The 115343-nt window shown below is 59.9% G+C and carries 103 protein-coding genes, 1 tRNA gene and 1 riboswitch (2 of these 105 cut by a window edge); of the genes, 54 read left to right on the top strand and 50 right to left on the bottom strand.

Going from position 1 to position 115343, the window contains the following annotated elements; translation table 11 throughout:
* From ACOWVD_RS15720 to ACOWVD_RS15700, 5 genes are all read right to left on the bottom strand, one after another.
* Positions 1-2134, bottom strand: partial view of a hemagglutinin repeat-containing protein gene (locus ACOWVD_RS15720; protein WP_421105656.1) — the 5' portion only. The gene continues 2690 nt to the left of window position 1, outside the view; only the first 2134 of its 4824 coding nucleotides appear in the window; it begins with the start codon at positions 2132-2134; the stop codon falls past the left edge of the window.
* 45 nt (positions 2135-2179) lie between these two features.
* Entirely contained in the window at positions 2180-3859 is a 1680-nt protein-coding gene (locus ACOWVD_RS15715; protein WP_004936682.1) for a ShlB/FhaC/HecB family hemolysin secretion/activation protein, read from the bottom strand.
* Positions 3860-4244: 385 nt separating this feature from the next.
* Positions 4245-5162: a ketopantoate/pantoate/pantothenate transporter PanS gene (gene panS / locus ACOWVD_RS15710; RefSeq protein ID WP_044030318.1), complete on the bottom strand. Its 918-nt coding sequence runs from the start codon at positions 5160-5162 to the stop codon at positions 4245-4247.
* Between the two features lie 144 nt (positions 5163-5306).
* A complete protein-coding gene (lysC, locus tag ACOWVD_RS15705; RefSeq protein WP_004936686.1) occupies positions 5307-6674 on the bottom strand; it encodes a lysine-sensitive aspartokinase 3 in 1368 nt (455 codons plus the stop codon).
* A 107-nt stretch (positions 6675-6781) separates the two neighbouring features.
* Positions 6782-6976: riboswitch (Lysine riboswitch) on the bottom strand.
* Positions 6977-7028: 52 nt separating this feature from the next.
* Complete coding sequence (locus ACOWVD_RS15700) at positions 7029-8837, bottom strand: cation:proton antiporter (RefSeq protein ID WP_049204312.1); 1809 nt, start codon at positions 8835-8837, stop codon at positions 7029-7031.
* A 216-nt stretch (positions 8838-9053) separates the two neighbouring features.
* Between ACOWVD_RS15700 and pgi the strand changes: the two genes are divergently transcribed.
* Positions 9054-10700 (top strand): glucose-6-phosphate isomerase, encoded by a 1647-nt coding sequence (gene pgi, locus ACOWVD_RS15695; protein WP_033639258.1) that lies wholly within the window; start codon positions 9054-9056, stop codon positions 10698-10700.
* Positions 10701-10762: 62 nt separating this feature from the next.
* On the opposite strand, the gene ACOWVD_RS15690 is transcribed toward pgi, so the two are convergent.
* On the bottom strand, positions 10763-12196 hold the full coding sequence (locus ACOWVD_RS15690) for a capsule assembly Wzi family protein (RefSeq protein ID WP_197763813.1): 1434 nt from the start codon (positions 12194-12196) through the stop codon (positions 10763-10765).
* 225 nt (positions 12197-12421) lie between these two features.
* Between ACOWVD_RS15690 and psiE the strand changes: the two genes are divergently transcribed.
* A complete protein-coding gene (psiE, locus tag ACOWVD_RS15685) occupies positions 12422-12829 on the top strand; it encodes a phosphate-starvation-inducible protein PsiE (protein ID WP_164095431.1) in 408 nt (135 codons plus the stop codon).
* 211 nt (positions 12830-13040) lie between these two features.
* Here the strand turns inward: psiE and malG are convergent, their stop codons facing one another.
* From malG to malE, 3 genes are read right to left on the bottom strand one after another with little or no spacing between them, the layout of a single operon-like run.
* A complete protein-coding gene (malG, locus tag ACOWVD_RS15680; protein ID WP_049241397.1) occupies positions 13041-13931 on the bottom strand; it encodes a maltose ABC transporter permease MalG in 891 nt (296 codons plus the stop codon).
* A gap of 11 nt (positions 13932-13942) precedes the next feature.
* Positions 13943-15520 (bottom strand): maltose ABC transporter permease MalF, encoded by a 1578-nt coding sequence (gene malF / locus ACOWVD_RS15675; RefSeq protein ID WP_421105655.1) that lies wholly within the window; start codon positions 15518-15520, stop codon positions 13943-13945.
* A gap of 57 nt (positions 15521-15577) precedes the next feature.
* Positions 15578-16771: a maltose/maltodextrin ABC transporter substrate-binding protein MalE gene (gene malE / locus ACOWVD_RS15670; RefSeq protein ID WP_016930286.1), complete on the bottom strand. Its 1194-nt coding sequence runs from the start codon at positions 16769-16771 to the stop codon at positions 15578-15580.
* A gap of 358 nt (positions 16772-17129) precedes the next feature.
* Here malE and ACOWVD_RS15665 point away from each other — a divergent pair, with 358 nt between their 5' ends.
* The 4 genes from ACOWVD_RS15665 (at position 17130) to malM (ending at position 21528) form a co-directional block, all read left to right on the top strand.
* The gene (locus tag ACOWVD_RS15665; protein ID WP_015379234.1) at positions 17130-18101 is read left to right on the top strand and encodes an alpha-amylase family glycosyl hydrolase; all 972 of its coding nucleotides are present in this window, start codon (positions 17130-17132) and stop codon (positions 18099-18101) included.
* Entirely contained in the window at positions 18094-19203 is a 1110-nt protein-coding gene (gene malK / locus ACOWVD_RS15660) for a maltose/maltodextrin ABC transporter ATP-binding protein MalK (RefSeq protein WP_049241402.1), read from the top strand. The genes ACOWVD_RS15665 and malK overlap by 8 nt, the downstream gene beginning before the upstream one ends.
* A 32-nt stretch (positions 19204-19235) precedes the next feature.
* Positions 19236-20525, top strand: a complete 1290-nt coding sequence (locus tag ACOWVD_RS15655; RefSeq protein WP_015379233.1) for a maltoporin — start codon at positions 19236-19238, stop codon at positions 20523-20525.
* A gap of 97 nt (positions 20526-20622) precedes the next feature.
* Positions 20623-21528, top strand: coding sequence for a maltose operon protein MalM (gene malM, locus ACOWVD_RS15650; protein WP_015379232.1), 906 nt, complete (start codon positions 20623-20625; stop codon positions 21526-21528).
* Between the two features lie 55 nt (positions 21529-21583).
* Here the strand turns inward: malM and ACOWVD_RS15645 are convergent, their stop codons facing one another.
* The 3 genes from ACOWVD_RS15645 to ACOWVD_RS15635 are packed head-to-tail and all read right to left on the bottom strand — an operon-like array spanning position 21584 to position 24998.
* Positions 21584-22567, bottom strand: coding sequence for a nucleoside hydrolase (locus tag ACOWVD_RS15645; RefSeq protein WP_197798921.1), 984 nt, complete (start codon positions 22565-22567; stop codon positions 21584-21586).
* A gap of 22 nt (positions 22568-22589) precedes the next feature.
* A complete protein-coding gene (locus tag ACOWVD_RS15640) occupies positions 22590-23591 on the bottom strand; it encodes a LacI family DNA-binding transcriptional regulator (RefSeq protein WP_048325669.1) in 1002 nt (333 codons plus the stop codon).
* 24 nt (positions 23592-23615) lie between these two features.
* Entirely contained in the window at positions 23616-24998 is a 1383-nt protein-coding gene (locus ACOWVD_RS15635) for an MFS transporter (RefSeq protein ID WP_075684489.1), read from the bottom strand.
* 392 nt (positions 24999-25390) lie between these two features.
* On the opposite strand from ACOWVD_RS15635, the gene ubiC reads away from it, so the two are divergent.
* Both ubiC and ubiA read left to right on the top strand, forming a co-directional pair.
* Complete coding sequence (ubiC, locus tag ACOWVD_RS15630) at positions 25391-25906, top strand: chorismate lyase (protein ID WP_015379228.1); 516 nt, start codon at positions 25391-25393, stop codon at positions 25904-25906.
* A gap of 17 nt (positions 25907-25923) precedes the next feature.
* Complete coding sequence (ubiA, locus tag ACOWVD_RS15625) at positions 25924-26796, top strand: 4-hydroxybenzoate octaprenyltransferase (protein WP_004936728.1); 873 nt, start codon at positions 25924-25926, stop codon at positions 26794-26796.
* Between the two features lie 66 nt (positions 26797-26862).
* Here ubiA and plsB read toward each other — a convergent pair whose 3' ends face one another.
* On the bottom strand, positions 26863-29328 hold the full coding sequence (gene plsB / locus ACOWVD_RS15620) for a glycerol-3-phosphate 1-O-acyltransferase PlsB (RefSeq protein ID WP_099982352.1): 2466 nt from the start codon (positions 29326-29328) through the stop codon (positions 26863-26865).
* Positions 29329-29476: 148 nt separating this feature from the next.
* Between plsB and ACOWVD_RS15615 the strand changes: the two genes are divergently transcribed.
* From ACOWVD_RS15615 to ACOWVD_RS15600, 4 genes are all read left to right on the top strand, one after another.
* Positions 29477-29845, top strand: coding sequence for a diacylglycerol kinase (locus ACOWVD_RS15615; protein ID WP_015379225.1), 369 nt, complete (start codon positions 29477-29479; stop codon positions 29843-29845).
* Between the two features lie 102 nt (positions 29846-29947).
* The gene (lexA, locus tag ACOWVD_RS15610; protein WP_004936736.1) at positions 29948-30556 is read left to right on the top strand and encodes a transcriptional repressor LexA; all 609 of its coding nucleotides are present in this window, start codon (positions 29948-29950) and stop codon (positions 30554-30556) included.
* 103 nt (positions 30557-30659) lie between these two features.
* Positions 30660-31997, top strand: a complete 1338-nt coding sequence (dinF, locus tag ACOWVD_RS15605; protein WP_421105654.1) for an MATE family efflux transporter DinF — start codon at positions 30660-30662, stop codon at positions 31995-31997.
* 315 nt (positions 31998-32312) lie between these two features.
* Positions 32313-32522 carry a CsbD family protein gene (locus ACOWVD_RS15600; protein WP_004936743.1) on the top strand — a complete coding sequence of 70 codons (210 nt, stop codon included), beginning with the start codon at positions 32313-32315 and terminating at the stop codon, positions 32520-32522.
* A 102-nt stretch (positions 32523-32624) separates the two neighbouring features.
* Here ACOWVD_RS15600 and zur read toward each other — a convergent pair whose 3' ends face one another.
* Complete coding sequence (zur, locus tag ACOWVD_RS15595) at positions 32625-33137, bottom strand: zinc uptake transcriptional repressor Zur (RefSeq protein ID WP_015379223.1); 513 nt, start codon at positions 33135-33137, stop codon at positions 32625-32627.
* Positions 33138-33382: 245 nt separating this feature from the next.
* On the opposite strand from zur, the gene ACOWVD_RS15590 reads away from it, so the two are divergent.
* Complete coding sequence (locus ACOWVD_RS15590; protein WP_049241410.1) at positions 33383-33955, top strand: sugar O-acetyltransferase; 573 nt, start codon at positions 33383-33385, stop codon at positions 33953-33955.
* Between the two features lie 30 nt (positions 33956-33985).
* Here the strand turns inward: ACOWVD_RS15590 and ACOWVD_RS15585 are convergent, their stop codons facing one another.
* On the bottom strand, positions 33986-34531 hold the full coding sequence (locus tag ACOWVD_RS15585) for an RNA polymerase sigma factor (RefSeq protein WP_021505140.1): 546 nt from the start codon (positions 34529-34531) through the stop codon (positions 33986-33988).
* A gap of 18 nt (positions 34532-34549) precedes the next feature.
* Entirely contained in the window at positions 34550-35083 is a 534-nt protein-coding gene (locus tag ACOWVD_RS15580; RefSeq protein WP_421105653.1) for a tetratricopeptide repeat protein, read from the bottom strand.
* Between the two features lie 202 nt (positions 35084-35285).
* Here ACOWVD_RS15580 and dusA point away from each other — a divergent pair, with 202 nt between their 5' ends.
* On the top strand, positions 35286-36296 hold the full coding sequence (gene dusA / locus ACOWVD_RS15575) for a tRNA dihydrouridine(20/20a) synthase DusA (protein ID WP_019453217.1): 1011 nt from the start codon (positions 35286-35288) through the stop codon (positions 36294-36296).
* A 155-nt stretch (positions 36297-36451) separates the two neighbouring features.
* A complete protein-coding gene (gene pspG / locus ACOWVD_RS15570; RefSeq protein ID WP_004936761.1) occupies positions 36452-36670 on the top strand; it encodes an envelope stress response protein PspG in 219 nt (72 codons plus the stop codon).
* Between the two features lie 299 nt (positions 36671-36969).
* Here the strand turns inward: pspG and ACOWVD_RS15565 are convergent, their stop codons facing one another.
* The gene (locus ACOWVD_RS15565) at positions 36970-37953 is read right to left on the bottom strand and encodes a quinone oxidoreductase (protein ID WP_004936764.1); all 984 of its coding nucleotides are present in this window, start codon (positions 37951-37953) and stop codon (positions 36970-36972) included.
* Between the two features lie 167 nt (positions 37954-38120).
* Between ACOWVD_RS15565 and dnaB the strand changes: the two genes are divergently transcribed.
* Complete coding sequence (dnaB, locus tag ACOWVD_RS15560) at positions 38121-39545, top strand: replicative DNA helicase (RefSeq protein WP_025160134.1); 1425 nt, start codon at positions 38121-38123, stop codon at positions 39543-39545.
* Positions 39546-39562: 17 nt separating this feature from the next.
* Positions 39563-40642: an alanine racemase gene (gene alr, locus ACOWVD_RS15555; RefSeq protein WP_049241416.1), complete on the top strand. Its 1080-nt coding sequence runs from the start codon at positions 39563-39565 to the stop codon at positions 40640-40642.
* Positions 40643-40686: 44 nt separating this feature from the next.
* On the opposite strand, the gene ACOWVD_RS15550 is transcribed toward alr, so the two are convergent.
* The gene (locus ACOWVD_RS15550; RefSeq protein ID WP_421105652.1) at positions 40687-41454 is read right to left on the bottom strand and encodes a transporter substrate-binding domain-containing protein; all 768 of its coding nucleotides are present in this window, start codon (positions 41452-41454) and stop codon (positions 40687-40689) included.
* 215 nt (positions 41455-41669) lie between these two features.
* Here ACOWVD_RS15550 and ACOWVD_RS15545 point away from each other — a divergent pair, with 215 nt between their 5' ends.
* The 5 genes from ACOWVD_RS15545 to maa all read left to right on the top strand — a co-directional run bounded on the left by ACOWVD_RS15545 (position 41670) and on the right by maa (position 45017).
* Complete coding sequence (locus ACOWVD_RS15545) at positions 41670-42137, top strand: Lrp/AsnC family transcriptional regulator (protein ID WP_004936775.1); 468 nt, start codon at positions 41670-41672, stop codon at positions 42135-42137.
* A gap of 83 nt (positions 42138-42220) precedes the next feature.
* Positions 42221-43414, top strand: a complete 1194-nt coding sequence (locus ACOWVD_RS15540) for an amino acid aminotransferase (RefSeq protein ID WP_049241422.1) — start codon at positions 42221-42223, stop codon at positions 43412-43414.
* Positions 43415-43539: 125 nt separating this feature from the next.
* Positions 43540-43956, top strand: coding sequence for a secondary thiamine-phosphate synthase enzyme YjbQ (locus tag ACOWVD_RS15535; protein WP_015379215.1), 417 nt, complete (start codon positions 43540-43542; stop codon positions 43954-43956).
* A 4-nt stretch (positions 43957-43960) separates the two neighbouring features.
* A complete protein-coding gene (locus ACOWVD_RS15530) occupies positions 43961-44314 on the top strand; it encodes an MmcQ/YjbR family DNA-binding protein (protein WP_021505135.1) in 354 nt (117 codons plus the stop codon).
* A 145-nt stretch (positions 44315-44459) separates the two neighbouring features.
* Entirely contained in the window at positions 44460-45017 is a 558-nt protein-coding gene (maa, locus tag ACOWVD_RS15525) for a maltose O-acetyltransferase (protein WP_021505134.1), read from the top strand.
* A 31-nt stretch (positions 45018-45048) separates the two neighbouring features.
* Here the strand turns inward: maa and ACOWVD_RS15520 are convergent, their stop codons facing one another.
* Together ACOWVD_RS15520 and uvrA are read right to left on the bottom strand one after the other, a co-directional pair.
* A complete protein-coding gene (locus tag ACOWVD_RS15520; RefSeq protein WP_049241424.1) occupies positions 45049-46101 on the bottom strand; it encodes an NAD(P)-dependent alcohol dehydrogenase in 1053 nt (350 codons plus the stop codon).
* A gap of 229 nt (positions 46102-46330) precedes the next feature.
* Positions 46331-49159, bottom strand: a complete 2829-nt coding sequence (uvrA, locus tag ACOWVD_RS15515) for an excinuclease ABC subunit UvrA (protein WP_049241425.1) — start codon at positions 49157-49159, stop codon at positions 46331-46333.
* Positions 49160-49436: 277 nt separating this feature from the next.
* Between uvrA and ssb1 the strand changes: the two genes are divergently transcribed.
* The gene (gene ssb1, locus ACOWVD_RS15510) at positions 49437-49967 is read left to right on the top strand and encodes a single-stranded DNA-binding protein SSB1 (protein ID WP_004936793.1); all 531 of its coding nucleotides are present in this window, start codon (positions 49437-49439) and stop codon (positions 49965-49967) included.
* Positions 49968-50052: 85 nt separating this feature from the next.
* On the opposite strand, the gene ACOWVD_RS15505 is transcribed toward ssb1, so the two are convergent.
* The 3 genes from ACOWVD_RS15505 to ACOWVD_RS15495 all read right to left on the bottom strand — a co-directional run bounded on the left by ACOWVD_RS15505 (position 50053) and on the right by ACOWVD_RS15495 (position 52424).
* Positions 50053-50982: a cyclase family protein gene (locus ACOWVD_RS15505; protein WP_028127546.1), complete on the bottom strand. Its 930-nt coding sequence runs from the start codon at positions 50980-50982 to the stop codon at positions 50053-50055.
* Between the two features lie 246 nt (positions 50983-51228).
* Entirely contained in the window at positions 51229-51441 is a 213-nt protein-coding gene (locus ACOWVD_RS15500) for a DUF1471 domain-containing protein (protein WP_004936800.1), read from the bottom strand.
* Positions 51442-51674: 233 nt separating this feature from the next.
* On the bottom strand, positions 51675-52424 hold the full coding sequence (locus ACOWVD_RS15495; protein WP_421105651.1) for a 3-oxoacyl-ACP reductase family protein: 750 nt from the start codon (positions 52422-52424) through the stop codon (positions 51675-51677).
* 127 nt (positions 52425-52551) lie between these two features.
* On the opposite strand from ACOWVD_RS15495, the gene ACOWVD_RS15490 reads away from it, so the two are divergent.
* Positions 52552-53469 (top strand): LysR family transcriptional regulator, encoded by a 918-nt coding sequence (locus tag ACOWVD_RS15490; RefSeq protein ID WP_015379210.1) that lies wholly within the window; start codon positions 52552-52554, stop codon positions 53467-53469.
* A 55-nt stretch (positions 53470-53524) separates the two neighbouring features.
* Here the strand turns inward: ACOWVD_RS15490 and bhsA are convergent, their stop codons facing one another.
* Complete coding sequence (bhsA, locus tag ACOWVD_RS15485; RefSeq protein ID WP_004936809.1) at positions 53525-53785, bottom strand: multiple stress resistance protein BhsA; 261 nt, start codon at positions 53783-53785, stop codon at positions 53525-53527.
* Between the two features lie 195 nt (positions 53786-53980).
* On the opposite strand from bhsA, the gene ACOWVD_RS15480 reads away from it, so the two are divergent.
* The 5 genes from ACOWVD_RS15480 to ACOWVD_RS15460 all read left to right on the top strand — a co-directional run bounded on the left by ACOWVD_RS15480 (position 53981) and on the right by ACOWVD_RS15460 (position 59086).
* Positions 53981-54424, top strand: coding sequence for a lipocalin-like domain-containing protein (locus ACOWVD_RS15480; protein ID WP_004936812.1), 444 nt, complete (start codon positions 53981-53983; stop codon positions 54422-54424).
* A complete protein-coding gene (locus ACOWVD_RS15475; RefSeq protein WP_277496791.1) occupies positions 54421-55089 on the top strand; it encodes a glutathione S-transferase family protein in 669 nt (222 codons plus the stop codon). The genes ACOWVD_RS15480 and ACOWVD_RS15475 overlap by 4 nt, the downstream gene beginning before the upstream one ends.
* A 47-nt stretch (positions 55090-55136) precedes the next feature.
* The gene (locus tag ACOWVD_RS15470; protein WP_015379207.1) at positions 55137-55544 is read left to right on the top strand and encodes a VOC family protein; all 408 of its coding nucleotides are present in this window, start codon (positions 55137-55139) and stop codon (positions 55542-55544) included.
* Between the two features lie 333 nt (positions 55545-55877).
* Positions 55878-57239 (top strand): NCS2 family permease, encoded by a 1362-nt coding sequence (locus ACOWVD_RS15465; RefSeq protein WP_004936819.1) that lies wholly within the window; start codon positions 55878-55880, stop codon positions 57237-57239.
* A 197-nt stretch (positions 57240-57436) separates the two neighbouring features.
* Positions 57437-59086 (top strand): Na+/H+ antiporter, encoded by a 1650-nt coding sequence (locus ACOWVD_RS15460; RefSeq protein ID WP_004936822.1) that lies wholly within the window; start codon positions 57437-57439, stop codon positions 59084-59086.
* A gap of 73 nt (positions 59087-59159) precedes the next feature.
* On the opposite strand, the gene ACOWVD_RS15455 is transcribed toward ACOWVD_RS15460, so the two are convergent.
* On the bottom strand, positions 59160-60047 hold the full coding sequence (locus tag ACOWVD_RS15455) for a LysR family transcriptional regulator (RefSeq protein ID WP_004936826.1): 888 nt from the start codon (positions 60045-60047) through the stop codon (positions 59160-59162).
* Between the two features lie 139 nt (positions 60048-60186).
* On the opposite strand from ACOWVD_RS15455, the gene ACOWVD_RS15450 reads away from it, so the two are divergent.
* Both ACOWVD_RS15450 and ACOWVD_RS15445 read left to right on the top strand, forming a co-directional pair.
* Positions 60187-60609, top strand: a complete 423-nt coding sequence (locus ACOWVD_RS15450; RefSeq protein WP_004936830.1) for a CidA/LrgA family protein — start codon at positions 60187-60189, stop codon at positions 60607-60609.
* The gene (locus ACOWVD_RS15445; protein WP_004936833.1) at positions 60602-61291 is read left to right on the top strand and encodes an LrgB family protein; all 690 of its coding nucleotides are present in this window, start codon (positions 60602-60604) and stop codon (positions 61289-61291) included. Before ACOWVD_RS15450 ends, ACOWVD_RS15445 begins: the two co-directional genes overlap by 8 nt.
* A 41-nt stretch (positions 61292-61332) precedes the next feature.
* On the opposite strand, the gene ACOWVD_RS15440 is transcribed toward ACOWVD_RS15445, so the two are convergent.
* The 4 genes from ACOWVD_RS15440 to lpxO form a co-directional block, all read right to left on the bottom strand.
* A complete protein-coding gene (locus ACOWVD_RS15440; RefSeq protein ID WP_273874984.1) occupies positions 61333-65271 on the bottom strand; it encodes a non-ribosomal peptide synthetase in 3939 nt (1312 codons plus the stop codon).
* A 700-nt stretch (positions 65272-65971) separates the two neighbouring features.
* A complete protein-coding gene (locus tag ACOWVD_RS15435; RefSeq protein ID WP_021505130.1) occupies positions 65972-66667 on the bottom strand; it encodes a CTP synthase C-terminal region-related (seleno)protein in 696 nt (231 codons plus the stop codon).
* 115 nt (positions 66668-66782) lie between these two features.
* The gene (lpxP, locus tag ACOWVD_RS15430) at positions 66783-67703 is read right to left on the bottom strand and encodes a kdo(2)-lipid IV(A) palmitoleoyltransferase (protein ID WP_044030347.1); all 921 of its coding nucleotides are present in this window, start codon (positions 67701-67703) and stop codon (positions 66783-66785) included.
* A gap of 299 nt (positions 67704-68002) precedes the next feature.
* Positions 68003-68908 (bottom strand): lipid A hydroxylase LpxO, encoded by a 906-nt coding sequence (gene lpxO / locus ACOWVD_RS15425; protein WP_004936848.1) that lies wholly within the window; start codon positions 68906-68908, stop codon positions 68003-68005.
* A gap of 248 nt (positions 68909-69156) precedes the next feature.
* On the opposite strand from lpxO, the gene ACOWVD_RS15420 reads away from it, so the two are divergent.
* Both ACOWVD_RS15420 and ACOWVD_RS15415 read left to right on the top strand, forming a co-directional pair.
* Entirely contained in the window at positions 69157-69498 is a 342-nt protein-coding gene (locus ACOWVD_RS15420) for a hypothetical protein (protein ID WP_004936850.1), read from the top strand.
* A 145-nt stretch (positions 69499-69643) separates the two neighbouring features.
* Positions 69644-69874, top strand: coding sequence for a hypothetical protein (locus tag ACOWVD_RS15415; RefSeq protein WP_126180945.1), 231 nt, complete (start codon positions 69644-69646; stop codon positions 69872-69874).
* Positions 69875-69948: 74 nt separating this feature from the next.
* Here the strand turns inward: ACOWVD_RS15415 and fis are convergent, their stop codons facing one another.
* From fis to ACOWVD_RS15335, 16 genes are all read right to left on the bottom strand, one after another.
* Entirely contained in the window at positions 69949-70245 is a 297-nt protein-coding gene (fis, locus tag ACOWVD_RS15410; protein ID WP_000462905.1) for a DNA-binding transcriptional regulator Fis, read from the bottom strand.
* Positions 70227-71231, bottom strand: coding sequence for a tRNA dihydrouridine synthase DusB (gene dusB / locus ACOWVD_RS15405; RefSeq protein ID WP_004936856.1), 1005 nt, complete (start codon positions 71229-71231; stop codon positions 70227-70229). Before dusB ends, fis begins: the two co-directional genes overlap by 19 nt.
* Positions 71232-71624: 393 nt before the next feature.
* Positions 71625-72506: a 50S ribosomal protein L11 methyltransferase gene (gene prmA / locus ACOWVD_RS15400; protein ID WP_015379202.1), complete on the bottom strand. Its 882-nt coding sequence runs from the start codon at positions 72504-72506 to the stop codon at positions 71625-71627.
* Positions 72507-72517: 11 nt separating this feature from the next.
* Positions 72518-73963, bottom strand: coding sequence for a sodium/pantothenate symporter (gene panF, locus ACOWVD_RS15395; protein ID WP_004936863.1), 1446 nt, complete (start codon positions 73961-73963; stop codon positions 72518-72520).
* Entirely contained in the window at positions 73953-74195 is a 243-nt protein-coding gene (locus tag ACOWVD_RS15390; protein WP_004936865.1) for a YhdT family protein, read from the bottom strand. Before ACOWVD_RS15390 ends, panF begins: the two co-directional genes overlap by 11 nt.
* Positions 74196-74415: 220 nt before the next feature.
* A tRNA-OTHER gene (locus ACOWVD_RS15385) sits at positions 74416-74492 on the bottom strand.
* 196 nt (positions 74493-74688) lie between these two features.
* Complete coding sequence (locus ACOWVD_RS15380) at positions 74689-75894, bottom strand: MDR family MFS transporter (RefSeq protein ID WP_004936868.1); 1206 nt, start codon at positions 75892-75894, stop codon at positions 74689-74691.
* 47 nt (positions 75895-75941) lie between these two features.
* A complete protein-coding gene (locus ACOWVD_RS15375) occupies positions 75942-78173 on the bottom strand; it encodes a hypothetical protein (RefSeq protein WP_421105650.1) in 2232 nt (743 codons plus the stop codon).
* Positions 78173-79126: a lactate/malate family dehydrogenase gene (locus ACOWVD_RS15370; RefSeq protein ID WP_197798917.1), complete on the bottom strand. Its 954-nt coding sequence runs from the start codon at positions 79124-79126 to the stop codon at positions 78173-78175. The genes ACOWVD_RS15375 and ACOWVD_RS15370 overlap by 1 nt, the downstream gene beginning before the upstream one ends.
* Before the next feature lie 25 nt (positions 79127-79151).
* The gene (locus ACOWVD_RS15365; RefSeq protein ID WP_241487051.1) at positions 79152-80234 is read right to left on the bottom strand and encodes a cupin domain-containing protein; all 1083 of its coding nucleotides are present in this window, start codon (positions 80232-80234) and stop codon (positions 79152-79154) included.
* A 404-nt stretch (positions 80235-80638) separates the two neighbouring features.
* The gene (gene accC / locus ACOWVD_RS15360; protein WP_004936886.1) at positions 80639-81988 is read right to left on the bottom strand and encodes an acetyl-CoA carboxylase biotin carboxylase subunit; all 1350 of its coding nucleotides are present in this window, start codon (positions 81986-81988) and stop codon (positions 80639-80641) included.
* 12 nt (positions 81989-82000) lie between these two features.
* A complete protein-coding gene (gene accB / locus ACOWVD_RS15355; RefSeq protein WP_004936889.1) occupies positions 82001-82468 on the bottom strand; it encodes an acetyl-CoA carboxylase biotin carboxyl carrier protein in 468 nt (155 codons plus the stop codon).
* Between the two features lie 32 nt (positions 82469-82500).
* Positions 82501-82953 carry a type II 3-dehydroquinate dehydratase gene (gene aroQ, locus ACOWVD_RS15350; protein ID WP_004936891.1) on the bottom strand — a complete coding sequence of 151 codons (453 nt, stop codon included), beginning with the start codon at positions 82951-82953 and terminating at the stop codon, positions 82501-82503.
* A 287-nt stretch (positions 82954-83240) separates the two neighbouring features.
* On the bottom strand, positions 83241-83840 hold the full coding sequence (gene msrQ / locus ACOWVD_RS15345; protein ID WP_004936895.1) for a protein-methionine-sulfoxide reductase heme-binding subunit MsrQ: 600 nt from the start codon (positions 83838-83840) through the stop codon (positions 83241-83243).
* A complete protein-coding gene (gene msrP, locus ACOWVD_RS15340) occupies positions 83841-84842 on the bottom strand; it encodes a protein-methionine-sulfoxide reductase catalytic subunit MsrP (protein ID WP_049241434.1) in 1002 nt (333 codons plus the stop codon).
* 156 nt (positions 84843-84998) lie between these two features.
* The gene (locus tag ACOWVD_RS15335; RefSeq protein WP_164095424.1) at positions 84999-85976 is read right to left on the bottom strand and encodes an MDR family oxidoreductase; all 978 of its coding nucleotides are present in this window, start codon (positions 85974-85976) and stop codon (positions 84999-85001) included.
* A 204-nt stretch (positions 85977-86180) separates the two neighbouring features.
* On the opposite strand from ACOWVD_RS15335, the gene csrD reads away from it, so the two are divergent.
* The 10 genes from csrD (at position 86181) to ACOWVD_RS15285 (ending at position 100398) form a co-directional block, all read left to right on the top strand.
* Positions 86181-88115 (top strand): RNase E specificity factor CsrD, encoded by a 1935-nt coding sequence (gene csrD, locus ACOWVD_RS15330; protein WP_049241436.1) that lies wholly within the window; start codon positions 86181-86183, stop codon positions 88113-88115.
* Positions 88116-88528: 413 nt separating this feature from the next.
* Complete coding sequence (mreB, locus tag ACOWVD_RS15325; RefSeq protein ID WP_003855260.1) at positions 88529-89572, top strand: rod shape-determining protein MreB; 1044 nt, start codon at positions 88529-88531, stop codon at positions 89570-89572.
* Between the two features lie 94 nt (positions 89573-89666).
* Entirely contained in the window at positions 89667-90692 is a 1026-nt protein-coding gene (mreC, locus tag ACOWVD_RS15320; protein ID WP_049241438.1) for a rod shape-determining protein MreC, read from the top strand.
* Positions 90689-91177 carry a rod shape-determining protein MreD gene (gene mreD / locus ACOWVD_RS15315; RefSeq protein ID WP_004936918.1) on the top strand — a complete coding sequence of 163 codons (489 nt, stop codon included), beginning with the start codon at positions 90689-90691 and terminating at the stop codon, positions 91175-91177. Before mreC ends, mreD begins: the two co-directional genes overlap by 4 nt.
* Positions 91178-91187: 10 nt before the next feature.
* Positions 91188-91772 carry a Maf family protein gene (locus tag ACOWVD_RS15310; RefSeq protein WP_004936921.1) on the top strand — a complete coding sequence of 195 codons (585 nt, stop codon included), beginning with the start codon at positions 91188-91190 and terminating at the stop codon, positions 91770-91772.
* A gap of 38 nt (positions 91773-91810) precedes the next feature.
* Positions 91811-93280 carry a ribonuclease G gene (gene rng / locus ACOWVD_RS15305; RefSeq protein WP_004936922.1) on the top strand — a complete coding sequence of 490 codons (1470 nt, stop codon included), beginning with the start codon at positions 91811-91813 and terminating at the stop codon, positions 93278-93280.
* A gap of 88 nt (positions 93281-93368) precedes the next feature.
* On the top strand, positions 93369-97172 hold the full coding sequence (yhdP, locus tag ACOWVD_RS15300) for an AsmA2 domain-containing protein YhdP (RefSeq protein WP_421105649.1): 3804 nt from the start codon (positions 93369-93371) through the stop codon (positions 97170-97172).
* Positions 97169-98029, top strand: coding sequence for a deaminated glutathione amidase (nit1, locus tag ACOWVD_RS15295; protein WP_004936930.1), 861 nt, complete (start codon positions 97169-97171; stop codon positions 98027-98029). Before yhdP ends, nit1 begins: the two co-directional genes overlap by 4 nt.
* Before the next feature lie 7 nt (positions 98030-98036).
* Positions 98037-99482: a metalloprotease TldD gene (gene tldD, locus ACOWVD_RS15290; RefSeq protein ID WP_342134874.1), complete on the top strand. Its 1446-nt coding sequence runs from the start codon at positions 98037-98039 to the stop codon at positions 99480-99482.
* 151 nt (positions 99483-99633) lie between these two features.
* Positions 99634-100398, top strand: coding sequence for a CDP-diacylglycerol diphosphatase (locus ACOWVD_RS15285; RefSeq protein ID WP_273875006.1), 765 nt, complete (start codon positions 99634-99636; stop codon positions 100396-100398).
* A gap of 58 nt (positions 100399-100456) precedes the next feature.
* Here the strand turns inward: ACOWVD_RS15285 and ACOWVD_RS15280 are convergent, their stop codons facing one another.
* Both ACOWVD_RS15280 and ACOWVD_RS15275 read right to left on the bottom strand, forming a co-directional pair.
* Positions 100457-102148, bottom strand: coding sequence for a PglL family O-oligosaccharyltransferase (locus ACOWVD_RS15280; protein WP_325994643.1), 1692 nt, complete (start codon positions 102146-102148; stop codon positions 100457-100459).
* Between the two features lie 691 nt (positions 102149-102839).
* Positions 102840-103781 (bottom strand): nucleoside hydrolase, encoded by a 942-nt coding sequence (locus ACOWVD_RS15275; RefSeq protein ID WP_197798911.1) that lies wholly within the window; start codon positions 103779-103781, stop codon positions 102840-102842.
* A gap of 207 nt (positions 103782-103988) precedes the next feature.
* Between ACOWVD_RS15275 and ACOWVD_RS15270 the strand changes: the two genes are divergently transcribed.
* Positions 103989-104252: a zinc ribbon domain-containing protein gene (locus ACOWVD_RS15270; protein ID WP_164095417.1), complete on the top strand. Its 264-nt coding sequence runs from the start codon at positions 103989-103991 to the stop codon at positions 104250-104252.
* Complete coding sequence (locus tag ACOWVD_RS15265; protein ID WP_306377694.1) at positions 104249-104593, top strand: hypothetical protein; 345 nt, start codon at positions 104249-104251, stop codon at positions 104591-104593. Before ACOWVD_RS15270 ends, ACOWVD_RS15265 begins: the two co-directional genes overlap by 4 nt.
* Here ACOWVD_RS15265 and aaeR read toward each other — a convergent pair.
* Entirely contained in the window at positions 104584-105495 is a 912-nt protein-coding gene (gene aaeR / locus ACOWVD_RS15260) for an HTH-type transcriptional activator AaeR (protein WP_015379188.1), read from the bottom strand. The two genes, ACOWVD_RS15265 and aaeR, sit on opposite strands and share 10 nt — an antisense overlap.
* Positions 105496-105809: 314 nt before the next feature.
* Between aaeR and aaeX the strand changes: the two genes are divergently transcribed.
* The 5 genes from aaeX to ACOWVD_RS15235 all read left to right on the top strand — a co-directional run bounded on the left by aaeX (position 105810) and on the right by ACOWVD_RS15235 (position 109976).
* A complete protein-coding gene (gene aaeX / locus ACOWVD_RS15255) occupies positions 105810-106013 on the top strand; it encodes a p-hydroxybenzoic acid efflux pump operon protein AaeX (RefSeq protein WP_004936952.1) in 204 nt (67 codons plus the stop codon).
* A 7-nt stretch (positions 106014-106020) separates the two neighbouring features.
* Positions 106021-106956 carry a p-hydroxybenzoic acid efflux pump subunit AaeA gene (aaeA, locus tag ACOWVD_RS15250; RefSeq protein WP_004936954.1) on the top strand — a complete coding sequence of 312 codons (936 nt, stop codon included), beginning with the start codon at positions 106021-106023 and terminating at the stop codon, positions 106954-106956.
* Complete coding sequence (aaeB, locus tag ACOWVD_RS15245) at positions 106956-108923, top strand: p-hydroxybenzoic acid efflux pump subunit AaeB (RefSeq protein WP_015379187.1); 1968 nt, start codon at positions 106956-106958, stop codon at positions 108921-108923. Before aaeA ends, aaeB begins: the two co-directional genes overlap by 1 nt.
* 280 nt (positions 108924-109203) lie before the next feature.
* Positions 109204-109671 carry a ribonuclease gene (locus ACOWVD_RS15240; RefSeq protein WP_004936959.1) on the top strand — a complete coding sequence of 156 codons (468 nt, stop codon included), beginning with the start codon at positions 109204-109206 and terminating at the stop codon, positions 109669-109671.
* Positions 109672-109676: 5 nt separating this feature from the next.
* A complete protein-coding gene (locus ACOWVD_RS15235) occupies positions 109677-109976 on the top strand; it encodes a barstar family protein (protein ID WP_004936963.1) in 300 nt (99 codons plus the stop codon).
* A gap of 30 nt (positions 109977-110006) precedes the next feature.
* Here ACOWVD_RS15235 and yjgA read toward each other — a convergent pair whose 3' ends face one another.
* Positions 110007-110555: a ribosome biogenesis factor YjgA gene (gene yjgA / locus ACOWVD_RS15230; RefSeq protein WP_004936968.1), complete on the bottom strand. Its 549-nt coding sequence runs from the start codon at positions 110553-110555 to the stop codon at positions 110007-110009.
* A gap of 179 nt (positions 110556-110734) precedes the next feature.
* Between yjgA and pmbA the strand changes: the two genes are divergently transcribed.
* A complete protein-coding gene (gene pmbA / locus ACOWVD_RS15225; protein ID WP_049241453.1) occupies positions 110735-112075 on the top strand; it encodes a metalloprotease PmbA in 1341 nt (446 codons plus the stop codon).
* Between the two features lie 138 nt (positions 112076-112213).
* Positions 112214-112600 (top strand): cytochrome b562, encoded by a 387-nt coding sequence (gene cybC, locus ACOWVD_RS15220; protein ID WP_016930224.1) that lies wholly within the window; start codon positions 112214-112216, stop codon positions 112598-112600.
* Positions 112601-112604: 4 nt separating this feature from the next.
* On the opposite strand, the gene ACOWVD_RS15215 is transcribed toward cybC, so the two are convergent.
* Complete coding sequence (locus ACOWVD_RS15215) at positions 112605-113387, bottom strand: AraC family transcriptional regulator (protein WP_025304388.1); 783 nt, start codon at positions 113385-113387, stop codon at positions 112605-112607.
* Positions 113388-113670: 283 nt separating this feature from the next.
* On the opposite strand from ACOWVD_RS15215, the gene ACOWVD_RS15210 reads away from it, so the two are divergent.
* Entirely contained in the window at positions 113671-115125 is a 1455-nt protein-coding gene (locus ACOWVD_RS15210) for an FAD/NAD(P)-binding protein (protein ID WP_049241455.1), read from the top strand.
* Positions 115122-115343: the 5' portion of a formyltransferase family protein gene (locus ACOWVD_RS15205; protein ID WP_044030374.1), read on the top strand. The gene runs 660 nt beyond the window's last position; only the first 222 of its 882 coding nucleotides appear in the window; the start codon lies at positions 115122-115124; its stop codon lies off the right edge, out of view. The genes ACOWVD_RS15210 and ACOWVD_RS15205 overlap by 4 nt, the downstream gene beginning before the upstream one ends.

The raw sequence follows: 115343 nt of genomic DNA, 5'->3' as shown, positions 1-115343 counted from the left end.
CGGCGCGGTACTGCTTGTCACCGGCTTCTTTGGCGTAGCCGTTAACGGTGAGCGCGGTCTTCTGCTCGTCGATGTTCTGCTGCCGCTCGGCCGCCTTGACGTTGATGTTGCCGGTCTTCGACTCGACGCTCAGCTCACCGCCGCTGGCGACCTGGCTGCCGATCACGTCGGCATCCTTGTGGCTGACCAGCGTCAGGTTGGTGTCGGACTTCAGCTCGCTGGCGGTGCTGCTCTGGTAGCTGTTGTCGGCCTTGTGCGAACTGCTGGTGATGTTGAAAGCGGTGCCGGTGCGCGCGTCGATTTTGTCCACGGTGGTGCTCAGCGCGTTGTCGATGCGCAGGCCGCCGTGGGTGGCGGTGACTTCGCCGCCTTTCTGGCCGCGCGCCTTGCTGCCGGTAATGGTGACGCCTTGCTGGCCGTTCAGGCGCAGGGTGCCGCCGCTGGTCAGCTCGGAAGCGTGGCTGATCTCGCGGCGATTGCTGTTGTTTTTGTTGTCGCCGCCGCCGATGCCGCCCCAGGAGGTTTTGTCATCGCGTACCGCTTTGGCGTTGGCGGTTTTCTGCACCCCGACCTGGATCTGGCTGTCTGCATCGATCGTCAGATCGCGCTGGGCATGGATATTGGCGCCCTGAGTCGAGACATTGCGACCGGCTTTCAACGTCAGTTCACCCTGGCTGCGCAGTTCGCTGGCCTTCAGGCTTTCGCTTTCGTCGCTGCTGCTCCATCTGCCGGTGCGCAGGCTGGAGGTGTGGTTGCGCTGGTAGCCGCGCTCGCTGGATTTATCCTTCTCCACCAGCCCGGCAAGGTGTACGTCGCGCGCCGCTTTGACGCTCAGCGCACGCTCGGCGCTGACATTGGCGCCCAGCAGCTTCACGTCTTCCTGGGTGCTGATGAGTTTGGCGCTGCCGTTGGCGGCGACGGTGCTGCCCGCCTGCTGCAGCTGCTCGCGTTCGCGGGTAACGTCATATTGCCAGGAGTAGAACCAGCGATCGTCGGTATGGCCTTGCGTCTGCTTCAGCTGCTGGCCGTCGAGCGTCAGCTTACCGCCCTGCAGCGTAATGTCTTCGCCGCGGATATCGGTGGCGGTGAGGTGCGCATGATTATCCGCCACCAGGCTGATGTTCTTGCCTTTCAGCTCGGTGCGGGTCAGCTTCTGGCTGCTGCTGCGATCGTTGACGTAGATGCCGCCACGGTAATTTTGATAGTTATCACCGCCGTTTTTGTTGCTGCTGGCGTCGTCGACGCGGCTTTCGCTGCGGATATCATAGGCTTTCACCTTGAGTTCATCGCCGGCGTTCAACGAGCCGGCCAGCTTCACGCCGCTGCCCTGCGCGGTGTTGATGATGTTGATGCGCCCGGCCTGCATGCTGCCGAGGTAGTAGCTGTCCAGCGCGGTCGGCATCTGTTGGCTGGCCTGCACCGTGCCGTCGCGCGCTACCCGGTTAAGGCCGCTGATGGCGTTGATCGTCGCCGAGGTCACTTTACCATTCGAATGTTTGAAATCTTGTACGATCACTTCGCCGCGGCTGTCGATCTTCGGTGCGATCAGATCCAGTACGCCGCCGGCGTTCAGGGTGCCATTGAGGCTCAGAGTGTTGCGGTTGCCGAAGGTGCTGTAACCCTGCAGCACGCCGTTTTCCACCAGCGGGTTGCCGACCACCAGTGAGGAATGGCTGGTATTGATGAATCCGCAGCCCTGACAGCTGATGCCGTTCGGGTTGGCCAGCACGTAGTCGGCCGCCATGCCGAAGATCTCTTGCTGGCCATGCAGCAGAGACGGGTTACGGCCGATCACTTCGTTGAGGATCACGCTGGCTTCGCGCCCGCCCAGATTGGGGTTGGCGCCCAGTTGGCCGGCCAGCTGCGACAGTCCCGCCTCGCGGGAGTTGTTCAGCACCGCGCCGGGCTGGTTGACGTTGAAGTCCTGATATTGGTTGTGCGACAGCCCGTTGCCGTTCGGCGCGACGATATCGACCACCTGCGCGCCGGTGGCGGCGGTGGAGACGCCGGGGCCGTTGGCGCCGTTGGCCGCAACGATCTCTGCGGCGTAGGCGCCGGCGGAAGCGGCGAGAATAATCGCCAGCGCGGCGGCCAGTTTGCCTGCCGCCGAAAGTCTGAAGTTATTATTTTTCATCCATGTATCTCCGTATATTGCCGTGGGGTCCTGCAAAACTGTTGATTAAAAGGTGTAAGAAAAGCGGGCCAACACCTGAACGGGATCTTCCGGCGTAGCGTGGTTAGACAAAATCCAGCCGCGGCTGACCTCGAGATCGACCAGCGCCTGGCGGTAACGTAACGTGGCGCCGGTGCTTATACCGGCGCTGCTGCGCCAGCCCGAGTTGTCCTGACGCGGCAGAATGCGGCCAACGTCGGCGCCGAGGCGCGGCGTCAGCGTGGTGGCACCCAGATTGAAACTGCGGGACAGCGTATTTTGCAGATACCAGCCGTTGTCGCCGGACTGGGTGCTGCGGCTGAAGCCGCGCACGGCGCTGCGATCGGTGAGGCTCAGCCACTCCACGCCGGGCAGCGGGTCGCGGCTGTACTGGCCATAGAACAGATTGTTGAGCTGATAGGTGGCGTCACCCAGCTGGAGGCGCTGGCTGAGGTTGGCGAACAGCTTGCCTTTGGTGAACTGGCTGTCGAGGTGCACCGAACTCGGGTGGCGGCCGGCCCCCAGCCACGGCATCCCCTGCTCGACGCTGAGGTTGGCGCTGAACACGCCATTGGGCAGAATTTGCAGGTGACTGGCGCTCAGTTCGGCCAGGGTCAGCGTTGGGCTGCTGACCTCAAGGCGCACGCTTTCGAAGTAGTTGTCGATGCGCTTGTAGGTCAGCTGGCCGCTCAGGCTGTCTATCTGATCGTGATCGCGATAAAACACGTAGTCGCTGCGCAGCCCGTACTGTTGGGTCTGGCCGTGCAGTTTGACCACGTTGTGCGGCAGCTGCTGGTGGTTTTCATAGGACGAGAAGCTGGCGAACCCGCTGAAGGTGAACGCGCCGTACGGCAGCGAATAGAGCAGGGTGTAGGCGCGATTATAGCGGTGAGCCGGGTTTTCCAGCGTGCTGTTGGCGTTCAGGCTGACAAAGTCCGACAGGCCAAACGGGCTGTCCAACGTGGCAGTGGCGCGCGCCAGCCACCGGCCGGTGCTTTTTTGGCCGTAATTATCCGTGCCGGCGGTAATCAGCCAGGGCTTGGCATGCTGATTGCGCAAACGAATAACCGAACCGCCAACCTGGCGGCCGGGCAATATATCCAGCTTGGTGGTATTTGATTGCAAACGGTTGGCCTGATCCAATCCCTGATCGAGCTCGGTTAATTTCAACGGCTTGCCTTCCAGCCCCGGAAATAATAAACGGCTGTTGACCCAGCGATCGCCGCCTTCTATTTTCTCGATAAATCCTTCCGTCACGCTTAACCCCAATTCTCCTTGTGAATTAGGGCGAACAATTTGCACGCGCGCGGTGATATAGCCCTTTTGCACATAAAGGCGCGTTAATTCACGGGTCAGGCGATTGATATCGTTGCTGCTGATGCACTGTTCCGGCAGCGCGCTCAGGGCCGACAAATCGGCCGGCGAGAGTAGGGTGACTCCCTGCAGATAAACGCCGGCGATCGGCAGGCACTGCGCGGACTGCGGCAGTGCGGGCGCGGCTGGTTCCGGTTCCGCCAGCAGGCGCTGTTGCTTCAGCTGCTGGTAGCGGCGTTGCTCAATCAACTGGTTGACTTCACGCGTGCTGTCTTGCAACGCGCGCCGTGATTCCCCCATCGACATGTCCATCATCATGTGGGAGTCCGGCAGGGTTTCGGCGGAAAGGGCCGTGCTGACCAGCAGTGTCAAGGCGGTGATTTTTTTTATCATTGTAATCCATTCTGAGAGGCCGCCGGGGCAGCCAGCCCAATCCATGAGGTTAACCACGGGCGGCCGACGGCCGGCCCGAAATAATGAGCGACATGCACATTGCGAGGTATCTTGATTTGCCGCAGCAAATAAGACGGTGGGTATATATCTAAATAATAATTAGGCTGCTTCTTTTATGGCGGGCAACCCTGGTGACTTAATTAATTAAAAAAAGTGGAGCGTCTCTTCCTCTTGTCAACATTATCGGCACGGATAGGAAGAATCTGAATTTTTATTTTTCACGGATGATAGGGGATGAGGTGAATTATGACAATCCGACCAGTGGGAAATACGAAATTTCGCAGGAAAGAAAAGGGACGCAATTGTTTGCGTCCCTACAGGCGGTTTATTTCTTCTTGATAGGGCGGCCGGACCAATAACCCGCCAGCAGTGAACCGGAGAGGTTGTGCCAGACCGAGAACAGCGCGCCTGGCAGCGCGGCCAGCGGCGAGAAGTAGATTTTGCCCAGCGTGGCCGCCAACCCGGAGTTCTGCATGCCCACTTCGATCGCCAGCGTGCGGCAGGTGGACTCGTCGAAGCCGAACAATTTGCCGCCCCAATAGCCGCTCAGCAGACCGATGCCGTTGTGCAGGATCACCGCGATGATAACGACCAGACCGACCGAAGCGATATGGCTTTGGCTGCCCGCCACCACCGCGCTGATGATCGCCAGAATGCACACCATCGACAACGCCGGCAACAGTGGCTCGATGCGTTTCACTGCCTTGGTCAGGGTATGGTGGACGATCAGGCCCAGGCCGATCGGGATCACCACAATCTGCAGAATGCTCAACAGCATGCCCATGATATCGACGCTGATCTCGGCGTCGACGTATAGACGGGTCAGCAGCGGCGTGGCGAACACCCCCACCAGCGTCGAGACCGCCGAGATGGTCACCGACAGCGCCACGTCACCCTTGGCCAGATAGATCATCACGTTGGAGGCGGTGCCGCTGGCCACGCTGCCCACCAGCACCATGCCGGCGGACAGATCCGGCGGCATGCGGAACAGCATCGCCAGGATCCAGGCTGCCAGCGGCATGATCAGATAATGCAGGAAGATGCCTGCCGCCACCGGGCCGGGGCGCGCCAGCACGCGTTTGAAGTCGTCGAGCCGCAGCGTGACGCCCATGGCGAACATGATCAGCATCAGCAGCGGGCTGACGTAGGGGCCGATACCGGTAAAGGTGGTCGGCGTGTAATACGCGGCGACGGACAGCAGTATCGCCCAGAGGGGGAATAAGCGCGTGAGTAGTGCCAGCATGCAGGTTTTCCTTAGCCAGATTGAGAACGGTGGATGTGGTTGTGTTTTTATTGCGGGCTCAACATGCTGAACCCCTGCAGGTTTTGAACGGATTTTTTAGACGCAGGGGCGCAGCATGCTGCGCCCGCAATCAGGGATAATGACTTATTCGAACAGGTTGTGATGCAGGGTACGCACCACCTGCTCGGCTTCTTCGCCCGGCACCAGGAAGCACAGGTTATAGCTGCTGGCGCCGTAGCAGATCAGGCGGATATTGAACGGATCGAGCACGCCGAACACCTCTTTGCCCACGCCGCAGGCGCGCGACAGCTGGTTGCCGATGATCGCCACCAGCGCCAGGTTTTCTTCCACTTCCACCCGGCACAGCGACGACAGTTCGGTCAGCAGTGAGGTGGTCAGCAGGCTGCCGCCGACGGAGGTGGCGCCGGTGGTGTCCATGGTCAGCGCGATGCTGACTTCCGAAGTGGTGATCAGATCGACGGAGACATTATGGCGCGCCAGGATGTTGAACACCTCGGCCAGGAAACCGCGTGCGTGCAGCATGTTCAGGCTGTGCAGCGTCAGCAGCGTTTGCTTGCGGCGCAGCGCCAGCGCGCGGAACAGCGGCGGGTTCTCGGTGGTGTTGCACACTAGCGTGCCGCCGGCCGCCGGATCCTTGCTGGAGCCGACGAACACCGGAATATCGCTGCGCACCGCCGGCAACAGGGTGGCCGGATGCAGCACTTTAGCGCCGAAGGTGGCCATTTCCGCCGCCTCTTCGAAACCGATTTTGTCGATGCGCTTGGCCGCCGGCACCACGCGCGGATCGGTGGTGTAGATGCCCGGCACGTCGGTCCAGATATCCACCCGGCCGACGCCGAGCGCTTCGCCGAGCAGCGCGGCGGTATAGTCGCTGCCGCCGCGGCCGAGCGTGGTGGTGCGGCCCTTCGGCTCGCTGCCGATAAAGCCTTGGGTGACCACCAGCGCTTCCTGCAGGCGCGGCTGCAACTGCGCCCGGGCCAGTTCGCTGAGCGCGGCGCTGTCCGGCACGGCGCGGCCGAAGTGATCGTCGGTGCGCATCACTTTGCGCACGTCGAACCATTCGGCCTGCACGTTGCGGGCGCGCAGGATTTCAACGAACAGCAGGGTGGACATCAGCTCCCCATGGCTGACCAGTTCGTCGGTCAACGCCGTCGAGGTGGCCAGCGACGCGGCTTCCGACAGCATGGCGATGTTTTCCAGCAGGCGGTCTATTTCGTCGCGGATCACCGCCGGCGCCGCGAGGCGATCGAGGATGGCGTATTGGATACGCCGGATTTCATCAAGCTGGTAATTGCGCTTGTCGGCCTCGCAACCCTCGGCCAGGGCGACCAACAGGTTGGTGACGCCCGCCGAAGCGGACAACACCACCAGGCGGACCTGCGGGTTGGCCAGCACGACGTCGGCGCTGCGGTTCATGGCTTCAAAGTCGGCGACGCTGGTGCCGCCGAACTTGGCTACCACGGTGGAATTCTGGGGTGCTGCTTGGTTCATCTAGAAACCTCGTGTCAGGGATGCCCGTTTGGGGCACTGTAATTCCATAGCCTTGGCACAAGGGGAGAGCGGTAAACAGGGGGCAGGCGTAGAGGTCAGGCTACGATACACCCAGAAGCGCCCCACCTTGTCGATCGCCCTGCGGGCGATCCCCTGGTGACAACCCAGGGGATTCAGCCCCTGTAGTCGATACGATAATGGCCGGCCATTACCCTACCTCGGCGTCGCTCCCCCTCGGGTGCCGTCAACGGAGAAACGGCTCCTCTGACACTCTACCTGGGCGACGCGCCTCTTCTGGCTTGCGCACCGGGTGCGCAAGTAGGCTGTTAGGAATAGCCGGTTATCGCCATTCTGTCAACGTACAGACGGTGAGGGATTTTCATCTTGCACCAGCGCGATAAGCGTACAGGGCATCGCGGGCGTGGAACCGGCGCCAATCGGTTGCAGAGAACCGTCTTCCTTTTGGCTGAATAGCGGAATAACGCCCTGATGTTTCTCCAAATACTCCAGCCAACCGAAATTTTCGTTCAATTTGGTCGCTTTGATGGCGGCCCCTCTGGCGAGCAGGCTGCTCAGGCGGCCGTAGGTGGCTTCCTGATTAAATAAAATTTCATGCCGGCGGAAACGCGAACTTTCCGCGCTGGCGCCGCGTCCTTTCAACGGCGCCCCCGAACGGATGGCGAACACGTGATCTTCGCCGAAGAGATGGCCGAAGTGGTAGACCGCCAGCGCGTTCTGGTGGCGATTGGGCGACAGCGCCAGCACCTGGGCGATATTGCTCAGATCGAGGTAGTTCTCGGCGTGTTCGGAGTAGGCGTGGCCATAGTAGGCCGGAATGCCGTCCATGCGCGCCTGACGGTAGTATTCCCAGCTGCTGTCGGTGACGATCACCGGCACGTTCAGCTTGATCAGCGCCTGCGCCAGCATGCGCGCCACGCTGTTGGCGCCGACGATCAGCACGCCGCGCGGTTTCTGCTGCTGCACCCGCAGCCAGCGCGCCATCATGCCGCTGGTCAGGCTTTGCAACACCACGGTGCCGATGATGATGGCGAACACCACGGTCACCAGCCGGTCGGCGCCCTGATAGCCGCTGCGCTGCAGCGTCAGCGCGAACAGCGAGCTGACCGCCGCGGCCACGATGCCGCGCGGGGCGATCCAGCACAGCAGCAGCCGATCGCGCCAGTGCAGGGAAGAGCGCCAGGTCGACACCGCGATGCACAGCGGCCGGGCGATGAACTGCACCGCCAGCAGCAGCAGGAGCAACGGCCAGCCCATGTTCCACAGTGCCTGGATGTCGAGCCGCGCCGCCAGAATGATGAACAGCGCCGAGATCAGGATCGCCGACAGCTCCTCTTTAAACGCCAGAATATCGCTGGTGTCCACGTCGCGCATGTTGGCCAGCCAGATGCCCATCACCGTGACGGTCAGCAGGCCGGATTCGTCGGCGATGGCGTTGGACACGCCGAAGGCGGTCAGCATAATAGCCAGCACCGCCAGGTTCTGCAGGTAGCGCGGCAGCCAAACGCGGCGCAGCGCCAGGCCGAGCAGGTAGCCGAACAGCGCGCCGGCGATAAGCCCGACGGCGGCGGTCACGCCCAGCGTCCAAAACAGGTGGGTATAGGACTCCGCATTCTGCTTCAGCACGATAAACTCGAACACCAACAGGGTGAAGATGGCGCCGACCGGATCGATGACGATCCCTTCCCAGCGCAACACCTGGTTAATGTTGGCGTTCGGCCGCACCACGCGCATCAGCGGGGCGATCACCGTCGGCCCGGTCACCACCGTCACCGCGCCGATCAGCGCCGCCAGCTCCGGCGGGAAATCCAGCAGCCACCAGCTGGCGAGGCTGATGACCAGAAAGGTGACCAGCATGCCGACGGTGACCAGGTTGCGCACCACGCCGCCGAGGCCGCGTATCTCCTCGAAGCGCAGCGTCAGCGCCCCTTCGAACAGGATGATCGCCACCGACAGCGACACCAGCGGAAACAGCAGATCGCCGAACAGCAGATCCGGCTGCACCAGATGCACCGTCGGGCCGAGCACGATGCCGAACAGCAGCAGCGGCAAGATGGCCGGCAGGCGCAGCAACCAGGCCAGCCACTGCGCCAGCAGCGACGCCAGGCCGATAAGCACCAACATGAGCGGGGCGGATAATTCCATAAGCGAGATCCCTTTCAAATGACGAAATAAGCGATGATGACAATTCGGCAATCCCGATAACAGGCCGTTAGCCAAAAGTATAGAGTGAAAGCTGAAACGAGGCGGCAATGCGTTGACAGTTAGCGCCTATCGCAAGAAAAGAGATCATAATCACAGTCGAACAGGCTACAATCGGACAAACGCGTCATTTTTATTCTCAAGCCTAAGAGTGTTGCTATGAAAAATATCAATCCTAGTCAAACCGCTGCTTGGCAAGCCCTGCAGCAACATTATGCACAGATGAAAGACGTACGGATCGCTGACCTGTTCGCCCAGGACAGCGATCGTTTCTCCAGGTTCTCCGCGACCTTCAACGACCAAATGTTGGTGGACTATTCCAAGAACCGCATCACGCAGGAAACTCTGGAGAAGCTGCAGGCGCTGGCGAAAGAAACCGATCTGCAAGGCGCCATCAAATCGATGTTCGCCGGTGAGAAGATCAACCGCACCGAAGATCGCGCGGTGCTGCATATTGCCCTGCGCAACCGCAGCAACAGCCCGATTCTGGTCGACGGCAAAGACGTGATGCCGGAAGTGAACGCGGTATTGGCCAAGATCAAACAGTTCTGCGCGCGCGTCATCGGCGGCGAGTGGAAAGGCTACACCGGCAAGCCGATCACCGACGTGGTGAACATCGGCATCGGCGGTTCGGATCTCGGCCCTTACATGGTGACCGAAGCACTGCGCCCTTATAAAAACCACCTGAACATGCACTTCGTCTCCAACGTCGACGGCACCCACATCGCCGAAACGTTGCAGCCGCTGAATCCGGAAACCACACTGTTCCTGGTGGCCTCCAAAACCTTCACCACTCAGGAAACCATGACCAACGCCCACAGCGCGCGTGACTGGTTCCTGAGCAGCGCCGCCGATCAACAGCACGTGGCCAAGCACTTCGCCGCGCTGTCCACCAACGGCAAAGCGGTAGCCGAGTTCGGCATCGATACCGACAACATGTTCGAATTCTGGGACTGGGTCGGTGGCCGTTACTCCCTGTGGTCGGCGATCGGCCTGTCGATCGCGCTGTCCATCGGTTATGACAACTTCGAGCAGCTGCTGAGCGGCGCGCACGCTATGGACAAGCACTTCGCCGAAACGCCGGCGGAGAAAAACCTGCCGGTGCTGCTGGCGCTGATCGGTATTTGGTACAACAACTTCTTCGGCGCCGAAACCGAAGCCATTCTGCCGTACGATCAGTACATGCACCGTTTTGCCGCTTACTTCCAGCAGGGCAACATGGAATCCAACGGCAAGTACGTCGATCGCAACGGCAACCCGGTGGATTACCAGACCGGCCCTATCATCTGGGGCGAGCCGGGCACCAATGGCCAGCACGCGTTCTACCAGCTGATCCACCAGGGCACCAAGCTGGTGCCGTGCGATTTCATCGCGCCGGCCATCAGCCATAACCCGCTGGGCGATCATCACGCCAAACTGCTGTCCAACTTCTTCGCTCAGACCGAAGCGCTGGCGTTTGGCAAATCGCTGGAAGTAGTGGAAGCCGAGTTCGCGGCGCAGGGCAAAACCCCTGAGCAGGTCAAGCACGTGGCGCCGTTCAAGGTGTTTGAAGGCAACCGGCCGACCAACTCAATCCTGCTGCGCGAAATCACCCCGTTCAGCCTGGGCAGCCTGATCGCGCTGTACGAGCACAAGATCTTCACTCAGGGCGCGATCCTGAACATCTTCACCTTCGATCAGTGGGGCGTGGAGCTGGGCAAACAGCTGGCTAACCGTATCCTGCCGGAGCTGGCGGGCAGCGAGAAAATCAGCAGTCACGACAGCTCGACCAATGCGCTGATCAACCGCTTCAAGGAATGGCGCTAAGCGCCTGAGCTGAAGCCAATAAAAAACCCGCCGCGGCGGGTTTTTTTACGTCTGCAAAAAAATTACAGGTTGATCGGCACTTCGAAGCTGACGCCGGCGCCCACGTCGTCGGCGGTGCTGTGATCGTTGTCGGTGTACCACAGGCTGGTATCGAACTTAACCTGGGACGGGAAGGTGTAACCCCAACCGACCTGGACGCCCTTCAGCGTATCGGATTTCGGGAACGCCTGGTTGATGCTTTGGCTCCGCGGGTTCACCTTGGCGTATACCAGACGGGTGCTCCAGCGCTGACTGTCGTCCAGCACCAGCTCGACGCGGCCGGACAGCATCTGGCCGTCGCCGCCCATTGCGTGACCCAGCGGGTAGCCCTGCTGATAGTAGCCGCCTTTGTAGACCCAGTGATTGTAGACATAGCCTTTGCGATCCATATTGGCGCGGGTATCCGCCCCTTCAATCGACCAGTTGATCGTGGTGCTGCCCCACTCAGGGTGACCTTCCAGACCCAACAGATACGTATTTTGTGATGGCAGATAACCGGCTTCATCCTCGCCGACCAGTTGGCCGTACAGGCTGACCGGCAGGCCAATCAGCGGCTGCATTTTCAGCTTGAAGTCGAAACCGGCGAGCTGGTTGCCCGGGTCATTGATTGAATTATCGGTATTGTCTTTGCCGGTTGTCGCATCCCAGAACGAACTCCAGGACTGCGGACGGCCTTCACCGCCCCACATCATGACACGTGACGCACCCAATTCGAGGAAGTCGGTCGGCATCATGGTGAAGCGGCCGCCGATCAGTTTGGTGTGCGGTACAGAACTGTACTGTGACAGCTGGCCTGCAGTCAGCTGGTATTGCCAGCGGCCGATCCACGACAGCCACGGGGTTTCAAACGGCGATTGATCGGCGCGCTGCAGCATAAAGCCGGCTACCGGGCGTGCGGCGTCGGAGCGAATCAGGCTGCCGTCGTAACCCGGGCCCCACCATTGGGAAACCTCGCCGAAGGAGAGCCACTGATTCCAGATTTTCACTGCGCCGTAGGAGCCGTTCATATTGAATTTTGAGCCGTCGCTGACGCGCTGATCGCCTTCCACCGAGCCTTGCAGACGCACATCCCAGAACTCGCCGTTGGCGCCGGCGCCGATGGTCAGGCGATCGTCGGCGTACTCGTTTTGGCCGAAGCCCTGCGGGGTGCCGGGTTTATCGGTCGATGCGTAACCGCTGACGCGGATGTTGGCCTTTAACGCATCGACGCGGCGTTGCACGCGATCGATGACGTTCTTCTCGGTATTGGTCACCGGCTTGGCCTGCGCGATAACGGAACTGATCTCTTCCTGACTCAGCGGCCAGGTGGACAGGCTGACGTTGATGACGCCGCGGTCAGACAACCAGGCGAGATCGTTACGCAGATCGTTGTCAGGGGCTACCAGGCCGGCGGCGTGGCCGGATAATGCACAGGTAAACAGGCCCGCAGCGACCAGTCCGTTAAGTTTAGCGCGCATAAAAAATCCCTTGTTAATTCGAGGTTATTGGTTTTATGTAAAGATCTCTGCGTCCCATGATAGTTGACATTTCGATTTGCTACAAATCTATGAGTCAGAAACATCTTATTATAAGGTGATGAATTAAATGGGGTTTAAAAACGCTTTCGCGCGAAGGCCAAATTTTAAGACAATGCCTATATTGGCGCTAACGGATAATTTAAGCGGTAATCAGAGAGGATCTTTATGGCAAAAACGTCGCGTTCGATCATGATAGCGAAGGGGATGCAGCGGGTGCTGAACGTGGGCTTGTTGCTGCTGGCGGCAATTCTGGTGGTATTTCTGGTCAAGGAGACCATCCATCTGGCGAAGGTGTTATTTATTAACAGCGAAGAGTCGTCCTCTTACCTGTTGATTGAAGGCATCGTGATTTATTTTTTGTACTTTGAATTTATCGCCTTGATCGTCAAGTATTTTGAGTCGGGTTATCATTTCCCGCTGCGCTATTTTATTTATATCGGCATTACCGCGATTATTCGTTTGATTATCGTGGATCACAAAAATCCCATCGACACCCTGATCTACGCGGCGGCGATATTGGTGCTGGTGGTGACGCTCTATCTGGCTAACACCGACCGGCTGAAACGGGAGTAGTTGAGATAAAAATGGCGGCCAAAGGCCGCCAAAGACACAGGATATAATTACCCGTCGTCTTTCAAGCGACAGCGTTGTTGACTGCACTCGCTAACCCCAGTTACTTACTGAAGTAAGCGCCTGGGCTTAGCGAGCTGGTCGCCTGGCTGTAACTTGAAATCCATAGGGTAAAAGATAAGGAAAAACATCAAACGCACTGCAGTGGCACAAATTACCCCTTCACGCCGCCGGCCGTCAGGCCACCCACCAGCCAGCGCTGCGCCAGCAGGAACACGGCGGTAATCGGTATCGCCGACAGTACCGCGGCGGCGGCGAAGTCGCCCCACAGGTAGTTCTGCGGGTTGAGATATTGCTGCATCCCCACCGCCAGCGTGTAGCTGTTCACATCGCGCAGCAGCAGCGACGCCACCGGCACTTCGGTGATGGCGGCAATAAACGACAGAATGAATACCACCGCCAGAATCGGCACCGACAGCGGCAACAGCACCAGACGAAACGCCTGCCACGGCGTGGCGCCATCCAGCGCCGCCGCTTCTTCCAGCGAATTGTCGATGGTTTCGAAATAGCCTTTGATAGTCCAGACGTGCAGCGCAATGCCGCCCATGTAGGCGAAAATCACGCCGCCGTGGGTGTTCAGGCCGATAAACGGAATGTACTGTCCCAGGCGATCGAACAGGGCGTACAGCGCCACCAGCGACAGCACCGCCGGGAACATCTGGAAGATCAGCATGCTTTTCAACAGCGCGCTCTTGCCGCGAAAACGCATGCGGGCGAAGGCGTAGGCGCAGGTGGTGGATAGCGTCACGATACCGATGGCGGTGATCGCCGCGATCTTGACTGAGTTCCACAGCCACAGCAGCACCGGGAACGGCGGCGGCGTCACGCTGCCGTCGGCGTGGGTGACGCTGAAGCCGAGCGCCAGCCGCCAGTGATCCCAAGAGAGGGTTTCCGGTATCAGGCTGCCGGTGGCGAAGTTGCCGGAGCGCAGCGAGATGGCGACCACCATCAGCAGCGGAAACATGATCAGGGCGATAAAGCACAGCATCAAGATATGGGTGATCCACAGGCGCAAGCGCTGGGATTTGGGTTGAACCATGGCCATCGTTATTCTCCCTAATCGAAGTTCATCTTGCTGGCTTTCAAATTCAGGATCGCCAGCGCGCCCACCAGCAGGAAGATCAGCGTGGCGATGGCGGCCGCCAGGCCGAAGTCTTGCCCGCCGCCGCCTTCGAAGGCGATGCGGTAGGTGTAGCTGACCAGCAGATCGGTATAGCCGGCCGGCGTGGTGCTGCCGATCATGTCCGGGCCGCCGTTGGTCAGCAGCTGGATCAGCACGAAGTTGTTAAAGTTGAAGGCGAAGCTGGCGATCATCAGCGGCGTCAGCGGCTTGATCAGCAGCGGCAAGGTGATGCGGAAGAAGTTTTGCCACGGGTTGGCGCCATCCATCGCCGAGGCCTCGTACAGATCGTCCGGGATCGCTTTCAGCAGCCCCATGCACAGGATCATCATGTACGGGTAGCCGAGCCAGGTGTTGACGATCAGGATCATGCTCTTGGCGGTGAGCGGATCGCTGAACCAGGCGGGTTTGATGCCGAACAGATGGCTGAGCATCATGTTGATTTCGCCGAAGCTCTGGTTGAACAACCCTTTGAAGATCAGGATCGAAATGAACGACGGCACCGCATAGGGCAGGATCAGCAGCACGCGGTAGATCGCCTTGCCTTTCAGCGCCTCCCACTGCACCACGCAGGCCAACACCATGCCGACCGCCACGGTGAGGATCACCGTCATTACCGAGAACACGATGGTCCAGATGAAGATCGACACGAACGGTTTCTTGATGCCTTCGTCCTGCAGCACCCGCAGGAAGTTTTTCCAGCCGGTGGTGACGGTATAGCCGGGGCTCAGGGTTTCCTGCGCCCAGCCGCCGTCGGCGTTGATCGCCTGATAGAAGCCGATGTCGCCGTTCGGCCGATAGCGCACCTGGGTCTGGTTATTGGTCAGCGTGCTGCCGTCTTTGTCCAGCGCATACAGCGGACGGGTGCCGGAGAATTGGCGAAGAGAGCTCATGCGCAATTCACCGCCGTCGGGCAGTTGCGCCACCAGCTGGCTCAGCGCTTGCCGGTTCTGGGTGATCACTCGCAGCGTGGCGCGTTCGCCCTGCGGCGCGGCGCTCTGCGTGGTCAATGTCAGGGTTTGCGGCGCAGCGGCGTCGAGGCGGAAAGGCTCGGAAATCATCGGCTGTTCACTATCCGGCGAGGTTAATTGCAGGCGCCATTGCTGATTTTCCGCCGGGTAGAGGCCGAAGGTGAAGGTTTTGCCGCTCTGGAACTGGCGTTGCATCAGCACCGATTGCGCGCGCTCAAAGGTCAACTGGTTGGTGCTGCTGTAGTTGGTAAAGGCGATGGCGATGGTGCAGATCAGCGGGAACAGGACGAACAGTCCCATGCCGGCGACGCCGGGATACACATAGCGCCAGGCGTAGGCGCGGCGGTTGGCGAAGACGTAAAGTCCGGCGCTGACCAGGATCAGCGTCAGGATGGCGAACAGGTATTCACCCTGTGCATACATCAACACAATCAGGTAGCAGGTCACCAGGCTGAACAGGCCGACCACCAGCCATTTCAGCGCGTCGCTTTGCCACCACTTCGATTTTTTACGCGCAGGCGTCCCGGCGTGAGCGAATTGCATAGGGCGTTCCTTTCTGTGAAGCAATGGCGGGGCGCCACGGCGCCCCGCACGACGTCGTTACTTGGTGATGCGGGTCTGCACGTCGTCCAGCGCGGCTTTCACCGTCTGACGGCCGCTGACGGCGTTGATCACTGCACTGCGTTCGGCGTACCAGAAGGCGCTCATCTGCGGGATGTTCGGCATAATCTCCCCGTTTTGCGAGTTCTGCATGGTGGCGGCGATCTTCGGATCTTTGGCCAGCGCCTCCTGGTAGGATTTCAGCGCCACCGCGCCCAGCGGTTTGTCTTTGTTGACGTCCGCCAGCCCTTCGTTGGTCAGCAGGTAGTTTTCGAGGAACTCGGTCGCCAGCTCCTTATTCGGACTGGCGGCGTTGATGCCGGCGGTCAGCACGCCGACGAACGGCTTGGACGGTTTGCCTTTGAAGGTCGGCAGCAGCGTCACGCCGTAGTTGATTTTGCTCTGCTCGATGTTGTTCCAGGCCCATGGCCCGTTGATGGTCATCGCGGTTTGGCCTTTGTTGAACGCGGCCTCGGCGATCGAGTAATCGGTATCGGCGTTGATGTGTTTGTTTTTCACCAGATCGACGATGAACTGCAGGCCAGCCTGTGAACCGGCGTTGGCGACGCCGACATCCTTGATGTTGTATTTGCCGTTTTCATACTTGAAGGCATAACCGCCGTCGGCGGCGATGATAGGCCAGGTGAAGTAGGGTTCCTGCAGGTTCCACATGATGGCGCTCTTGCCGCCGGCGCGCAGCTGTTTGTCCAGCGCCGGGATCTCTTCCCAGGTCTTCGGCGGCTGTTTGACCAAGTCCTTGTTGTAAATCAGCGACAGCGCTTCGACGGCGATCGGGTAGCCGATCAGCTTGCCGTCATAGCGCACGGCGTCCCAGGTGAACGGGAACAGCTTGTCCTGGAAGGCTTTGGACGGGTGGATTTCGGCCAACAGGCCGGACTGCGCATAGCCGCCGAAGCGGTCGTGGGCCCAGAAAATGATGTCAGGACCGTCGCCGGTGGCGGCCACCTGCGGATATTTTTCTTCCAGTTTGTCCGGGTGCTCGACGGTGACCTTGATGCCGGTGTCTTTTTCGAATTTCTTGCCGACTTCCGCCAGGCCGTTATAGCCCTTGTCGCCGTTGATCCAGATAACCAGTTTGCCTTCCTCAATCTTGGCGAAGGCGGAAGAAGAGAGCACCAGGGTGGCCAGTGCCGAGAGCGCCAGCGTGCGGGCGAGGGTAATGCTGCGAGTCATAATCCAGTCCTTCTTTTTGTGGGCACATAAATCAAGGAGAGACGTTTCGCGGTAATAGTGGGTCACAACGCGACATATTCTCATCCTCCCCCCCTCTACGCCCCTAAGATGAGGAGTGTGATCCAGTTAACGTTGTGCTCTATTCTGTGGCGTCAGGCACAAAATAGGGGGGCGATTTTTGCCAGCCGGATCACAGATTTGCCTTAAGCGCGGAACTTCTCATCGCCGCGGTCGTTCTCTCATCCTCCCGCCTCCTCCCCCATGAAAAATCCTGTTACGGATGATTACCCTTTCCGGTGACTCCCGCACTATCGGCACATCGATTTTTAACGCCACGCGCAGCAGGGATACCGGATTTATGTCGTCAATGCCTATCGCCACTCAGCCCACCCTGTACCGGATCCATCCGGCCAGTTTCCGTGACGGAAACGGGGACGGCGTGGGCGACGCACACGGCATGCTTGCAGCGCTGCCGTACCTGAAAGCGCTGTCGATCGACGGCCTGCTGCTGCCGCAGACGCTGGCGCCGGAGGCCGAGGCGACGGTGACGGGCGAAGGGCTGACGCTGTGGTACGGCGATGAAGCCAACCGCGTTCGCAATGCCGTCGCGCCGCAGCGGTTCGCCCACGGCGCGCTGGCGCTGGACGTGATGCCGTTCAGCGCGGAGAAGCTGGCGGCGGTGTTGCACGCCCGCCGCGCCACGTTGGCGGACAGCCTGTGGAGCACCGGGGATGCCGAGCAGCCAAGAGTGGTCAGCCGCTGGGGGCAAGGCGATTTGCGTTCCGCCGCCGCCTTTTTGACGCTGTTGGCGATGTTGCCGGCGCCGATCTGCCTGTATCAGGGCGAAGAGCTGGGGCTGCCGCATGCCGCCGGCCTGCAGGATCCGCGCGGCGCGCAAACGCCGATGCCGTGGCATGAAGCCCCCGAACAGGTCACCGCCGGGGAGATCAGCTGGTATCAGCAGGTGGCGATCGAACACCGCGCATTGGCCATCAGCCGCCAACAGCACGACAGCCACTCCACCTTACGTTACTGCCAGGCGCTGTTGGCCCTGCGCCGTTCGCCGCTCATCCAGCGCGGCGAGCTGAACGCGGTCAGCCAGCGGGACGGCGTGGTGCGCTTACTTATTACCCATCAGGATCAATGCCTTGAAGCGCTGATAAACCTGCAGCCTTATACTCAGGCGGCCGCGCCGTCTGAGGCGACCTTGCCGTTGGCATGGCAGCACGGCGCGCAGCAAGAGGGTCATCAATGGGTTTTGGCGGGCTTTGCCTCCGCCATTTTCACACGACATGTTAACTGCGAAAGCAGGGGAGTAACGCATGGCTAGCGTGACACTGCGCAGCGTTTATAAGGCCTTCGGTGAGGCCGTGATTTCCAAAGACGTCAATCTGACCATCGAAGACGGCGAGTTTGTGGTGTTTGTCGGGCCGTCGGGCTGCGGCAAATCGACGCTGCTGCGCATGATCGCCGGGCTGGAGGACATCACCTCCGGCGACCTGCTGATCGGCGAGAAACGGATGAATGAGGTGCCGCCTTCCGAGCGCGGCATCGGCATGGTGTTCCAGTCCTACGCGCTGTATCCGCACCTGTCGGTGGCGGACAACATGTCGTTCGGCCTGAAGCTGGCCGGCGCCAGGAAAGCGGAAATCAATCAACGGGTGAACCAGGTCTCCGAGGTGCTGCAGCTGGCGCACCTGCTCGATCGGCGGCCGAAGGCGCTGTCCGGCGGGCAGCGTCAGCGCGTGGCGATCGGCCGCACGCTGGTGGCCGAGCCGGACGTGTTTCTGCTCGACGAACCGCTGTCCAACCTCGATGCCGCGCTGCGGGTGCAGATGCGCATCGAGATCTCCCGTCTGCACAAGCGCCTGCAGCGCACCATGATTTACGTCACTCACGATCAGGTCGAAGCGATGACGCTGGCCGACAAGATCGTGGTGCTCGACGCCGGTCGCGTGGCGCAGGTCGGCAAGCCGCTGGAACTGTACCACTACCCGGCCAACCGCTTCGTCGCCGGGTTTATCGGCTCGCCGAAGATGAACTTCCTGCCGGTCAAGGTGACCGCTGCGCAGGCGCAACAGGTGCAGGTCGAACTGCCCAACCGTCAACTGGTCTGGCTGCCGGTGGAAGGCGCGGGCGTTCAGCCCGGCGCCAACCTGTCACTGGGCATTCGCCCCGAACATCTGCTGCCCGGCGAAGCCTCTGAAGTGCGGCTTACCGGCGACGTACAGGTGGTGGAGCAGCTCGGCAACGAGACGCAAATCCACATCCAAATCCCGGCCATCCGTCAAAACCTGGTGTACCGCCAGAACGACGTGGTGCTGGTAGAAGAAGGTGCCACATTCGCCATCGGCCTGCCGCCTCACCGCTGCCACCTGTTCCGTGAAGACGGTACGGCATGTAAACGGCTGCACCAGGAGCCGGGCGTTTAAAGCATCAAAGTCGGTATAACAGGAGAATAATGATGACTACTCTGCGCAAACTTCCTCTGGCACTGGCTGTCGCCGCCGGTGTTCTCTCTACTCAGGCGCTGGCCGTGGATTTTCACGGTTACGCCCGTTCCGGCATCGGCTGGACCGGCAGCGGCGGTGAGCAACAGTGCTTCAAGGCCACCGGCGCCGCGAGCAAATACCGTCTCGGCAACGAATGTGAAACCTACGCCGAACTGAAACTGGGGCAGGAAGTGTGGAAAGAAGGCGACAAGAGCTTCTATTTCGACACCAACCTGGCCTATTCGGTCTCGCAACGTTCCGACTGGGAAGACGTGACGCCGGGCTTCCGCGAAGTCAACGTGCAGGGTAAAAACCTGATCGACTGGCTGCCGGGCTCCACGCTGTGGGCCGGTAAGCGTTTCTATCAGCGTCATGACGTTCACATGATCGACTTCTACTACTGGGATATCTCCGGCCCGGGCGCCGGTCTGGAAAACATCGATCTGGGCTTCGGCAAGCTGTCCGCCGCCGTGACCCGCAACTCCGAATCCGGCGGCTCTTACGGCTATCTGGATAACGAATGGAAACAGCGTCCGACCGTCAACGACACTTTCGACCTGCGTCTGGCCGGCCTGGAGCTGAACCCGGGCGGCACCCTGGAGCTGGGCGTGGACTACGGCCGCGCCAATGCGCAGGATAACTACCGCCTGGCGGACGGTGCCAGCAAAGACGGCTGGATGTTCACCGCGGAACACACGCAGAGCATCCTGAACGGTTACAACAAGTTCGTGCTGCAGTACGCCACCGACTCGATGACCTCGCAGAACAACGGCCGCAACGAAGGCGCCACCATCGATAACAACGGCAAGATGATCCGCGTGCTGGATCACGGCGCCATCGACTTCAACGATCAATGGGCGCTGATGTACGTCGCCATGTTCCAGGACATCGACCGCGACAACAACAACGGCACCACCTGGTACACCGTGGGCGTGCGCCCGATGTACAAATGGACGCCGATCATGAGCACCTTGCTGGAAGCCGGCTATGACAACGTCAAATCCCAGCGCACCGGCGATCGCAACGGCCAGTATAAAGTGACCCTGGCTCAGCAATGGCAGGCGGGCAACAGCATCTGGTCGCGTCCGGCCATCCGCCTGTTCGCCACCTACGCCAAGTGGGACGAGAAGTGGGGCTACGCCACCGGCGATGACACCGGGTATAACGCCGGCACCGCTTACAACGACACCAGCATGCATACCTTCAGCCGCGGCAAGGATGACGAAGTCACCTTCGGCGCCCAGATGGAAATTTGGTGGTAACGACAGGACGGGGAGGGCCGCAGGCTCTCCCCCAATCGCATTCGCCGCGGCCGGATCTCTTGCCTGATCCATCGCGGCGCTGAAAGAGGATATAACGATGAAAAAGAATCTGCTGTCACTCTGCCTGTCGCTGGCGCTGACCGTCGGCGCGCCTTTGGCGGCCAATGCCGATACGCCGGCCAACGTTTCCGTCGCGCCGGCCATCAGCGCCGCCACGCTGCAAAGCCTGCCGTGGCAGCCGTTGCAGCCGCCGGTGTCGCAAGAGGTGAAGCTCGACGCCGTCAGCCCGCAGCTCAATCAGGGCGAGATCCAGGGGGCGATCGCCGCCTATACGTTGCCGGCCGATCGCGGTTCGCTGGAAGTGACGCTGAGCAGCCTCGCCAAAAACAATTCGCTGTACGCGCCGAGCGTGCTGGTGCTGGACGAGCATCTGCGCCCGGCGGCGTATTACCCGAGCAGCTATTTCCCTTACCAGCCGCCGGGGGCGATGTCCTCCGATCGTCTCGAAGGCACGCTGAAGCTGACGCCGGCGCTCGGTCAAAAACAGATTTACCTGCTGGTGTACACCACTCGCCAGGATTTGGTGAAAACTACGCAGCTGACCAACCCGGCCAAGGCCTATGCGCAGGGGGTGGGCAACGCGGTGCCGGATATCCCGGATCCGATCGCCGGCCACGCGACGACCGGCACGCTGAAGCTTAAGGTCACCGCTGAACAGGGCACCGGCAACGTGATGATCGGCATGCTGCAGCCTGCGCCGAGCGTGGCGCCGGTGGTGGTGGGGTCGAGCACCCCGGCCGCAGCGGCGGCACCGATGCCGACGCCGGAGAAACCGGCGGAGCCGATGCTCAACGATACCGAAAGCTACTTTAATAACGGCATCAAGCAGGCGGTGAAGGCGGGCGATATCGATAAGGCGCTGAAGCTGATGAATGAGGCCGAGAAGTTGGGCTCTACCACTGCGCGTAAAACGTTTATCAGCAGCGTTAAAGGCAAGGGGTAACACCCGGCGCTGCCGATGCTGGCTCGATGATTGGTGCGCCTTGGCGCACCTTTTTTCATCCGCGCGCCAGCGTTGCGCCGATCAACGCCAGCAGACGGGCGTTGTCCACCTGCTGCATGATGCGCACCGGCTTGCCCTGCGGCGGCGGCATACCGACCGTCAGGCGCAGGCCGCCCGGCCGCCAACGGCGTGAGCTGCCGCGCGTCAACGCCCCTTCCAGCGCCACATCCACATGGAACATTTCGGTCGTGACCAACTGCGGTTCCAGCAGCCAGGCGATCACCAGCGCATCATGGATCCAGCAGCCCGGCAGGCGCCGCGTATGGCGCGAATAGTCGATCCACGGCTGCGTGGTGGCGCGCAAATAACGGCATAGCGGGGTATCCGGCTGGGTCAGCGCGGCCAGATCCGCCTGGGTCAGCATGGTCTGGGTGGTGACGTCCAGCGGCGCCAGCGTGATATTGGCGCCGCTGTTCAACACCAGCCGCGCCGCTTCCGGATCCAAACCAAAATTGGTGTCCTTGATGTATCCTTCGACGTTGAACACGCCGCCCATGATCACGATCTCTTTCACCGCCTGCGCCATCTGCGGGTAAAGCTGCATGGAGTGCGCAACGTTGGTCAGCGGGCCGATCGCCGCCAGCGTGATCTCGCCGGGATGCCGGCAGATCAGTTCGCCGATGGCGATGGCTGCGTCCGGTGCGGGCGCGTTGGCCAGCGAGGGGGCGGGCAAGTCGCGCCACAGCGCCGCCAACTGAGGATCGGCGATTGGGCGGTCCAGATGTGCGCGCCACGGCTCCGGCGGCTCGCTCAGGGCGCGCGCCGCGCCGAGGGCGACCGGTACCCGGTAGCCGCTCTGCGCCAGCAGATCGGAGGCGACGGCGAAGCCCACTTCACGCGGGGTATTGCCGGCCACGATGCTGATCAGCTCCAGTTGCAGCTGCGGTTTGGCCGCCAGCGCCAGAGCCAGCGCCAGACCGTCATCGACGTTGGCGCCGGGAACGCCGTTGCCGGGATCGCAATCAATGATTAAACGCATAGTAAGGTGTCCTGAAAAACCGCTAACAGCCGCACGAGTGGCGGATGCGCAGTTGAAAAGCGAATTCATGCAGCTCGGCGGGCGCGGCGCCGGCGGCCAGCATGGCGATGGCCCGTTTGGCCATGGCGTCGATCGGCTGCTCGACCGCGCTGAGCGGCGGCACGCTGAATTCGGATTGCTGCGTGCCGTTAAAACAGATCAGCGCCAGATCATCCGGCGCGCGCAGCCCATGTTCCGCCAGCGCCGACAGGCAGCCGAGCGCCTGCTGCTCGTTAGAGGTGAAAACGGCGCGCGGGCGCGGGCCTTGCACCAGGCGCTGGGTGGCCTGGTAACCGCCCTGGCGGGTGTAGGGCACCTCGAAAATCCATTCGTCGCGCGGCGCGATGCCCGCTTCCAGCAGCGCATCGCGCCAGCCGTTCAGGCGATCCTGTGCGTTGAGCATGGTCAGCGGGCCGATAAAAATGCCGATATCGCGATAGCCGTGCTGCAGCAGATGGCGGGTCGCCTGGCAGGCGGCGTCGCGCTCGTCGACGCGAATGGCGCAGACGCCGGCCTGGCTGTCGATGGTATCTATCATCACGCAGGGCGTGCCGGAGGCGCGGATCAGATCGAACCACGGATGGCGATCGACGCTGGTGTACAGCAGGCCGTCGACCTGGCGGCGCAGCAGGTTGTTGATCAGCTCATATTCGCGCTGCCGGTCGTCGCCGGCGTCGCCCAGCAGCAGCACGCGGCCGCGGCTGAAGGCCTCCTGCTGCAGCGCCCGCGCCAGCGTGGCGAAGAACGGGTTGGAAATATCCGGCACCACCAGCCCATAGGTTTGCGTGCTGCCGGAGGCCAGCGCTCGCGCGATGTCATTCGGCCGGTAGCCGGTCTGCTCGATCGCCGCCAGCACGCGCAGCCGGGTGGCTTCCGCCACCGGGCGCGGGCCGTTGTTGATCACGTAGCTGACCACGGCGACGGAGGTGCCCGCTATGCGAGCCACGTCGGCGCGGGTAACGCGGCGCGCGGAGTGATTATCCAAATTGAGGTCCTGTTCGCCTTCCCGCTACGCGGCATCCTGCGGCAGGTTGAGATCGCGGCCGCGGGTTTCGGGAGCAAAGAAGGTGGTGATTAAGCCGATGGCCGCCATTACAACAAAATAGCAGGCGACAGGCCACCAGTGACCGAAACCGGACAGCAGCGCGGTGGCGATCAGCGGCGCAGTGCCGCCGGAGAGGATCGACCCGAGCTCCTTGGCGAACGCCATTTTGGAGTAGCGGTTCTTCACGCCGAACAGTTCGACGCCGTAGGCCGCCTGCACGCCGAAGATCCCCAGCGATGCGATGCACATGCCGACCACGATCACCGAGATGACGATCGCCGGCTCACGGCTGTCGAGCAGCCAGAACGCCGGGAAAGCGTACAGCACCAGCAGCAGGCAGAACCACCGGTAGGTGATGCGACGGCCGAAACGATCGGAGAGCCAGCCGGCCAGCGGGATCACCAGAAAACCGCACAGTGAGGCGATCAGCACCGCCAGCGCCGGCACCGATTTATCGACCATCAGCACCTTGGCGACGTAGCCGACGATAAAGCCCTGGCACAGGTAGGAAGGGCCGTTCTCGCCGATGCGCAGGCCAAGCATCACCCAGAACGCCTTGGTGCGTTGCAGGTAGCTGCGTGAGTCCGGCGTGGCCTGGGCGGCGTCGAGCATGCGCTGGTGGTTTTGCTGCAGTTCGCGTTCGAACACCGGCGTTTCCCGCACGTGGCGGCGCAGATACAGCGCCACGCCGGCGATCAGGATACTGGCGAGGAACGGAATGCGCCAGCCCCAGCTCATCAGGTCTTCCTTGTCCAGCTGCAATACCAGCAGCCACACCAGCGACGCCAGCAGGGTGCCACTGTTGGAGCCGATGGCGATGATCGACGCCACCAGCCCGCGCCGCTTGGCCGGCGCGTATTCCGCCAGCATCACCGCCCCGCCGGACAGCTCCGCACCGGCGCCGAACCCCTGCGCGAAGCGCAGGATCACCAGGCAGGCGGGCGCCCAGACGCCGATTTGCGCATAGGGCGGGATCAGGCCGATCAATGTGGTGGAGAGGCCCATCAGCGCCACGGTGGTGATCAACACCACGCGGCGGCCTTTGCGATCGCCGATCCAGCCGAACACCAGCGCGCCGATCGGCCGCGCGACGAAGCCGACGGAGTAGGTGGCGAAGCTGGCCAGCAACGCCACCAGCGGCGTGGCTTCGGGGAAGAACACGTCGCCGAACACCATGCCGGCCGCCAGGCCGTACAGCGCAAAGTCGACGTATTCCATGGCGGTGCCGAGCCAGCAGGAGAAGGTGGCGCGCCAAAATTGGCTGCGCCCCTCTTTGGTTGCCAGGCGTTCATCGGCCGCCAGCGCGGCGTCGGCGGTCTGTGAAGGGGCAAGCGTTGTTTCGCTCATGGCAGTGCTATCCTCTTTTGTTCTGCGCCTGGAGGGGCGCGGTTAAAGATGGTTTCCCTGGTGCCGGCAACAAAGGTGTGCCGACAAATCATGTCGGACGCATGGCGATTCAACGCTGCGGTATCAGGGTATCTACGCGCGTAGATAACACAACGCGAGGAAGCTGAAACTTTGCGGGCGATCACAGAATCGTCAGCGCGCCGGGAAATGAAGATAGAGAATGCGGATGGCAAAAAGATGACAGAACCCCGGTTTTTCCGGCCGATTGACCTGCCGTTTTCGCCACGAATCAGCCTGCCGCTTTCGCATTTCTGCGCTACAATGGGGGCCTGTTAACAGTTTGTATCGTCTGGCGCGCCGTACCGGCTGCGGTTCAGGCGAGGAGTAAAGCAATGTCTGGCATCAGGGATTCCATCCTGCCGCCGCTGGAGTGGTTATCCGAACAGGATCCTCCGGCGCCCGCCGCCGTCAGCGACTGGCTGATGGAGTTAGGCTCCATGACCCGACGATTTGAACGCCATTGCGCCCAGGTGCGCGTTGAACCGCAGCGCGAATGCTTCGTCACGCGCGAGGCGCTGGGCGACGAGGCGAACCACCTGCCCGATAGCCCGCGCTACTGGCTGCGCGAAGTGGTGCTGCTGGGCGACGGCCAGCCCTGGCTGCTGGGGCGCACGGTGATCCCGGAACATACGCTGACCGGCCCCGACCAGGCGCTGGTGGATCTGGGGACGCTGCCGCTGGGGCGCTATTTGTTCAGCAGTGGCGATCTGACCCGCGACTATATCCATATCGGCCGACAGGATGCGCTGTGGGCGCGTCGTTCACGGTTGCGGCTGGCGGGCAAGCCGCTGCTGCTGACCGAACTGTTTTTACCGGCTTCGCCGCTGTATTCAGCGGTCCCCGCATAAGAGAGGAGAGCAAGACGTTGGAGGGAAGCGTGACTCAAAGTAAATGGCGGGCTTACAGCCATTTGATGCGCATTGATAAACCGATTGGCACGCTGTTGCTGTTGTGGCCGACGCTGTGGGCACTGTGGCTGGCCGGAAAAGGCGTGCCGCCGCTGTCGATTTTGCTGGTGTTCGTGCTCGGCGTGTTCCTGATGCGCGCCGCCGGCTGCGTGGTGAATGACTATGCCGATCGCGCGGTGGACGGCTACGTGAAACGCACCGCCGGGCGGCCGATGCCGAGCGGCCGGGTGAGCGCGAAAGAGGCCAAGGTGCTGTTCGTGGTGCTGGTGCTGATCTCGTTCTGCCTGGTGTTGACGCTGAATGCGATGACCATCTGGCTGTCGCTGGCGGCGCTGGCGCTGGCCTGGGTGTATCCGTTTATGAAGCGGGTGACCAACCTGCCGCAGTTCGTGCTGGGCGCCGCGTTCGGCTGGGGCATTCCGATGGGCTATGCGGCGGTCAGCGAATCGCTGCCGCTCAGCTGCTGGCTGCTGCTGCTGGCGAACATCTGCTGGACGGTGGCCTATGACACGCTGTATGCGATGGTCGATCGCGACGATGATCTGAAAATCGGCATCAAGTCCACCGCTATCCTGTTCGGGCGTTATGACAAGCTGATCGTCGGGCTGCTGCAGTTCGCGACGTTGCTGCTGCTGGTGTGGGTCGGTTATCTGGCGCAGCTCGGCGGCGCGTTTTACTGGTCGCTGCTGCTGGCGGGCGCGCTGTTCATTCACCAGCAGAAGCAGATCGCCGGGCGCGAGCGCGACGCCTGCTTCAAGGCCTTTCTGCAGAACAACTATGTCGGGCTGGTGGTGTTTATCGGCATCGCGCTGAGCTATCTGCCGGCGTAACGGTTTCCTGCAGCAAGAAAAAAGGCACCCCTTGGGGTGCCTTTTGTGTTTCCGCGCCGGGCGAAATCACTCGTCTTTCTCTTCTTGCGCATCGGTTTGCGGCAGAGCGTTGGTCTCTTCCGGCATGTTGACGCTTTCGATGGTCAGCTTGATTTCCGGCGTGATCAGATCGCTCAGCATGCTGTACACCTCGAGGGTGTGCTCGCGGATCGCATCGCCGCTGTCGTTGATGTAGCCTTCTTCACGCAGTGTCGCCACCAGGGTGGAGAACACCGCCTTGTCGAAGAACTCCGGCGCATTGATGCCGTGCAGCACCGACAGACGCTGCGCCATGATGCGGCTCTCTTTCTCCAGCGCGCCGCGGTTGATGCTCGGGTTGGCGCTGAGGATCGACATGGTGATGGCGTAGCGTTGCAGGGTTTCGCGCACCCCGGCGGCCAGCAGCTGCAGCGGGCGAATGCGCGCCGGGTTGAGCACCAGATCGTCGCCTTTGTCGCAGATCAGCTGTTGACGGATCAGCTCGTCGATCATCGGCCGCAGCACCTCCGGCAGCTGTTCCTTGTCGTTATGCAGGAACAGCTCGGCTTTCAGCATCGGGTAGATCATGCCGATCTGGCGCAGCAGCTCGGCGCGCGACACCCGGCGATGATGCATCACGATGCTGGCGATCAGCGACGGCAACACCAGCAGATGGTGGATGTTGTTGCGGTAATAGGTCATCAGCACCGCCTGCTCGCGCGGCAGGATGATGATGTCGCCGATGCTGTCCTTCTCCACCTCGAACTTGTTCATGTTCAGCGCGTGATCCAGCAGCTCATCCGGCGTTTGCGTCGGCACGGTGACGTCACGCGCGTAAGGCGCGTTGCGCATCAGCTGCAGGTAGCACTCGAGCTGCTCGACCAGCTGCTCGCGGGTCAGCGAACGCTGACGCGAGGCCAGCAGCGCGGTGGAACACAGGTTCATGGCGTTGGCTGCGGCGGCATTGTTGATGCGCACCATGATCTGGCCGGCCAGATCGTTGACCGTCGGCGTCAGCCAGCTTGGACGCTGAGCTTCTATCGGATCGATCGATTCGCGCCACTGCGGCACGTTCTGGTTGAGGTAAGCCGTCAATGGCAGCGGTTCGCCGAAGTTGACGTATCCCTGGCCCAGGTTGCGCAGCTTGCGCAGGCCGCGCAGCATCTGCGGCAGGCTCTCTTTTTCCTTGGTGGCGCCGCGCAGCTCTTTGGCGTAGGTACCCACTTCCATCACGTGTTCGTAACCGATGTAAATCGGCACCAGCGTGATCGGACGGGTGCCGCCGCGCAGCATCGCCTGGATGGTCATCGACAGGGTGCCGGTCTTCGGCTCCAGCAAGCGCCCGGTGCGGGAACGGCCGCCTTCCACGAAATATTCCACCGAGTAACCGCGGGTGAACAGCTCGCCGAGGTATTCGCGGAACACCGTCGAGTACAGCTTGTTGCCTTTAAAGGTGCGGCGGATGAAGAACGCGCCCAGGCGACGGAAGATCGGGCCCGCCGGCCAGAAGTTGAGGTTGATGCCCGCAGCGATGTGCGGCGGCACCAGGCCCTGGTGATACAGCACGTACGACAGCAGCAGATAGTCCATGTGGCTGCGGTGGCAGGGCACGTAGACGATCTCGTGGCCGTCCTGCGCCAGCTGGCGCACGCGCTCGGCGTTGGTGACGTTGATGCCCTGATACAGCCGGTTCCAGGTCCAGCTCAGCACGCGGTCGGACAGGCGCACGGTTTCGTAGGAGAAGTCGGCGGCGATCTCTTCCATCAGCGCGATGGCGTTCTGCTGGGCCTTCTCGTGCGAGATCTTCTTGCTGCGCGCTTCGTCCTCGACCGCTTTTTCGATCGCTTTGGACGCCAACAGCTTGTTGAACAGATCCTGACGGGCCGGCAGACTCGGGCCCACCGCGGCCAGGCGCTGACGCGAGAAGTGCATGCGCGCCACACGCGCCAGTTTCTGCGCGATGGTTTTATCCGTGCCGTGTTCGGTAGCCATGCGGCGCAGCGACACGGTGTTGGAGAAACGCACGAAGCTGTCGCGGCCGAGCCACAGCACGGCGAAGAATTTCTGCACGCCGTTCAACAGACGCAGGTGCGGCGTGCCGTGGCCTTCGCGGCCCGGCGAACGGCCGAACATCACCGAAACCGGCAGCATCTGAATGTCGAGATCCGGGTTGCTGCGATGCAGATCCAGATAGTCGTGGAACAGCTTTACCGACTCTTCTTTTGGGGTGTAATAGCGGAATACGCGCGGGCCGTCGTGGATGAACACGTAGCTCGGCAGCACGGTGCCGTCGATCTCCAGCGAGTTGAGCGGATCGGGCAGATCCTGCGCCAGGCACTGGGTGCGCAGCGTCAGCAAATCCGCCTTGGAATTGTAAGGTAAAACATACAAAATCGGCCGTGAGGGATCCAACCCTAGCTCGGTAACCGGATCTGAAGGGATGACCTTACTTCTTACCAACAATTTAAGTGGTAAATTCAATATTTTATAATAAATTTTACGCCAACCTGACATAACAACGTGAAGCCTCTTGTTAGCAATGCGCCGCAAGCATACCAGAAACCGGGTAGCAGATCTGTGGTGTTCGAAAACCGAGAGCCGTCAGCGCGGACTGTTCTAGACTCTTTTTATTATGACCGACCTCTGAGAAAGGCACGAAAACATGGCAAACCAAGCAACCGGACTGACCCGCATCATCAAGGCCGCCGGCTATTCCTATAAAGGGCTATCCGCCGCCTGGCAGCACGAAGCGGCTTTCCGCCAGGAACTGGTGGTCACCCTTCTGGCTATCATACTGGCTGTCTGGCTGGATGTGGGTGCGATAGCGCGCATTTTATTGATCGGATCGGTAGCGCTGGTGATGATCGTCGAGATCCTGAACAGCGCGATCGAGGCGGTGGTGGATCGCATCGGCAGCGAACATCACGAGCTGTCCGGGCGGGCCAAGGACATGGGATCGGCGGCGGTGTCGCTGGCGATCGTGCTGGCGCTGTTCGTTTGGGGCACGGTCTTATGGCAGCATTTCGGCTGACGAAAAGCGCCTACTGACTGATTTTTATTTATTCTTCGGTTCCCAATCCGCGCTTACCTGTATATACTCACAGCAAGACTGTATAAACAAACAGGGGGCGGAATGAAAGCACTAACTACCAGACAGCAAGAGGTCTACGATCTGATTCGCGAGCACATTTCGCAAACGGGCATGCCGCCAACGCGTGCCGAGATCGCGATGCGTCTGGGGTTCCGTTCGCCTAACGCCGCCGAAGAGCACCTGAAGGCGCTGGCACGCAAAGGCGTGATCGAAATCGTCTCCGGTGCCTCGCGCGGTATCCGTCTGCTGATGGAAGAAGAAGAAGGGCTGCCGCTGATCGGCCGCGTCGCCGCCGGCGAGCCGCTGCTGGCGCAGCAGCACATCGAAGGGCACTACCAGGTGGATCCTTCCCTGTTTAAACCGAGCGCCGATTTCCTGCTGCGGGTGAACGGCATGTCAATGCGCGACATCGGCATTCTGGACGGCGATCTGCTGGCGGTACACAAAACGCAAGACGTGCGCAACGGCCAGGTCGTGGTCGCGCGGATCGAAGACGAAGTGACGGTCAAGCGCTTGAAAAAGCACGGCAACGTGGTTGAACTGCTGCCGGAGAACAACGAATTCCAACCGATCGTGGTCGATCTGCGTCAGCAGAATTTCACTATCGAAGGGCTGGCGGTCGGCGTGATCCGCAACGGCGACTGGATTTAATCGCCGCGCCATCACCGCCGCTCCCTGTATCAATCGCCCCTGTTTTGGGGCGTTTTTGTTTCTGACTTCGCCCTTTGTCACTCAGTCACAGGAACATCCCATCATGCGCCTGATTTCCGCTTTCACCAGCGACACCGATAAAGCCCTGTGGCGCCTCGCCCTGCCGATGATCTTCTCCAATATTACCGTGCCGCTGCTCGGGCTGGTGGACACCGCGGTGATCGGCCACCTCGACAGCCCCATTTATCTGGGGGGCGTGGCGATCGGTGCGGTGGCGACCAGCTTCCTGTTCATGCTGCTGCTGTTCCTGCGCATGAGCACTACCGGCCTGGCGGCGCAAGCGCTGGGGGCGCAGAACCCCCAGGCGCTGGCGCGCGCCTTTATGCAACCGCTGCTGCTGGCGCTGTTGGCCGGGGTGGCGATCGTCCTGCTGCGCTATCCGCTGATCGAACTGGCGCTGCGGATCGTCGGCGGCGATGCCGACGTGCTGGAACAGGCGCGGCGTTTTCTTGAGATCCGCTGGTTAAGCGCCCCGGCGGCGCTGGCCAACCTGGTGCTGCTGGGCTGGCTGCTTGGCGTACAGTACGTGCGGGCGCCGGTGATCCTGCTGATCGTCGGCAACCTGCTGAACATCGTGCTGGATATCTGGCTGGTGATGGGCCTGGGCTGGAACGTGCGGGGGGCGGCGGCGGCAACCGCCATCGCCGAATACGCTACGCTGCTGCTCGGCCTGTGGTTGGCGTGGCGGGTGATGCGCCTGCGCGGTATTACCCTGCAGATGCTGCGCCAGGCCTGGCGTGGCGATCTGCGTCGCCTGCTGGCGCTCAACCGCGACATCATGCTGCGCTCATTGTTGCTGCAACTGTGCTTTGCGTCGTTGACCATTTTCGGCGCTCGCCTGGGAAGCGAGGTGGTGGCGGTCAATGCGGTATTGATGAATCTGCTGACGTTCACCGCCTATGCGCTCGACGGTTTCGCTTATGCGGTGGAGGCACATTCCGGCCACGCCTACGGCGCCCGGGACGACAGCCAACTGCGCAAGGTGTGGCACGCGGCCTGCAGGCAGGCAGGGCTGGTCGCGTTGGCCTTCGGCCTGGCGTATGCTGTTACCGGCCAGCAGATCGTGGCAGCCTTGACCTCTTTGCCGGAACTGCGTGCGTTGGCCGCCCATTATTTACCCTGGCAGGTCATTCTGCCGCTGGTTGGGGTGTGGTGCTATTTGCTGGACGGCATGTTTATCGGCGCCACGCGCGGCGCCGAGATGCGCAACAGCATGGCGGTGGCCGCGGCGGGATATGGTATTACGCTGTTCAGCATGCCGCTGCTTGGCAACCACGGGCTTTGGCTGGCGCTGGCGGTGTTTCTGGCGCTGCGCGGCCTGGCATTGGGCTGGATTTGGCACCGTCACCAGGTGCGCGGCAGCTGGTTTACTGCCCATTAAACCGGACGTCTTGTTGGGTTAATGGTTAGTTTTTCTTATGATTTTGATCATGTTTGCTTACATGTTTTCAGCCTTGGTCTGTTCGCGTTAGTTCGTTGTTTGTTAGCGTTTTTTGTTTTTATCTTGTTTGTTAATGGTTTTTTATCCTGTGTTTTGGCTTTTTTATTTCCATGTTTAACTAGAATGAATCATGTGGCTGGTAAATGAAGGGGAGCGGTGCTTCTTAAGGTGAAGGAAGCATCAGCCAGAAAAACTTCTGGTTAACCCCGGCTGGCAACAGGGATCACTGATTCACCACAGGTTAACGGAGAGACTATGAATAAAGATCAAGCCGACGGTAACTGGAAGCAGCTGAAAGGCAAAGTGAAAGAGAAATGGGGCAAGCTGACCGATGACGATCTGACGGTCATCGAAGGGAAACGCGAACAGCTGGTCGGCAAAATCCAGGAGCGCTACGGTTACCAGAAAGAGGCGGCCGAAAAAGAGGTGAAGGCCTGGGAAGATCACACCAAACACCGCTGGTAACACGCAGGGCCGCCACTGACGGCGGCCGGCAACAGCGCAGGCCGGCGTCGCTCCATCCTCTGGCGCCCCGGCCGCAGGTACAGGGAAGTACCTGACTTCGTCTTACTTCTTCTTGATGGCGATGCTGTGATCGTGTTCGGCGCAGTCATGCTTGCTGTCACAAGCTTCAACTTCAACGCAACCGGCGCACAGGCCGTGCGCTTCCACCACGCTGTGCCGCAGCGCAAATCCGGCTTCTTGCGCCAGTTTCTGCAGCGTCTCCTCCACGCCTTCGGTGGTGCGTTCGGTTACCTGGCCGCAGCGATCGCAGATAAACAGCGCGGACGTATGCATCGGCTGTTCGAAATGGTGGCACAGCACGTAGCTGTTGGCGGACTCCACCCTATGGATAAACCCTTGCTCCAGCAGAAAATCCAGCGCGCGGTAGACCGTCGGCGGCTTGGCCTGCGGTTCGGCGACGCGCAGCAGATCGAGCAGGTCATAAGCGCTGATTGCACCGGGTTGCTGAGTCATCAGACGCAGCACTTCCAGCCGTTGCGGCGTCAATCGCACATTGCGTTGCTGGCAGAGGCGTTCCGCCTGCGCCAGCAGCTTTTCCTGGGTGGTTGAGTTCATCGCAAATATCCCGGTACGTAAAAAAGCCGATTTTACCATGATTACGGCGAATCGCCGAGAGTTGCCCCCTTTTCCCCTGAGGATAGCGCAGAGAAAGGCGCGCTGAGTGCGCTAAAAGAGAGATGCATCACAACTTTTCCCCTCCGCCGGGCGGTAGATCAACGTTGCCGGTTTTAGCGCTGGAGAGCAGCGGGCGAGAGCGGTATAACGCCTTTCACCCGCGTGATGAGCAGGAGCCCTGTGTGATGACGGAAAGAGACAAGCTGTTAAGCGGCCTGGAATACAACAGCCGCGATGAAGAACTGATCGCCCTGTACCATCGGGCGAGGGCGTTGACCAAAAGCCTGGGGGCGCTGGACTCGCATCAGGCGGACGAGAAAAATCGCCTGCTCGGTGAGCTGTTCGGCAACTGGGGTGAGGCGAGCTGGATCGAAACGCCATTCTGGTGCGACTACGGGCAGCATGTCCGCATCGGTAAAAACTGTTTTATCAACGTCAATGCGGTGTTCCTCGACTGCAACACCATCACCATCGGCGACAATACGCTGATCGGCCCCAACGTACAAATCTACACGCCGAGTCATCCGCTGAAGGCCGGTGAACGCTTTACCGGTGACCCGGCTTTTCCTTTCCGCACCTCGGCGCAGCCGGTGTCTATCGGCAGCAACGTGTGGATCGGCGGCAACGTGGTGATCCTGCCGGGAGTGACCATCGGCGACGGCACGACTATCGGTGCGGGCAGCATCGTCACCGGCGACATTCCGGCCAATGTGCTGGCGCTGGGGCAGCCGTGCCGGGTTATCCGCGCGTTGGAATAGGCCGCTTAACACGAATCGGCGGCCAGCGGTTTATCGGCGAGTGCGGGGCAAGGGCGGAGGAGGGGGCTTCTTACGGTGCGAATCGTCGTTTGGCAACTGGCGGTCATCGGCCAAGGCCAGGCGTGCGGCCGCAAGGCGGCTCATGACGGTGCCGATTGGCACCGCCAGCACTTTCGCCGCTTCCCGGTAGGACAGCCCTTCGACATACACCAGAAACAGCGCGTTGCGCTGGGCCGCCGGCAACCGGCTTACGCGCCGCATCACTTCATTGAGCCAGACCGGCTGTTCACCGTTGTCCGCATCGCCAAGCTCTTCCGCCGCCATGCAGCCTTGCCCCTGACGACGATGCTGGGCGCGAACTTCATTGAGCCAAATAGAGTGCAAGATGGCAAACAACCAGCGATCCAGGTGTGAACCGGGGGTGAATTGCGCGGCGCGCTCCAGCGCACGCACGCAGGTTGCCTGCACCAGGTCGTCGGCGACATCCCGCCGGTGCGAAAGCACCAGCGCATAGCGCCACAGGCGGGAGAGATAGTGGCCGAGTTCATCGCGTATCGCATCGCCGCTGATAGTCACCTCCGCAGGCGCGTCGGATCAAGATTCCGGTTGGCGGTCGATGGCTGCCGCCAAATCTCGGTACTCCTCGCACCCGGTGCCGCACAGCGACTGGATCACCAGCAGCTGTTGGCGCGCCAGGTCGGGCCGCCCTTTCAGCATATAGGCTTCTCCCAGGTACTCGCGCACTTTGGGGTATTTCGGATCGAGGGCCACTGATTTTAAATAATAGCCGATACCCTCATCGGTGCGGCCCAGTTTGCGCGTGGCGTAGCCGCGATAATTCAGTGCGACGGCGGTGTTGGGATTTTGCAGCGTGTTGAGCATATCGATCGCTTCCTGATAACGGCCGCTTTTCGCCAGTGCATAGGCATAGTTAGTGCGGTTGGCGTCGTCGACTTTGCTGCCTTTATCCACCGTGCAGGTCTGGGTTTTACTGTCGTAAACCTGGCCTTTCGGACAGGTCGGCGGGGTTTGGCCGCTGCCGTCGCCGCCCATCGCCAGCGCCGCGCCGGAAAACAGCAGGCAGCCGGCAATGGCCGATGCCAGCAGGCGTTTAATGAAGCTGTTCATGGTTGTGTCCTCAAGGCAGAGGCGCCGTGCGCGCCCGTAATGAGATAACACCTGAACGAGTGAATTTATTCGCCTTACTCCCGCTTATTTACGCCACCGGCAAGGCGGTTTTCCCAACGGCGTCGATTGTCGTTATAATAGCCGTTTGCGGCCGCGCGCCGTTCGTTGAACCCAGACAGACTCAGGTAGCCAGTAACTCAGCATGACGAAAGACAACCACGCCCCAACCTACGCCGCCAATCGCTTCTCCATCGCGCCAATGCTCGACTGGACCGATCGTCATTGCCGTTACTTCCACCGCCTGCTGACCAAGGAAACGCTGTTGTACACCGAAATGGTGACCACCGGCGCGATCATCCACGGCAAGGGCGACTATCTGGCCTACAGCGAAGAAGAGCATCCGGTGGCGCTGCAGCTGGGCGGCAGCGATCCGGCCGCGCTGGCGCACTGCGCCAAACTGGCGGAGCAGCGCGGTTATGACGAGATTAACCTCAACGTCGGCTGTCCGTCCGATCGGGTGCAAAACGGTATGTTCGGCGCCTGCCTGATGGGGCAGGCGACGCTGGTCGCCGACTGCATCAAGGCGATGCGCGACGTCGTATCGATTCCGGTGACGGTGAAGACCCGCATCGGCATCGACGATCAGGACAGCTACGCTTTCCTGTGCGACTTTATCCAGACCGTCGCCGGGCGCGGCGAGTGCGACATGTTCACCATCCACGCTCGCAAAGCCTGGCTCTCCGGCCTCAGCCCGAAAGAGAACCGCGAAGTGCCGCCGCTGGACTACCCGCGCGTTTATCAGCTGAAGCGGGATTTCCCGGCGCTGACCATCGCCATCAACGGCGGGGTGAAAACGCTGGAAGAGGCGCAACAGCACTTGCAGCATCTGGACGGCGTGATGATGGGGCGCGAGGCTTACCAGAATCCGGGCATCCTGGCGCGGGTCGACAGCGAACTGTTCGGCGCGCAGACCGCGGTGCCGGACAGCGTGGCGATCGTCGAAGCGCTGTATCCGTATATTGAGCGCGAGCTGTCCAACGGCACCTATCTCGGCCACATTACTCGCCATATCCTCGGTCTGTTCCAGGGCGTGCCGGGCGCGCGCCAGTGGCGTCGCCATCTGAGCGAGAACGCTCACAAGCCGGGCGCCGATGCGCGGGTGGTGGAGCAGGCGCTGGCGTTAGTGCGTCAGCCGCGTGTCGAAATGGCGTAGCCGAAAAAATTTGACCAACAGTTAGTCTTTTTCACCAGGCATTCGGCGCACTGCCGGATGCCTTCCCCATTTTTTCAATAGGTTAGCCATTCCGCCATTCTGGCACGCTTCTTGTAATTCACTCTGCAGATACGTTGCATTGCAAAGGAGCAATCATGTTGGAAATCTTCTTTCTCATTGGCTTTGTGGTGATGCTGATGGTGACCGGCATCTCGCTGCTGGGGATCTTCGCTGCGCTGTTGGCGGCGGCGGCGTTCATGTTGTTGGGCGGGCTGTTCGCGGTGGTCATCAAGCTGCTGCCGTGGCTGATTTTGGCAGTGGTTGGGGTATGGATTTACCGTTCGATGCAGAAACCCCAGGTCAGGCGTTACTGATTTTTTGCCGAATAATCAGTCAGTCGCGATGAAACTTGCATAACTGCCCACCACGCTAATGCGGCAGCGATCACAGCTTGGCAGTTTTCCCCGGCGATGTGGCACATAAAGCGTGTTTTTTGCCGGACGGGGCTGTTAGGATGTTGGTCGATGCAGTGATGCGACCCATTTCATCACCGTGAGAGACACCTAAAATTCGTGTTGCTAAAGCAACCCCTGTCTCTGGCGGACTCTGCTCTACCCCTACAAAACGCAGTAACAGAAAGGGCTCCGCAAGGAGCCCTTTTCTTTGGCTGCTATCAGGGGATCAGCAGGCTGGAACCGCTGGTGCTGCGGCTTTCCAGCACCTGGTGCGCACGCTGGGCGTCGGCCAGCGCGAATTTCTGCTCGTCTCTCACCTCCACCCGAATGGCGCCGCTGCCGATCAGCGAGAACAGCTCATTGCTGGCGTACTGCAGCTCGGCGCGGTTGGTGATGTAACCGTTGAGGGAAGGGCGGGTGACGTACAGCGAGCCCTTCTGATTCAGCAGCGCCAGATCGACTCCCGTCACCGGGCCGGAGGCGTTGCCGAAGCTGACCATCAGGCCGCGCCGCTTCAGGCTGTTGAGCGAGGCCTGCCAGGTGCTTTGCCCCACCGAATCGTACACCACGCCAACCTTCTCGCCGTGCGTCAGCTCGGCCACCCGCTGGGCGATATCCTCTTTGTGGTAGTTGATGGTGGCCCAGGCGCCGGCCTGTTTCGCCAGCGCGGCCTTCTCGTCGGAGCCGACGCTGCCGATCAGGCGCGCGCCCAGCGCTTTGGCCCATTGGCAGGCGATCAGCCCAACCCCGCCGGCGGCGGCATGGAACAGGAACACTTCACCCGGTTGCACGTCGTGGGTCTGGCGCAGCAGGTAATGCACCGTCAGCCCTTTGAGGAAAGAAGCGGCACCCTGCTCAAAGCTGAGGTTGTGCGGCAGCAGCGCCACTTTTTCTTCCGGCACATTGTGGACTTCGCTGTAGGCGCCGAGCGACGACTGCGCATACACCACCCGGTCGCCCGGTTTGATCGCGCTGACCCCGGCGCCAACCTTGACCACCACGCCGGCCGCCTCGGTGCCGAGGCCGCTCGGCAGGCTGGGCGGCGCGTACAGCCCGCTGCGCACATAGGTGTCGATGTAGTTGATGCCGATCGCTTTGTTCTCGATCTGCACTTCGCCGGCGGCGGGATCGAGCGGTGTAAAATCAACGTATTGCAAGACTTCCGGCCCGCCGGTGGCGGAAAACTGAATGCGCTTGGCCATATCGTTACCTCGTTTGAGTGTCTGATTTCACCCTATTCTTTTTAGTATCGGAGATCCAGTTCACCCGTGCGGGATTCAATACCTTTTTTGCATCGGTTATGACGCAAAAATCACGTATACTCTCGCGTCAAGATCCTTCATTCGCAACCGGATAAAGACTACGTTTCATGGCAGGAAAAAAACCAACCAACAAAACAAACGCGGACGAAACCAGAGAGCGTTCCAGAGATCGTCAGATGGAAGGGCTGAAGATGCCGCCGCACTCGCTGGAGGCCGAGCAGTCGGTGTTGGGCGGTTTGATGCTGGATAACGAGCGTTGGGACAACGTGGCGGAGCGCGTGGTCGCCAACGACTTCTTCAGCCGTCCGCACCGCCTGATCTTTACCGAGATGCAGCGTCTGCTGGAGATGAGCAAGCCTATCGACCTCATCACCCTGTCCGAATCGCTGGAGCAGAAGGGCGAGCTGGACTCGGTCGGCGGCTTCGCCTACCTGGCCGAGCTGTCGAAAAACACCCCGAGCGCCGCCAACATCGGCGCCTACGCCGACATCGTGCGCGAGCGCGCGGTGGTGCGCGAGATGATCTCGGTGGCTAACGAGATCGCCGACGCCGGCTACGATCCGCAGGGGCGCAGCAGCGAAGACCTGCTCGATCTGGCGGAATCCCGCGTCTTCCAAATCGCCGAGAACCGCGCCAGCAAAGACGAGGGCCCGAAGGGCATCGAGCGCATCCTGGAAGATACCGTCTCGCGCATCGAACAGCTGTATCAGCAGCCGCACGATGGCGTGACCGGGGTCGATACCGGCTATCAGGACCTCAACAAGAAAACCGCGGGCATGCAAAAGTCCGATCTGATCATCGTCGCCGCCCGTCCTTCGATGGGGAAAACCACCTTCGCCATGAACCTGTGCGAAAACGCCGCGATGACCCAGGAAAAACCGGTGCTGATCTTCAGCCTGGAGATGCCCGGCGAGCAGATCATGATGCGTATGCTGGCGTCGCTGTCGCGCGTGGATCAGACGCGCATCCGTACCGGCCAGCTCGACGACGAGGACTGGGCGCGCATTTCCAGCACCATGGGCATCCTGCTGGAGAAGCGCAACATGTACATCGACGACTCCTCCGGCCTGACGCCGACCGAAGTGCGCTCGCGCGCGCGGCGTATTTTCCGCGAGCACGACGGGCTTAGCCTGATCATGATCGACTACCTGCAGCTGATGCGCGTGCCGGCCCTGTCCGACAACCGTACGCTGGAGATCGCCGAGATTTCGCGCTCGCTGAAGGCGCTGGCGAAAGAGCTGCAGGTGCCGGTGGTGGCGCTGTCGCAGCTGAACCGCAGCCTGGAGCAGCGCGCCGACAAACGCCCGGTCAACTCCGACCTGCGTGAATCCGGCTCCATCGAGCAGGATGCCGACCTGATTATGTTCATCTATCGTGATGAGGTGTATCACGAGAACAGCGATCTGAAAGGGATCGCGGAAATTATTATCGGTAAGCAGCGTAACGGCCCGATCGGCACCGTGCGCCTTACCTTTAACGGCCAGTGGTCGCGTTTCGACAACTACGCGGGGCCACAATACGATGACGAATAATCAGCTAAGGAACTGAAATGAAAGCGGCAACCGCTGTAATCGACCGCCGCGCTCTGCGACATAATCTGCAACAGGTGCGCCGCCAGGCGCCGCAAAGCCGCCTGATTGCCGTTGTGAAAGCAAACGCTTATGGACATGGCCTGCTGGAAACAGCACACACCCTGCAAGACGCCGACTGCTACGGCGTGGCGCGCATCGGCGAGGCGCTGATGCTGCGCTCCGGCGGCATCGTCAAACCGATCCTGCTGCTGGAAGGCTTCTTCTGTGCCGAAGACCTGCCGGTGCTGGTGGCGAACAACATCGAAACCGCAGTGCACTGCATCGAACAGCTCGAAGCGCTGGAGCAGGCCGAACTGGCGCGCCCGGTGCCGGTGTGGATGAAGCTCGATACCGGCATGCATCGGCTGGGGGTGCGCCCCGAGCAGGCGGAGGCGTTTTATCAGCGCCTGTGCGCCTGCCGCAACGTGGCGCAGCCGGTCAATATCATGAGCCACTTCAGCCGCGCCGATGAGCCGGAGTCCGACGCCACCCTGAAACAGATCGCCTGCTTTGAGCAGTTCGCGCTAGGCAAACCGGGCCAGCGCTCGGTCGCCGCCTCCGGCGGCACGCTGCTGTGGCCGGATGCTCACAACGAGTGGGTGCGTCCCGGCATCATTCTGTACGGCGTCTCGCCGCTGGATAACGGCAGCGGCGCCGGGCATGGCCTGCTGCCGGCGATGACGCTGAAATCCAGCCTGATCGCGGTGCGCGAGCACCAGGCCGGCGAAGCCGTCGGCTATGGCGGCACCTGGGTAAGTCCGCGCGATACTCGCCTTGGCGTGGTGGCGATGGGATACGGCGATGGCTACCCGCGCAGCGCGCCGACCGGCACGCCGATCCTGATTAACGGCCGCGAAGTGCCGATCGTCGGCCGGGTGTCGATGGACATGATTTCGGTCGATCTCGGGCCGGACGCCGCCGATAAGGTGGGGGATGAAGCGGTGTTGTGGGGGCCGGCGTTGCCGGTCGAGCGTATCGCCGCCTGTACCGGCATCAGCGCTTATGAACTGATCACCAAGCTCACGCAGCGCGTGGCGATGGAATACATCGGCGACTGATGCGCCGCAGGGGCCGACGCGCGTCGGCCCCGTTCTTCAACGTGTTACTTCTTTACCGCCAACCACTTGTCGATAATTTTCTGATACTCGCCGGTCGCCTTGGCCAGGTGCAGCCACTGATCCACATACAGTTTCCAGCTCAGATCGTCGCGCGGCAGCATGTAAGCCTTCTCGCCGTACTGCATCGGTTTGGTCGGATTCACCGCGCACAGCTTCGGATAGCGCTTTTGTTGGTACAACGCCTCGGAGGCGTCGGTGATCATCACGTCCGCCTTGCGATCCACCAGCTGCTGGAAAATGCTCATGTTGTCGTGCGTCAGCGTCAGTTTGGCCTTCGGCAAATAGGCGTGCACGAAGGCTTCATTGGTGCCGCCCGCCGGTTCCAGCAGGCGCACCGACGGTTTGTTGATCTGTTCTATCGTGCGGTATTTCTTCACGTCGGTGCAGCGCACCAGCGGGATTTTGTCATCGGTATCCAGCTTGTCGGCGAAGAACACCTGCTTTTGCCGCTCCAGCGTGACGGAGATGCCGCCCATGGCGATGTCGCACTTGCCGGAGGCGAAGTCCGGCGTCAGGGTTTTCCAGCTGGTTTTCACCCACTTCACCTTGGCGCCCAGGCTCTTCGCCAGCGATTCCGCCATGTCGATGTCGATGCCTTCATAGCCGCCGCCTTCCTTGAGGAAGGTGTAGGGCTTGTAGTCGCCGGTGGTGCAGACCTCCAGGGTCTTTTGCTGCAGCACTTTGTCCAGGTGGGATTGCGCGCCGGCGCTGCCGGCGGCGAGCAGCAGCGCGAGGGGGAGTAGCTTTTTCATCTGGCGTCCTTTTTATACATTCGTGGTTTTATGCGTTACTTCGCCGTTAATTGTCGTTTGCCTGCATGAGTTAGCCGTTTTTTATGCCGCTTACCGGCGAAAACGCCGGGCGTTGCTGCTGTACGCGATTTAAGCGCCAGGGTGTGACGTCGGCAACGGTAAAAAAACTGGTAGGCTGTAACGTCAACATTTATTAACACAGTTTACAGGTGGCTATGTACAACATTGACGATTTTGATATGAAAATCCTGACGCTGTTACAGGCCAACGGCCGTTTGACCAATCAGGAGCTGAGCGAGCTGGTGGGGCTCTCCGCCTCCCAATGTTCGCGGCGGCGCATCAGCCTGGAGCAGGCGCAGCTGATCCGCGGTTACCACGCGCGGCTGGCGCCGGAGGCGGTCGGCCTGGGGCTGGTGGGGCTGATCGAAGTCAGCCTGATCACGCACGCGCAGGAGCAGATCGACAGCTTTCATCAGATGCTGGAGGAAGTGGACGCGATCCTGGACGCTTACAAGACCACCGGCGACGCCGATTACCTGCTCAAAGTGGCGGTGGCGGACCTGCCGGCGCTGAGCGAATTCATCAGCCAGACGCTGTCGCCGCACAAAAGCGTGGCGCATATCAAAACGGCGGTGGTGCTCAATCGCATCAAGGAAAACGGTTTATTGCCGGTGGCGAGATAAAGCTAAAACCGAATGCGCTTTTCCGTCTATATTAGGAACGTAACGCTGTGCCCAAAACCACAATAAACCAGGAGAAAAACCCCGTGTTCCAGAACGTTGACGCCTATGCCGGCGATCCCATTCTGTCGCTGATGGAAAAATTCAAACAAGACCCGCGCGCGCACAAGGTGAACCTGAGCATCGGCCTGTACTACGATGCGCAGGGCATCATTCCGCAGATGCGGGCGGTCGCCGCGGCGCAAGCGCAGTTGAACAGCGTCGAGCATGGCGCCTCGGTATACCTGCCGATGGAAGGGCTGCAGTCTTACCGTTCCGCCATCCAGCAGCTGCTGTTCGGCGCGCAGCACCCGATGCTGCAGCAGGGGCGCATCGCCACCATTCAGACCGTCGGCGGTTCCGGCGCGTTGAAAGTGGGCGCCGACTTCCTGAAAAGCTATTTCCCGGATTCGCAGGTGTGGGTCAGCGATCCGACCTGGGAAAACCACGTCGCCATCTTCAGCGGCGCCGGTTTCAAGGTGAATACCTACCCGTATTTCGACAGCGAAAGCCTGGGCGTGAAGTTCGACGCCATGCTGGCCGAGCTGAAACAGCTGCCGAAGCACAGCATTGCGCTGCTGCACCCGTGCTGCCACAACCCGACCGGTTCCGACCTGACCCCCGCCCAGTGGGATGAGGTGGTCAAGGTGATCGCCGAACGTGAAATCATTCCGTTCCTCGACATCGCCTATCAGGGCTTCGGCGGCGGCATGGAGCAGGACGCCTACGCCATTCGCGCCATCGCGGCGGCCGGTTTGCCGTGCCTGGTGAGCAATTCGTTCTCGAAGATCTTCTCGCTGTACGGCGAGCGCGTCGGCGGCCTGTCGGTGGTGTGCGAAAGCGAAGAGGCGGCCGGGCGCGTGCTGGGCCAGCTGAAGGCCACCGTGCGCCGCAACTACTCGAGCCCGCCGAACTTCGGCGCGCAGCTGGTGGCCAAGGTGCTGAACGACGCCCAGCTCAAAACCCAGTGGCTGGACGAGGTGGAGAGCATGCGCACCCGCATTCTCGAGATGCGTCACGCGCTGGTGGACACCCTGAAGAGCGCGCTGCCGCAGCGCAACTTTGATTACCTGTTGGCGCAGCGCGGCATGTTCAGCTACACCGGCTTCAGCGCGGCGCAGGTCGATCGTTTGCGTGAAGAGTTCGGTGTCTACCTGATCCACAGCGGCCGCATGTGCGTGGCCGGCCTGAACCACAACAACGTGCGTCAGGTGGCCGAGGCGTTTGCCGCGGTGCAGTAACGCCTGTTAGTCTGAACGGACGTTCATCGGGAGCGATAGCGATATCGCTCCTTTTTTATTGCCGGCGCGCCGCCGAAGTTGCCGCAAACCGGAGAGAGAATATACTGATTGAGGGGCGCTCACTCATGTGGCATCAGCAAACGCTAATCCTCAGCGCAAAAGCGCGTGGCTTTCATCTGGTTACCGACGAGATAGTCAACCAGTTAACCCACTTACACCGCCTGCAAACCGGCCTGCTGCATCTGTTGCTGCAGCACACCTCGGCCTCGCTGACGCTCAACGAGAACTGCGATCCCACGGTGCGAGCCGATATGGAGCAGCATTTCCTGCGTCAGGTGCCGGAAAACGCACCCTATCAGCATGACTACGAAGGGCCGGACGACATGCCGGCGCACATCAAATCCTCGCTGCTGGGCGCTTCCTTGACGCTGCCCGTCAGGCACGGGCGGCTGATGTTGGGCACATGGCAGGGCATCTGGCTGGGGGAGCACCGCATCCACGGCGGATCACGCCGTATTGTGGCCACGTTACAGGGGGAATAACCCAATGAATAACAGCGCATTGCTGGAGTACTGCATGGCGAAGCCGGGCGCGGAGCAGAGCGACCAGAACCAGTGGCAGGCCAGCCAGATCAAGGTGGGTGACGTGATGTTCGCCATGGTGTGCGAGGTCGAAGGGCGGCCGGCGCTGGCGGTCAAGTCCAGCCCGGAGCTGGCGGAAAGCCTGCGTGAACACCATCCGGAGATCGTCGCCTGTAACGGCCTGAACAAGGCGCACTGGAATACGGTGTTTCTCGACGGCAACCTGCCGAACTCGCAGTTTTACACGCTGATCGACAGCTCCTATCAGCTGGTGGTGGACGGCCTGCCCGAACACGTGCGCCAGGAACTGCGCGCCTGATTGCCGGGCGGCGGCGCCCGTTTTTCTTCTGTTTTTTTCATGTTAAAGCGTGATCGCGGCCTGGATTTGGGAACGTTCCCTTTTTATTGCGGCACTAAAACAGCTACGCTTGGGCATTCAAGACACGCGGATGAAGGAGGCCGACATGGCCATGAGCGAAGAAAAGCGCAAGATGATCGCCGGGGAACTGTACGACGCCGGCGATGAACTGCTGCGCAGCGAACGCCGGCGCGCACGCCAGCTAACGCATCGCTATAACCACTCTTCGCCGGAAGAGGGCGAGCTGCGCAAACAATGGCTGGGTGAGTTGCTGGGCCGCTATCAGGGCGGCACCATCGAGCCGACCTTCCGCTGCGATTACGGCTATAACATCTATCTCGGCAAGAACTTCTACGCCAACTTCGATTGCGTGATCCTCGACGTATGCGAGGTGCATATCGGTGACAACTGCCTGCTGGCGCCGGGCGTGCATATCTATACCGCCACCCATCCGCTGGACGCCGAGACTCGCGTCGGCGGGGCGGAGTTCGGTAAGGCTGTCAGGATTGGCGACAACGTGTGGATCGGCGGGCGTGCGGTGATCAATCCGGGAGTGACCATCGGCGATAATGCGGTCGTGGCCTCCGGCGCGGTGGTGACCAAAGACGTGCCGGCCAATTGCGTGGTGGGCGGCAACCCGGCCAGGATCATCAAGCAGCTATAAAAAAACGGGCGCCGCCGGGCGCCCGCCGTCATCAGGCGCGCAGCGAGTCGATATCCACCACGAAGCGGTACTTCACGTCGCTTTTCAGCATGCGTTCATAGGCCTCATTAATTTGCTGCATCGGGATCAGCTCGATATCCGACGTGATGCCGTGCTGCCCGCAGAAGTCCAGCATCTCTTGCGTTTCCGCGATGCCGCCGATCAGCGAACCGGCGATGCGGCGGCGCTTCATGATCAGGTTGAACACCTGCGGTGACGGATGATCGTGCTCCGGCGCGCCGACCAGCGTCAGGGTGCCGTCGCGGCGCAGCAAGTTGAGGAACGGGTTCAGATCGTGCTGAGCCGCTACCGTGTTGAGGATGAAGTCGAAGCTGTTGACGTGCTGTGCCATCTCATCCGGGTTGCGCGAAATCACCACTTCATGGGCGCCGAGGCGCTTGGCGTCTTCGATTTTCGACGGCGAGGTGGTGAACAGCACCACATGCGCGCCCATCGCCCGCGCCAGTTTGACGCCCATGTGCCCCAGCCCGCCGAGCCCGACGATGCCGACCTTTTTGCCTGGCCCCGCGCCCCACTGGCGCAGCGGCGAATAGGTGGTGATGCCGGCGCACAGCAGCGGCGCGACGCCGGCCGGATCGAGGTTTTCCGGCACGCGCAGCACGAAGTCCTGATCCACCACCAGATTGGTGGAGTAGCCGCCGTAGGTCACGGCGCCGGTGTGGCGATCCTGGCCGTTATAGGTGCCGGTAAAGCCGTTTTCGCAATACTGTTCCAGCCCCTCATCGCAGCTCGGGCAGCTGCGGCAGGAATCCACCATGCAACCGACGCCGACCAGATCGCCGATCCGGTAACGCGAGACATGGTCGCCGACGGCGCTAACGCGGCCGACGATTTCGTGGCCCGGCACCACCGGGTAAATCGTATTGCTCCATTCATTGCGCGCCTGGTGCAGATCCGAGTGGCAGACGCCGCAGAACAACACCTGAATTTGCACATCGTGGTCGCGCAGGGCGCGCTGCTGGTAATCGAAAGGCACCAGCGCAGACTTCGCGTCATGCGCGGCATAGGCATGGGTAATGTTCATGGTCGCTCCAGTTATCAATGTAGGGGGGACAACGTTTGACCGGCAGCGAAGTGCCGGCGAGACGCGGCCTGAATCAGACAGGGCGGCCGCCGAGGGAACATTGATGATAGAAGCGGTGAGCGCGGAGGGAAATGCCTGAAAATGTCGAAATCTTGCCTGTTTCTGTTCGATTGCGGGGAAACGGGGCAGCGTGCGGACCGCCTGAACGACGGCCCGCACGCCGGCGACATTACTGGTTCAACAGCGGCTTCAGGAAGCGTGCAGTGTGCGATTTCTCGCAGTCGGCGACCGTTTCCGGCGTGCCGGCGACCAGGATCTCGCCGCCGCCGCTGCCGCCTTCCGGCCCCAGATCGACGATCCAGTCGGCGGTCTTGATCACGTCCAGGTTATGCTCGATGACCACGATGGTGTTGCCCTGATCGCGCAGCTGATGCAGCACCGCCAACAGCTGTTGGATATCGGCGAAGTGCAGACCGGTGGTCGGTTCGTCGAGGATATACAGCGTTTGGCCGGTGCCGCGCTTCGACAGTTCGCGCGCCAGCTTGACGCGCTGCGCTTCACCGCCGGAGAGCGTGGTGGCCGACTGGCCGAGGCGGATGTAGGACAGGCCGACATCCATCAGGGTCTGCAGCTTGCGCGCCAGCGCCGGCACCGCGTCGAAGAAATCGCGCGCTTCTTCGATGGTCATCTCCAGCACTTCGTGGATGCTCTTGCCCTTGTACTTCACTTCCAGCGTTTCGCGGTTATAACGCTTGCCCTTGCACTGGTCGCACGGCACGTAGATGTCCGGCAGGAAGTGCATCTCGACCTTGATCACCCCGTCGCCCTGGCAGGCTTCACAGCGCCCGCCCTTGACGTTGAAGCTGAAGCGGCCCGGCGTGTAACCGCGGCTGCGCGATTCCGGCACGCCGGCGAACAGCTCGCGCACCGGGGTGAAGATGCCGGTATAGGTTGCCGGGTTGGAGCGCGGCGTGCGGCCGATCGGGCTCTGATCGATGTCGATCACCTTGTCGAAATGTTCCAGGCCGGTCACTTCGCGGAACGGCGCCGGTTCGGCGATGGTGGCGCCGTTGAGCTGGCGCTGGGCTATCGGGAACAGCGTATCGTTGATCAGCGTCGATTTGCCGGAGCCGGACACGCCGGTGATGCAGGTAAACAGACCGACCGGCAGCGTCAGCGTCACATCTTTCAGGTTGTTGCCGCGCGCGCCGCTCAGCTTCAGCACTTTGGTCGGATCGGCCTGCACGCGCTGCGCGGGGATGGCGATCTCGCGCTTGCCGCTGAGGAACTGGCCGGTCAGCGATTCCGGCTGCGCCATGATGTCGTCGACGGTGCCTTCCGCCACCACCTGGCCGCCGTGTACGCCGGCGCCGGGGCCGATGTCGATCACATGGTCGGCGGCGCGGATGGCGTCTTCGTCATGCTCCACCACGATCACCGTGTTGCCGAGGTTGCGCAGGTGGATCAGCGTTTCCAGCAGGCGCTCGTTGTCGCGCTGGTGCAGGCCGATCGACGGCTCATCCAGCACGTACATCACGCCCACCAGGCCGGCGCCGATCTGGCTGGCCAAACGGATTCGCTGCGCTTCGCCGCCGGAGAGCGTCTCCGCCGAGCGAGACAGTGACAGGTAGTTCAGGCCGACGTTCACCAGGAATTTCAGGCGGTCGCCGATCTCTTTCAGCACTTTCTCGGCGATTTTGGCGCGCTGGCCGCTGAGCTTCATGTTCTGGAAGAAGGTCATCGCATGGCCGATGCTCAGATCGGAGATCTGCGGCAGCGTGGTGTCTTCGACAAACACGTTGCGCGCTTCTTCACGCAGGCGAGTGCCGTGGCACGAGGCGCAAGGGCGGTTGCTGATGAACTTCGCCAGCTCTTCGCGCACCGCGCTGGACTCGGTCTCTTTATAGCGGCGCTCCATGTTGTGCAGCACGCCTTCAAACGGATGGCGGCGCACGGTGGTGTCACCGCGATCGTTGATGTATTTGAACTCGATCGACTCTTTGCCGGAGCCGCTCAGCACCGCCTTCTGCACGTTGGCGCTCAGGGTGTTGAATGGCGCTTCGACGTCGAACTCATAGTGCTCCGCCAGCGAGCGCAGCATCTGGAAGTAATAGAAGTTGCGGCGATCCCAGCCGCGGATCGCGCCGCCGGCCAGCGACAGCTCGGGGTTTTGCACCACGCGATCCGGATCGAAGAACTGCTGCACGCCCAGGCCGTCGCAGGTCGGGCAGGCGCCGGCCGGGTTGTTGAAGGAAAACAGGCGCGGTTCCAGCTCGCGCATACTGTAGCCGCAGATCGGGCAGGCGAAGTTGGCGGAGAACAGCAGCTCGTCCGCTTTTTCGTCGTCCATATCCGCCACCACTGCGGTGCCGCCGGACAGCTCCAGCGCGGTTTCGAACGATTCGGCCAGGCGCTGCGCCATGTCGTCGCGCACCTTGAAGCGATCGACCACCACTTCGATGGTGTGTTTCTTCTGCAGCTCCAGCTTCGGCGGATCGGACAGATCGCACACTTCGCCGTCGATGCGCGCGCGGATATAGCCCTGGGCGGCCAGGTTTTCCAGCGTTTTGGTGTGCTCGCCCTTGCGGTCTTTCACCACCGGCGCCAGCAGCATCAGGCGCTTGCCTTCCGGCTGGCTCAGCACGTTGTCGACCATCTGGCTGACGGTCTGCGCCGCCAGCGGCACATGGTGATCCGGGCAGCGCGGCTCGCCGACGCGGGCGAACAGCAGGCGCAGGTAGTCGTGAATCTCGGTAATGGTGCCGACCGTGGAGCGCGGGTTGTGCGAGGTGGATTTCTGCTCGATGGAGATCGCCGGCGACAGGCCTTCGATATGATCGACGTCCGGTTTTTCCATCAGCGACAGGAACTGGCGCGCATAGGCAGAGAGTGATTCGACATAGCGCCGCTGCCCTTCGGCATACAGCGTATCGAAAGCCAGCGAAGACTTGCCGGAACCGGACAGGCCGGTGACGACGATCAGTTTGTCACGCGGGATGATCAGGTTGATGTTTTTCAGATTATGGGTTCGAGCACCACGAACTTCGATATTGTCCATTTACACTTCCCGTCTTGATGATACACCGCGCCTGTCGCGATTTTTGCGGGGGATTTTGTGATGGGTCTCGCAAAAAACCGGCACAGCCTGGTCGAAACGCATAATTATGACACAAAAAAACCTGAATGAATATCCAGTATGCGAATGCAACAAGGTCGATCGAAAAGACAATTCTGGAATGCAATTCGCACTTATCAACACGGGTGTGGTTTCGTACTCAGCGTGGTAAACTGACGCGTTTATACTGTGTAGAAATCAATCATCGGGAGAAGTGCTCATGGCCAGCAGAGGCGTAAACAAAGTAATTCTGGTCGGGAATCTGGGTCAGGATCCAGAAGTCCGTTACATGCCGAACGGCGGCGCAGTGGCCAACATTACCCTGGCGACCTCCGAAAGCTGGCGTGACAAGGCGACCGGCGAACAGAAAGAGAAGACCGAGTGGCACCGCGTCGTGCTGTTCGGCAAACTGGCCGAAGTGGCGGGTGAATACCTGCGTAAAGGCTCTCAGGTCTACATCGAAGGCTCCCTGCAGACCCGTAAATGGCAGGATCAGAGCGGCCAGGATCGCTACACCACCGAGATCGTGGTTAACGTCGGCGGCACCATGCAGATGCTGGGCGGCCGTCAGGGCGGCGGCGCACCGGCCGGTCAATCTGCCGGTGGCCAGGGCGGTTGGGGCCAACCTCAGCAGCCACAGGGCGGCAACCAGTTCAGCGGCGGCCAGCAGCAGTCTCGCCCGGCGCAGAACAGCGCACCGGCGACCAGCAACGAACCACCAATGGATTTCGACGACGATATTCCGTTCTAAGCCTGGCGACAGCGCTAAAAAAACCCCGCTCAGGCGGGGTTTTTTGTGTTCGTTAGCCGCTGATTTTCTGCGGCGGTGTCGCCAATCAGTAAATTGCTACCGGGTTGATATTGACCTGGGTTGAACCGACATACAGCGGTTGCCCCAGTACGAACAGGAATTCCCAGGTTTTCGTGCGGACCAGCGGGCGGCTGTCGATCAGCTCCAGGTTATAGACGCCGCGTTTGGCCAGCAGGTACTGGTTGACCGGGAACTCTTCGTCATTTTTCGGGTTAGGGTAAACTTCGGAGGCCCAGGTATCACCGCCGAAGGCCACGATGCCTTGGTCGGCCAACCATTTCGCCGCTTCCATGCCGATGCCCGGTTCAACTTCCAGGAACTTTTTATTGTCTTTGCCAATCAGCTCCAGCCAGCCGGTGTTGAACAAGACAACGTCGCCTTTGCGTAAACTGATGCCCTGCTTTTTAAGCACCGCTTGAATATCCGCAACGGAAAATTCGGTGCCGCCCGGAACGATCGCTTTATTATAATAAGCCGTCATATCGAGTACGACACCGCGTGTGACCATGGGCGGCACTTTTTCCACGCCCAATTTTTTCACGCCATCTACGGTGACGAAATCCGCCGCCTTATTGCCGTTATAATAAACATTGTCGATGCCGATATGGCCAATGCCATTCAACTGAGTGCCGACGCCGGTCCAGGCATTCACCAATTCATCATTAAAGGTGAATTTATTTGGGCCAAGCGTTTTACCGTCCTGCTGACCAGGCTGAATATTATATAAGCGGAAGCTGCGGTGGCGGAACGCCGGGAAATCTTTATCGACGGGCACCGCCAATGGCAATGTCTTGCCTTGTTTTACCAACTGCACGGACTGTAATACGACCTCTGGCGTGAGCAGGTTGGCCGCACCGATTTCGTCTTTTGCGCCGTAAACGGAAGGATACCAGTCTGACGACTGCGCGGCGGATTCTGCGGCGTGCGCGGGCACTGCGGCCAGCAAGGGCAGCAAGAGGGAGAGGCGATACAATGATTTCATCAGTGACTCATCCTTATAACGGAGTATTGCAGGGCGAATGAAAGTGAGCCTCCGGAAATTGGCGGCGTGAGGCCGCCGAATAATAACCGGTGAGGGAACGGCTCATTTTTTCTGTGTACTGGGTACGCCAGCGTGATTTTTAAAAAGGCGCCCGGCGATGATTTCCTTAATCATGCGGCAATGAATAACGCCGTATGCACGGCGTTATCGCTAAACGCATTATTTTTTCAGTTCTGCACTCATGGTGACGAAATTGCCCATGTAGGCGCTGGTAATTTTGTAGCCGCTTGCGCCGGCTTCTTGCGCTTTTTTAGCGATGAGGGCTTCGGTGGAATCCAGTGTTCTGCCGGTTGCGGTCACGCTTTCTGCCGCGGCGTTAAACGACAGCATGGAAAACAGAGCGAGTGAAATAACGGTGGTCATGGTTTTCATATCTTTATCCTGTGTTCGAAGGTTCGAAAAATAAGGGTGTCCGGTACGACACGATGGAGCGAAGGATAAAGACGTCGGGCTGGTGAATAAATAACAGAATCGTCAATAAACTATTCCATTTTTGCGCATAAACTAATTCTATTATTGTCTTTCAAGGCCGAATATGCCGTGCGAGGTGAGAAGCGGTCGTCGGGGAGCGAATGAAAAAAAAGCCCCTTGCGGGGCTTTGAGCGCTACGCCGAGAAGCCGCCGTCGATGCTCAGACTGGCGCCGGTGATATAACCCGCCTGCGGGCCCGCCAGGTAGGCGACGAAACCGGCGATTTCTTCATCTTTGCCGTAACGGCCGATCGCCATCAGCTGCTTGAGCTGATCGGCGAACTCGCCGGCGTCCGGGTTCATTTCGGTGTCCACCGGGCCGGGCTGCACGTTATTGACGGTGATGCCGCGTGGGCCGAGATCGCGCGCCATGCCCTTGGTCAACCCGACCAGCGCCGATTTGCTCATCGCGTACACCGCCGCGCCGCCGAACGGCACGCGCTCGGCGTTGGTGCTGCCGATGTGGATGATACGGCCGCCGTCGTTCATGTGGCGCGCCGCCTCCTGGCTGGCGACGAATACGCTGCGTACGTTGACCGCCAGCATGCGATCCAGGTCGTCCAGCGCCAGTTCCTCGGTGCCGCCCAGCGTAAATACCCCGGCGTTGTTCACCAGAATATCCAGGTTGCCGAAGTGACTCACCGCCTGGCGAACCTCCTGCTGCAGCGCCGCAGCATCGGCGCTGTCGGCCTTGATGGCGAGGGCTTTGCCGCCGGCGGCGGTAACGGCGCTCGCCACCGCTTCGGCGCGATCGGCCGAGGCGGCGTAGGTAAAGGCGACGGCGGCTCCCTCGCTCGCCAAGCGTTTAACGATGGCGGCGCCGATGCCGCGGGAACCGCCCTGAACGAATGCGACTTTGCCTTGCAGTGGGAGTGCTGTGGTCATGTTATTTCTCCAGAGTGGATGAGGGTAAAGTGTCGGCATTCAGTATCGGAGATCGCTTGCACGGCCACTAGCCACAAAGAGCTATAATCAGTTAAAACCATTAGTTTAAAATCCATAAGGAAAAAGCATGCTGGGACATCTGGAGTGCTTCGTCAGCAGCGCGGAAAACGGCAGTTTCTCCGCCGCCGGCCGCAAGCTGGGCCTCAGCCCGGCGGCGGTAAGCAAGAATGTCACCCGGCTGGAGGCGGTGGTCGGCGTGCGGCTGTTTCAACGCAATACCCGCAAGTTGATCCTCACCGAAGCAGGCGAGCGTTTTCTCGGTGAGGTGAGCGGCGGGTTGCAATCGATCCAGTGTGCATTGAAGGGGTTGAGCAGCGGCGGCGGCGCGGCGGCCGGCGGCTTGAAGGTCAGCATGGGCACCGCCTTCGGCCTGCACTTCGTGTTGCCGATGCTGCCGATGTTTTTGACGCAGTACCCGGCGATTGTACCGGACTGGCATTTCGACAATCGCCAGGTGGATCTGATCGGTGAGAACTTTGACGCTGCGCTGGGCGGCGGCATCGAGTTGGCGCAGGGGATGATTGCTCGCGAGCTGGCGCCCGCGCATGGCGTATTGGTCGCTTCGGCAGAATACTTGCGGCAGCGGCCGCCGTTGACGGAGCCGGAGCAACTGGCGCAACACGCCGGGATTTTCATCCGTTCGCCGCAGACCGGGCGCATTCGCCACCAGCCGCTGCGAAATGCCCAGAATGAGCAGCGTGCGCCGGGGATGACGGTCAGCATGACGGTCAATGAACCGGAAGCGGCGGCGCGGGCGGCGGAAATGGGATTGGGCATCGCGCTGATCGGCATGCCGAATGCGGCGCCTTATCTGGAAAGCGGCCGTCTGATGCGGGTTTTGCCGGGCTGGTATGTCGATCGCGGCAGCGTGTATCTCTATTTTCCCACCACCAAATTCTTACCGACCAAAACCCGGGTGTTCGTCGATTTCATCACCGAACAGTTCCGCCTGCAGAAGTTGGCGGCGCGCTTTGACGCCCGCTAAAACGAGAAAAGCCCCTTGCGGGGCTTCTTTCTTCCGTCGGTTGGCTGTCCGACGATCAGTTGAAGATTTCTGCGGTGCCGTACAGTTTGTTCTGACCACCGGCGGCGACGATGCGGTAGGCGCTGGCGCCCGAAGCGGCGGCTTTGCTGGCCAGTTCGCTTTCCAGCGCGCTCAGGTTAGCGGCGCCGCTCACGGTGACGACGCCGATCTTCTGGGCGTCTGCAGCAGGTTGGCTGGAAGGCAGGTCAGCGGCGAAGGTAGCGAAAGAAGCGGTAGCCAGCAGCGCAGCGGTAGCAAAAATTTTGACGTTTTTCATGATGCGTTCCTCAGAGTGTTTGTTAGGTGAGAGCCCGTTGTCTCTCGATGTGTTAAATACTAGTGCACCAGATGTGAATAAAAAATCGGAGAGTTTTGAGTATCTCTGTCAAATAAATTGATTATTTTTCATCCGCTGGCGCGGGGCAACAATCGCCACTACCCTTTACAGACGATCCTTAACCGGAGAAGCGTCATGACGATGAATGCGTTTATCGGCAGTTGGGCGTTGGTGTCGTCGGCGTTCAAAAACCAGAACGGCGAGCTGAATTACCCGCTGGGCGAGCAGGTGTTGGGGCGCATCCACTATGAGGCCAACGGCACGATGGCGGCGCAGCTATACAGCGCCGTACGGCCGCGTTTCGTCGCCGACGATTTGGCGCAGGGATCCGAGCGGGAGATCCATGCCGCCTTCATCAATATGATTTGCTACTTCGGCCGTTATCAGGTGGAAGAAAGCGAGCAACGGGTGGTGCATCAGGTTGAAGGCTGCTCGTTCCCCAATTGGATAGGCAGCCGTCAGGTGCGTTTTTACGCCTTTAACGCCGATCGGCTGACGTTGCGCACGGTGCCGCTGCAGCTCGGCAACGGCGTGCAGGTTGGCGAACTGGTGTGGCAGCGGACAGGAGCGTCGTCATGATCATCGTTCATCATCTCAATCACTCGCGGTCGCAGCGCATTCTGTGGTTTCTGGAAGAGCTGGGCGTGCCCTATCAGGTGCAACGCTACGAGCGCGATCCGAACACCATGCTGGCGCCGCCGGCGCTGAAAAAGATCCACCCGTTGGGTAAATCGCCGGTGATCGTCGATGGCGATCTGACGCTGGCGGAATCCGGCGCCATTATCGAATACTTGCAGGAAGCCTACGACGCACAGGGCATGTTTATGCCAACCGACTTCCACGCGCGTCAGCAATACCGCTACTGGCTGCACTACGCCGAAGGATCGCTGATGCCGCTGTTGGTGATGAAGCTGGTGTTCAGCCGTCTCGGCCAGCCGCCGATCCCCTGGCTGCTGCGGCCGATGGCCGGCGCGATCGGCAAAGGCGTGCAGCGGGAATACCTCGACAAGCAGATCGCGCCGCACTGCGAATTCCTCGAACAGCACCTGAATAAGGGCAGTTGGTTCGTTGGCAACGACTTCAGCGCGGCGGATATTCAGATGAGCTTCCCGCTGGAGGCGATGGCGGCGCGCGGCGCGTTGGATGATTGCCCGAAACTGCGCGGCTTCCTGCAGCGCATTCACGCCCGGCCCGCCTACCAGCGGGCATTGGAGCAGGGCGGCCCTTACGACCTGCTGAGTTAAGCGGATGGGCTATACTCGATGGGGTCATTCTTCATCGGAGGTAGCCCATGGCTACGCAAATCTTCGTTAACCTGCCCGTACGCGATCTGCCCGCCTCAATGGCGTTTTTCACCCAGCTCGGCTTCAGCTTCAACCCGCAATTTACCGACGATACCGCCGCCTGCATGGTGGTCAGCGACACGATTTACGTGATGCTGCTGACCCACGACAAATTCAGGATGTTTACCCCGAACCCGATCGGCGACGCCAAACAGGCCACCGAAGTGTTGGTGTGCCTGTCGCAACCCAGCCGGGCGGCGGTGGACGAACTGGTGCGCAAGGCGATCGCCGGCGGCGGCAATACCTATCATCCGCCGCGGGACTATGGCGTGATGTACGGCCACGGATTTCAGGACCTGGACGGCCATATCTGGGAATTGATGTATATGGATCCCGCGGCGGTGCAGGCGCAATAAGCTCGCCGTGAAGCAGGTCGGCAGGGGCGCCGGATCGCCCCGTCTTTTCGCGCAGAAGCCATTCCCGCCGTTTTCTGCATAAATTGCCGCGATCTTTAGTTGATTAGACGCTAGGGAAGGCAGGATAATCGTTTGCCTTGAATAAACCACCATAAATCACCCGTACCGCGCGCTGCGAGTTAAACGTTTGCCTGGGTGCGCATCGCCGTTGGCGGTGTGGCATAAGGGCAGGGATGCGGAACGTGACGTAAACGATTACGTGGCGATCGGGCGCGGGCGAGATTACAGGCCTGCTGTGACGGGCCGATTCATGAAACACAGGGGAAGTAACCTATGTCGAACTCTCAAGCGAACCACGCCGCAAAACCAACCGGCGGGCTTGATGGCTATTTTAAAATTTCCGCGCGCGGCAGCAGCGTGCGTCAGGAGGTGGTGGCGGGGCTGACCACCTTCCTGGCGATGGTGTACTCGGTGATTGTGGTGCCGAGCATGCTGGGCAAAGCGGGTTTCCCGCCGGCGGCGGTGTTTGTCTCCACCTGCCTGGTGGCCGGTCTGGGGTCGCTGTTGATGGGGCTGTGGGCTAACCTGCCGATGGCCATCGGCTGTGCGATCTCGTTGACCGCCTTTACCGCCTTCAGCCTGGTGCTGGGCCAGCACATCAGCATTCCGGTGGCGCTGGGCGCGGTGTTCCTGATGGGCGTGCTGTTTACCATTATCTCGGTCACTGGCATCCGCGCCTGGATCCTGCGCAACCTGCCGATGGGCGTGGCGCACGGCACCGGCATCGGCATCGGGCTGTTCCTGCTGCTGATCGCCGCCAACGGCGTCGGCCTGGTGGTGAAGAACCCGCTGGATGGCTTGCCGGTGGCGCTCGGCGCGTTCACCTCTTTTCCGGTCGTCATGACGCTGGTCGGCCTGGCGGTGATCTTCGGCCTGGAGAAACTGCGCGTGCCCGGCGGCATTCTGCTGGTGATCATCGCCATTTCCATCATCGGCCTGATCTTCGACCCGGCGGTGAAATACCAGGGGCTGTTCGCCATGCCGAGCCTGGCGGACGCTGACGGCAAATCGTTGATCTTCAGCCTGGATATCATGGGCGCATTGCAGCCGGTGGTGTTGCCGAGCGTGCTGGCGCTGGTGATGACCGCGGTGTTCGACGCCACCGGCACCATCCGCGCGGTGGCCGGGCAGGCCAACCTGCTGGATAAAGACGGGCAGATCATCAACGGCGGCAAGGCGCTGACCTCGGATTCCCTGAGCAGCATCTTCTCCGGCCTGGTGGGCGCCGCGCCCGCTGCGGTTTATATTGAGTCCGCCGCCGGCACCGCCGCGGGCGGCAAGACCGGCCTGACCGCCACCGTGGTCGGCATTCTGTTCCTGCTGATCCTGTTCCTGTCGCCGCTGGCCTATCTGGTGCCGGTTTACGCCACCGCGCCGGCGCTGATGTACGTCGGCCTGCTGATGCTGAGCAATGTCACCAAGCTGGACTTCAACGACTTCGTCGACGCGATGGCCGGCCTGCTGTGCGCCGTGTTCATCGTGCTGACCTGCAACATCGTCACCGGCATCATGCTGGGCTTCAGCTCGCTGGTCATCGGCCGCATCTTCTCCGGCGAATGGCGCAAGCTGAACATCGGCACCGTGCTGATCGCCGTGGCGCTGGTGGCGTTCTACGCCGGCGGCTGGGCGATTTAAGCCGCTTGGGTTTCCCTCGCCCGCCGGGCGGGGGAGCCTGTTACGGCAATTCCCTTCTTAAGATAAGTCTTCTTCTGCTCTGTACCGCGTTTTGAAAGGCACAACAAGCTTTAACGGCTGTAAAAAAAGTGATCTACTATCGTGACCAACGCAGGCCCTGAGCCGATGTCGTCTGAATCGTAGAGTCTAAGGAAAGCATGGAAATCTTTTTTACAATCCTCATTTTGATCCTGGTGGTCTCCCTGTCCGGGGTGGTGACGCGCATGTTGCCGTTCCAGGTGCCGCTGCCGCTGATGCAAATCGCCATCGGGGCCCTGCTGGCCTGGCCGCATTTCGGGCTGCACGTCGATTTTGATCCCGAACTGTTCCTGGTGCTGTTCATCCCGCCGCTGCTGTTTGCCGACGGCTGGAAAACGCCGACGCGCGAATTCCTGCATCACGGGCGTGAAATTCTCGGCCTGGCGCTGGTGCTGGTGCTGATCACCGTGGTCGGCGTCGGTTATCTGATCTACGCCATGGTGCCGGGCATTCCGCTGGTGGCGGCCTTCGCCCTGGCGGCGGTGCTGTCGCCGACGGATGCCGTGGCGCTGTCCGGCATCGTCGGCAAAGGGCGGATCCCCAAGCCGATCATGGGCGTGCTCGAGGGCGAGGCGCTGATGAACGACGCCTCCGGCCTGGTGTCACTCAAGTTCGCCATCGCGGTGGCGATGGGCACCATGGTGTTCACCGTGGGCGGCGCGACCCTTGAATTCCTCAAAGTGGCGATCGGCGGCCTGCTGGCCGGCGTGGCGGTCACCTGGACCTACAGTAAATCGCTGCGGGTGATGAGCCGCTGGAGCGGCGACGATCCGGCGACCCAGATCGTGTTCCTGCTGCTGCTGCCGTTCGCGTCCTACCTGATCGCCGAACATATCGGCGTTTCCGGCATCCTGGCGGCGGTGGCGGCGGGGATGACCATCAGCCAGTCCGGCGTGATCCGCAACGCGCCGCTGGCGATGCGCCTGCGCGCCAACAGCGTGTGGGCGATGCTGGAATTCGTGTTCAACGGCATGGTGTTCATCATGTTGGGCCTGCAGCTGCCGGGCATTCTTGAAACCTCCATCCTGCAGGCGGAGCTGGATCCGACCATCCAGACCTGGTACCTGTTCGCCGACGTGGCCACCATCTACGCCGCGCTGCTGGTGCTGCGCTTCACCTGGCTGTGGGTGATGAAGAAGGCCAGCAACCGCTTTATGAAAAAGCGTCCGCTGCAGTTCGGCGATTACAGCACGCGTGAGCTGTGGGTGGCGTCGTTCGCCGGGGTGCGCGGGGCGATTACCCTGGCCGGTGTGCTGTCGATACCGCTGTTGCTGAGCGACGGCACCGCCTTCCCGGCGCGCTATCAGCTGGTGTTTATCGCCGCCGGGGTGATCCTGCTGTCGTTGATCGTCGGCGTGCTGGCGTTGCCGCTGCTGCTGCGCGGTGTGCAGGTCACCGACAAGAGCGCCAGCAAGCAGGAAGAGCGCATGGCGATCGCCATGGCGGCCGAAGTGGCGATTGAGAGCGTGAATAAAATGGAAGAGCGCCTGGTTGCCGATACCGAAGAAAACCTCGATCCGCAGGTGTTGAAAGAGGTCAGCTCGCGGGTGACGGGCATGCTGCGGCGGCGCATCGCGTCGAAAGACGATATCGAGAATGCGCTGGCGATGGAAAACCTCGAGCGGCGTTTCCGCCTGACGGCGCTGCGCGCCGAGCGCGGCGAGCTGTATCACCTGCGCGCCACGCAGAAAATCAGCAACGAGACGCTGCAAAAACTGCTGCACGATCTCGACCTGCTCGAAGCGCTGCTGATCGAACGCGAAGGGTAAATCTCAGAAGAGGAATAAACGTTTTCCTCTTTATTTCTGTCCTGAAGGGCCGCTTGTGCGGCCCTTTTTTTGGTTACTTGAGCGGCGGCCAGTAGTCGCGGCAGCAGGCGATCCAGGCCTGCGCGCTGTGCGACAGGTAGCTGCCCTGGCGCCAGATCAGGCCGATTTTCCACTCCATGCGCGGCTCCAGCGGCAGCCAGACCAGGTTTTCCTTGTCCAGCCAGCGACAAACCGGCTCCGGCAGCATGGCGATGCCCACGCCGGCCTGCACCATCGAGGCGAGAAAGTCCCATTGGCCGCTGCGCACCGCGATTTGCGGTTCAAAGCCGGCCAGGCGAAACGCCTTCATCAGCATCTTGTACAGCGCAAAGTCTTCGTTATAAATCAGGATCGGGCTGTCGGCCAATTCGGCGATATTGATGCTGGTGCGGTTGAGCCACTGCGGCGTACGCGGCGCCACCACGCACATCGGATGGCCCAGCAGCGGCAGAAAGGTCAGCGGCTGCGCCGAATCGAAGGGCAGCACCGTCATCGCCAGATCCAATTCGCCGGACATCACCGCCTGTTCGACCGACAGCCCGCCCAGCTCGGAAATCTTCAATTCGATGCCGGGGTAGGTCTGGCGAAAGCGGCGGATCAGATCGGCGATCTGCCTGCCGACCATCGGCGGAATGCCCAGCCGCAGCACGCCCTTTTTCACCGAGCTAATGTCTTCCAGCTCCGCCTCCAACTGGCGGAACTCGTCGAGGATCGTCAGGCCGCGCTGGTACACCGCCTGGCCGCTGTCGGTCAGGCGCAGCTTGCGGCCTTCACGGATCAGCAGCGTGCATTCCAGCTCTTCCTCCAGATGCCGCAGCATTTTGCTGATGGTGGGCTGGGTGACGAACAGTTTTTCCGCCGCGCGGGTGAAGCTTTGCTGGCGCACCACTTCAACGAAGTAGCGCAGGGTGCGGACATCCACGTTAGGGTTCTCCTTGGGGACGCTACCGGCGGGAAACTATTCCCGGACGGCATGATGTCGATAATTTTAATTCATTTCAGGCGTGGTTTCCCGGCTGCGTATACTGTAGGCCGTCAATTATTGTTTGAGGTCATCTTTCATGTCTCTGGCGTTACGCCGCGTTGCCCCTTCCCTGCTGACCCGTTTGCAGGTGCCGATCCAGGTGGCGTTGTATGCGGCGCTGTTCCTGATCGCCGATCGTCTGGTGCAACAATTCCACCTGCCGCTCCCCGCCAATATCGTCGGCATGCTGATGCTGCTGGCGCTGATCCTGCTGCGCATTCTGCCGCTGAGTTGGGTCAAGGCCGGCTCCCGCTGGCTGCTGGCGGAAATGCTGCTGTTTTTCGTGCCGGCGGTGGTGGCGGTGGTCAACTATGCCCAGCTGCTGATGGTCGAAGGCTGGAAGATCTTTCTGGTGATCGCGGTCAGCACCATGCTGACGCTGGGCGCCACCGGGCTGGTGGTGGACAGGGTGTATCGGCTGGAGATTTGGCTGCAGCGGCGGAAGCAGCGCCATGAATGATTTCATCCTTAGCCTGGCCTGTTTTCTGGCGACGCTGGCGCTCTATTTCGCCAACAAGAAACTCTATCGCCGCCGCCGCACGTTGCTGCTGATGCCGCTGGTGCTGACGCCGATGATTCTGGTGTTGCTGCTGGTGGTCACCCACATCTCCTATCAGGACTACATCGGTGAAACCCACTGGCTGCTGTGGCTGCTGGGGCCGGCGACCATCGCCTTCGCGGTGCCGGTGTACGAGAACCTGCATATCATCCGTCGCCATTGGCTGTCGCTGACCGCCGGGGTAACGACCGCAGTGCTGGTGGCGGTGTACAGCTCGGTGTGGCTGGCGCGCCTGCTGACGCTGCCGGAAGAGGTGCAGCGCAGCCTGGCGGTGCGGTCGATCACCACGCCGTTCGCGCTGGAGGCCGCCAAGCAGATGGGGGGCCAACCGGACCTGGTGGCGTTGTTCGTGGTGATCACCGGGGTGTTCGGCATGGCGGTGGGCGACATTCTGTTTTTGCGACTGGCTGTACGCAGCCGCCTGGCGAAAGGGGCCGGATTTGGCGCCTCGTCGCACGGCGCCGGCACCGCCCGCGCCTATGAACTGGGGCCGCAGGAGGGCGTAGTGTCGAGCCTGGTGATGATGTTGGCCGGCATTATCACGGTGGTGGCCGCGCCACTGATCGGCCGGCTGATGTGGTAAGGAGGCGGTCTGCGGCGAACTGCGCCGCAGACCGTAGAGCGTCAAGGAAGGTTGCCTAGCATCGCCGGCGTGCGCGATGACTGTCGCAAGGCGCGTCCTATCTCCTCGTGGCTGAAGATAATGGAGTGATGATTGCAGGGCAACGGATGCACCTGCAGATGTTGACCGATTGCCGACAGGCCATTGTCGGCAATCGCCAGCAGTTCACGCTCATCGCCCAGGCCGGTGATATTCAGATTTGCATCTTCGGTCGCCTTGAACAGCGTGATGCGTGCATGTTGCAACGGTGCGCTGAGCGTTTGTTTTGCCAATGCCAGCTCCGTCGGCTCTGCCTTTAAGGCCCGGTCGGCGGCCTCGCCGTCAATACCCAACATGGCCAGCATCGCCGCCAGCATGCCCGGCTCGCTGCGGATCTGGAATGGGGTTCGGTAGAAGGTATCAAGCAGGAACAGTTGGATATCGCGATAGCCCTGGCTTTCCAGTTGAGCGGCCATCTCCAGCGCGATCAGGCCCCCTAGCGACCAACCCAACAGACGGACGGGGCGCGCCGGCGACAGCCGCATATGGCCGAGATAATACGCCGCCAGCTCGCGTAGCGAAGTGATGTGCGGCTGTTGGAACAGGTTGTAATTGTTGATGCCTAACACATTGAAATCTTTCTCTAAATAGTTCGCCAGATCGCGATACACGTCGCAGCCGGTGACGGCTGGGTGGATCATCCAGACGCTTTCGGCGGCGATGGCGTGATTCAGGCGCTCTACCTGTTTAAAGGTAAAACTGGCCTGATTCAGACGGGTCAACAGCTGCTGCAGGGGTTCTGAGGTGGCCGGCGTCGTTGCGGGTACGCCGTCGGTGAGAATACGGGCCTGGCCGCGCAGCGTCGGGTGAGCAAACAGCGTCTTAATGCCTAACGAATGCCCGTGTCGCTTCAGTTTAACCAGCAGTTGAATGGCGTGCAGCGAATGGCCGCCCAGCGCGAAGAAATCATCGTCGCGGCCAATGCGCGTTGTGCCCAGCAGTTCGCTCCACAGTTCGGCCAACTGCTGTTCCTGCTCGCCTTGCGGGGCTTCATAAGCAGCGGTTTCCTGCATGTTGGCCGGTGCCGGTAACGCTTTGCGATCCAGCTTGCCGTTGGGCGACAGCGGAAAAGCATCCAGCCGGATAAAACAGGACGGCACCATAAAGTCCGGCAGGTGTTGCTGCAATTGCCGACGCCATTCGGCGGCGTCGGCCGTTTGCTCTGGGGCGATGACATAGGCGACCAGGCGCTTTCCGCCGCTTTCGTCTTCCCGCGCCAGAATGGCGGCGTCTTCAACCCCTGAACACTGTCTGAGCTGTTGCTCGATCTCGCCTAATTCAATGCGCAGGCCGTGGATTTTGACCTGGAAATCGTTTCTGCCCAGATACTCAATGTTGCCATCCGGCAGCCAGCGGGCCAGATCGCCGGTTTTATACAGGCGAGCCTGCGGCTCGGCGCTGAAAGGATCGGCGATAAATCGCTCGGCGCTCAGCGCCGCGCGGTTCAGATAACCACGGGCAACCTGAATACCACCGATATGCAATTCGCCGGCGATGCCAGGCGGTAACGGTTGCAGTTGGTCATCCAGAATATGGAGCTGGGTATTGGCGATCGGTTTACCGATCGGTACCAGTGGGCGAGGATCATCGGGCAGGCATTGCCAGCTGGAAACGTCTACGGCGGCTTCAGTCGGGCCGTAGAGATTGTGCAGTTCCGCCTGCGGCAACTGCTGCAGGCAGCGTTGTACCGTCGCGAGCGGCAACGCCTCGCCGCTGCACATAATGCGTTTCAGAGAGGCACACTGCGCCATATCGCCGTGGCGCAGAAACAGTTGCAGCATCGAGGGGACGAAATGCAGTGTGGTCACGCCGTGCTGCGCGATGCAGGCGCTGAGATAATCCGGCTCCTGGTGACCGCCCGGTTTGGCGATGGCCAGCCGGGCGCCGACCATCATCGGCCAGAAAAACTCCCAGACAGAGACGTCGAAGCTGAACGGCGTTTTCTGCAGCACGACATCATCCGGCGTCAGTGTATAAGCCTTTTGCATCCACAGGAGTCGGTTGATCACCCCACGGTGTTCGTTCATTACCCCTTTGGGTTTCCCCGTCGAGCCGGAGGTGTAAATCACATAAGCCAGGCTGCGCTGTGGATCGGCGGCCAGCGGCGGCGGGTTGCCATCCGGCGCTTGCCGCCACAGATGGCTCTCACGCTGAAGATGCAATCGCGGCACGGCGATATCGCGCAGCGGATGCAGCGCGTGTTCGCCGCCATCGTCGATCAGAACGAATCTGGCGCCGCAATCTTGCAGCATGTGGCGCAGGCGGTCTTGTGGATAGTCGGGATCGAGCGGTACATAGGCGGCGCCCGCCTTCAGGATGGCGTACAGGGCAATCACCATATCCGGGCTGCGGTTGACGCATACCGCGATGCGATCGTCAGGCTGTAATCCCTGCAGCCTGAGAAAGGCAGCCAATCGATTCGCCCGCAGATTCAGCTGTTGATAACTGATCTCGTGGTCCTCGTAGCACAGCGCCGGCGCTTCTGGCGTCAGCGCGGCCTGCCGTTCCAGGAATTGATGTACGCCTTGCGGCATGTCTGCCCATGTTTGTCGGGTTTCATTCCATTGATGGAAGATTTGCTGTCTTTCCTGCGGCAACAGCAGCGGTAACTGCCCCAGCGGCAGCGCCGGATCGCCGTCCAGTAGCGTGTTCAGCAGGTGCAGCATGCGGGCGGCGATGCGCTCACCGTCTTCCTGACTGAACCAGGCCTGATTGAGGTTGAACTCCAACAGCGGGTCGTCGCCCGGATGGTAATGGCGCAGGTAGACGCCGAGGGGCAGCTGTTCCTGACCGTGGTGCAGGTTTTCCACCTTGAACTGGCTGCCTTCCAGTTCGATGTCGGTCGGAAAAACCTCCAGAGAAAAGCTGATGTCGAACAGCTGGCGCCGCTCCTGCTGATGCAGGTTCAACTGGCGGTTGAGTTCGGCAATGGGAAAACGCTGGTGACGATAACACTGGCGCAGCTCGCTGCCGATTTGCCGCAGTAAGTGGCCGAAGGATTGCTGTGAATCGACCGTGATGCGCAGTGGGATCATCGAGGAAAACATGCCCAATGTTTGCTTATGTTCGGCGGTACTGCGGTTATGTACCGGCACGCCCAGCGTGAATTGATCGGTTTGCCAAATCCGGGCGAACCAGGTGGCCAGCAAAGCGCTAAAAAAATGCATTGCAGAACCGCCCTGTGCGGCGGCGTATTGTTCCAACTGTAGGAAACGCTCGCGTGGCAACCGCTTGATTATCTGATGGCTGGGGTAGGTTTGTTGCTCACAGTGATTTTGGCGGCGTTCCAGCATGGAGGGGGGCGCGTCGATGAAACGCTTCAACCAGAAATCACGATCGCGCTCGTAGCGTGGAGACTGCTGATAGGTGCGATCGCTGATGACGAAGTCTTGGTAACGCGAGCGGGGGGCTTCGTTTTTTATCCCTGCTTTTAATTGTTTATAGCGCTCCATGATCATTTTGCTCAGCAGGGAAATTGAGGTGCCGTCCGCAATCAGGTGATGGGAAGCAAGCAGCCATAGCGTGCTGGAACCGCTGACTTTGGCCAGGTGGCAGCGCCAAAGCAGGCTGTCATACAGTGAATAAGGCTGCAGGAATTGAGAACGAAGGTGTGTTTCCGCCAGGCTGATGGCATCTTGTCTGTGCGAAAAATCGTGGTAATGCAGGTCGATATAGGCCCGGTCGCAGGTTTCCTGGGTAATGCCTTGCGGCGTTTCTTTCAGCGTGGTTTGCAACGCATCATGTTGTTGCTGTATTTGCCGTATGGCTTCTTGAAACAGCGGTAGCGAAATCTCGCGCTCTACGCGCCATAAACACCCAACGTTATATAAGGGGATATCGGGGTTTAAAGATTGGTCTAGCCACACGGCTTGTTGCACGGTCGTCAGGGAATAAGCGGACACGGAACCACCTCCACAAATAAGGAATGAATCGAATTAAATAAAGTGAGTCGCAGCCAAGCACTCGAACATTATAAAAGGTGATTATTAAGTTGGCCTGTTTTCACATTAAATATTTTTAATGATTTTATTTGATTATAATAAATTCAATGATTTTAGCGTTAATGATTTGTATTTTATTTATTTTTAAACTAATTTTTTGCCATTACTTTTGTGGCGTGTTAATTACGATTGACTGGTTTTTCTACGTGGTATTAGTAAGTGAAATTATGTAATTGATTGTTTTATTTGTGTTTTTTATTTTTTAAAAAAAAGGGCGGAGCTGAGGAGGTTCGTGGGCGATAACGGAGTGGTATCTCAGCGGGCAAGTTCGGTTGCTTCTCCGCAAGAGATAACAGGCTGAATCATAAAAAATTATAAAGAATCTCTTATGCTGTATTATTATAAAAGAAATAATAATGAATAATAAGAAGTAAAGCTTATTGTGATTTCATGCATTTCTTTATTCGTAATTCTGCTGTTAACTTTCATAGGAGTATGACGTTTCAATTAAACTGCGATGAATGATCCGTTATTGGGCAATTAATGGATTAACTTTAATGAGATAATAAATGTGAAACGTTGATGCCGAGTGATACCCGAAATGAAAGGCGCAACGAGAACCCTGTCTCGCTGCGGCCCGATCCTACCGGGAGGTAGCAGGTTAGCAGACGGCGGCTTTGACGAGTTCCACCACCAGCGGCGAAAGCTCGCCGCGCAGTGCAGCGCGTTCTGATTGAAACAGCGTGGCGACGTAAAAACGCCGCTCCGGCAGTTCGATGGCGCGCACGTCGCCTTCGGCATCGTGGCCGCTGATAATCAACGGGAAGCGCTCAAGGTCGGCGACGAAGTCCGGAGCCACGCCAAAGTTGCAGTGGTAGCCTTCATGGGTGTTCAGGCTGCCGTAGGCCTGCGCGACACGGGTGTCAGGCTGAAAAACGATGTCGCCGGTTTTTTCCACCAGCGAGCAGCTCAGCGGGGCGATCACCAACCGGCCACCGCTGTCGGTTTCCGCATGGCCGGCATCGTGCCAGCCCATCACGTTGCGGGCGTACTCGATGATGGCGTACTGAAAGCCGCCGCAGGAACCGAGGAACGGCACGTCGTTTTCCCGCGCATGCCTGATCGCCATAAAGGCGCCGTCGTCGTGACAATATGGGCTGCCTGGCACCACCCAGATGGCATCGAAATCTTGCAGGACATCGGGGGAGGTCAGGGTTTCGGTCGGTAGCCACTGGGGCTGCACGTCGATGTCGAGATGGGCGGCGGTGAGCTGGAGCGCCACGGGGATGGCCTGATGGGCCACGGCTTGCGGGTTGTAATCACCGACCAGAGCAATGCGGACTTGAGCTTTCATCATTTCCTTTCCTGTGCGGGTAAAGAGGGAGATTACAGGAAAGCGAAATGTTGAGCCGCAGATTTTTTAAACGCGGCGCACAAAAAAGCCCGGCGTCGGCCGGGCTGGAAAACGGGGTTCAGTACAGCGACGGCGCGCCGACCGGCCGGGTTTTGAAGCGGCGATGCAGCCACAGATATTGCTCCGGCGCCCGCATGATCTCTTTTTCGATCACTTTGTTCATATAAGCCGCCGCCGCCTGTTCGTCGCTGAGCGGGTAGTCTTCCAGAGCCGGCTGGATCAGCAGGTCGTAGCCGCGGCCGCCTTCACGGCGGATCAGCACCACCGGCACCAGCGCCGGGTTGGCCATGCGCGCCAGCATGAAGGTGCCGCTGGTGGTGGCGGCCTGATCGACGGCGAACAGCGGCGCGAATACGCTGCCGCGCGGGCCGTAATCTTGATCCGGCGCGAACCATACCGCCTCACCGCGCTTGAGTGCGTGCACCATGCCGCGCAGATCCTTGCGATCGATCATCGCCTTGTTGGAGCGCATGCGGCCCTTGGTTTGCGCCCACTCCATCGCCTTGTTGTTGTGCGGGCGGTACATCGCCATCATCGGTTGGCACAGGCCCATTGCCCGGCCGCCCAGCTCAAGCGACATAAAGTGCACGCCGATCACCAGCACGCCGCGGTCGTCACGCTGCGCCATTTTGAGGTGGTTGATGCCGGAGACGTTAAACCAGCGCTTAACGCGTTTATCCGACCAGAACCAGGCCATGCCGGTTTCCAGCAGGCCCATGCCGAGGGACTCAAAGTTGCCCACTACTTTACGCTCGCGCTGTGTTTCGTCCATTTCGGGGAAGCACAGTTCGAGGTTGCGGCGGGTGATGGCGACGCGACGCTTAAGAAAGCGCATCGAGGTGCGCCCCATCCATACGCCAAGGCGGTTAAGCAGCGGGTAGGGGAGTTGCACCAGCAGGAACAACAGGGCCAGACCGAACCAGGTCAGCCAGTAGCGCGGGTGCAGCAAGGAAAGTTGAAATCTCTTTTGGCGTTTCATAGCAGCTCGTTTATGCGTTAGGGGGGTAGCAACCTGTAGCGCATAAAGGATCCACTCGATAGCGATACAACGACTCAGACACCCGGGGACGGCCAGGGTTTAGTCAGAATTCCATAATTGACTAAACATTTACATTCGAAGGGCGGTTTGCGCTGCTATCAGGCTTCGGAGGGATAGCTGTTGGCCAGCGGAGGCGGCTCTAGGAATGCGTATGTTAACACAGGGTACGGGGTTCAGAGGAAGAGAGGCATGCGAATATTCTCATTCGCATTGCCTCTGGATTGACGATTGGCGACGGTTTACAGGCTGGGGAGGATGATGGCGGCGAAAATGGCGGCGATCACCAGCCATTTCAGCAGGTAGTAACCGCGGCGATTACGCGCCTTCAGGCGCTGGCCGGCGTCGCGCACCGCGTTGACGTATTTGAAGATGCGGTTGATGCCGCCGGTGCGGTCCTGATCGTCGTTCGGCGAACTGGCCGCCGACATCAGCGTAGCGCCGACCCAGTGGTTGACCGCCTGCGCCCAGCGCCATTTCATTGGCCGCTCGACGTCGCAAAACAGAATGATGCGCGTCTGGTCGGTGGCGTTTTGCGCCCAGTGCACGTAGGTTTCGTCGAAGATCACCGCCTGGCCGTCGCGCCAGCTGTGCTGCTCGCCGTCCACCTCGATGAAGCAGCGATCGTCGTTAGGCGTCATCAGCCCCAGGTGGTAGCGCACCGAGCCGGCGTAAGGATCGCGGTGTTTACCCAAATGGCTGCCGGGCGGCAGCTCGGCGAACATCGCCGCCTTGACCGATGGGATGCGGTTGAGCAGCTCGACGGTTTTCGGGCACAGCGTTTGCGCCGAAGGGTGACTGTCGCTGTACCATTTCAGATAGAAACGTTTCCAGCCGCGTTTGAAGAAGGTGTTGAAGCCGGCGTCGTTATGCGACTGCGCCTTTTTGATGTGATCCTGCAAACGCACGGCTTCCTCGCGGATCACCTGCCAGTTGTCGGTCAGCGTTTGCAGCTCCGGGAAGCCTTTTTCGTCGAAATAGGGCTGTTTGGCGGGCAAACGCGAGAAACCGGTCATAAACATGTTGATCGGCCCCATAAACGTGGAGTGATCGAACAGCTGACGGGTAAGCTTTTGTTTCTCTTTGCCGCGGGAGTGTGCGTAGAGGAAGCTGATGATAAAAATGCCGATAATGATCGCGGCAACCATAGAATCCATCCCTGTTGGTGCTTGTTAAAAATTCGTACAAATTATAGTTTTATGACAGGAAAAATTTAACTTTTTCGTGCGCTTTCCCTGCGTGTGCTGCTTGTTGGCATAAAAAATCAATAAAATGATTTGTAATGAAATTTTATATCGATTTTTTTGGTTTTAGTCCTATTCTTAAATCGTTCAAGGGGTGTTTCATGCCATCTTGTTTCATGACGAATGGCACGTATCTGAGAAAAGAGGGACTTATGAAAAAATCAATCATTGCCTTGTCTGCACTGCTGCTCGCTTCCCCGGTGTTCGCTGCTGAAACCGCGACCGACACCGCCGCTCACGCCAGCAACGAAGTTGTCGCCGAGGCGCACAAAGGGGCGGATACCGCCAAAGAAAAGCTGCACCAGTCTCAGGACAAGGGTGAAGAGCTGAAGCTGAAAGCCAAGCATGCCGCCGAAGGCAAGAGCGACAGCGTCGGCAGCAAAGTGAGCGAAGGTTCGCAAAAGGCCTGGCACTCCACCAAACAGGGATCGGAGAAGGCTTGGGACAAGACCAAGCAAGGGGCGGAAAGCCTCAAGAACAAAGTGACCGAGTAAGGTCTCCGCTTTACCCCAAGGGCCGCGCAGCGGCCTTTTTTATTGCCTGCAATCCAGAGCCGATGCCCCGCTTTGTCGCCCCGATTAAAACGTGAGAGTATTCTTCATCGATTGGCGACTCAATCGTAAGCAAGAAGGAAGCGCTATGAAATCCCACTGGATAAGGCGGTTATTGACACCCCCACCAGCCTGGACAGGCAGAGCATCGGTTATCTTGGGCCTGCTGGTGTTTGTGGTGTTGAGCGGGCTGGATAGCCTGGGCGTGGATTTGGACGGGTGGAAGCGCTACGTGATGATCGCGGGCGTGGCGGGTATTTGCTATTTCTTTGCCGGATATATCGATAAGCGCATTCCGCGCAAATCCTTGCCAATGTAGGCACAAGTCAGAAAAAGAAAAAGGCGCTTATCAAATGAGATAAAGCGCCTTTTCAACACGTTAACTGACTAGTATCAGTTCATGCCGTATTTTTTCAGCTTCTTGCGCAGCGTGCCGCGGTTGATGCCCATCATCAGGGCTGCGCGGGTCTGGTTGCCACGGGTGTATTGCATCACCATGTCCAACAGTGGCTGTTCAACTTCAGCCAGTACCAGCTCATACAGGTCATTTACGTCTTGACCGTTCAGTTGAGCAAAATAGTTCTTCAGTGCTTGTTTAACCGAGTCACGCAGAGGCTTTTGAGTCACCTGATCTTGTGAGTTAACGGTAGAAACGGTCAGTACGTCAGAATTTACGCGTTGTTCGAACATAGTTCTGTCAGCTCTTTTTTTACGCTAAGATTTTCGAAATATGCCTCCAACGCCTCCAGCTGTTCGCTGGCATCCTCTATGGCGTTGAATGTGCGCCGAAACTGGTCATTCGGAGCGTGTTCCTGGAGATACCAGGACACGTGCTTACGAGCAATCCGGAATCCCTTGCCTTGGCCATAGAAGCCGTGCAATTCCCGAATGTGCCCAATCAACAAGCGCTTCACCTCGCCAAGCGGCAGCGGCGGCAGCAACTCCCCAGTGTCCAGATAATGCTGGATTTCCCGGAAGATCCAGGGTCTCCCCTGAGCAGCGCGGCCTATCATCAGGGCATCGGCCCCGGTGTAGTCGAGCACTGCTCTGGCTTTATGCGGGTCAGTAATATCCCCATTCGCGATAATCGGAATGGAAACACTCTGCTTAACTGCCCGAATGCTGTCGTATTCCGCGTCGCCGTTAAACAGACAGGCGCGGGTTCGGCCGTGAATCGTCAGGGCCTGAATACCACAGTCTTCGGCCAGTTGGGCAATCTCTACACAGTTACGGTGCTCTGGCGCCCAGCCGGTGCGAATCTTCAGCGTTACCGGCACATCCACCGCGTCAACCACCGCGTGGAGGATCCGTTTTACCAGATCCGGGTACTGCAACAAGGCGGACCCGGCAAGCTTCCGGTTCACTTTTTTGGCCGGGCATCCCATATTGATGTCGATGATCTGCGCGCCGCTGGCCACGTTGATACGCGCGGCGGCGGCCATATCATCAGGATCGCATCCGGCAATCTGCACGGAGCGGATCCCTGGTTCATCGCTATGCACCATACGCAGACGCGACTTATCCGTCCGCCACACCTCCGGGTTGGAGGAGAGCATTTCGGATACAGCCATCCCAGCACCCATTGCATGACAGAGGGTTCTGAACGGGCGATCTGTAATACCGGCCATCGGGGCCGCAATCAGGCAATTAGTAAGCTGGTGGTGTCCAATGCGCATAGACAAAGAGTGACCATACTGTGTCCGCAAGGGCGCGTATATTACGCATTTTTGCGCCGAGATGAAAGGCCAAACTTTAACCAATCGGCTCGCTATTAGGGCAAAAAATGCGCTGCGCAGTGATTCATAAAAATATTGTATATATTTTACAATGAGTTGACGAAAAGTGCTTATTTTGTGTGCGGTAAAATATTCGCCTTTGCGCAGGATATTATCTGCATTCGCCCGCTATTTTTGCCGGGATAACCTGCCTGGAAGGCGCATTGTCAGGGCGATCCATCGTTGAAAGGCAAAAAATTGCATAAAATTTTGTCTTGCCCGTGAGGCGATCGCCGGACAAAAAAAATCCACCGGCGCGGGGCCGGTGGATGAGGGAGCAATATACCGTGACGCTTACTTACGGCGGCCGGTGATGCGGCACCACTCTTCACGCTCGGCGACCGGATCGAGCGTGAACTTTTCTTCGTAGGCTTGTGCAACGCTGCTCGCCTGGCTGGCCAGCACGCCGGACAGCCCCAAATGACCGCCGGCCTTCGGCAGGCAACCGATCAGCGGCGCCAGTTCGCGCAGCGGGCCGGCGAGGATGTTGGCGACCACCACGTCCGCCAGCAGGTCCGCCGGCTGGTCTTTCGGCAGATACAGCTCCAGACGCTCTGAGACGCCGTTACGCTGCGCGTTGTCGCGGCTGGCCTGAATGGCCTGGGGATCGATGTCGATGCCGATAGCGCGCGCCGCACCCAGCTTCAGCGCGGCGATCGCCAGGATGCCGGAACCGCAGCCGAAATCGATGACGGTTTTGCCGGCCAGATCGAGGCCGTCCAGCCACTGCAGACACAGCGCGGTGGTCGGGTGGGTGCCGGTGCCGAACGCCAGGCCCGGATCGAGCATCACGTTGACCGCGTCGGGATCCGGCACGTCGCGCCAGCTCGGGCAGATCCACAAGCGCTCGCCGAAGCGCATCGGGTGGAAGTTGTCCATCCATTCGCGCTCCCAGTCCTTGTCTTCCAGCTGCTCTATCTTGTGGCGGAATCCGGCGCCCAGCAGCGGGTGCTGTTCCAGCATCGCCACCACCTCGGTCATATCGGTTTCCGCGTCGTACAGGCCGATCACATCGGTATCGCCCCACAGCAGGGTTTCACCCGGCAGCGGCTCGAACACCGGGTTGTCGTGGGTGTCCTGGAAGGTCACCGACACGGCGCCGCTTTCCACCAGCGCGTCGCTCAGGTCTTCCGCCTGGCTGCCGGTGGTGTTCAGTTTGAGTTGGATCCAAGGCATAGCAATTCTCTTCAAGAGGGTAATGATGACGCCGCCCGGCGCTTTTCGCCGACGACGTTACCGAGATAAAACGCCAACAGGCTGAGCAACAGCGAAGGCACGATAGGGTGCAGCCCTGCCGGTTGCAGGTTAAAGCTGGCCAATAGCGTATAGCATACCGCACCCGACACCATTGAGCTAAGCGCTCCCTGTGCATTGGCGCGTTCCCAATACAGGCCCAGCACCAGCGGCCACAGGAAGACCGCCTCCAGCCCGCCGAAAGCCAGCAGGTTGAGCCAGATGATCATCTCAGGCGGGCGCCAGGCCGCCAGCAGCACCAGCAGGCCGAGGATCAGCGTGGTCAGGCTGGAGAAGCGCTTGATCAATCGCTCGTTGTGGATCTGCTGCGGCCGCACGCCCAGGTAGAGATCCTTGATGATGGTGGCGGAGGATTGCAGCAGTTGGGCGTTGATGGTCGACATGATCGCCGCCATCGGCGCCGCCAAAAAGATCCCGGCGGCGTACGGCGGCAGAACGGTGATCATCAGCGTCGGGATCACCTGGTCGGGGATCTTGAGATCCGGCAACACCGCGCGGCCGAGCGCGCCGGCCAGGTGCATGCCGAACATCAGCACCGCCACCACCACGGTGCCGAGCAGAATGCCGCGATGCACCGCCTTGCTGTCCTTGTAGGAGATGCAGCGCACGGCGGTGTGCGGCAGGCCGATCACCCCGAAGCACACCAGGATCCAGAATGACGCCATAAACGGCAGGCTGAGGATCTGATCGCCGCCCTGCGGCGACACCAGCGCAGGATCGATCTGCTGCAGTTTGCTCACTGCGCTGTCCAGTCCGCCGGCGGCATGGATCACTGCCACCAGCAGCAGCACGGTGCCGAGCAGCATCACCAGCCCCTGCATGGCGTCGTTCAGCACGCTGGCGCGGAAGCCGCCGAAGGCGGTGTACAGCGCGATGCTGATGCCGAAGATCAACAGGCCGGTGTCGTAAGGAATGCCGGCGGCGGTCTCCAGCAGGCGTGCGCCGCCGATGAACTGCACCGTCATGGCGCCGAGGAACGCCACCAGCAGGCTGAGGCTGGCCAGCCACACCAGCAGGCGGCTTTGGTAGCGGCCATACAGCATGTCATTGAGAGTAATGGCGTTGTAGCGCCGCGCCAGGATGGCGAATTTCTTGCCCAGCACGCCGAGCGACAGCCACACCGCCGGCAGTTGGATCATCGCCAGCAGCACCCAGCCCAGGCCGTATTTGTAGGCGGCGCCCGGCCCGCCGATAAACGAACTGGCGCTGATGTAGGTGGCGGTCAGGGTCATCGCCAGCACAAAGCCGCCCATCGAGCGGTTGCCGAGGAAATATTCGCTGAGGAAGTTTCCGTTCTGGCGGCGCCGATAGGCGTACACCGACAGGCCGAACACCAGCAACAGGTAGGCGACCAGCGGCAGGATCACTTCAGTTTGCATCGCGGTCCTCCAGCGAAATGTCGCGGAACACCGTGCGCACCATCAGCCAGCACAGGCCGATGAACAGCAGCGGCACCAGCAGGCAGGCCATTTCGAACCAGTGCGGCAGGCCGGTGACGCCGATGGCGCTGTCCGGCAGGTAGGCCGCCAGCCCCCAGGCCAGCAGGTAGAGCAGCGTCAGCCCCAGCGCCCAGCGCGCTTCGCGGTGCGCCTGAATAAAGCGTTTGTCCATCAGTGTCCCCCATAGGTTTACGATGATGGCTTGTGACAAGAACAGATGAAGGAACAGGATTGTACGGAATGTGCGGCGTTTGGCTAATAAATTATTCACCTTTCCGGTGAACGCAACGGGGCGATGGAAAGAAAAGAGGGGGGTAAATATATAAATTTTTGCCGGTTTATTTCGATGATAAAATAATTAAAGAGAATGGGAAAAGGAATGGGTTTTATATTGGTTGGCGCAACCGGAATCGAACCAGGTGACCTCTGTGAAGTATGACACAGCGCTCTACCACTGAGCTACACGCCTGCAATAAACAAATTTATAACATCTCCTAATCATTCATGTAAATAGATTTCTTTTATTTTTTGGCATTAAATAAATCGTTCGATTAAATAATGACCCGCATATCCTTCGCTATTTATTTACTGTGATTAATATCACGATAAAGCCGCCCCGTTAATACGTTTAAACAAGGGCGGCGTTAATTAGCGGGTTAACAATGTCACGCGGTTATCGTTCTTTTCTCAGATATTCTTTCCGAAATAGTATAAAGAACGATGACGCCGATGCATAAAAAGAACATCACGGCATACAGGGCGCCACCGCCACCTTGTTTTAACAGCAAACCGCCGACAAAAGGAGCGAGCGCCAGGCCAAATTCGTAAAACGTGGCGGCACCGAAGTAAGCCCCTTTTAGGTTAGCCGGCGCCATACGATCAATTTGTATATTGAGCGTAGGGAACAGGATGACTTCGCCGAGGCTGAGCAGGAACATGGCGACCAACCACAGCAGCCAGCTTTCACTGGAAACCAGCAGAAAGACAATTTGTGAAAGCGCGAGAAAGAACACGCCCAGGCTGGTTTTCAGTGCCAATGACATGCGGCGGGTAAAGCGCTCGGTGAAATACTGCAGCGTTATCACCGTGGCTGCATTGATGAATATCAGCACGCTGAGCAGGTATTCGGGGTTGTACACCTGGCTGATCATGAGGTATTGCGGCAGCGTCACGTCGATCTGCCCGTAGACCAGCATCACCAAAATGTTGGCGACTACCAACACCTTGAACGCCTGATCGTTCCAGATAATCCGCAAAGAGCCAATGAACGAGAAGGTGGCGTTGCGCGTTTCTTTACCGTGCCCCGCTTTGAATACCGCGAGCACCAGCAGCAAATAGCAAAGGAACGACAATGCGGTGACGAAGAAGGTGGCCTTCTGCGCCGTCAGCCCGAGAGCGACACCCACTAATGGGCCTACGGCTGCGCCCACGTTCATCAGGAAGTAGCGGATGTTCAAGGCGCGTTCCCGCTCTTGCCTGTCATGGAGAATATCGCCGATCACCGCTTTGCTGGCGGGTTCGATCAATGAGCGCGAAATGCCATTGAGTAAAATACCGACAAAATACCACGCCGGTGAGTTGGCCAACGCAAGTACGCTAAATGAAATGATAGCGGCGATTGCACCAAGAATAATCAACGTGCGACGGCCATATTTGTCTGATGCGCCACCGAAGAGATAGCCGAAAGAAATAGACACGATAAGTGATACGCTCATCATGACGCCGATTTCCACCGGCGTCATCGCGTAGTTATTTCTCATGAGAATGGTAATGAATGGCCAAATCATGAAAAAGCAGGCGCGCGTCAAAAACGTCCCGATAAAGATAACCCATATTTCTTTTGGGAAATAAGGGATGAATGTTGACCTCAAGGCGGTTTCTCCTTAAATGTTGCTCGTCGTCTGTTGAACCGAGTGTATTACACCTTTTCCAAACTTTCCTTTTCCCATCGGTTAGCCAGAGTGAGTAACGGCGTCACTCCGGTTTCTCTAATCCTCGCGATGAGATTTTTCCGCTGATCGAAGATAACCGGATGCGGGCTGATGCCTTGAATAATCGCGGCGACAGTCGCCGAGACTGGCGCGCTATGCGCCAGCGTTGAAATCGCCAGAACGTTCATGCAGTATTCGAACATGGAATCGACGGAGTTCAATTTACCCAACATCAAGAACGTCATTTCATCTCCGACGAGGGTAGCGCCAAGGCTGTCGAATATCATTTTGACTTGCGCCACGGGCTTCTCTTTCAGATGGAAACTGAGCAGTGCGCGGAACTGGTCGCGATTCAGACGGCCCTGTTTCATCTCGTCATTCAGCATGGCGAGTGCCTGGCGTACATAATTTTCCTCTTCGTTGAACAGATCTGCCGAAGCGCAGCGGAAATGCTGTTTGAGGAAATACCAGTGAAAGACATATTTGCCGTCGAATTCAAGGCGAACAACGTTGGTGAAGTCTTCCAGATCGTGCCGTTCCGGGTGGAAGTCGCTGAGATCGCAACGAATATCGATGCCGGAAGAGGAGGCGATTCGGCGGCAAATGGTGGTGATATCAGCTTCGCCCAATAGCGCTTGCAGCATATGCTGCATGTTGTTGCCGCCGGCGGCCAACTCGCAATAGGCGTCTTTACCTGGCGTCAGGTATTTGATTCGGTTGTCGCGCGCATTGAGTGATGAGGCAATTTCAGCCCACTGGTTATGTACTTCCTGGCTTCTGATCGTTTCCAAACGAGGGTTTTTTTCATAGAACGCGATGACGCGCGGATCGACAGCCAGACCGCTGCGTTTGAGTATTCCGGCGTCAAGCTGCGCGCTTGCTTGGTTTTTCACCAGGACATTGATGAAGTTGCGCAGCGAACTCTCCCCGCAATCTGAGAACGAGACGTCAGAATCCGGCGCGGGGCGGCAGGTTTTGGTGATGCACAGCGGCGGAAAATAGCGGCCGTACACTTCGCGATCGTAATAGTCATGGCAGCGATCGGGGAAGTGCGTCTCGCCCGTCGCCGTTTCGCCGAACAGCTCCCCGCTCAGTTCCCGCAGTTGCTGCATGTAGGCGGTCAATTTGCCGAAGTTACCCTTGCATTTCAGCCACAGCGCCGCGTTGAGCAAATGAAACACCTCCCTGTCGTGCTCGGCGGTGCGGCTGGCCGCGATCAGTAAACGACATAAATTGTGCAACTCGGCCAGCAAGCTGTCGCGATCGGCACAGTGGATACCGACGTAATCCTGCACACGTCGCGGCAGATAGCGGTGATACTTGTTGAAAGGCAGATGCAATGCAATGAAGTCAGCGCTGAATCCCTCGGTTTGCAGCCGTGCGACGGTGCTTTCGGTAAAATTTTCCGCCAGCATGCTGGCGCGCAAGGTGGCTTCATCTTTTTGCTGGCGGGCATGTTCGACGGTGGCCTGCGCGTTTTGCCAGGCGGGGAACAGGCCGGCTTGATGCATGGCTTCTTGCTGCGCCGCATTCAGGCGTGCTTCCAGCTCGGTGATTTCGGCATTGAGCGCCAGCAGCTGCGCCTCTTTATTCTCAGCAGCGCTTTTGCCCAGCGTTTTTTTGCCGGCTTTGAGCGCGGCGATCGCGGCTCGACATTGTTGGATCGGCACCTGCTGCGCTTTAACGGCGTTTTCCGCCTGTTGCAGGATCTGATTCAGCGCTTTTTCTTGCGCTTTCAAATGGGCGCCTAGGGAGAGCGCTTCGCGTTCTGCGGCTGCGATCTGCGCTTTTGTGTCCTCGAACTGTTGCAGTACGCTGTCGCAAAGCCGGCGTATTTGCACAGAAAGCCGATGTTGCTGCTCAATGGCAGCGTGAAAGTCCGTTTCATCTCGTACATGCTGATATAACGAGGAGATATCATTGTCGGTGAAACGCGGGCTGCACATGAAAGCCACCAGCCGTGCAAGGGTAGAGGGGGAAAACCAGGTGAACGGATTCTTCACCTCTTTGCTTACGTCAAACTCGACCAGGTCAGTACGGTAGAACAACGCGCGCGCCACCTGGCCGATCGGGTGTTCGGCGCCAAGAAAACGGTAATACTTTTCCGCGAGTTCGTTGTTGCACCACAGCACCCCGTACAGTGGCGAAAGAAAACGATACTCAGGGCGTAACGGCATGTAGAGATCGCGGAAAATCTGTCTGGTTTGATCGGTCGTCATCAGCTAAAACCTTGGATGATGTTTTTTAACTTGAGCGCCGCCTGGTGGATTTGTTGTTGCTCATCCTGATTGGGCATCAGCGACAGCGGCGTAAAGACGCCGTCGCGCAGAGCCAGCGGCCAGGACATGAACACGCCCAGTTCCGGCAGCCAGACCGAACCGCAGCAGGGGGTTTCGTCCCGTTGGATGATGCGCTCAAGCAAGATAAGAATGGAGGCGGCCGGGCCATATTTAGGAGGGCGCCGCATTTTGTGAAATATGTCCAACCCTTGATTGCGGGTATCGGTGACGATTTGCGCCAGCGCCTGCGCCGAAAGTAGCTGGTTCAGCGGTCCCTCGTCGGTTGTTACCTGGCTGAGCAAGGGCACCAACCCGGCGCCGTGCTCGCCGCAGACTGTCAGGCTACGCGCGTCGATGCGCTGCATGTCGATCCCGGAAATGCGGCAGATGCTTTTCAGCAGCCTGGCGGTGTTGTGCGCGGCGCCGATGCCTATCACCCGGCAGCGAGAGTCGAGCAGGATTTTATCGATGTAATAGCTGATGCTATCCACCGGATTGACCGCATTGATGATGTGACAGCCGGGAGCAATGAAGGGTTTGGCTCGGCTAAAAATGGCCTCGCTGAGCCGTACGTGATCGTCCAGCAACGCCTGGCGGTCATGCATCGGAAAGGTTGAAGGCACGCCATAGCAACAGAGGATCACGTCAGCCCCGTCGATGTGGCGGTAGTCATCCGTCACAACAATCTTGGGTAAAGACGTTCGGTTATGGCGTGAGAAGAGCGCTTCCGCCAGCAGGCCATCAAGAATATCTTCGCAAACGGCTGAATACTTTTCGGTATTTCGGCAGATGATCACGACTTCATTGACGCTGCCACGTTGCTCGGTCGTACTTAACAGCGCGTTTAGCGTCTCTTGCCCAATACCGCCGAATCCCAATAAAACAATTTTCATGACCGCTCCTGATGACCTGCCCGGCTTATGCTTCGATCAGTTCGGCCAGTCTTGCATACTGCTTCTCAACCATACTCCACCCTTTATCGAGTACGGCTTTGACACGCTGGAATTGTTCTTCGGTCATCCCCTTGAAGAACGCTTTATCCACTTCCTGATGATCGCCATCGAATTCGGAGTGATCCTCGAAATGGTTCTGTTTGCTCGGATCGAACACGTGTTTGATGTTGTTATAGAACACGAAAGCCGAACCTTCGATGACAAAGTGCACCAGGATAGCCTGTTCCAGATTATCCAGCGTGATCATCTGGTGGTTGAACCAGATGCACAGCGCTTCAAAGATCGCGTCTTCGCGAACCTGGAGGTTGTCGCGGCTGTTGCGCAGCACCTCGTCATGGCCGAATTCTTCTTTCAGATGTTCACTGAAGAAACGCGAGAAGCGAACGTCTTCACACAGTGCGCTACGCAGCAGCACCATTTTTTGGAACTGATCGGACAGGATCTGCAGGTAGTCCAGGAACAAGGATTTTTTCGCCTCGGAGAACGTTTTGTCCTTGGCGAATGCGGTAAAGATCTTGTTGTCCTGATAGCGCTCGATGTAGCGGGCGTTATGCGCTTTAAGCTGATGGTAGTAAGCGTAGGGATCTTGATCGAAAGTCACCAGCGGCTTGCTGGGATCTTCATAGAGCCCGCGCTCCTCAAACTGGATTGACAGCCCCCAGTAGCCGTTGTCGCCCGCGCCGATGAAGCCGTGATCCGCGCCTGGCGGAATGCAGATGACATCGCCTGGAACGGCCCGGCGGTCAACGCCGTCTCCCAGCAGGATCGCTTCCCCTTCACAAATGATATACAGCGAAGATATTGGATGAACATGCACATCCAGCTTTTCGTTTTTCGCCAGACGCACCCAGCTTACTGCCAGGCGTGCCCGTTCGGGAATAAAGCGGTTTATTTCCTCATTGGCGCGGAAATTCTTCACTTCGCCCAAAAGCTTCTCAATCCCGTTTTCCTTAATGCTTTTTATGGTTTCCATGTCAGCACGGTGGTACAGGGAAAACTCGGGCTTACGGTCGTATTCAGTTACATGGCTCATTAAGACATTACTCATCTAAGTCAATAAAAAGGATAAATAAAAAGAGAAAAAGAGCGCGCTGCATTCGATCGACGGCGACAATAGCACGGGCTATCACCGAGCGGATGTGATCGGGGTCAAGCTTTGTAATTAATACGTTAATTTTGTTAAAGTTTATGGCGTGTGAAAATGCGATGGATTGAGTTTTTTCCTTGCTAATATTTATTTGTAAGCTATGAGTTAAATGTTTTTTGTTTAAAAACATCTTGTTATGTTTTGTGTGGTGATGTGGGTGGCGGGCTGGATGAATGTGAAGAGAAAGTTATCTGTGAAGATTTGATTCTATTTTGCGCGGTTGAACGAAAAAATCAGGCGGGCGCGAGAAAAGAAAAAGGCCGGTGATTAACCGGCCTTTCGTCAGACGATGCTGCGTGGCTGCCTTAGGTTTCCTGCAGACCCAGCTTCTTCTCCAGATAGTGGATGTTGGTGCCACCGTGCTGGAAGTTTTCGTCGTTCATGATCTTCTGCTGCAGCTCAACGTTGGTTTTGATGCCGTCGATGATCAGTTCAGCCAGGGCGTTTTTCATGCGGGCGATCGCCACGTCACGGTTTTCGCCGAAGGTGATCAGTTTGCCGATCATGGAGTCATAGTACGGCGGTACGGTATAACCGGCGTAGATATGAGATTCCCAACGCACGCCGAAACCGCCTGGCGCGTGGAAGCGGGTGATCTTGCCCGGGCTCGGCAGGAAGGTGTTCGGATCTTCGGCGTTGATGCGGCATTCTACCGCGTGGCCGTGGATCTTCACTTCTTCCTGTTTGATCGACAGCGGCTGACCGGCAGCGATGCGCAGCTGCTCTTTGATCAGATCCACGCCGGTGATCATTTCGGTAACCGGGTGCTCTACCTGAATACGGGTGTTCATTTCGATGAAATAGAACTCGCCGTTTTCATACAGGAACTCGAAGGTGCCCGCACCGCGGTAGCCGATTTCCACGCAGGCTTTCGAGCAGCGCTCGCCGATGTAGCGGCGCATTTCGCTGGTGATGCCCGGCGCCGGCGCTTCTTCGACCACTTTCTGGTGGCGGCGCTGCATGGAGCAGTCGCGCTCGGCCAGATAGATGGCGTTGCCCTGGCCGTCGGCCAATACCTGAATCTCGATGTGACGCGGATTCTCCAGGTATTTTTCCATGTACACCATGTCGTTGTTGAAAGCCGCTTTGGCTTCCGCTTTCGTCATGTTGATGGACTGCTCAAGGTCTTTGTCGCTGCGCACCACGCGCATGCCGCGACCGCCGCCGCCGCCGGAGGCCTTGATGATCACCGGATAACCGATGCGCTTGGCGAAGGCACGGTTTTTATCCATGTCGTCGGTCAGCGGGCCGTCGGAGCCCGGCACGCATGGCACGCCGGCTTTTTTCATGGCGTTGATCGCGGAAACCTTGTCGCCCATCAGGCGGATGGTTTCGGCTTTCGGGCCGATGAAGATGAAACCGGAGCGTTCAACCTGCTCGGCGAAGTCGGCGTTCTCGGACAGGAAGCCGTAGCCCGGGTGGATCGCCACCGCGCCGGTGATTTCCGCCGCCGAGATGATGGCCGGGATGTTCAGGTAGCTTTTTACCGATGGCGCAGGACCGATGCAGACGGTCTCGTCGGCCAGCAGCACGTGTTTCAGATCGCGGTCGGCCGCGGAGTGAACCGCAACGGTCTTGATGCCCAGTTCTTTACAGGCACGCAGGATGCGAAGCGCGATCTCGCCGCGGTTGGCGATAACAATTTTATCAAGCATGGGGGCGCCTCGTTATTCGATGACGACCAGCGGCTCGTCATATTCGACCGGCTGGCCGTTTTCCACCAGGATGGCTTTCACGACGCCGGACTTGTCCGCTTCGATCTGGTTCATCATTTTCATGGCTTCAACGATGCACAGGGTATCGCCGGCGTTCACTTTCTGGCCCACTTCCACGAAGGCTTTCGCGTCCGGGCTTGGGGTGCGGTAGAAGGTGCCTACCATTGGGGAACGAACGACGTGGCCACTCACGGCCGCCGGTGCTGCAGGGGTTTCTGCCGCAGGCGCGGTGGCAACGGCGGTAGCCAGGGCTGGCTGCTGCTGTGCCGGCATCGCGTAAGCCTGCTGCATGACGGGATAAGCCTGCGCCGGTGCGGCACGGCTGATGCGAACCGATTCTTCGCCTTCAGAGATTTCCAGTTCAGAAATGCCTGATTCTTCAACCAGTTCGATCAGTTTCTTGATTTTACGAATATCCATGAGTGTGATTCCGTACTCTTTTTGTGGAGCAATTAGTGGGTTTTCGACAGACGGTTAACCGCTGCCTGTAAAGCGAAAGCGTAGCCATCCGCGCCGAGGCCGCAAATCACGCCTACCGCTACGTCTGAGAGATAAGAGTGATGGCGGAAAGGTTCGCGGGCGTGCACGTTGGACAGGTGGATCTCGATGAACGGGATCTGCACCGCCAGCAACGCATCGCGCAACGCCACGCTGGTGTGCGTGAACGCCGCCGGGTTTATCAGAATGAAATCGGTGTTGCCGCGCGCCTGATGGATGCGATCGATCAGCTGATGCTCGGCGTTGGACTGCAGATGGCTCAGGGTAATATCCAATGCGGATGCCTGGTTTTCCAATCCGTTAACAATCTCTGTCAGCGTCGTGCTGCCGTACTTCTCCGGCTCACGCGTCCCCAGCAGATTGAGATTGGGGCCGTTCAGAAGCAAAATGTGAAACTTATCCGCCATTGTGCTGGTATCTCCGGCAATAAAACCATCATCGTAGAAAATAACCCGATGTTACCGATTTGTCACCTGTTAAGGGGCAAATTCACCCTGAGAACAGAAACAAGGTCGGGCATTATAACGATATCGTAGCAATTCGCAGCTAAATACTGGTCTTATCAGCGAAGATATTCAACCCCAAATCGACCAACTCGGGGTTCCGTGACAGGAATATGAGCGCTGGAACACAGAAAAAGTTCCCGCCGGCGGCGTGCGTTTTTCAACGACAATCACGCGCGCCGCCGCGCGATTCAGCGCCACCAGGCGCGGAATTTCTTGTAGCGCAGGCCCAACAGCGCCACCGCCAGCAGCGCGTAAATGAACGGCTGGGGGGAAAAGGTTTTGACCGACCACAGATAGTGGATGGGCGCGAGGATCGCCGCCAGATAGACGAAGTTGTGCAACGTTTGCCATTTGGCGCCCAGTTTGCGCATCGCCCACAGCGTCGAGGTGGCCGCCAGCGCCAGCAGGATCAGCCAGGTGAGGATGCCGAGCGTCAGATAAGGGCGGTTCACCAGCTCGCTGCCCAGCAGGCCGAGATTGCTCAGCCCCAGTTCCAGCGTGGAGTAGCTTATCAGGTGCAGCGTGCCCCAGGCAAAACACCACAGCCCCACCAGACGGCGGCAGCGGATCAGCAGCGGCTGGCGGGCGTAGCGTGCCAGCGGGGCGATCATCAGCGTGGCCAGCAGCAGTTTCAGCGTCATCCTGCCGGTAAAATGCTGGATGTCCTTGGACGGATCGGCGCTGAACCAGCCTTGATCCACCGCCAGTACCAGCCAGAGAAAGGGCAAAAACGCCGCCAGATGCAGGGCGGCTTTCAGCCATTTGATGTGAACAGGCGTCAGGCGCACTTAGAAATTCTCCCGCAGATCCATGCCGCGATACAGCGACGCCACCTGATCGGCATAGCCGTTGAACAGCAGCGTCGGTTGGCGTTTGACGTCGAGAATGCCGCCGGAGCCGATGAAGCGCTCGGTGGCCTGCGACCAGCGCGGATGATCGACGTGCGGATTCACGTTGGCGTAAAAACCGTACTCGTTCGGCGCGGATTGGTTCCAGGTGGTCGGCGGCTGATCGCGCACCAAGCGGATATGCACGATCGATTTGATGCCTTTGAAGCCGTATTTCCACGGCGTGATCAGTCGCAGCGGCGCGCCGTTTTGCGGCGGCAGGGTTTTGCCGTACACGCCGACGGTCAACAGCGCCAGCGGATGCATCGCCTCGTCCAGCCGCAGCCCTTCGACGTAGGGATATTTCAGGCCGCCGCCGATAAAGCGATCTTTCTGGCCGGGCATCTGCTCCGGATCGTACAGCGTCTGGAAGGCTACGTAACGCGCGTTGCTGTTCGGTTCGGCCAGCTTGAGAAGCTTGCCCAGCTCGAAACCGATCCACGGCACCACCATCGACCAGGCCTCGACGCAGCGCATGCGGTAAATACGCTGCTCCAGCGGGAAACGCTTCATCAGATCGTCGATATCCAGCGTTATCGGTTTCGCCACTTCGCCGTCGATGCGCACTTTCCAGCCTTCGGTTTTCAGCCCGCCGGCGTTGGCGGCCGGATCGGCTTTGTCGAGGCCGAACTCATAGAAGTTGTTGTAGCCGGTCACCTTGTCTTCCGGCGTCATCGCCAGCTGCGCCTGCCAGGCGGCCGGTTTGCCGAATGCCAGCGCTTTGCCCGGCGGCGCCTTGGGGCGATCGTTGCCCTTGAACCACGACAGCAGGTCCGCCCGCGCGCCGGTAGGCAGCGCCAGCGTAGCGGCGCTGATGCCGAGCGCCTGCAGCACCTTGCGCCGCTGGTGGAACACGCTCTCCGGCGTGACGTCGGCCTCGGTTAATTTCGGGTGTTTGTTCATGCTTATGTTCTCCGCGACTGATTCCCGCCGCCTGTAAGCGGCAAACGGGTCTCCATGAAATAAGCATGGCGCTAAAGCCGGCCGGAAGCGAGGGGGCGCGGGAAAATATGAAATTTCGCAGAAGCGGGAACTCCCCCCGTCGACGAGGGGAGAAGGTCAGCGGATTTTCACCAGGGTGCGGCCGGTGATTTGGTTGTTCAGCAGCGCAGCGGCGGTGGCCGGCGCCTGCTCGAGGGTGATTTCGTGTGTGGCCTGCTGATAGAAGCTGTCCGGCAGAATGCCGGCCAGCCGTTCCCAGGCGGTTTGGCGGCGATGCAGCGGCGTATGCACTGAATCCACGCCCTGCAGGCGCACGTTGCGCAGAATGAACGGCATCACGGTGGTCGGCAACTGATAACCGCCCGCCAGGCCGCAGGCGGCGACGGTGCCGTTATAGTTCATCTGTGCCAGCACCCGCGCCAGCAGTTTGTCGCCGACGGTGTCCACTGCGCCGGCCCACAGCTGTTTCTCCAGCGGACGCGGCGTGTCGATATAGCCATCGCGCGACATCACCTCTTTGGCGCCGAGCGCTTTCAGGTACTCGGTATTGCTGTCGCGGCCGCTGATGGCGGTCACCCGGTAACCCAACGCCGCCAGCAGGGCGATGGCGGTGCTGCCCACGCCGCCGCTGGCGCCGGTGACCAGGATATCGCCGTCGTCCGGGTGCACGCCGCCTTCCTCCAGCGCCATCACGCACAGCATGGCGGTAAAGCCGGCGGTGCCGATGATCATCGCCTTGCGCTCATCCAGCCCGTTCGGCAGCGGCACCAGCCACTCACCGGAGACGCGCGCCTGCTCGGCCAGGCCGCCCCAGTGGTGTTCGCCCACGCCCCAGCCGGTGAGCACCACGCTTTGCCCCTCTTTGAAGCGATCGTCGCGGCTGTGGCGCACGGTGCCGGCGAAATCGATGCCCGGCACCATTGGGAAGTTGCGTACGATCTTGCCTTTGCCGGTGATCGCCAGCGCATCCTTGTAGTTCAGGCTGGACCAGTTGATGTCGACGGTAACATCGCCTTCCGGCAACCGATCGCTGTCGATATCTTTGATATGGGCCAGAGTTTGGTCGTCTTGTTGTTCCAATAACAGTGCACGCATGTCACTCTTCCTCTCGTTTACACTTTTCTATCAATGGCTGAATCACATTTATTTGACTATATGCATAATAAGCGGCCCAAGTCCTGATAAAGGACAAAAACGGCGCTTGCAGGTTTAATTCTTCAGCAAGGCTTGTTAGGGTTGGACGGCCCCTTTTAGCTAAAGGGTGAACACTCACTTAACCATAGCGGACAAGGCACAGGGATGCGATTTACCACCAAACTCTCTGCATTGATCACTCTGTTGGTCGCGCTGGCGATGTTTTTGATGCTGATGGGATGCTCATACAGCTTCTTTTACGTTACCCAGGATCGCCAGGAGCGCCGCTTGGATTCGCTGGTTACCACTCTCGATCAAGCCATGCTGAGCGAGCCGCCGCAGGAGCAGGAGAAATGGTTGCCCATCGTCATGCGCACGCTCGGCATCGTGTCGATCCGCATAGAGGCCGGGGCCAGCCAACTGCTCGACTATAAATTGCCGACGGTCAAAAAAGAGCACTGGGATGCGCTGAACGGCTATCGTCAGGTCTCGCGCCCCCTGTTGCAGCACCCGGGCAGCACGCTGTACATCACCTACCTCGATCCCTTCGCCAGCGACGTGCGTACGCTGCAATCCACCGCCGCCGTCACGCTGTCGATCGTCGTCATGGTGGTGATTTTGCTGTTCAGCCTGCGCTGGCTGCGTGAACAGGCCGACGGCGAAGATCGTCTGGAACGCCGCGCGCGGCGCATTCTGAACGGCGAGCGTGAAAACGTCATGCAGGGCGACGTGCGTGAGTGGCCGGCCAACGTCAGCGGCGCGCTCGACCGCCTGCTGGCCGATCTGGCGGAAGCGCGGGAAGAGCGCAGCCGGGTCGATACGCTGATCCGCGCCTTTGCCGCGCAGGACGCCAAAACCGGGCTGAATAATCGCCTGTTCTTCGATAACCAATTGACCACTCAGCTGGAAGATGAAGGCTCGCACGGCATCGTGATGATGGTGCGGCTGCCCGATTTCGAGACCCTGCGCGAGACGCACGGCAGCGTGGCGGTGCAAGAACTGATGTATTCGCTGGTCAACCTGCTGTCTACCTTCGTGATGCGCTACCCGTCGGCGCTGCTGGCGCGCTACTTCCACAGCGATTTTACCGTGCTGTTGCCGCATCGAACCCTGAAGGAGGCCGACGGCATCGCTTCACAGCTGGTCAACGCCATCGATGCCTTGCCTTCCACGGCGCTGATCGATCGCGAGGCCTTCCTGCACATCGGCATCGTGGCGTACCGCAGCGGTCAAACCACCGAGCAGGTGATCGACTATGCGGAGCAGGCGACGCGCCACGCTACGCTGCAGGGCGAAAACGGGTGGTATGTGTACGACAGCCAGGTGCCGGAAAAGGGGCGCGGCAGCGTCAAGTGGCGCACGCTGCTGGAACAGGTGCTGGCGCGCGGTGGCCCGCGGCTGTATCAGAAACCGGCGGTGACCGTGGAAGGCGAGGTGCACCATCGCGAGATCATGAGCCGGATCTATGACGGCACCCAGGAATTGCTGCCGGCGGAATATATGCCGCTGGTGCAGCAGCTGGGGTTGGCGGAGAGTTACGATCGCCAACAGGTGAGCCGCATCATTCCCTTGTTGGCGCAGTGGCCCGAGGAAACGCTGGCGTTTCCACTGTGCGTAGACTCGATTTTGCAGCGCTCTTTCCAGCGCTGGCTACGCGATACGCTGTTGCAATGCGAAAAAAGTCAACGTCGGCGAATTCTGATTGAACTTGCGGAGGCAGATGTGTGTCAACATATCGACCGTTTGCGTCCGGTGCTGAGGTTGCTGTCAGGGCTGGGTTGCCGCCTGGCGGTGTCCAAAGCGGGGTTAACCGTGGTCAGTACGTCCTATATCAAGTCGCTGCAGGTGGAGATCGTCAAGCTCCACCCGGGGTTGGTGCGGAGCATCGATAAGCGGGACGAAAACCAGCTGTTCGTGCAGAGCCTGACCGGCGCCTGCGCGGGTACGCGCGCGCAGGTGTTCGCCGCCAGCGTACGCACGCGCAACGAGTGGCAGACGCTGAAAGAGCGTGGGATCCACGGCGGGCAGGGCGACTTTTTCGCGTCGCCGGAACCGATCGACGCGGGGCGTAAAAAATATTCACGTCGTTATCGCGTTTAAGCTGATTGCCGGACAAAAATTGACGTAGAATGAGCGCCGGATCCATCTGGGCCATGTCACTCGTCATTTTGGAGTTTTCTCCAATCTGCCTGCGACAACGACGCCTATTTGAGATAGGCTCTTGTCAGCTTTTATCTGGTTGGCGTTGGTAGGTGCTTACCATCGGCGGCAATCAGGGAATATGTTAGATTTTATGAGCTGTGTTACGCCGTTTCGTGCGTTGACAGGGTGGTAAACTGAGCCTTTGTTCAGGGAATTCAGGCCTCATCCAATTTCCGTGCATTCGAGCAGAAACAATACAGACTATTTTTCACCGAAGTAGAACGTTTTTGCGCCTTGTCGCTGCTTCGTGTGGTTGGTAAAGTAGGCGGATTTTATTTTCCGCCCCCAGCTTGCAGGATTATCCTTTCGTTATGTTTAAGAAATTTCGTGGCATGTTTTCCAACGACTTGTCCATCGACTTGGGTACCGCCAATACCCTGATTTATGTTAAAGGGCAAGGCATCGTACTGAATGAACCTTCGGTGGTTGCCATTCGTCAGGATCGTGCCGGCTCCCCAAAGAGCGTTGCGGCCGTCGGTCATGACGCCAAACAGATGCTGGGCCGCACCCCCGGCAACATCGCGGCTATTCGCCCGATGAAAGACGGCGTGATCGCCGACTTCTTCGTGACCGAAAAAATGCTGCAGCACTTTATCAAACAGGTTCACAGCAACAGCTTCATGCGCCCAAGCCCGCGCGTGCTGGTCTGTGTGCCGGTCGGCGCGACCCAGGTTGAACGCCGCGCTATCCGCGAGTCCGCCCAAGGGGCCGGCGCGCGCGAAGTGTTCCTGATTGAAGAGCCGATGGCGGCGGCGATCGGCGCAGGTCTGCCGGTCTCCGAAGCGACAGGCTCAATGGTGGTGGATATCGGTGGCGGTACCACTGAAGTGGCGGTGATCTCGCTGAACGGCGTGGTGTACTCCTCTTCCGTGCGCATCGGCGGCGACCGCTTCGATGAAGCCATCATCAATTATGTGCGCCGCAACTACGGCTCGCTGATCGGCGAAGCGACCGCCGAGCGCATCAAGCACGAAATCGGTTCTGCCTATCCGGGTGACGAAGTGCGCGAAATCGAAGTCCGCGGCCGTAACCTGGCCGAAGGCGTACCGCGCGGCTTTACCCTGAACTCCAATGAAATCCTCGAAGCCCTGCAAGAGCCGCTGACCGGCATCGTCAGCGCGGTGATGGTGGCGCTGGAGCAGTGCCCGCCAGAATTGGCCTCCGACATTTCCGAACGCGGCATGGTATTGACCGGCGGCGGCGCGCTGCTGCGCAATCTCGATCGCTTGCTGATGGAAGAAACCGGCATCCCGGTCGTAGTGGCGGAAGATCCACTGACCTGCGTGGCGCGCGGCGGCGGCAAGGCGTTGGAAATGATCGACATGCACGGCGGCGATTTGTTCAGCGAAGAATAGTCAGCCCCTGGAAGGAGGAATCGTATCGGATGAATGCGCACAGCGAGAATCGGGTACGGTTCCTCTTTCTGTTGTCGAGGAACTCGCATAATTTATGAAGCCGATTTTTAGCAGGGGGCCTTCCCTGCAACTGCGACTTTTTTTGGCGGTGATTGCGGCCATTGGCCTGATCGTTGCCGACAGCCGGCTCGGCACGTTCGTGAAGATACGCAACTACATGGACACCGCAGTCAGCCCTTTCTATTTTCTGGCCAACGGGCCGCGTAAAGTTTTGGACAGCGTGTCAGAGACGCTGGCCACCCGCCAACAGCTGGAGCTGGAAAACCGCGCTCTGCGGCAGGAACTGCTGCTGAAAAACAGCGATATTCTTCTTCTTGGCCAATTCAAGCAGGAAAACGCCCGCTTGCGCGAGCTGCTGGGTTCTCCGCTGCGTCAGGACGAACACAAGATGGTCACCCAGGTGATCTCCACCGGTTCCGATCCGTATAGCGATCAGGTGGTGATCGACAAAGGGTCGGACAACGGCGTCTATGAAGGCCAGCCGGTGATCAGCGACAAGGGCGTGGTCGGTCAGGTGGTGGCGGTGGCGAAAGTCACCAGCCGCGTGCTGCTGATCTGCGACGCCTCGCATGCGCTGCCGATCCAGGTGCTGCGCAACGATATTCGGGTGATCGCTGCGGGCAGCGGCTGCGCCGACGATCTGCAACTGGAGCATCTGCCGAACAACACCGACATCCGCGTCGGCGACGTGCTGGTCACCTCCGGCCTCGGCGGCCGCTTCCCGGAAGGGTATCCGGTAGCGGTGGTCTCCTCGGTCAAAGTCGACAACCAGCGTGCTTACACTGTGATTCAGGCGCGGCCGACCGCCGGTCTGCAGCGTTTGCGCTACCTGCTGCTGCTGTGGGGCGCCGATCGCAACGGCGACATGCCGCTGCCGCCGGACGAAGTACACCGCGTGGCCAATGAGCGCTTGATGCAGATGATGCCGCAGGTGCTGCCGCCGGCCGGTTCCGTCGGGCCACAGCTGCCGGCCCCGGCCGCCGGTGCGGCGCCGCAATCCGGCGCTCCGGCGTCTGCTCAGCCTCAGGTTCAGCCTGCGGCGGCGGAGGTGGTGCAATGAACAGCTACCGCAGCCACGGGCGCTGGATAATCTGGCTGTCGTTCCTGGTGGCGTTGGTGCTGCAAATCATGCCGTGGCCGGAGCAGATCTACATGTTCCGGCCTTCCTGGCTGGTGCTGATCCTGATCTACTGGGTGATGGCTTTGCCGCATCGGGTCAACGTCGGCACCGGCTTCGTGCTGGGGCTGATCATGGATCTGATCCTCGGTTCCACGCTGGGCGTGCGCGCGCTGGCGCTGGGCATCATCGCCTATCTGGTGGCGTTCAAATTCCAACTGTTCCGCAATATGGCGCTGTGGCAACAGGCGCTTATCGTCGTGTTGCTGTCGCTGTCGATGGACGTGGTGGTGTTCTGGGCTGAGTTTTTAGTGATCAACGTCTCTTTCCGCCCAGAGGTGTTCTGGAGTAGTGTGGTAAACGGCATTTTGTGGCCGTGGTTATTCCTGTTGATGCGCAAAATCCGCCGTCAGTTCGCCGTACAGTAAGGGTATATCAATGACTTCGCTTTATCTGGCCTCCGGCTCCCCACGTCGACGTGAACTGCTGACCCTGCTGGGCGTGTCGTTCGACATTCTGCTGACGCATACCGAAGAGCAGCGCCGGGAAGGCGAAGCCGCAGAAGCCTATGTGCGCCGCCTGGCGCAGGACAAGGCCAAGGCGGGCGTGGCGCTGGCGCAGGAAGATCGGCCGGTGCTGGGCGCCGACACCATCGTGGTGCTCAACGGCCGGGTGCTGGAGAAGCCGCGCGACGAAGCCCATGCGGCGGACATGCTGGCGGCCCTGTCCGGCAAGCAGCATCAGGTGATGACGGCAGTGGCGATCGCCGATCGCCACGACGTGCGTTGCCAGCTGGTGGTGACTGACGTGACGTTCCGCAGCCTGTCACAACAGGATATCCGCGACTATATTGCTACGGGCGAACCGATGGATAAGGCGGGCGCCTATGGAATTCAAGGAAAGGGTGGTTGTTTCGTCAGAACGATAACCGGGAGTTATCACGCAGTGGTCGGTCTGCCGCTGGTCGAAACACATGAGCTGCTCAGTAATTTTGTCGCATTACGTGATGTAAGAACCGGTTGATGGGCGCTGCCATTATCGACCGGCTCTGAGGAGAAGGCATGACAGCTGAGCTACTGGTTAATATCACACCGTCTGAAACGCGGGTCGCCTATATCGATGGCGGCATTCTGCAAGAGATCCATATCGAACGCGAATCCAAACGCGGCATCGTCGGCAATATCTATAAAGGGCGCGTCAGCCGCGTCCTGCCGGGCATGCAGGCGGCGTTCGTCGACATCGGCCTCGATAAGGCCGCCTTCCTGCACGCCTCTGACATCATGCCGCATACCGAATGCGTCGCCGGCGACGAGCGGAAAAACTTCCACGTGCGCGACATCGCCGAGCTGGTGCGCCAGGGGCAAGACCTGATGGTGCAGGTGGTGAAAGATCCGCTTGGCACCAAGGGCGCGCGTTTGACCACCGATATCACGCTGCCTTCGCGTTATCTGGTCTTCATGCCGGGTGCGGCGCACGTCGGCGTGTCGCAGCGCATCGACAGCGAAGCCGAGCGCGAGCGCCTGAAGGCGATCGTGGCGCCGCACTGCGACGAGCTGGGCGGCTTTATCATCCGCACCGCGGCGGAAGGCATCGGCGAGGAAGAGCTGGCGCAGGACGCCGCATTCCTCAAACGGCTGTGGACCAAGGTGATGGAGCGCAAGAAGCGCAACCAGACCAAATACAAGCTGTACGGCGAGCTGGCGTTGGCGCAGCGCATCTTGCGCGATTTCGCCGGCGCGGCGCTGGATCGCATCCGCGTCGATTCGCGGTTGACGCACGATCTGCTGGTGGAGTTCACCGGCGAGTACATCCCGGACATCACCAACAAGCTCGAGCTCTATACCGGCAGCCAGCCGATTTTCGATCTGTACGATGTGGAAAACGAGATCCAGCGTGCGCTGGAGCGCAAGGTGGAGCTGAAGTCCGGCGGCTATCTGATCATCGATCAGACCGAGGCGATGACCACGGTCGACATCAACACCGGCGCCTTCGTCGGCCATCGCAACCTCGATGAAACCATCTTCAATACCAACATCGAGGCGACGCAGGCCATCGCCCGCCAGCTGCGGCTGCGCAATCTGGGCGGCATCATCATCATCGACTTTATCGATATGAACAACGAAGAGCATCGCCGTCGGGTGCTGCACTCGCTGGAGCAGGCGTTGAGTAAAGATCGGGTAAAAACCACGATCAACGGCTTCTCTCAGCTAGGCTTAGTTGAAATGACGCGTAAACGAACGCGTGAAAGCATTGAACATGTGCTCTGTCACGATTGTCCTACTTGCAATGGGCGCGGCACCGTAAAAACGGTGGAAACCGTGTGCTACGAGATCCTGCGCGAGATTGTGCGCGTGCATCACGCTTACGATTCCGATCGCTTCCTGGTGTACGCTTCGGCGGCGGTCGGCGAAGCGCTGAAGAGCGAAGAGTCGCATGCGCTGGCCGAAGTGGAGATTTTCGTCGGCAAACAGGTGAAGGTGCAGATCGAACCGTTGTACAGCCAGGAGCAGTTCGACGTCGTCATGATGTAGCCCGCCCGACATCGATAGGGGCCCGGCACGCCGGGCCCGTCAGTGCATAGATATTCCCGTTGCCAGGCAGCGGAGCAAGGAGAACTGCGTGAGGCGACTGCCTGGGATTCTGTTAGCAACAGGCGCCACCCTAATCGTGATTGTGGCGCTGCTGATCAGCGGGCTGCGCCTGATGCTGCCGAAGCTGAACGACTACCGTCCCCAACTGCTGGCGCAGGTGGAGAAGCTGTCCGGCGTGCCCGTGCAGATGGATTTCCTACAGGGCAGTTGGGAAACCTTCGGCCCGCAGCTTGAAGTGCGTAACTTGAGCGTTACGCTGCCCAAAAGCGATGTGCATATCGAGCGCGTGACGCTGGCGCTGGATGTGTGGCAGTCGCTGTTGCACTGGCGCTGGCAGTTCCGCGATCTGACCTTCTATCAATTCCGGCTTGATTTGAACGCCACGCTGGGCGGCGATCGGCAGGGCGATGGCCTTGAACCCGGTAAAATCAGCGATCTGATGCTGCGCCAGCTCGACCATTTCGATCTGCGCGACAGTCGTATTTCATTCCTGACGCCCGCCGGCGCGCGCGCCGAATTCGACATTCCCCAGCTGACCTGGCTCAACGGCCGCGATCGCCACCGCGCCGAGGGGCAGATCAGCCTGTCGACGCTGAACGGTCAACACGGTGTGGTGCAGCTGCGCATGGACCTGCGTGACAATCAAGGCCTGCTGGACACCGGCACGGTCTATCTGCAGGCCGATAACATCGACATGAAACCCTGGTTTACCCGCTGGCTGCGCGCCAACACCGGGCTGGAAAGCGCCGACTTCAGCCTGGCTGCCTGGCTGCAGGTGCAGAACGGCGAGATCGCCGGCGGCCATGCGTTGCTCAAGCAGGGAGCGGCCAACTGGAATACCGGCGCCGCGCAGCACCGGCTGGACGTGGACAATCTGGCGCTGTCGCTGCGCCGCCAGGGCACAGGGTGGCAGCTCGACGTGCCGCAGCTGCGGTTGAGCACCGACGGCCAGGCCTGGCCGCAGGGCGCACTTTCCGCCCTGTGGCTGCCGGAAAACACCGAATTCATGGGGCCGGCGCAGAATGAAGAGCTGCGGGTGCGCGCGACCAACCTTCAGCTGGAGCGCCTGTCGGCGCTGCTGCCGACCTTCTCGTTCCTCAGCCCGGACGTGCTCGAGCGCTGGAACGATCTGCAGCCGCAGGGGCAATTGGAAGCGCTGGCGCTGGACATTCCGCTCAAGCAGCCGGAAAAGAGCCGTTTCCAGGCGCTGTGGCGCGATGTCAGCTGGCAGCGTTGGGAACTGCTGCCCGGCGTCAACCACTTCTCCGGGGCGTTGAGCGGCGGGGTGGAGAACGGCCGCCTGACGCTGGGGCTCACCGACAGCACCCTGCCTTACGGCGACATGTTCCGCGCCCCGCTTGAAATCAGCAGCGCGCGCGGCGCGCTGACCTGGCGTTACAACGATCAGGGCTGGGAGCTGGCGAGTCAGGGGCTGGACGTCAAGGCGAAGTCGCTGTGGGTCAACGGTGATTTCCGTTATCAGCAGCCGGCCAAGGGCGATCCGTGGCTGAACATCCTGGCGGGCATCCGCCTGTATGACGGCGCCGACGCCTGGCGCTATTTCCCGGAGCCGTTAATGGGCAAGCATCTGGTGGACTACCTGAGCGGCGCCATTCAGGGCGGCCAGGTGGATAACGCTACGCTGATTTATTCCGGCGATCCGCAGCACTTCCCGTATCGTAAAAACGAAGGGCAGTTTGAAGTCTTCGTACCGTTACGTCACGCCACCTTCCAGTTCCAACCGGGCTGGCCGGCGCTGACCGATTTGGCGATCGATCTCGATTTCGCCAACGAGGGATTGTGGATGCATGCGCCGCAAACCCGATTGGGTAAGGTGGCGGGTAAAAATATCAGCGCGGTGATCCCGGATTACCTGAAAGAGCGGCTGCTGATCGACGCCGAAGTCGCGGGGGCGGGCAGCGACGTGCATGACTACTTCATGCAGACGCCGTTGCACGATTCGCTCGGGGCGGCGCTGGAGCAGCTGCAGATTGGCGGTGATGTCAGTGGGCGCTTACATCTTGATATTCCCCTGGACGGCGAGCAGGTCAGAGCCACCGGCGAAGTGGCGCTGAACAACAATTCGTTGCTGATAAAGCCGCTGGACAGCGAACTGCAAAAGCTCAGCGGCAAATTCCGCTTCGACAACGGCAACCTGCAGAGCGACCCCTTGTCGGCCAACTGGTTCGGGCAGCCGGTGGCGGTCAACTTTTCCACGCAGGAAGGCGATCGCGATTACAAGATCAATGTCGGCCTGAAGGGCGACTGGCAGCCGGGCAAGTTCCCCGGCCTGCCGACAGAGGCTGCCGCTGCGCTCAGTGGCAGCGCGCCCTGGCAGAGTCAGGTGGCCATCACGTTGCCGCATCAGGGCTCGGCCAGCTACGATATCGGCCTGGACGCAGATCTGAAGAAAGTGAGCAGTCACTTACCCTCACCGCTGGACAAGGCGCCGGGCGAGGCGTTGCCGGTGAACGTCAAGGTTAAAGGTGGTCTGAACGGTTTCATGTTGACCGGCAGCGCGGGCAAGCAGAACCGCTTCAACAGCGAATGGAACTTCGATAAAAAACAGGTGAATCTGGCGCGCGCCGCCTGGCAAACCAACGGTGGCGGCACCCCGCCGCTGCCGGCCGGCAAATCGATGACGCTGAACCTGCCGGCGCTGGACGGCGAGCAGTGGCTGGCGCTGCTGGCGCCGGCGCTGAAACAGGGCGGCGGCAGCGGTCAGGTGGGCGGTTTCAGCTTCCCTACCACCGTGGCGCTGACTACGCCGCAGCTGCTGTTGGGCGGCCAGGCCTGGCATAAGCTGACGCTGTCGGCCGAAAAACAGCTTGGCGGTACCCTGGTGAGCGCCAAGAGCGACGAAGTGGACGGCAGCCTGCGGGTGGCCGATCGCGGGCCGTGGCGCGCCGATATCAACTACCTGTATTACAACCCACAGTTCGCCGAGACGAAAAACGCGGCGGGTGCGCCGTCGCCGTCGACCGAGAAAGTTTCCTTCCGCGACTGGCCTTCGCTGATGCTGCGCTGCAAGTCGTGCTGGGTGCTGGGGCAGAACCTCGGCAAGGTCGAGGCGGATCTGACTAATCGGGGGGATACCCTGACGCTGGATCACGGCCTGGTCGATACCGGTAAAGGGCGTATGAGCGCCACCGGCCTGTGGAAACAAAATGCGCAGGAAGAGCGCAGCTCGCTGAAAGGCAAGCTGCTCGGCGGCAAGATCGACGAAACTGCCGCCTTCTTCGGCATCACTATCCCGCTGAAGGGGGCGCCTTACGACGTGGACTTCGATCTGTACTGGCACGGCGCGCCGTGGCAGCCGCAGGTCAATACGTTAAGCGGCGCGCTGCAGGTCAAGATGGGCAAGGGCGAGATCGACAGCATGGGCGGCGGCCGCGCCGGCCAGCTGCTGCGGCTGGTCAGCTTCGACGCCCTGCTGCGCAAGCTGCAGTTCGATTTCAGCGATACCTTCGGCAAAGGTTTCTACTTTGATTCCATCCGCAGCACCGCCTGGCTGAAAGATGGCATAATGCATACTGATAATCTATTGATCGACGGCCTGGCGGCGGACATCGCCATGAGCGGCCAGATCGATCTGGCGCGCCGCCGCATCGATATGGAGGCGGTGGTGGCGCCGGCGATTTCGGCGACCGTCGGCGTGGCCACGGCGTTTGTCGTCAACCCGATCGTCGGCGCGGCGGTATTTGCCGCCTCGCAGGTGCTGGGGCCGCTGTGGAGCAAGATTTCGCTGATTCGCTACCATATCGGCGGCGATCTCGACCAGCCGAAGATCAATGAGGTACTTCGTAAGGCAAAGGAGGATAAGGCGTCATGAGGAATGCTAACGTTGCGTTGTTGCAGTTGTGCAGTGGCGATCAGGTGCGCGATAACCTGGCCCAGATTGAACAGCAGATCAAGCAGCTCAATGCCGGGGTAAAACTGGTCATGACGCCGGAGAACGCGCTGCTGTTCGCCAACTCCGCGGCCTACCGCCAACAGGCGGAAAAACAGGGCGATGGCCCGCTGCAGAACGCGGTGCGCGAGCTGGCGCGCCGCTATGGGGTGTGGTTGCTGGTGGGCTCGATGCCCTTGATCAGCCGCGAAAACCCGGAACTTATCACCACCAGCAGCCTGTTGTTCGACGAGCAGGGCGAAATCCGCGCCCGCTATGACAAACTGCACATGTTCGATGTGGATATCAACGATGCGCACGGCCACTACCGCGAGTCGGATACCTACCAGCACGGGCAGCACCTGACGGTGGTGGATACGCCGGTCGGGCGTTTGGGCATGACCATATGCTACGATCTGCGCTTCCCCGCGCTGTTCCAGGCGCTGCGGGCGCAGGGCGCCGAACTGATTTCGGTGCCGGCGGCGTTTACCCGGGTCACCGGCGAGGCGCATTGGGAAATCCTGCTGCGCGCCCGGGCGATCGAAAACCAGTGCATGATCCTGGCGCCGGCGCAGGTGGGGCGCCACGGACCGACTCGTCGCACCTGGGGCCACACGCTGGCTGTTGACGGCTGGGGCAAGGTGCTGGCCGAGAACGCGGACGCCGTGGCGGCGCTGAAGGTGCGCGTGGACACCGCAAGCCTGAAAAATATTCGTGCGCAGATGCCGGTGCTGCAGCACAACCGATTCCAGACGTCGCTGACGGCGCCGTCTGACAAGCTATCCTCCAATCAAGAGTGAAACCATTATGAGCCTGACGTTTGTCAGTGAGCAGTTACTCGCTACCAACAAGCTGAGTCATCAAGACCTGTACAGGGTACTGGGTCAACTGGCAGAACGCCGTATCGACTACGCCGATCTCTATTTCCAGTCCAGCTATCACGAAGCCTGGGTGATCGAGGACGGCATCATCAAGGATGGCTCTTACAATATCGACCAGGGCGTCGGCGTGCGCGCCGTCAGCGGTGAGAAGACCGGCTTCGCCTATGCCGATCAGATCACCCTGAATGCGCTGCAGCAGAGCGCCCAGGCGGCGCGCAGCATCGTGCGCGAGCAGGGCGACGGGCGGGCGCATACCCTGGGCGAAATCGGTTACCGGGCGCTGTATCCGCTGCTCGATCCGCTGCAAAGCCTGCCGCGCGAAGAGAAAATCGCCCTGTTGCACCGCGTCGACAAGGTAGCGCGCGCCGCCGATGCGCGGGTGCAGGAAGTGAACGCCAGCATCACCGGCGTTTACGAGCAGGTGTTGGTGGCCGCCACCGACGGTACGCTGGCGGCGGACGTTCGCCCGCTGGTGCGCTTCTCCGTCAGCGTGCTGGTGGAGCAGGACGGCAAGCGTGAGCGCGGCTCCAGCGGCGGCGGCGGCCGTTTCGGTTACGATTACTTCCTGGAAACCGTCGACGGCGACGTGCGCGCCGACGCTTACGCCAAAGAAGCGGTGCGCATGGCGCTGGTCAATCTTGGCGCGGTGGCGGCGCCGGCCGGCAATATGCCGGTCGTGCTGGGCGCCGGCTGGCCGGGCGTGCTGCTGCACGAAGCGGTGGGCCACGGCCTGGAAGGCGACTTCAACCGGCGCGGCACCTCGGTGTTCAGCGGCCATATGGGCGAGCTGGTGGCGTCCGAACTGTGCACCGTGGTGGACGACGGCACCCTGCAAGGGCGCCGCGGCTCGCTGGCGATCGACGACGAAGGCGTGCCGGGCCAGTACAACGTGCTGATTGAAAACGGCGTATTGAGAGGCTACATGCAGGACAAGCTCAACGCGCGGCTGATGGGCGTCGCCCCGACCGGCAACGGCCGCCGCGAGTCCTACGCGCATCTGCCGATGCCGCGCATGACCAACACCTACATGCTGGCGGGCCAATCGACGCCGGAAGAGATCATCGCCAGCGTCGAGTACGGTCTGTACGCGCCGAACTTTGGCGGCGGTCAGGTGGACATCACCTCCGGCAAGTTCGTGTTCTCCACCACCGAAGCCTACCTGATCGAAAAGGGCCGCATCACCAAACCGGTGAAAGGGGCGACGCTGATCGGCTCCGGCATCGAGGCGATGCAGCAGATCTCGATGGTCGGCAACGATCTGGCGCTCGATAAAGGCGTGGGCGTGTGCGGCAAGGAAGGCCAGAGCGTGCCGGTAGGCGTTGGCCAACCGACGCTGAAACTGGATACGTTGACCGTCGGCGGCACGGCGTAATCTTTCTTCAAGGGGCCATGCGTTGGCCCCTCAACCATTCTCCATTTCGCGGCCTTTCTCGCATTCGTAACGCTAAGCGCGGCAGGACGCCGTAGCCTGCACGACATAATGGAATGAAATTGACGTGGCGAAAAAACAGAGCACGACAAGAATGACGCGCCTGGCATTATCCGCTCGGCGTTGGCTGCTGGTGCTGGGCGTTCTGTCCCTGACGGGCTGCGCCCGTTCCGATGCGCTGTGGGGCGTGGTCGATAAACTCTGCATGGCCAACTATCAGCAAAAACGCAATCCGGCCCCGTGCGAGCAGATTTATATGCCGCAGGGGAAAGCGCAGGGCTTTAGCGTGCTGCAGAACCCGCGTTACCCTTATCACTTTATCCTGGTGCCGACGGCGCCGCTCTCCGGCATTGAAAGCCCGCAGCTGCTGGTTGGAGAACGGACGGACTATTTTGGCTATGCGTGGCTGATGCGTTACCGGCTGGCCGCCGAGTATGGCGGGCCGGTGCCGGATGATATGTTGGGCATGGCAATCAACTCCGCTTACGGCCGCAGTCAGAACCAATTGCATATTCACCTGACCTGCCTGCGCGAAGATGTGCGGCGTCAATTGCAGGCGGAGCGCCCCTACATACAGGAACAATGGCGGCCTTTGCCGGATAAGCTGTTGCGCCACACCTACTATGCCCGCCGCGTGATGCAGCCAGCCGTGATGGGCATCTACCCGATTAAGGATTTGGCGGATTATTTCCATTTGTCGCCGTCGCAGCTGGCGGAATATGGCGTGGCCGTCGTCCCGACCACGTTTGCCGGCCGGCAAGCGTTTATCTTGCTGGCCTCGAAGCGCGGCTGGGACGTCGGCAATCGCGCGTCGGTAGAGTCGCTGCTGGATAAAGAGTGCGCGATATTGCCGCGTTGATTTTGCTACATAAATGACGCATGTGAGAGCGACGAGGCATCGCTCTCACCTTGTTGCCCTACCTAAACCGCGCATCCTGCGCAAACAGGAAAGCGGCTTCCCGCAGGCGAGCGTCGGCTTCCGCCTGGGCTCCCTGATAGCGCAAGATCATGATCAGCGTGGCATAAACGTTGGCGTCGATGCGGCGTTCCAGATAGTCATTGGCCCACTGCCGATAGCTGGTCAACAGGGCATCATCACGCGTTTGGTTATAGACCAGCAGCGCGTGAGATTGCTCGTCGAACGTTTTGCGTTCCTGGTAGATCCAGGCGGCCGGCGGCGGCATCTGCTCGATGCTGTCGATGGTGGTCAGCAGGGTGCGCTCCGATTGGGTGAGCGCCATGCGCCCTTGCCAGGCGAAGAACGCCATCACCAACACGCCGACCATTGTCATCGCCACCGGCAGACTCAGGGCTTTGGCGAACGGCTGCGGGCGGGGCTCGCCGGTTTGGCCGTCCAGCAGCGCCAGCAGCAGCAGAAACGCCAGCCAATGCGGCGCAGACAGATAGAAAGGATATTCCAGTTGGGTGTGTATCAACATTGGCAGCAGCACCAGAAACAGCCCGACGCGCACACCGGCCGGCGCTTCGCGATCCCGTTGCCAGGCGCGTTTCAGCAGCCGTGCGCCGGCGACGATGACGATAGCGATACCTGCCAGCGCCGGCAGGCCGCCCTCAACCCACCACAGCAGGATTTCATTGTGCGGATGCCCGGCGACTTCCAGCACTTCTCGCCAGGGCATTGTCTGCAGACGGAAGTGCGCGAAGCTGTATTCAAAGCCGCCGTAACCCCAGCCCAGCAGCGGTTTGGCGAAAATCATGGCGACGGTGTCTTGCAGCATGGTCAGGCGCGTGCCGTTGGAGGGAGAGCGATCGAGAAAGCCCGTTTGTTCGCCCAGACCGAAACCGGTGAGCTGTATCGTCACACCCAGCGTCAGCCCCAGCGCCAGGGCGCAGCAGGCAAGGCGGGCGGTACGCGGTCGCCGACGGCAGAGCCGCCACAACAGCAGCGAGGCCGCTACGGCGCCTCCCAGCCAGCCGGCGCGGGACTGAACCAACACCAGCACGGTGACGAAGGCGGTCAACAGCGTGAACAGCAGCACCTGCCGTTGGCGCTCGCTGCGCGCGGACGAAAAAGCGGGTAAAAACAGCGCCCACTGCGCCAACGCCAGTCCGGTGGCGATGAAGCTGCCCAAGACATTCGGCTGCTGGAATACGGCGTAGACCCTTCCTCCGTCTGGTGCAACCCAGGCCCAACCGGGAGCGAACAGTTGCAGCGCCGCCAGCAACGCCTGAATGCTGACGGCAAACAGCAGACCGTACAACAGCAGCTCGCGCTGCCGGGCGTTGAGGCGCAGCTGCAGGCAGGCGACATAGAACAGCCAGCCGCCGAGCAGACCGGCGCAACGCCACAGGGCGTCTTCGCGCCATTCGGGGCGGGTATACAACAGCGGCAGCGCCAGCACGGCGATGCCGAGCAGCAACAGGCGTGCGGTGGGGGTCAGCGAAAGACGGGTACGGCCAAGGCAAATGGTGAACGTCACTATCAGCGTGGTGAGTGCCATGACAGCCCAGGCCAGAATGTTTTGCGGCAGCGCCAGACCGTCGCCGCCCATGTTGGGGTAATAAACCGGCAGGATCGCCGCCATCCAGATCAGCAGCAGGGGCAGCACGGCGATGGTCGCTGCGTTAGCGGGAGATTTATCGGCCATGGTTAACCTGCCATGGCCTGATAGCGTTTATGAAATGCATGTTTTGATTATTCCCTATCCTTTATCCTGATGTTGAAATGCGTGTAATGTTCAATTCGAAATGTCTCACGGGAAATTTAAATCGTCTTTATGGTGAAGCGATAAATAATGTTTGCCCTGAGAATGCGCGAGGCTGTATGCCTAAAGAAAGGTTAAGCCGTATTTTTCACCCGCAAAAGGCATTTTTGTTGTTTGCAAAAACAGATGCGCTATTTTCTCAAATCTATTGTGATTCAGTCAATTTTTAATCGAATTTTATTTTTGTTTATTAAAATCAGTTGATTGAGTGTTATTTTTGCGTGTATGAATATCGTGGGGTATCTCGGCGATGGCCTATGTCGGCAGTCAATGTGAAGAATAAAATAGGTGTCTTCTTGTTTAATTTGTTTCGTCAGCGGCGGTGTGGCGGCGGAGGTTTATTTCATCATTTTTCATTGCTGATTTTTAAATTAAAAGTGATTTTCATATTTGTATTTTTATTGAGATTCTTCTTGTCTTTATCTGTTTTTTTTGGTTTTTATAAAATTATTTATGGTTAGGATTGTTCTGCTGCATTGGAAATAAAAGAGGTTATGGCTTGAGCCTCCCGTTGCCGCGGCAGAATACGGACTAACGCGCCTGCCCAAGCGCGTTAATCTCGTCTCTTGTGCGCTTACTCCACGTCGCCGATCCGCTCCAGCGCATCCACCACCAGATCCCAGAATTTATCCTGATCCAGTTTGACCGCTACCTGGGTGTGGCAATCCGGCGGCGGCGGCGCGCGGAAGTCCGCGACCGTCATGCCTAAGGTGAGGGTGCCGGTCAGTTCTATATTTACCGGCGCTTTGCGCACCGTCATGACGCTCGGGTCGATCACATAGGCCACCGCGCAAGGATCGTGCACCGGCGGGGCGCTGAAGCCTTGCGCCTGTTGGTACATACGGCCAAAGAATGCCAGCAGCTCGTTGACGAAGGCGGCCGGCCGGGTGCCGAGGGCGGCGATGCGTTCGCAGACTGCCGGCGTGGCCAGCGCCTGGTGGGTGAGATCCAGCCCGACCATGGTCAGCGGCCATTTTTCGTTGAACACGATGTGCGCCGCCTCGGGATCGATTTTGATATTGAACTCCGCCACCGCGCTCCAGTTGCCCACATGATAGCCGCCGCCCATCAGCACCACTTCCTTGACCCGTTCGGCAATGCGCGGCTCTTTACGCACCGCCATGGCGATATTGGTCAGGCCGCCGGTCGGCACCAGCGTCACGCTGCCCGGTGGGTGGGCCATCACGGTCTCGATGATCAGGTCTACCGCGTGGCGTGAGTCCAACTGCAGGTGGGGTTCCGGCAGCACCGGGCCATCGAGGCCTGAGTCGCCGTGAATGTCGGGCGCCACTTCGATATTGCGCACCAGCGGACGCGGGCAGCCGGCGGCGAAGGGGACGCCGGTGATATTGGCGATACGGGCCACCGCCAGGGCGTTGCGCGTCACTTTGTCCAGCGTCTGGTTACCCACCACGGTGGTGACCGCCAGCAGGTCGATCTGCGGATTGCCCCAGGCCAGCAACAGAGCGATGGCGTCGTCATGCCCCGGGTCACAGTCCAGTATGATTTTTTTCATGGTTATTCCTGATGCAGGGAGAGGTTTCCGCAGCATAACGCAGCGCGACGGCGTGGGATAATGCCGATGGTGCTTTTGTTAACGGCATCAAAGCCTTGCCACTTTTACGATGTAATGAAACGTAAATCCTGCTCGCCGGGCTTTACCCTGGAGTTTACTCCAGGGTTTACAGTGAGGTTCAGCGTCAATGCACAGAGGAGAGGCGGGATGAGCTTACTGAAACGGTTGTTGGGGCAAGGCGGTCATCAGCGCGCGGGCCACGGCGGCGGGCATCATGGCAACCGCTATAACCAGCATGGCGAGCCGGGGCCGCAGTGCCCGGAATGCCGGGCAGTGAATAAATCGGGCGCCCGTTATTGCCACCGCTGCGGTCAGCCGTTTGCCGCGCTAAGCGCCACCTGCGGCCAGTGCGCCGCGCCGTTGCCGCCGGGCAGCCGCTTTTGTCCGCAGTGCGGCGGCGGTGTGCCGTGAACCGGGGCGGTTGGACACTCGCGCTGCTGCTGGGCGCCATGGCGCTGTGGACGTTGCTGGCCTGGGGCGTATCCGGCCTGCTGACCTGGCTGCCGGCGTTGGCGGAGGCAGCCGGGAAGGCATCGTTGCCGGTGAACGGTGCGCTGAGCCTGGTGCCGCAGGCGGCGCTGGACGCCTGGCTGCCATGGCTGAAACAGCTGGGCAGCGGGCTGGCGAGCTATTTTCCTGTGCTGCTGACCTGGGCGGGCTACGCCGTCTGGCTGCTGTGGGGCTTCGGCATGGTGGCGCTGACGCTGCTGGCCGCGCTGGCGCGCCGCTATTTGAGCGCCACTCAGCGATAGCCCTGATAGACCGCCGCTACGCGTTCGAAATAGTCGGTTAAATAGTTGATGCACACCTGCACCTTCAGCGGCAGTTTGTCTTTCTCGGTATAGAGCGCGTAGATCGGCCGTGGATCCGAATGGTAGCTTTTGAACAGGATCTCGATCTCGCCGCGTTTGATCTCTTCGATCACCCACATCAGCGGGGCGTAGGCGATGCCGGCGCCATTTTTCAGCCAACGGATCATGGTGGAGGAGTCGTTGGTGACGAAGCGCCCCTGCGGGGAAATGCGCGTGGTGATGCCTTCCGGCGACATCAGTTCGAATTCGCTGTCGGGCCGCACGCTGTACTCCAGCCAGGAAAAGTTGACCATGTCGCTCGGCTTCTGCGGCGTACCGTGCTGGATCAGGTAGCTTTTGGCGGCGCACACCACCATCGGCATCTGCCCCAGGCGGCGGGAGAACAGGCTGGAGTCCTGCAGCGCCCCGGTGCGGATCACCAGATCCAGTCCGTCGGTGATCAGATCCGGCGCCGGTATGCCGGTCACCAGGTTGACCGTCAGGCCCGGATACTCTTTCATCATCTCGGCGGTCATGTTCGCCAGCACGTTTTGCGCCATGGTGGACGAGCTGCCGATGCGCAGCGTGCCGGCGGGCGTATTGTTAAACGCGTACAGCTGCTCATGCACTTCGCTGACTTCCTGCAGCATGCGTCGGCAGCCCTGATAGTAAATCTTGCCGGCCTCGGTCAGGCCGATGCTGCGCGTGCTGCGGTTCAACAGCTTGACCTGCAGTTCATTTTCCAGTTTCGAGACGGTCTGACTGATCGATGAAACGCTCATGTCGAGTTGGCGTGCGGCCGCGGTAAACGACCCGAACTCAACCACTTTGGCGAATACCGACATCCGTTTTAATCTTTCCATTATTCACTCTGGCTTAAAAGTGATTTAGATCACAGATTGTTGATGCCTTGATAGTAAGCAGGCTAATATAACGTGGTCGGGTGAATAGACCTTACCAACGTGCGAGAGCGATCGGCAACGCAATCCTGCCGCTCCTCCGGCACCCTCGCAATCCCTGTCGTGGATGTCTGCCCCCAAGTTTAACCTTTTTTCGGGTTCGTGACCTGGACAAGCTGTCCGGTCAAGATTTGTGGCGCGCGCACGCTAAAATGTAAAGAGAATGTGAATGGCGAGATGTGTCTTTCCCCGGCGTAGTGAACAATAAGGAAAAAGTGATGAGTTTGCTTCCGGTTATGGTCATCTTCGGGCTGTCGTTTCCGCCGGTGTTTTTCGAGCTGCTGGTGTCGCTGGCGCTGTTTTTTCTCTTGCGCCGCCTGCTGCAGCCGACGGGGATTTACGATTTTGTCTGGCATCCGGCGCTGTTTAACACCGCGCTGTATTGCTGCTTGTTTTATCTGATTTCATGTCTTTTTGTTTGAGGTCGCTGTGAAAAATTTTTCGATAAAAATAACCCGAATCGCGATCACTTTGATTCTTGTGCTGTTGGGCATCGCCGCGATATTCAAGGCATGGGTGTTCTACACCGAGTCGCCGTGGACGCGTGATGCCAAGTTTACCGCCGATGTGGTGGCGATCGCCCCGGACGTCAGCGGCCTGCTGACCGACGTGCCGGTGGTGGATAACCAACTGGTGAAGAAAGGCCAGGTGCTGTTCGTGGTCGATCGGCCGCGTTATGAGCAGGCGCTGGCGGAAGCCGGCGCCGACGTCGCCTACTATCAGACGCTGGCGGCGGAAAAACGGCGCGAGGCCGGCCGCCGCGTGAAGCTGGGCGTGCAGGCGATGTCGCAGGAAGAGATTGACCAGTCGAACAACTCACTGCAGACCGTGCAGCACCAGTTGGCGAAGGCCATTGCGGCGCGCGAGCTGGCGCAGCTGGATCTGGAGCGCACCACGGTGCGGGCGCCGGCCGATGGCTGGATCACCAACCTCAACGTCCATGCCGGCGAATACATCACCCGCGGCTCGGTGGCGGTGGCGCTGGTGAAGAAAGATTCCTTCTACATCCTGGCGTACCTGGAAGAAACCAAGCTGAATGGCCTGAATAAGGGCGACCGCGCGGAGATCACCCCGCTCGGCAGCAACCGCATCATGCACGGCACCGTCGACAGCGTGGCGGCGGCGGTGAACAACAGCAGCAGCACGGTGAACAACAAAGGGTTGGCCTCGATCGACAGCAACCTGGAGTGGGTGCGCCTGGCGCAGCGCGTGCCGGTGAAGATCCTGCTGGACGCCAAGGATCAACAGCATCCGTACCCGGCCGGCACCACCGCCACCGTGGTGATCGTCGGCAAGAACGATCGCAATGCCGACAGCGGCTCGCCTTTTGTGCGCCTGATGCACCGGCTGCGTGAGTTCGGCTAATGAGCAGCCCAACCTTTATCCGGCTGAGATTCGCCTTCAAACTCAGCTTCGCGATTGTGTTTGCGCTGTTCGTCGGCTTCCATCTCAATCTGGAAACCCCGCGCTGGTCGGCGATGACCGCCGCCATCGTCGCCGCCGGCCCGGCCTTTGCCGCCGGCGGCGAACCCTTCTCCGGCGCCATCCGCCACCGCGGCTGGCTGCGCATTATCGGCACCTTTATCGGTTGCTTCGTCGGCCTGATCATTATCATCACCACCGCCCGTGCGCCGGTGGTGATGCTGTTGCTGTGCTGCATCTGGGCCGGTTTCTGCACCTGGCTCTCTTCGCTTATCAAGGTGGAGAACTCCTATGCCTGGGGGCTGGCCGGGTATACCGCGCTGATCATCATCGTGACGGTCGCCACCAGCGAGTCTCATCTGCTGGAAGCGCCGCAGTTCGCCATCGAGCGTTGCAGCGAGATCGTGCTGGGGATCGTCAGCGCCGTGTTGGCGGATCTGCTGTTCTCGCCGCGTTCGATCAAACAGGACATCGATCGGGCGGTGGATCAACTGCTGGTGGCGCAATACCGCCTGATGCAGATGTGCATCAGCAATGCCGACAAAGAGGATATCGACCGCGCCTGGAGCAATCTGGTGAAGAGCACCACGGCGCTGGACGGCATGCGCAACAACCTGATGATGGAGTCCTCGCGCTGGCAGAAGGTCAACCGCCGGGTAAAAGCGCTGCATACGCTGTCGCTGACGCTGATCACCCAGGCCTGCGAAACCTATCTGATCTTGTTGAATCACCCGGACGCGCTGAAAGACAGCCTGCGTGAGCAGCTGATGGTCCCGGCGGAAACCCCGCAGGAGATCCACAAGCGCATGAAGCTGCTGCGCCAGGTGTTGACCACCCATCGTTCCGAGGAAACGCTGCCGACCCTCACCGGCTGGGTCGGCGCGGCGACGCGCTACCTGCTGCTGTCGAAAGGCGTGCACGCCAACTGCAGTATCAGCGCGGTGGAAGAGGGGGTGTTGAGCAACGAAACCGTGGTCAAGCCGACTTCGGCGGAAGGGCATCACGCGATGATCAACGGCCTGCGCACCTTTGTGGCGACGGCCTTCGGCAGCCTGCTGTGGCTGTGGACCGGCTGGACGTCCGGCAGCGGTTTTATGGTGATCATCGCGGTCATCACCTCGCTGGCGATGCGCACCCCGGCACCGCGCATGGTGGCGATGGATTTCGTGCTGGGCATGCTGGCGGCGATCCCGGTCGGCTCTCTGTTCTTCATGGTGATCCTGCCGGCGACGCAGCAGAGCATTTTGCTGCTGTGTCTTAGCCTCGGCCTGCTGGCGTTTTTCATCGGCATCGAGGTGCAGAAGCGGCGGCTCGGTTCGCTGGGGCTGCTGGCCGGGACCATCAACATTCTGGTGCTGAGCAACCCGATGGAGTTCAACGTGACCCAGTTTCTCGACGGGGCGCTGGGCCAGTTCCTCGGCAGCTGCGTTGGCCTGATGGTGCTGCTGTTGATCCGCGACAATTCGCGTGAACGCACCGGCCGCACGTTGCTCAACCAGTTCGTCAGCAGCGCGGTGTCGGCGCTGACCACCAAGGCGGCGCGTCGTCGGCAAAACCACCTGCCGGCGCTGTATCAGCAGCTTAACCAGCTGCTGATGATGTTCCCGAACGACATCGCCAAGTATCGTCTGGCGTTGAACCTGATCATTGCCCACCAGCGCATGCAGCGGGCGGAGATTCCGGTCAGCGAAGAGCTGTCGGCCTTCCACCGCCAGATCCGCAGCACCGCCGATCGGGTGGTCTCCGCCAAGAACGACGTCAAGCGCGCCTATTACTACGATCGCTTGCTGGGTGAAATGAACGAGTACCAGCAGAAGCTGGTGGACAATCAGGCACCGCTCAGCGTCACTGGGCCGGTGAAACGCCTGGCCGACATGCTGCATCGCTATCGTCACGCCTTGATCGATTGATGCGTTCCCTCCTGTTGCGCCGCGTTGTGCGGCGCCTTCCCTGACTATACTGAAAGCAGCGCCTGGCATGGCGAGCCGTCTCATGTGAGGCGGCCCGTTTTCAGAGAGACTCCGAGTGCCAGAACGACTGGAAAGTGGCATCATTGTCATGAGTGGATGAAACGCTTACCGCCGCGAAAACGTGACGTGCCGGTCATCTTAGTTTCATCCTGGTCGGCTATATACCTAACTAGCCTGGGGGAGCTGCGGCGCCTTCGGTGGCATAATTTCAGGGAATGTCATGAACAAGCGGATTCTGTTGGCGATTGTCATCGCCGTGGTCATCGCCGTCTTCAGCGCGCTGCGCGGCAACGAGCACCGTGCGATCGGCGGCAATGCGACGGTGGTGCAAGCGCCGGCGGGGCAACAGCAGAGCATCGATCGGCTCACGCAGCAGCAAACGGTGGTGAGCTACCTGCAGCAGCATCAGCGGCTTCCGGGCTATTACGTCACCAAGAAGCAGGCGCGCGAGCAGGGCTGGGACCCGCGTTCAGGCAACCTCTGTGCGGTATTGCCGGGCAAGGCGATTGGCGGCGATCGATTCTCTAACCGTGAAGGGCAACTGCCGAGCGCCGGCGGCCGGGTCTGGCGCGAAGCGGACATCAATTACCAGTGTGGCCGGCGCGGCGCCGATCGCCTGCTGTATTCGAGCGACGGTCTGATCTTCGTCACGCGCGACCATTACAAAAACTTCATTCGTGTGGAGTGAGTTTGATGGCAAAAGTAGAGTTTGATTTTGAACAGATCCAGGATGTGCCGACCTTCTACCGCGATTTTGCGCACAAGTTTGCGCTGGACGAGGGATTCGGCGCCAACCTCGACGCGCTGTGGGACGTAGTGACCGGCGATATCGGTCTGCCGGTGGAAATCGAGTTCACTCACCTGAATGCCCGCAGCAAGCGTCGTTTCGGCGCGATCATTCTGCTGTTTGAAGAGGCGGAAGAAGAGCTGGAAGGCAGCCTGCGCTTCAATATCCGCGAAAGCAGCGGCGAACCGGCACATCACCGGGGATGAAACGGGTTCATCCCGGGATGGCGGCGGCGCTTAGTCGGCCGCTTCGGCCAGCTCGCGCAGGTATTGGAAGATCTGGCGGTAAGCCTTAGGCGGCTTGTTGGCGGCCTTCTCTTTCTGCGCGTTGCGCACCAGTGAACGCAGCTGTTGGCGATCGGCGGCCGGGTACAGATCCAGGATCGACGGAATGACGTCATCGCCTTCTTCGACCAGACGGTCGCGCAGCGCTTCCAGCTTGTGGAATAGCGAAACCTGCTGGTTGTGGCGGTTTTTCAGCTTGTCGAGCGCGGTCTGGATCGGCTCGATATCGCGGGCGCGCAGCATTTTACCGATCAGCTGCAGCTGACGGCGACGGCCCTCTTTTTTGATCTTCTGCGCCAGTTCGATGGCGGCACGCAAATCTTCATCCAACGGAATGCGATCCAGCGCGTTTTTGCCCAGATCGACCATTTCGGCCCCCAGGTCTTTCAGCGCTTCGGCATCACGTTTAATCTCACTTTTACTGACCCAGATAATCTCGTCATCGTCCTCGTTTTCATTCTCCGGGACATCGTCGAGCCAGTCTTCAGGCTGTTTGTTCATGGTAGGCTCCGTTAAAAAGAGGCTAATCCTAACAGGTTGCCGGCTTTATGCGAAATTCAACGCGGTTCCTGTTAGACTCAACGGCAGAGATCTCAGGATTTTTGCGCGCCGCTCCGCGTGCACAACTACGCCGCTCCGGCACTTTTCTCAACGATTTTCTGATTAATTATGGCAGATTGATGAAAGTAGTCACTCAAGTTGCAGAACAGCGCAAGGCGCTGGAACAGGCCGTTTCTCAGGCGCTGGAGCTGGCCCGCGCCGGTTCCGACGCGGCGGAAGTCGCGGTCACCAAATCGACCGGCATCAGCGTCAGCACCCGCTTCGGCGAAGTGGAAAACGTCGAGTTCAACAGCGATGGCGCGCTGGGCATTACCGTGTATCACCGCCAGCGCAAAGGCAGCGCCTCTTCCACCGATCTCAGCCCGGACGCCATCGCTCGCACCGTACAGGCGGCGCTGGACATCGCGCGCTATACCTCTGAGGATCCCTGCGCCGGCCCGGCGGAGAAAGATCTGCTGGCGTTCGAGGCGCCGGATCTCGATCTGTTCCACCCGACCGAGCTGGACGCCGAGCGCGGCATCGAGCTGGCGGCGCGCGCCGAGCAGGCTTCGCTGGCGGCGGACAAACGCATTACCAACACTGAAGGCGGCAGCTTCAACAGCCACTACGGCATCAAGGTGTTCGGCAACAGCCACGGCATGCTGCAAAGCTACTGTTCCAGCCGTCACTCGCTGTCCAGCTGCGTCATCGCAGAACAGGACGGCGACATGGAGCGGGATTACGCTTACACCATCGGCCGGGCGATGGGCGATCTGCACAGCCCCGAGTGGGTGGGGCAGGAGTGCGCCCGCCGCACGCTGGCGCGTCTCGCGCCGCGCAAACTGTCGACCATGAAGGCGCCGGTGCTGTTCGCCTCCGAGGTGGCCACCGGATTGTTCGGCCATCTGGTAGGCGCCATCAGCGGCAGCAGCGTTTATCGCAAATCTACTTTCCTGTTGGACTCGCTCGGCAAGCAGATCCTGCCGGCGTGGCTGACCGTCGAGGAGCATCCGCACCTGCTGAAAGGGCTGGCGTCGACGCCGTTCGACAGCGAGGGCGTGCGCACCCAGCGGCGCGATATCATCAAGGACGGCGTGCTGCAGACCTGGTTGATGACCAGCTACTCGGCGCGCAAGCTGGGCCTGCACAGCACCGGCCATGCCGGCGGCATCCATAACTGGCGCATTGCCGGGCAGGGCGCTGACTTCGCCGGCATGTTGAAACAGCTTGGCACCGGCCTGGTGGTCACCGAGTTGATGGGCCAGGGCGTCAGCGGCGTCACCGGCGATTACTCGCGCGGCGCCGCCGGTTTCTGGGTGGAAAATGGTGAGATCCAGTACCCGGTCAGCGAGATCACCATTGCCGGCAACCTGAAAGACATGCTGCGCAACATCGTCAGCGTCGGCAGCGATATCGAAACCCGCAGCAATATCCAGTGCGGTTCGGTGCTGCTGCCGGAAATGAAGATCGCCGGTCAATGATCCTCTGCGCGGCCGGTGCCCGCCGGTCGCGCGTTATCCCGTCTCAACCTTGCTTACAAATCTCCGGTTTCGGTTTTGCCCGGCCTTGCCTATGGTAACGGTGGGTTAATTAAAACAATAACTGGAAGGTGAGCAAACATGCAGAATACCCTGAAAGCGCTGGCGGCGTTGACGCTGCTGGCAGCCAGTTCGCTGGCGGTCGCTGCCGATCTGGGCGACGATATGGACACCCTGGCGGAAAACTATAAAACGGTGCTGAATACCGACTCCGCCGCTACCCTCACACAGAGCCTGCAAAACATGCGCGCCGCCGCGCAGGATGCCAAACAGGGCACTCCGCCGAAGCTGGAAGACAAAGCCGCCGACAGCCCGGAGATGAAAGATTTCCGCAGCGGGTTGGATACCCTGATCGGCCAGATCGATCAGGCGCTGGCCCTGGCCAATCAGGGCAAAGTCGCCGAAGCGAAGCAGCTGGCGCAGGGCTTCAAGCAAACCCGCGACGCCAACCACAAGAAATTCCGCTAATCCGTCAACCGTCGCGCCCGTCTTCCGTCAAATAGGAGGAGGGCGCCTGCCCGAGCACGCGGCGAAACATGGTTGAAAACGCCGCGCTGCTGTCATATCCCATTTCCATCGCCACCTGCGTTACGCTGCGTCCTTCGGCCAGCAGCGCCAACGCCAGTACCACGCAGGCGCGCTGGCGCCATTGCGAAAACGGCAGGCCGGTCTGCGCGCGAAAGAAGCGGCTGAAGGTGCGAATGCTCATGTACAGACGAGGCGCCCACCGCTGCGCGGAGTCGTGGGCGTCGGGGTGCTGCAAAAAGGCGCGGCACAGCTCGCCTAACCGAGGATCGGCGGGTAGCGGGATGTGCAACGGCAAGGGCTGCAGCCTGGCCAGCTCATGCAGCAGCAGTGTTGCCAGCGCTCCGTCGCGCCCCTCTTGTTCATACTCCAGCGGCATATCCACCGCCGCCATCAACAGCTGGCGCATCAGCGGCGTGACGCTGACCACCTGGCATACCTGCGGCCGTTCGGCGGGCAACGCGCCGGGTTCGAGGTACAGGCTGCGGGTGGTGACGCCGACCATCCTCACCGCGTGCGGCATCTGCGGCGGCAGCCATACCGCGTGCTGCGGCGGGACGACCCAATTGCCTTGCTGCGTGAAAACGTGCATGACGCCGGTGGCGCCGTACAGCAACTGCGCGCGCCGGTGGCTGTGCATCGGCAGCAGGTGTCCCGGCGGATAATCGGTGCCGATGGCGATCACCGCGCGCGTTACGTGGTCGATGTCATCAATGCGGACGTTGCGCATGTGTTCCCTTTGGCGGGCAAATTGGCCGAAACGCAATGATAGTTGGCCTTTCATATAAAGCAAGCCAGAGACGGTCGCCCTACTATCGGGGCAGAAAAATAACGCTTGTTCGGGGCGCCGTTATTTTATCGGCCATGAAACCCGTACAAGTCTTCACACCAGGGTGGGACGAAGGTTCTCGTTCTCGCAATACAAGAAGTTAATAAGGAATAAAGCGTCATTTTATTCCAACACCTGAAGCAATAGTTCTTAGCGCAGTTCAATGACTATAAGGTGATATTTCATGTATAAGTTCGGTGTGATTGGCGGCGGGGCCGCCGGCATCTCTTTTGCCTATAACTTTATAAAAAATAAGTCGGTTAATCATTGCAAAAGGCCGCTTTCCCTGACGGTTTTCGACAAGCAGGGATTTAAAGGCGGTATGGCATACAGCAGCGATTTTGACAGCCATATATTAAATATGACGCCGGAAAATATGTCGGCGGATATTTTCGACGAAGCGCACTTCGTTGATTGGATCGCCATGCATTTCCCGCAGTTTTGTCAGGATCGTTATCCGCCGCGCTGGCTGTATCGGGAATATCTCGATTTTATTCGCGACATGACGATATATATGGCGGCGGACAGTAACGTAGCGCTGAATTTCGTGACCGCCGAAGTGAATGCCATCGCGCCGCACGAAGCCGGCTACCGGCTGACCACCGCCTGCGGCGGCGCCGAGCAGATGAACGCGCTGGTGCTGTGTTCGGGGCACAACCCGCCGGAATGCCTTTACCCAGTGGATGGGGTGATCGCTTATCAGGCTCATCAGGATCTGCCGCCGATCAACCCTTATTCGAGCATCGGCGTGATCGGCTGCAGCCTGACGGCGATTGACGCCATCATTGAACTGATGGAGCGGCTGGGAGCGACCGACATCTGCGCCCTGTCGCGCTCGGGCCTGTTCCCCAGCGTGCAGCCGGCGCTGATGCGTCCGCCGCCGGAGGCGTTTGTTGAGGCGCTGCGGCGCTTTGTCGCCGGCCGCGATTTTATTGACGCGCATCAGCTGGTGCATGCGATCAACGCCGCGCTGGCGCGCCACTATCCGGGGCCGGAGCGGCTGACGGTGCTCTCGGCGCTGGGGGAAAGGCGCGATTGCTACCGCGATCTGGCGGACAGCCTCGATCGCGCGCGCTTTGCCAGGGAGCATATCTGCAGCTATCTGGCGGCGATCCACCCGGCGGTGTGCGCCGCCTGGGTCAAGATGGATGCCAACAACCGGCAGGTCTTCATGCGCTTTTACAACTCCTCCTGGATGCGCAATCGGCACGCCATGCCGATCAAGAATGCCAACAAGATCGTGGCGGCGCTGGAGAGCCAACGCCTGCGCGCCTGCGGCGGCCTGGTGGATATCAGCAAGGCAACGGACGGGTTTATCCTTCGTTGCCATGAGACGCGGGTGCGCGCGCAGTATCTGTTCAACTGCACCACGCCTTCCTATCAACTGCCGCCCAACCGCCTGAGCCAGCAGCTGCTGCAAGACGGGCTGGTGCAAGAGAACCTGTTCGGCGGCGTGAAGTGCAACCCGCATACGCTGAAAATCGCCGACCGACGCGGCCGTGAGCAGCATCTCTACTCGCTCGGCGCGCCCGCCAAGGGCGATCTTTTTTATACCTCGGCGATGGAATCCATCACGCGGGATATCAGCAAAATCGTGTTCAACAACCCTATTTTCAACGCAAAGAAGGCTGAAGTATGAAAAACGTAGCGCTCTTTGTCGGCAACGACATTTTCTCCTGGCTGGTGTGTCAGGATCTGATCGCCGCCCTGAAAGGCGAGTGTGCTTTTACGGTGTATTTCCCCCTGGCGAAAAGCGGCGGCCGCACCCAGGAGCCGGCGGTTCGCCGCCTGGGGCTGTACGAGCGCGAGGTGCTGAACGATTTTGTGTTCCCGTTCGTTGGCCGCAACGCCGCCGCC

Origin of the sequence: Serratia sp. SA088 (assembly GCF_049065515.1) — a bacterium.
Lineage (GTDB): Bacteria > Pseudomonadota > Gammaproteobacteria > Enterobacterales > Enterobacteriaceae > Serratia > Serratia nematodiphila.
The sequence above is the reverse complement of the archived record's forward strand: the minus strand, read 5'-3'. Positions and strand labels throughout refer to the sequence as shown.

What these genes read in the sequence shown, in the direction of transcription:
- bhsA (WP_004936809.1), bottom strand. Translation starts at nt 53,785, where the DNA reads ATGAAAAACGTCAAAATTTTTGCTACCGCTGCGCTGCTGGCTACCGCT.
- aaeR (WP_015379188.1), bottom strand. Translation starts at nt 105,495, where the DNA reads ATGGAAAGATTAAAACGGATGTCGGTATTCGCCAAAGTGGTTGAGTTC.
- plsB (WP_099982352.1), bottom strand. Translation starts at nt 29,328, where the DNA reads ATGTCAGGTTGGCGTAAAATTTATTATAAAATATTGAATTTACCACTT.
- ACOWVD_RS15545 (WP_004936775.1), top strand. Translation starts at nt 41,670, where the DNA reads ATGTACAACATTGACGATTTTGATATGAAAATCCTGACGCTGTTACAG.
- ACOWVD_RS15495 (WP_421105651.1), bottom strand. Translation starts at nt 52,424, where the DNA reads ATGACCACAGCACTCCCACTGCAAGGCAAAGTCGCATTCGTTCAGGGC.
- ACOWVD_RS15530 (WP_021505135.1), top strand. Translation starts at nt 43,961, where the DNA reads ATGAATAACAGCGCATTGCTGGAGTACTGCATGGCGAAGCCGGGCGCG.
- dinF (WP_421105654.1), top strand. Translation starts at nt 30,660, where the DNA reads ATGCGCCTGATTTCCGCTTTCACCAGCGACACCGATAAAGCCCTGTGG.
- psiE (WP_164095431.1), top strand. Translation starts at nt 12,422, where the DNA reads ATGGCAAAAACGTCGCGTTCGATCATGATAGCGAAGGGGATGCAGCGG.
- alr (WP_049241416.1), top strand. Translation starts at nt 39,563, where the DNA reads ATGAAAGCGGCAACCGCTGTAATCGACCGCCGCGCTCTGCGACATAAT.
- pspG (WP_004936761.1), top strand. Translation starts at nt 36,452, where the DNA reads ATGTTGGAAATCTTCTTTCTCATTGGCTTTGTGGTGATGCTGATGGTG.
- ACOWVD_RS15500 (WP_004936800.1), bottom strand. Translation starts at nt 51,441, where the DNA reads ATGAAAACCATGACCACCGTTATTTCACTCGCTCTGTTTTCCATGCTG.
- aaeB (WP_015379187.1), top strand. Translation starts at nt 106,956, where the DNA reads ATGAGCAGCCCAACCTTTATCCGGCTGAGATTCGCCTTCAAACTCAGC.
- mreC (WP_049241438.1), top strand. Translation starts at nt 89,667, where the DNA reads ATGAAGCCGATTTTTAGCAGGGGGCCTTCCCTGCAACTGCGACTTTTT.
- ACOWVD_RS15465 (WP_004936819.1), top strand. Translation starts at nt 55,878, where the DNA reads ATGTCGAACTCTCAAGCGAACCACGCCGCAAAACCAACCGGCGGGCTT.
- ACOWVD_RS15310 (WP_004936921.1), top strand. Translation starts at nt 91,188, where the DNA reads ATGACTTCGCTTTATCTGGCCTCCGGCTCCCCACGTCGACGTGAACTG.
- ACOWVD_RS15535 (WP_015379215.1), top strand. Translation starts at nt 43,540, where the DNA reads ATGTGGCATCAGCAAACGCTAATCCTCAGCGCAAAAGCGCGTGGCTTT.
- malF (WP_421105655.1), bottom strand. Translation starts at nt 15,520, where the DNA reads ATGCAATTCGCTCACGCCGGGACGCCTGCGCGTAAAAAATCGAAGTGG.
- csrD (WP_049241436.1), top strand. Translation starts at nt 86,181, where the DNA reads ATGCGATTTACCACCAAACTCTCTGCATTGATCACTCTGTTGGTCGCG.
- malE (WP_016930286.1), bottom strand. Translation starts at nt 16,771, where the DNA reads ATGACTCGCAGCATTACCCTCGCCCGCACGCTGGCGCTCTCGGCACTG.
- maa (WP_021505134.1), top strand. Translation starts at nt 44,460, where the DNA reads ATGGCCATGAGCGAAGAAAAGCGCAAGATGATCGCCGGGGAACTGTAC.
- ACOWVD_RS15445 (WP_004936833.1), top strand. Translation starts at nt 60,602, where the DNA reads ATGAATGATTTCATCCTTAGCCTGGCCTGTTTTCTGGCGACGCTGGCG.
- malG (WP_049241397.1), bottom strand. Translation starts at nt 13,931, where the DNA reads ATGGCCATGGTTCAACCCAAATCCCAGCGCTTGCGCCTGTGGATCACC.
- ACOWVD_RS15375 (WP_421105650.1), bottom strand. Translation starts at nt 78,173, where the DNA reads ATGACGACCGATCAAACCAGACAGATTTTCCGCGATCTCTACATGCCG.
- pmbA (WP_049241453.1), top strand. Translation starts at nt 110,735, where the DNA reads ATGAAAGTAGTCACTCAAGTTGCAGAACAGCGCAAGGCGCTGGAACAG.
- ACOWVD_RS15475 (WP_277496791.1), top strand. Translation starts at nt 54,421, where the DNA reads ATGATCATCGTTCATCATCTCAATCACTCGCGGTCGCAGCGCATTCTG.
- tldD (WP_342134874.1), top strand. Translation starts at nt 98,037, where the DNA reads ATGAGCCTGACGTTTGTCAGTGAGCAGTTACTCGCTACCAACAAGCTG.
- ACOWVD_RS15715 (WP_004936682.1), bottom strand. Translation starts at nt 3,859, where the DNA reads ATGATAAAAAAAATCACCGCCTTGACACTGCTGGTCAGCACGGCCCTT.
- mreD (WP_004936918.1), top strand. Translation starts at nt 90,689, where the DNA reads ATGAACAGCTACCGCAGCCACGGGCGCTGGATAATCTGGCTGTCGTTC.
- accC (WP_004936886.1), bottom strand. Translation starts at nt 81,988, where the DNA reads ATGCTTGATAAAATTGTTATCGCCAACCGCGGCGAGATCGCGCTTCGC.
- ACOWVD_RS15285 (WP_273875006.1), top strand. Translation starts at nt 99,634, where the DNA reads ATGACGCGCCTGGCATTATCCGCTCGGCGTTGGCTGCTGGTGCTGGGC.
- lpxO (WP_004936848.1), bottom strand. Translation starts at nt 68,908, where the DNA reads ATGGTTGCCGCGATCATTATCGGCATTTTTATCATCAGCTTCCTCTAC.
- ACOWVD_RS15240 (WP_004936959.1), top strand. Translation starts at nt 109,204, where the DNA reads ATGAACAAGCGGATTCTGTTGGCGATTGTCATCGCCGTGGTCATCGCC.
- ACOWVD_RS15275 (WP_197798911.1), bottom strand. Translation starts at nt 103,781, where the DNA reads ATGAAAAAAATCATACTGGACTGTGACCCGGGGCATGACGACGCCATC.
- ACOWVD_RS15700 (WP_049204312.1), bottom strand. Translation starts at nt 8,837, where the DNA reads ATGGAATTATCCGCCCCGCTCATGTTGGTGCTTATCGGCCTGGCGTCG.
- ACOWVD_RS15365 (WP_241487051.1), bottom strand. Translation starts at nt 80,234, where the DNA reads ATGAGTAATGTCTTAATGAGCCATGTAACTGAATACGACCGTAAGCCC.
- pgi (WP_033639258.1), top strand. Translation starts at nt 9,054, where the DNA reads ATGAAAAATATCAATCCTAGTCAAACCGCTGCTTGGCAAGCCCTGCAG.
- zur (WP_015379223.1), bottom strand. Translation starts at nt 33,137, where the DNA reads ATGAACTCAACCACCCAGGAAAAGCTGCTGGCGCAGGCGGAACGCCTC.
- panS (WP_044030318.1), bottom strand. Translation starts at nt 5,162, where the DNA reads ATGCTGGCACTACTCACGCGCTTATTCCCCCTCTGGGCGATACTGCTG.
- lysC (WP_004936686.1), bottom strand. Translation starts at nt 6,674, where the DNA reads ATGAACCAAGCAGCACCCCAGAATTCCACCGTGGTAGCCAAGTTCGGC.
- ACOWVD_RS15615 (WP_015379225.1), top strand. Translation starts at nt 29,477, where the DNA reads ATGGCAAACCAAGCAACCGGACTGACCCGCATCATCAAGGCCGCCGGC.
- ACOWVD_RS15235 (WP_004936963.1), top strand. Translation starts at nt 109,677, where the DNA reads ATGGCAAAAGTAGAGTTTGATTTTGAACAGATCCAGGATGTGCCGACC.
- lpxP (WP_044030347.1), bottom strand. Translation starts at nt 67,703, where the DNA reads ATGAAACGCCAAAAGAGATTTCAACTTTCCTTGCTGCACCCGCGCTAC.
- ACOWVD_RS15280 (WP_325994643.1), bottom strand. Translation starts at nt 102,148, where the DNA reads ATGGCCGATAAATCTCCCGCTAACGCAGCGACCATCGCCGTGCTGCCC.
- dusA (WP_019453217.1), top strand. Translation starts at nt 35,286, where the DNA reads ATGACGAAAGACAACCACGCCCCAACCTACGCCGCCAATCGCTTCTCC.
- ACOWVD_RS15390 (WP_004936865.1), bottom strand. Translation starts at nt 74,195, where the DNA reads ATGGACAAACGCTTTATTCAGGCGCACCGCGAAGCGCGCTGGGCGCTG.
- prmA (WP_015379202.1), bottom strand. Translation starts at nt 72,506, where the DNA reads ATGCCTTGGATCCAACTCAAACTGAACACCACCGGCAGCCAGGCGGAA.
- ACOWVD_RS15370 (WP_197798917.1), bottom strand. Translation starts at nt 79,126, where the DNA reads ATGAAAATTGTTTTATTGGGATTCGGCGGTATTGGGCAAGAGACGCTA.
- ACOWVD_RS15550 (WP_421105652.1), bottom strand. Translation starts at nt 41,454, where the DNA reads ATGAAAAAGCTACTCCCCCTCGCGCTGCTGCTCGCCGCCGGCAGCGCC.
- ACOWVD_RS15420 (WP_004936850.1), top strand. Translation starts at nt 69,157, where the DNA reads ATGAAAAAATCAATCATTGCCTTGTCTGCACTGCTGCTCGCTTCCCCG.
- panF (WP_004936863.1), bottom strand. Translation starts at nt 73,963, where the DNA reads ATGCAAACTGAAGTGATCCTGCCGCTGGTCGCCTACCTGTTGCTGGTG.
- dnaB (WP_025160134.1), top strand. Translation starts at nt 38,121, where the DNA reads ATGGCAGGAAAAAAACCAACCAACAAAACAAACGCGGACGAAACCAGA.
- ACOWVD_RS15450 (WP_004936830.1), top strand. Translation starts at nt 60,187, where the DNA reads ATGTCTCTGGCGTTACGCCGCGTTGCCCCTTCCCTGCTGACCCGTTTG.
- ACOWVD_RS15460 (WP_004936822.1), top strand. Translation starts at nt 57,437, where the DNA reads ATGGAAATCTTTTTTACAATCCTCATTTTGATCCTGGTGGTCTCCCTG.
- ACOWVD_RS15645 (WP_197798921.1), bottom strand. Translation starts at nt 22,567, where the DNA reads ATGCGTTTAATCATTGATTGCGATCCCGGCAACGGCGTTCCCGGCGCC.
- ACOWVD_RS15480 (WP_004936812.1), top strand. Translation starts at nt 53,981, where the DNA reads ATGACGATGAATGCGTTTATCGGCAGTTGGGCGTTGGTGTCGTCGGCG.
- ACOWVD_RS15470 (WP_015379207.1), top strand. Translation starts at nt 55,137, where the DNA reads ATGGCTACGCAAATCTTCGTTAACCTGCCCGTACGCGATCTGCCCGCC.
- ACOWVD_RS15210 (WP_049241455.1), top strand. Translation starts at nt 113,671, where the DNA reads ATGTATAAGTTCGGTGTGATTGGCGGCGGGGCCGCCGGCATCTCTTTT.
- cybC (WP_016930224.1), top strand. Translation starts at nt 112,214, where the DNA reads ATGCAGAATACCCTGAAAGCGCTGGCGGCGTTGACGCTGCTGGCAGCC.
- aaeX (WP_004936952.1), top strand. Translation starts at nt 105,810, where the DNA reads ATGAGTTTGCTTCCGGTTATGGTCATCTTCGGGCTGTCGTTTCCGCCG.
- ACOWVD_RS15590 (WP_049241410.1), top strand. Translation starts at nt 33,383, where the DNA reads ATGACGGAAAGAGACAAGCTGTTAAGCGGCCTGGAATACAACAGCCGC.
- ACOWVD_RS15635 (WP_075684489.1), bottom strand. Translation starts at nt 24,998, where the DNA reads ATGAGCGAAACAACGCTTGCCCCTTCACAGACCGCCGACGCCGCGCTG.
- msrP (WP_049241434.1), bottom strand. Translation starts at nt 84,842, where the DNA reads ATGAACAAACACCCGAAATTAACCGAGGCCGACGTCACGCCGGAGAGC.
- ubiC (WP_015379228.1), top strand. Translation starts at nt 25,391, where the DNA reads ATGTCTGGCATCAGGGATTCCATCCTGCCGCCGCTGGAGTGGTTATCC.
- ACOWVD_RS15270 (WP_164095417.1), top strand. Translation starts at nt 103,989, where the DNA reads ATGAGCTTACTGAAACGGTTGTTGGGGCAAGGCGGTCATCAGCGCGCG.
- lexA (WP_004936736.1), top strand. Translation starts at nt 29,948, where the DNA reads ATGAAAGCACTAACTACCAGACAGCAAGAGGTCTACGATCTGATTCGC.
- ACOWVD_RS15690 (WP_197763813.1), bottom strand. Translation starts at nt 12,196, where the DNA reads ATGCGCGCTAAACTTAACGGACTGGTCGCTGCGGGCCTGTTTACCTGT.
- aroQ (WP_004936891.1), bottom strand. Translation starts at nt 82,953, where the DNA reads ATGGCGGATAAGTTTCACATTTTGCTTCTGAACGGCCCCAATCTCAAT.
- malM (WP_015379232.1), top strand. Translation starts at nt 20,623, where the DNA reads ATGAAAAAGAATCTGCTGTCACTCTGCCTGTCGCTGGCGCTGACCGTC.
- ACOWVD_RS15665 (WP_015379234.1), top strand. Translation starts at nt 17,130, where the DNA reads ATGTCGTCAATGCCTATCGCCACTCAGCCCACCCTGTACCGGATCCAT.
- mreB (WP_003855260.1), top strand. Translation starts at nt 88,529, where the DNA reads ATGTTTAAGAAATTTCGTGGCATGTTTTCCAACGACTTGTCCATCGAC.
- malK (WP_049241402.1), top strand. Translation starts at nt 18,094, where the DNA reads ATGGCTAGCGTGACACTGCGCAGCGTTTATAAGGCCTTCGGTGAGGCC.
- dusB (WP_004936856.1), bottom strand. Translation starts at nt 71,231, where the DNA reads ATGCGCATTGGACACCACCAGCTTACTAATTGCCTGATTGCGGCCCCG.
- ACOWVD_RS15415 (WP_126180945.1), top strand. Translation starts at nt 69,644, where the DNA reads ATGAAATCCCACTGGATAAGGCGGTTATTGACACCCCCACCAGCCTGG.
- ACOWVD_RS15580 (WP_421105653.1), bottom strand. Translation starts at nt 35,083, where the DNA reads ATGAACAGCTTCATTAAACGCCTGCTGGCATCGGCCATTGCCGGCTGC.
- ACOWVD_RS15215 (WP_025304388.1), bottom strand. Translation starts at nt 113,387, where the DNA reads ATGCGCAACGTCCGCATTGATGACATCGACCACGTAACGCGCGCGGTG.
- ssb1 (WP_004936793.1), top strand. Translation starts at nt 49,437, where the DNA reads ATGGCCAGCAGAGGCGTAAACAAAGTAATTCTGGTCGGGAATCTGGGT.
- ACOWVD_RS15655 (WP_015379233.1), top strand. Translation starts at nt 19,236, where the DNA reads ATGACTACTCTGCGCAAACTTCCTCTGGCACTGGCTGTCGCCGCCGGT.
- ACOWVD_RS15335 (WP_164095424.1), bottom strand. Translation starts at nt 85,976, where the DNA reads ATGCGTGCACTGTTATTGGAACAACAAGACGACCAAACTCTGGCCCAT.
- yjgA (WP_004936968.1), bottom strand. Translation starts at nt 110,555, where the DNA reads ATGAACAAACAGCCTGAAGACTGGCTCGACGATGTCCCGGAGAATGAA.
- uvrA (WP_049241425.1), bottom strand. Translation starts at nt 49,159, where the DNA reads ATGGACAATATCGAAGTTCGTGGTGCTCGAACCCATAATCTGAAAAAC.
- rng (WP_004936922.1), top strand. Translation starts at nt 91,811, where the DNA reads ATGACAGCTGAGCTACTGGTTAATATCACACCGTCTGAAACGCGGGTC.
- accB (WP_004936889.1), bottom strand. Translation starts at nt 82,468, where the DNA reads ATGGATATTCGTAAAATCAAGAAACTGATCGAACTGGTTGAAGAATCA.
- nit1 (WP_004936930.1), top strand. Translation starts at nt 97,169, where the DNA reads ATGAGGAATGCTAACGTTGCGTTGTTGCAGTTGTGCAGTGGCGATCAG.
- ACOWVD_RS15600 (WP_004936743.1), top strand. Translation starts at nt 32,313, where the DNA reads ATGAATAAAGATCAAGCCGACGGTAACTGGAAGCAGCTGAAAGGCAAA.
- ACOWVD_RS15435 (WP_021505130.1), bottom strand. Translation starts at nt 66,667, where the DNA reads ATGATGAAAGCTCAAGTCCGCATTGCTCTGGTCGGTGATTACAACCCG.
- ACOWVD_RS15520 (WP_049241424.1), bottom strand. Translation starts at nt 46,101, where the DNA reads ATGAACATTACCCATGCCTATGCCGCGCATGACGCGAAGTCTGCGCTG.
- ACOWVD_RS15490 (WP_015379210.1), top strand. Translation starts at nt 52,552, where the DNA reads ATGCTGGGACATCTGGAGTGCTTCGTCAGCAGCGCGGAAAACGGCAGT.
- fis (WP_000462905.1), bottom strand. Translation starts at nt 70,245, where the DNA reads ATGTTCGAACAACGCGTAAATTCTGACGTACTGACCGTTTCTACCGTT.
- ACOWVD_RS15565 (WP_004936764.1), bottom strand. Translation starts at nt 37,953, where the DNA reads ATGGCCAAGCGCATTCAGTTTTCCGCCACCGGCGGGCCGGAAGTCTTG.